The 115,343-nt window shown below is 42.0% G+C and carries 99 protein-coding genes and 1 pseudogene (2 of these 100 running past the window's edge); 68 read left to right on the top strand and 32 right to left on the bottom strand.

Annotated features, from left to right (window positions below; translation table 11 throughout):
- From EC846_RS09440 to EC846_RS09460, 5 genes are all read left to right on the top strand, one after another.
- Positions 1-796, top strand: partial view of an OprD family outer membrane porin gene (locus EC846_RS09440; RefSeq protein WP_123775006.1) — the 3' portion only. 470 nt of this gene lie to the left of the window's left edge; only the last 796 of its 1,266 coding nucleotides appear in the window; the start codon falls outside the window, past its left edge; its stop codon occupies positions 794-796.
- A gap of 569 nt (positions 797-1,365) precedes the next feature.
- Positions 1,366-2,253 carry a LysR family transcriptional regulator gene (locus EC846_RS09445; protein WP_123775007.1) on the top strand — a complete coding sequence of 296 codons (888 nt, stop codon included), beginning with the start codon at positions 1,366-1,368 and terminating at the stop codon, positions 2,251-2,253.
- Positions 2,254-2,775: 522 nt separating this feature from the next.
- Complete coding sequence (locus EC846_RS09450; protein WP_123775008.1) at positions 2,776-3,123, top strand: DUF3649 domain-containing protein; 348 nt, start codon at positions 2,776-2,778, stop codon at positions 3,121-3,123.
- Between the two features lie 4 nt (positions 3,124-3,127).
- A complete protein-coding gene (locus tag EC846_RS09455; RefSeq protein WP_123775009.1) occupies positions 3,128-4,822 on the top strand; it encodes a PepSY-associated TM helix domain-containing protein in 1,695 nt (564 codons plus the stop codon).
- The gene (locus tag EC846_RS09460) at positions 4,822-5,157 is read left to right on the top strand and encodes a DUF3325 domain-containing protein (protein WP_123775010.1); all 336 of its coding nucleotides are present in this window, start codon (positions 4,822-4,824) and stop codon (positions 5,155-5,157) included. The genes EC846_RS09455 and EC846_RS09460 overlap by 1 nt, the downstream gene beginning before the upstream one ends.
- An 85-nt stretch (positions 5,158-5,242) precedes the next feature.
- Here the strand turns inward: EC846_RS09460 and EC846_RS09465 are convergent, their stop codons facing one another.
- The 3 genes from EC846_RS09465 to EC846_RS09475 form a co-directional block, all read right to left on the bottom strand.
- Positions 5,243-7,768, bottom strand: coding sequence for a TonB-dependent siderophore receptor (locus tag EC846_RS09465; protein ID WP_123775011.1), 2,526 nt, complete (start codon positions 7,766-7,768; stop codon positions 5,243-5,245).
- Positions 7,769-7,834: 66 nt separating this feature from the next.
- Positions 7,835-8,791, bottom strand: a complete 957-nt coding sequence (locus EC846_RS09470; protein ID WP_123775012.1) for a FecR family protein — start codon at positions 8,789-8,791, stop codon at positions 7,835-7,837.
- A 23-nt stretch (positions 8,792-8,814) separates the two neighbouring features.
- Complete coding sequence (locus EC846_RS09475; RefSeq protein WP_005256546.1) at positions 8,815-9,330, bottom strand: sigma-70 family RNA polymerase sigma factor; 516 nt, start codon at positions 9,328-9,330, stop codon at positions 8,815-8,817.
- A 231-nt stretch (positions 9,331-9,561) separates the two neighbouring features.
- Between EC846_RS09475 and EC846_RS09480 the strand changes: the two genes are divergently transcribed.
- The 9 genes from EC846_RS09480 (at position 9,562) to EC846_RS09520 (ending at position 25,166) form a co-directional block, all read left to right on the top strand.
- Positions 9,562-10,773, top strand: coding sequence for an efflux RND transporter periplasmic adaptor subunit (locus tag EC846_RS09480; protein WP_123775013.1), 1,212 nt, complete (start codon positions 9,562-9,564; stop codon positions 10,771-10,773).
- Positions 10,774-10,777: 4 nt separating this feature from the next.
- Positions 10,778-13,867 (top strand): multidrug efflux RND transporter permease subunit, encoded by a 3,090-nt coding sequence (locus EC846_RS09485; RefSeq protein ID WP_123775014.1) that lies wholly within the window; start codon positions 10,778-10,780, stop codon positions 13,865-13,867.
- Positions 13,864-16,971: an efflux RND transporter permease subunit gene (locus EC846_RS09490; protein ID WP_123775015.1), complete on the top strand. Its 3,108-nt coding sequence runs from the start codon at positions 13,864-13,866 to the stop codon at positions 16,969-16,971. Before EC846_RS09485 ends, EC846_RS09490 begins: the two co-directional genes overlap by 4 nt.
- 9 nt (positions 16,972-16,980) lie before the next feature.
- Positions 16,981-18,372: an efflux transporter outer membrane subunit gene (locus tag EC846_RS09495; RefSeq protein WP_123775016.1), complete on the top strand. Its 1,392-nt coding sequence runs from the start codon at positions 16,981-16,983 to the stop codon at positions 18,370-18,372.
- A 476-nt stretch (positions 18,373-18,848) separates the two neighbouring features.
- Positions 18,849-19,367 carry a fimbrial protein gene (locus EC846_RS09500; protein WP_123775017.1) on the top strand — a complete coding sequence of 173 codons (519 nt, stop codon included), beginning with the start codon at positions 18,849-18,851 and terminating at the stop codon, positions 19,365-19,367.
- A gap of 85 nt (positions 19,368-19,452) precedes the next feature.
- Positions 19,453-20,211: a molecular chaperone gene (locus EC846_RS09505; protein ID WP_123775018.1), complete on the top strand. Its 759-nt coding sequence runs from the start codon at positions 19,453-19,455 to the stop codon at positions 20,209-20,211.
- Positions 20,212-20,227: 16 nt separating this feature from the next.
- Complete coding sequence (locus EC846_RS09510; RefSeq protein ID WP_123775019.1) at positions 20,228-22,849, top strand: fimbria/pilus outer membrane usher protein; 2,622 nt, start codon at positions 20,228-20,230, stop codon at positions 22,847-22,849.
- Between the two features lie 2 nt (positions 22,850-22,851).
- Positions 22,852-24,423, top strand: coding sequence for a fimbrial protein (locus EC846_RS09515; protein ID WP_228200676.1), 1,572 nt, complete (start codon positions 22,852-22,854; stop codon positions 24,421-24,423).
- A complete protein-coding gene (locus EC846_RS09520) occupies positions 24,420-25,166 on the top strand; it encodes a molecular chaperone (protein ID WP_123775021.1) in 747 nt (248 codons plus the stop codon). Before EC846_RS09515 ends, EC846_RS09520 begins: the two co-directional genes overlap by 4 nt.
- A 12-nt stretch (positions 25,167-25,178) precedes the next feature.
- Here EC846_RS09520 and EC846_RS09525 read toward each other — a convergent pair whose 3' ends face one another.
- Positions 25,179-26,204 carry an AraC family transcriptional regulator gene (locus EC846_RS09525; protein WP_213071311.1) on the bottom strand — a complete coding sequence of 342 codons (1,026 nt, stop codon included), beginning with the start codon at positions 26,202-26,204 and terminating at the stop codon, positions 25,179-25,181.
- Positions 26,205-26,693: 489 nt separating this feature from the next.
- Here EC846_RS09525 and EC846_RS09530 point away from each other — a divergent pair, with 489 nt between their 5' ends.
- Together EC846_RS09530 and EC846_RS18315 are read left to right on the top strand one after the other, a co-directional pair.
- A complete protein-coding gene (locus EC846_RS09530; RefSeq protein WP_123775022.1) occupies positions 26,694-29,159 on the top strand; it encodes an acyl-CoA dehydrogenase in 2,466 nt (821 codons plus the stop codon).
- 215 nt (positions 29,160-29,374) lie between these two features.
- Positions 29,375-29,485: a hypothetical protein gene (locus EC846_RS18315; protein ID WP_005229212.1), complete on the top strand. Its 111-nt coding sequence runs from the start codon at positions 29,375-29,377 to the stop codon at positions 29,483-29,485.
- A gap of 113 nt (positions 29,486-29,598) precedes the next feature.
- Here EC846_RS18315 and EC846_RS09535 read toward each other — a convergent pair whose 3' ends face one another.
- Positions 29,599-30,279 carry a hypothetical protein gene (locus EC846_RS09535; RefSeq protein WP_123775023.1) on the bottom strand — a complete coding sequence of 227 codons (681 nt, stop codon included), beginning with the start codon at positions 30,277-30,279 and terminating at the stop codon, positions 29,599-29,601.
- Positions 30,280-30,327: 48 nt separating this feature from the next.
- On the bottom strand, positions 30,328-32,499 hold the full coding sequence (locus EC846_RS09540) for a TonB-dependent siderophore receptor (RefSeq protein ID WP_123775024.1): 2,172 nt from the start codon (positions 32,497-32,499) through the stop codon (positions 30,328-30,330).
- A gap of 431 nt (positions 32,500-32,930) precedes the next feature.
- On the opposite strand from EC846_RS09540, the gene EC846_RS09545 reads away from it, so the two are divergent.
- Both EC846_RS09545 and EC846_RS09550 read left to right on the top strand, forming a co-directional pair.
- Positions 32,931-34,022: an amidohydrolase family protein gene (locus tag EC846_RS09545; RefSeq protein ID WP_123775025.1), complete on the top strand. Its 1,092-nt coding sequence runs from the start codon at positions 32,931-32,933 to the stop codon at positions 34,020-34,022.
- Entirely contained in the window at positions 34,009-34,851 is an 843-nt protein-coding gene (locus EC846_RS09550; RefSeq protein ID WP_062846741.1) for an SDR family NAD(P)-dependent oxidoreductase, read from the top strand. Before EC846_RS09545 ends, EC846_RS09550 begins: the two co-directional genes overlap by 14 nt.
- A gap of 114 nt (positions 34,852-34,965) precedes the next feature.
- Here the strand turns inward: EC846_RS09550 and EC846_RS09555 are convergent, their stop codons facing one another.
- Complete coding sequence (locus EC846_RS09555) at positions 34,966-35,253, bottom strand: DUF1330 domain-containing protein (RefSeq protein WP_123775026.1); 288 nt, start codon at positions 35,251-35,253, stop codon at positions 34,966-34,968.
- 56 nt (positions 35,254-35,309) lie between these two features.
- Positions 35,310-35,972, bottom strand: a complete 663-nt coding sequence (locus tag EC846_RS09560; RefSeq protein ID WP_123775027.1) for a GntR family transcriptional regulator — start codon at positions 35,970-35,972, stop codon at positions 35,310-35,312.
- Between the two features lie 152 nt (positions 35,973-36,124).
- Between EC846_RS09560 and EC846_RS09565 the strand changes: the two genes are divergently transcribed.
- The 10 genes from EC846_RS09565 to EC846_RS09610 all read left to right on the top strand — a co-directional run bounded on the left by EC846_RS09565 (position 36,125) and on the right by EC846_RS09610 (position 47,846).
- On the top strand, positions 36,125-36,727 hold the full coding sequence (locus EC846_RS09565) for an amino acid synthesis family protein (RefSeq protein WP_004771151.1): 603 nt from the start codon (positions 36,125-36,127) through the stop codon (positions 36,725-36,727).
- Positions 36,696-37,487 (top strand): alpha/beta fold hydrolase, encoded by a 792-nt coding sequence (locus EC846_RS09570; protein ID WP_004771152.1) that lies wholly within the window; start codon positions 36,696-36,698, stop codon positions 37,485-37,487. The genes EC846_RS09565 and EC846_RS09570 overlap by 32 nt, the downstream gene beginning before the upstream one ends.
- 24 nt (positions 37,488-37,511) lie before the next feature.
- Positions 37,512-38,444 (top strand): flavin-dependent trigonelline monooxygenase reductase component, encoded by a 933-nt coding sequence (gene tgnA / locus EC846_RS09575; RefSeq protein WP_062846743.1) that lies wholly within the window; start codon positions 37,512-37,514, stop codon positions 38,442-38,444.
- A gap of 2 nt (positions 38,445-38,446) precedes the next feature.
- Positions 38,447-39,484: a flavin-dependent trigonelline monooxygenase oxygenase component gene (gene tgnB, locus EC846_RS09580; RefSeq protein ID WP_123775028.1), complete on the top strand. Its 1,038-nt coding sequence runs from the start codon at positions 38,447-38,449 to the stop codon at positions 39,482-39,484.
- Positions 39,485-39,495: 11 nt separating this feature from the next.
- Positions 39,496-40,965: a (Z)-2-((N-methylformamido)methylene)-5-hydroxybutyrolactone dehydrogenase gene (gene tgnC / locus EC846_RS09585; RefSeq protein WP_123775029.1), complete on the top strand. Its 1,470-nt coding sequence runs from the start codon at positions 39,496-39,498 to the stop codon at positions 40,963-40,965.
- A 311-nt stretch (positions 40,966-41,276) separates the two neighbouring features.
- Complete coding sequence (locus EC846_RS09590; RefSeq protein WP_123775030.1) at positions 41,277-42,671, top strand: purine-cytosine permease family protein; 1,395 nt, start codon at positions 41,277-41,279, stop codon at positions 42,669-42,671.
- A gap of 30 nt (positions 42,672-42,701) precedes the next feature.
- Positions 42,702-43,871, top strand: coding sequence for a hypothetical protein (locus EC846_RS09595; RefSeq protein ID WP_123775031.1), 1,170 nt, complete (start codon positions 42,702-42,704; stop codon positions 43,869-43,871).
- A 133-nt stretch (positions 43,872-44,004) separates the two neighbouring features.
- Positions 44,005-45,462 carry an NAD-dependent succinate-semialdehyde dehydrogenase gene (locus EC846_RS09600; RefSeq protein WP_123775032.1) on the top strand — a complete coding sequence of 486 codons (1,458 nt, stop codon included), beginning with the start codon at positions 44,005-44,007 and terminating at the stop codon, positions 45,460-45,462.
- Positions 45,459-45,845: a carboxymuconolactone decarboxylase family protein gene (locus tag EC846_RS09605; RefSeq protein ID WP_004771163.1), complete on the top strand. Its 387-nt coding sequence runs from the start codon at positions 45,459-45,461 to the stop codon at positions 45,843-45,845. The genes EC846_RS09600 and EC846_RS09605 overlap by 4 nt, the downstream gene beginning before the upstream one ends.
- Positions 45,846-46,145: 300 nt before the next feature.
- Complete coding sequence (locus tag EC846_RS09610) at positions 46,146-47,846, top strand: NAD-dependent malic enzyme (protein ID WP_005256577.1); 1,701 nt, start codon at positions 46,146-46,148, stop codon at positions 47,844-47,846.
- Positions 47,847-47,928: 82 nt separating this feature from the next.
- Here the strand turns inward: EC846_RS09610 and EC846_RS09615 are convergent, their stop codons facing one another.
- Complete coding sequence (locus tag EC846_RS09615) at positions 47,929-48,351, bottom strand: Lrp/AsnC family transcriptional regulator (protein ID WP_004771166.1); 423 nt, start codon at positions 48,349-48,351, stop codon at positions 47,929-47,931.
- Positions 48,352-48,573: 222 nt separating this feature from the next.
- Here EC846_RS09615 and EC846_RS09620 point away from each other — a divergent pair, with 222 nt between their 5' ends.
- From EC846_RS09620 to EC846_RS09675, 12 genes are all read left to right on the top strand, one after another.
- Positions 48,574-49,848 carry a Glu/Leu/Phe/Val family dehydrogenase gene (locus EC846_RS09620; RefSeq protein ID WP_123775033.1) on the top strand — a complete coding sequence of 425 codons (1,275 nt, stop codon included), beginning with the start codon at positions 48,574-48,576 and terminating at the stop codon, positions 49,846-49,848.
- A gap of 82 nt (positions 49,849-49,930) precedes the next feature.
- Positions 49,931-51,136, top strand: a complete 1,206-nt coding sequence (locus tag EC846_RS09625; RefSeq protein WP_123775034.1) for an aspartate aminotransferase family protein — start codon at positions 49,931-49,933, stop codon at positions 51,134-51,136.
- Positions 51,137-51,157: 21 nt separating this feature from the next.
- Entirely contained in the window at positions 51,158-52,201 is a 1,044-nt protein-coding gene (astA, locus tag EC846_RS09630; protein ID WP_123775035.1) for an arginine N-succinyltransferase, read from the top strand.
- Positions 52,201-53,670, top strand: a complete 1,470-nt coding sequence (gene astD, locus EC846_RS09635) for a succinylglutamate-semialdehyde dehydrogenase (protein WP_123775036.1) — start codon at positions 52,201-52,203, stop codon at positions 53,668-53,670. The genes astA and astD overlap by 1 nt, the downstream gene beginning before the upstream one ends.
- Before the next feature lie 32 nt (positions 53,671-53,702).
- Positions 53,703-55,043, top strand: a complete 1,341-nt coding sequence (gene astB / locus EC846_RS09640; RefSeq protein ID WP_123775037.1) for an N-succinylarginine dihydrolase — start codon at positions 53,703-53,705, stop codon at positions 55,041-55,043.
- Between the two features lie 33 nt (positions 55,044-55,076).
- Complete coding sequence (gene astE / locus EC846_RS09645; protein WP_123775038.1) at positions 55,077-56,051, top strand: succinylglutamate desuccinylase; 975 nt, start codon at positions 55,077-55,079, stop codon at positions 56,049-56,051.
- A gap of 169 nt (positions 56,052-56,220) precedes the next feature.
- On the top strand, positions 56,221-57,711 hold the full coding sequence (locus EC846_RS09650) for an amino acid permease (RefSeq protein ID WP_123775039.1): 1,491 nt from the start codon (positions 56,221-56,223) through the stop codon (positions 57,709-57,711).
- 270 nt (positions 57,712-57,981) lie between these two features.
- Positions 57,982-58,632: a paraquat-inducible protein A gene (locus EC846_RS09655; protein WP_123775040.1), complete on the top strand. Its 651-nt coding sequence runs from the start codon at positions 57,982-57,984 to the stop codon at positions 58,630-58,632.
- The gene (locus EC846_RS09660; RefSeq protein WP_123775041.1) at positions 58,629-59,402 is read left to right on the top strand and encodes a paraquat-inducible protein A; all 774 of its coding nucleotides are present in this window, start codon (positions 58,629-58,631) and stop codon (positions 59,400-59,402) included. The genes EC846_RS09655 and EC846_RS09660 overlap by 4 nt, the downstream gene beginning before the upstream one ends.
- A 42-nt stretch (positions 59,403-59,444) precedes the next feature.
- A complete protein-coding gene (locus tag EC846_RS09665; RefSeq protein ID WP_005256594.1) occupies positions 59,445-61,097 on the top strand; it encodes an intermembrane transport protein PqiB in 1,653 nt (550 codons plus the stop codon).
- Entirely contained in the window at positions 61,094-61,792 is a 699-nt protein-coding gene (locus EC846_RS09670; protein ID WP_123775042.1) for a PqiC family protein, read from the top strand. Before EC846_RS09665 ends, EC846_RS09670 begins: the two co-directional genes overlap by 4 nt.
- Before the next feature lie 174 nt (positions 61,793-61,966).
- Positions 61,967-62,539 (top strand): undecaprenyl-diphosphatase, encoded by a 573-nt coding sequence (locus tag EC846_RS09675; RefSeq protein ID WP_123775043.1) that lies wholly within the window; start codon positions 61,967-61,969, stop codon positions 62,537-62,539.
- Between the two features lie 87 nt (positions 62,540-62,626).
- On the opposite strand, the gene EC846_RS09680 is transcribed toward EC846_RS09675, so the two are convergent.
- The 6 genes from EC846_RS09680 to tssH are packed head-to-tail and all read right to left on the bottom strand — an operon-like array spanning position 62,627 to position 70,196.
- Complete coding sequence (locus EC846_RS09680) at positions 62,627-63,595, bottom strand: M15 family metallopeptidase (RefSeq protein WP_004771187.1); 969 nt, start codon at positions 63,593-63,595, stop codon at positions 62,627-62,629.
- Between the two features lie 3 nt (positions 63,596-63,598).
- On the bottom strand, positions 63,599-64,195 hold the full coding sequence (locus EC846_RS09685; RefSeq protein ID WP_123775044.1) for a hypothetical protein: 597 nt from the start codon (positions 64,193-64,195) through the stop codon (positions 63,599-63,601).
- An 11-nt stretch (positions 64,196-64,206) separates the two neighbouring features.
- Positions 64,207-65,016, bottom strand: coding sequence for a type IVB secretion system protein IcmH/DotU (icmH, locus tag EC846_RS09690; protein ID WP_004771190.1), 810 nt, complete (start codon positions 65,014-65,016; stop codon positions 64,207-64,209).
- Between the two features lie 10 nt (positions 65,017-65,026).
- Positions 65,027-66,391: a type VI secretion system baseplate subunit TssK gene (gene tssK, locus EC846_RS09695; protein WP_005229252.1), complete on the bottom strand. Its 1,365-nt coding sequence runs from the start codon at positions 66,389-66,391 to the stop codon at positions 65,027-65,029.
- Positions 66,392-66,407: 16 nt separating this feature from the next.
- A complete protein-coding gene (gene tssA, locus EC846_RS09700) occupies positions 66,408-67,499 on the bottom strand; it encodes a type VI secretion system protein TssA (RefSeq protein WP_005256608.1) in 1,092 nt (363 codons plus the stop codon).
- A gap of 24 nt (positions 67,500-67,523) precedes the next feature.
- The gene (gene tssH / locus EC846_RS09705) at positions 67,524-70,196 is read right to left on the bottom strand and encodes a type VI secretion system ATPase TssH (RefSeq protein ID WP_123775045.1); all 2,673 of its coding nucleotides are present in this window, start codon (positions 70,194-70,196) and stop codon (positions 67,524-67,526) included.
- A gap of 376 nt (positions 70,197-70,572) precedes the next feature.
- Here tssH and EC846_RS09710 point away from each other — a divergent pair, with 376 nt between their 5' ends.
- The 15 genes from EC846_RS09710 to EC846_RS09780 all read left to right on the top strand — a co-directional run bounded on the left by EC846_RS09710 (position 70,573) and on the right by EC846_RS09780 (position 86,892).
- Entirely contained in the window at positions 70,573-71,277 is a 705-nt protein-coding gene (locus tag EC846_RS09710) for a hypothetical protein (RefSeq protein WP_004771194.1), read from the top strand.
- A gap of 19 nt (positions 71,278-71,296) precedes the next feature.
- The gene (tssB, locus tag EC846_RS09715; protein WP_004771195.1) at positions 71,297-71,800 is read left to right on the top strand and encodes a type VI secretion system contractile sheath small subunit; all 504 of its coding nucleotides are present in this window, start codon (positions 71,297-71,299) and stop codon (positions 71,798-71,800) included.
- The gene (gene tssC, locus EC846_RS09720; protein WP_005256620.1) at positions 71,793-73,277 is read left to right on the top strand and encodes a type VI secretion system contractile sheath large subunit; all 1,485 of its coding nucleotides are present in this window, start codon (positions 71,793-71,795) and stop codon (positions 73,275-73,277) included. Before tssB ends, tssC begins: the two co-directional genes overlap by 8 nt.
- Before the next feature lie 51 nt (positions 73,278-73,328).
- Positions 73,329-73,832: an Hcp family type VI secretion system effector gene (locus EC846_RS09725; RefSeq protein WP_004654761.1), complete on the top strand. Its 504-nt coding sequence runs from the start codon at positions 73,329-73,331 to the stop codon at positions 73,830-73,832.
- A gap of 76 nt (positions 73,833-73,908) precedes the next feature.
- Positions 73,909-74,385 carry a type VI secretion system baseplate subunit TssE gene (gene tssE / locus EC846_RS09730; RefSeq protein WP_004771197.1) on the top strand — a complete coding sequence of 159 codons (477 nt, stop codon included), beginning with the start codon at positions 73,909-73,911 and terminating at the stop codon, positions 74,383-74,385.
- A 12-nt stretch (positions 74,386-74,397) separates the two neighbouring features.
- Positions 74,398-76,206 (top strand): type VI secretion system baseplate subunit TssF, encoded by a 1,809-nt coding sequence (tssF, locus tag EC846_RS09735; protein WP_047432189.1) that lies wholly within the window; start codon positions 74,398-74,400, stop codon positions 76,204-76,206.
- Positions 76,170-77,165 carry a type VI secretion system baseplate subunit TssG gene (tssG, locus tag EC846_RS09740; RefSeq protein ID WP_123775046.1) on the top strand — a complete coding sequence of 332 codons (996 nt, stop codon included), beginning with the start codon at positions 76,170-76,172 and terminating at the stop codon, positions 77,163-77,165. Before tssF ends, tssG begins: the two co-directional genes overlap by 37 nt.
- Complete coding sequence (locus tag EC846_RS09745; protein ID WP_123775047.1) at positions 77,165-78,589, top strand: hypothetical protein; 1,425 nt, start codon at positions 77,165-77,167, stop codon at positions 78,587-78,589. Before tssG ends, EC846_RS09745 begins: the two co-directional genes overlap by 1 nt.
- 28 nt (positions 78,590-78,617) lie before the next feature.
- Positions 78,618-82,427, top strand: coding sequence for a type VI secretion system membrane subunit TssM (gene tssM, locus EC846_RS09750; protein ID WP_123775048.1), 3,810 nt, complete (start codon positions 78,618-78,620; stop codon positions 82,425-82,427).
- Between the two features lie 37 nt (positions 82,428-82,464).
- Entirely contained in the window at positions 82,465-83,424 is a 960-nt protein-coding gene (gene tagF / locus EC846_RS09755; protein ID WP_005256630.1) for a type VI secretion system-associated protein TagF, read from the top strand.
- 2 nt (positions 83,425-83,426) lie between these two features.
- On the top strand, positions 83,427-84,194 hold the full coding sequence (locus EC846_RS09760; protein ID WP_069577467.1) for an OmpA family protein: 768 nt from the start codon (positions 83,427-83,429) through the stop codon (positions 84,192-84,194).
- A gap of 33 nt (positions 84,195-84,227) precedes the next feature.
- Entirely contained in the window at positions 84,228-84,491 is a 264-nt protein-coding gene (locus tag EC846_RS09765) for a PAAR domain-containing protein (RefSeq protein ID WP_069577465.1), read from the top strand.
- A 316-nt stretch (positions 84,492-84,807) separates the two neighbouring features.
- Entirely contained in the window at positions 84,808-85,578 is a 771-nt protein-coding gene (gene modA / locus EC846_RS09770) for a molybdate ABC transporter substrate-binding protein (RefSeq protein WP_123775049.1), read from the top strand.
- A gap of 4 nt (positions 85,579-85,582) precedes the next feature.
- The gene (gene modB / locus EC846_RS09775; RefSeq protein ID WP_032810506.1) at positions 85,583-86,278 is read left to right on the top strand and encodes a molybdate ABC transporter permease subunit; all 696 of its coding nucleotides are present in this window, start codon (positions 85,583-85,585) and stop codon (positions 86,276-86,278) included.
- A complete protein-coding gene (locus tag EC846_RS09780) occupies positions 86,275-86,892 on the top strand; it encodes an ATP-binding cassette domain-containing protein (RefSeq protein ID WP_123775050.1) in 618 nt (205 codons plus the stop codon). Before modB ends, EC846_RS09780 begins: the two co-directional genes overlap by 4 nt.
- On the opposite strand, the gene EC846_RS09785 is transcribed toward EC846_RS09780, so the two are convergent.
- A complete protein-coding gene (locus tag EC846_RS09785) occupies positions 86,887-87,153 on the bottom strand; it encodes a metal/formaldehyde-sensitive transcriptional repressor (RefSeq protein ID WP_123775051.1) in 267 nt (88 codons plus the stop codon). The two genes, EC846_RS09780 and EC846_RS09785, sit on opposite strands and share 6 nt — an antisense overlap.
- A gap of 57 nt (positions 87,154-87,210) precedes the next feature.
- Between EC846_RS09785 and dmeF the strand changes: the two genes are divergently transcribed.
- Positions 87,211-88,152: a CDF family Co(II)/Ni(II) efflux transporter DmeF gene (dmeF, locus tag EC846_RS09790; protein WP_123775052.1), complete on the top strand. Its 942-nt coding sequence runs from the start codon at positions 87,211-87,213 to the stop codon at positions 88,150-88,152.
- Between the two features lie 41 nt (positions 88,153-88,193).
- Here the strand turns inward: dmeF and chrA are convergent, their stop codons facing one another.
- From chrA to EC846_RS09825, 7 genes are all read right to left on the bottom strand, one after another.
- Positions 88,194-89,537 (bottom strand): chromate efflux transporter, encoded by a 1,344-nt coding sequence (gene chrA, locus EC846_RS09795; RefSeq protein ID WP_123775053.1) that lies wholly within the window; start codon positions 89,535-89,537, stop codon positions 88,194-88,196.
- A gap of 143 nt (positions 89,538-89,680) precedes the next feature.
- Positions 89,681-89,965 (bottom strand): DUF971 domain-containing protein, encoded by a 285-nt coding sequence (locus EC846_RS09800; RefSeq protein ID WP_123775054.1) that lies wholly within the window; start codon positions 89,963-89,965, stop codon positions 89,681-89,683.
- Positions 89,955-90,947 carry a HEAT repeat domain-containing protein gene (locus EC846_RS09805; protein ID WP_123775055.1) on the bottom strand — a complete coding sequence of 331 codons (993 nt, stop codon included), beginning with the start codon at positions 90,945-90,947 and terminating at the stop codon, positions 89,955-89,957. Before EC846_RS09805 ends, EC846_RS09800 begins: the two co-directional genes overlap by 11 nt.
- Before the next feature lie 58 nt (positions 90,948-91,005).
- A complete protein-coding gene (locus EC846_RS09810) occupies positions 91,006-91,251 on the bottom strand; it encodes a 4Fe-4S dicluster domain-containing protein (RefSeq protein ID WP_123775056.1) in 246 nt (81 codons plus the stop codon).
- 10 nt (positions 91,252-91,261) lie between these two features.
- Entirely contained in the window at positions 91,262-93,001 is a 1,740-nt protein-coding gene (locus tag EC846_RS09815) for a fumarate reductase/succinate dehydrogenase flavoprotein subunit (RefSeq protein ID WP_123775057.1), read from the bottom strand.
- Between the two features lie 53 nt (positions 93,002-93,054).
- Positions 93,055-93,798, bottom strand: a complete 744-nt coding sequence (locus EC846_RS09820) for a GntR family transcriptional regulator (protein ID WP_123775058.1) — start codon at positions 93,796-93,798, stop codon at positions 93,055-93,057.
- Between the two features lie 255 nt (positions 93,799-94,053).
- Positions 94,054-94,998, bottom strand: coding sequence for a LysR family transcriptional regulator (locus EC846_RS09825; protein WP_123775059.1), 945 nt, complete (start codon positions 94,996-94,998; stop codon positions 94,054-94,056).
- A gap of 93 nt (positions 94,999-95,091) precedes the next feature.
- Here EC846_RS09825 and EC846_RS09830 point away from each other — a divergent pair, with 93 nt between their 5' ends.
- A complete protein-coding gene (locus tag EC846_RS09830) occupies positions 95,092-95,733 on the top strand; it encodes a LysE family translocator (protein WP_123775060.1) in 642 nt (213 codons plus the stop codon).
- A gap of 44 nt (positions 95,734-95,777) precedes the next feature.
- Here EC846_RS09830 and EC846_RS09835 read toward each other — a convergent pair whose 3' ends face one another.
- From EC846_RS09835 to EC846_RS09850, 4 genes are all read right to left on the bottom strand, one after another.
- Positions 95,778-97,730: a family 2A encapsulin nanocompartment cargo protein cysteine desulfurase gene (locus EC846_RS09835; RefSeq protein ID WP_123775061.1), complete on the bottom strand. Its 1,953-nt coding sequence runs from the start codon at positions 97,728-97,730 to the stop codon at positions 95,778-95,780.
- Positions 97,705-98,637 (bottom strand): family 2A encapsulin nanocompartment shell protein, encoded by a 933-nt coding sequence (locus EC846_RS09840; protein ID WP_005256665.1) that lies wholly within the window; start codon positions 98,635-98,637, stop codon positions 97,705-97,707. The genes EC846_RS09835 and EC846_RS09840 overlap by 26 nt, the downstream gene beginning before the upstream one ends.
- Before the next feature lie 201 nt (positions 98,638-98,838).
- Positions 98,839-99,777: a serine O-acetyltransferase EpsC gene (gene epsC, locus EC846_RS09845; RefSeq protein WP_123775062.1), complete on the bottom strand. Its 939-nt coding sequence runs from the start codon at positions 99,775-99,777 to the stop codon at positions 98,839-98,841.
- Between the two features lie 55 nt (positions 99,778-99,832).
- Positions 99,833-100,342, bottom strand: coding sequence for a rhodanese-like domain-containing protein (locus EC846_RS09850; protein WP_004771240.1), 510 nt, complete (start codon positions 100,340-100,342; stop codon positions 99,833-99,835).
- Between the two features lie 405 nt (positions 100,343-100,747).
- On the opposite strand from EC846_RS09850, the gene tauA reads away from it, so the two are divergent.
- From tauA to tauD, 4 genes are read left to right on the top strand one after another with little or no spacing between them, the layout of a single operon-like run.
- Positions 100,748-101,788: a taurine ABC transporter substrate-binding protein gene (gene tauA / locus EC846_RS09855; RefSeq protein ID WP_171410014.1), complete on the top strand. Its 1,041-nt coding sequence runs from the start codon at positions 100,748-100,750 to the stop codon at positions 101,786-101,788.
- A 9-nt stretch (positions 101,789-101,797) separates the two neighbouring features.
- Positions 101,798-102,589: a taurine ABC transporter ATP-binding protein gene (locus EC846_RS09860; RefSeq protein ID WP_123775063.1), complete on the top strand. Its 792-nt coding sequence runs from the start codon at positions 101,798-101,800 to the stop codon at positions 102,587-102,589.
- Positions 102,586-103,464: a taurine ABC transporter permease TauC gene (tauC, locus tag EC846_RS09865; RefSeq protein WP_123775064.1), complete on the top strand. Its 879-nt coding sequence runs from the start codon at positions 102,586-102,588 to the stop codon at positions 103,462-103,464. The genes EC846_RS09860 and tauC overlap by 4 nt, the downstream gene beginning before the upstream one ends.
- A gap of 30 nt (positions 103,465-103,494) precedes the next feature.
- Positions 103,495-104,340 carry a taurine dioxygenase gene (gene tauD, locus EC846_RS09870; protein ID WP_123775065.1) on the top strand — a complete coding sequence of 282 codons (846 nt, stop codon included), beginning with the start codon at positions 103,495-103,497 and terminating at the stop codon, positions 104,338-104,340.
- 353 nt (positions 104,341-104,693) lie between these two features.
- Here the strand turns inward: tauD and EC846_RS09875 are convergent.
- Positions 104,694-105,787, bottom strand: a pseudogene (locus EC846_RS09875) (AraC family transcriptional regulator).
- A 64-nt stretch (positions 105,788-105,851) separates the two neighbouring features.
- Here EC846_RS09875 and EC846_RS09880 point away from each other — a divergent pair.
- The 3 genes from EC846_RS09880 (at position 105,852) to EC846_RS09890 (ending at position 110,201) form a co-directional block, all read left to right on the top strand.
- Complete coding sequence (locus tag EC846_RS09880) at positions 105,852-107,600, top strand: neutral/alkaline non-lysosomal ceramidase N-terminal domain-containing protein (protein WP_123775067.1); 1,749 nt, start codon at positions 105,852-105,854, stop codon at positions 107,598-107,600.
- On the top strand, positions 107,597-108,883 hold the full coding sequence (locus EC846_RS09885; RefSeq protein ID WP_123775068.1) for a D-arabinono-1,4-lactone oxidase: 1,287 nt from the start codon (positions 107,597-107,599) through the stop codon (positions 108,881-108,883). Before EC846_RS09880 ends, EC846_RS09885 begins: the two co-directional genes overlap by 4 nt.
- A 154-nt stretch (positions 108,884-109,037) precedes the next feature.
- The gene (locus tag EC846_RS09890; protein ID WP_123775069.1) at positions 109,038-110,201 is read left to right on the top strand and encodes an alanine racemase; all 1,164 of its coding nucleotides are present in this window, start codon (positions 109,038-109,040) and stop codon (positions 110,199-110,201) included.
- Between the two features lie 52 nt (positions 110,202-110,253).
- Here EC846_RS09890 and EC846_RS09895 read toward each other — a convergent pair whose 3' ends face one another.
- The 3 genes from EC846_RS09895 to EC846_RS09905 form a co-directional block, all read right to left on the bottom strand.
- Complete coding sequence (locus tag EC846_RS09895) at positions 110,254-110,619, bottom strand: hypothetical protein (RefSeq protein WP_004771254.1); 366 nt, start codon at positions 110,617-110,619, stop codon at positions 110,254-110,256.
- Positions 110,620-110,756: 137 nt separating this feature from the next.
- Positions 110,757-111,998 carry an OmpP1/FadL family transporter gene (locus EC846_RS09900; RefSeq protein WP_123775070.1) on the bottom strand — a complete coding sequence of 414 codons (1,242 nt, stop codon included), beginning with the start codon at positions 111,996-111,998 and terminating at the stop codon, positions 110,757-110,759.
- Positions 111,999-112,259: 261 nt separating this feature from the next.
- Positions 112,260-112,700: a universal stress protein gene (locus EC846_RS09905; RefSeq protein WP_004771257.1), complete on the bottom strand. Its 441-nt coding sequence runs from the start codon at positions 112,698-112,700 to the stop codon at positions 112,260-112,262.
- Between the two features lie 246 nt (positions 112,701-112,946).
- Between EC846_RS09905 and EC846_RS09910 the strand changes: the two genes are divergently transcribed.
- Positions 112,947-113,237 (top strand): hypothetical protein, encoded by a 291-nt coding sequence (locus EC846_RS09910; protein ID WP_123775071.1) that lies wholly within the window; start codon positions 112,947-112,949, stop codon positions 113,235-113,237.
- A 107-nt stretch (positions 113,238-113,344) separates the two neighbouring features.
- Positions 113,345-113,836, top strand: a complete 492-nt coding sequence (locus tag EC846_RS09915) for a DUF2505 domain-containing protein (RefSeq protein ID WP_123775072.1) — start codon at positions 113,345-113,347, stop codon at positions 113,834-113,836.
- A gap of 45 nt (positions 113,837-113,881) precedes the next feature.
- On the opposite strand, the gene EC846_RS09920 is transcribed toward EC846_RS09915, so the two are convergent.
- Entirely contained in the window at positions 113,882-114,085 is a 204-nt protein-coding gene (locus EC846_RS09920; protein ID WP_123775073.1) for an amino acid transport protein, read from the bottom strand.
- Between the two features lie 132 nt (positions 114,086-114,217).
- On the opposite strand from EC846_RS09920, the gene def reads away from it, so the two are divergent.
- Complete coding sequence (def, locus tag EC846_RS09925) at positions 114,218-114,700, top strand: peptide deformylase (RefSeq protein ID WP_004771264.1); 483 nt, start codon at positions 114,218-114,220, stop codon at positions 114,698-114,700.
- A 147-nt stretch (positions 114,701-114,847) separates the two neighbouring features.
- Positions 114,848-115,343: the 5' portion of a glutaminase gene (locus EC846_RS09930; protein WP_123775074.1), read on the top strand. 782 nt of this gene lie beyond the right edge of the window; 496 of the gene's 1,278 nt are visible here — the first part of the coding sequence; it begins with the start codon at positions 114,848-114,850; its stop codon lies beyond the right edge, outside the window.

Consider the following 115,343-nt stretch of genomic DNA (forward strand, 5'->3'; position numbering starts at 1 on the left):
GGGGGCAATGTTAGAAAATAAAGATGTGAAGAATCTAAAAATATCTGCGGGGCGTTTTACCCACGTCAATGCACGCGATGATGATGAGTATAGAAAATTCACATTAGGTAACTCGACAGATCCAGCGAAAAGAAGTGATGGACTCAATTTTCTAGGTCTAGATTATAATTTCACGCCGAATTTATCTGGGGCTTACTGGTTTGGCCAGCTTGAAGATATTTACCAACAACATTATGTCAATGCTGCCTATACAGAGCAGGTTAAAAACAGCAAGTTAAAAGTTGATGCGCGCTATTTTAATTATAAAGAGGATGGCGATGCTTACTTTGGTGATATTGATACTCAATCGATTGGCTTGCAAGCCAGTGTCCAGAATGGGCCACATACCATTGTGACAGGTCTGCAAAAGCATATGGGAGAGGACAATATTCCACTGTTAAATGGTTACGTTCCTCAAGCCTATTTACAGAGTTGGTCTGCTGTTGCTTTTTACAAAGCAAAAGAATTGACGTGGCATATCTTATATAGTTATGACTTTAAGGATCATGGCGTACCCGGGCTAAAACTGACTTTACGTTATCTGAATGGTAGTGAAATTTATCGGGAAGGTTTTGAGGACAATAAAGAAACCGAGAAAAATGTCATTATCAATTACACCGTACCTGAAGGAAAACTCAAGGGTCTTGGGTTTGAATGGCGACATATTCGTGCTGATATTAAATATGGTGCAGGGAATAATCCAGGAACTGATTTTGTAGAAAATCGAATTTTGTCGACTTATACTTTTAAGTTTTAATTGAAATGATATTCTGCTTTATTGGGGGGATATCATTTTATTCACTATTATTCTAATGGTTAAATAGAGAGCTAATATTTTAGTCGTATAACTGTTAAATTAATTTCTAGTTGAAGAATCTCTTTTCATTTGCGCTGATCTGAGAAAGTTTAACAATTAATCTTCAACTAGAAATTTGAATAGTGAATCATGTTTTCACTATATTCTCTAAGGAATTCTCAAGCGTTATTGGTCTCTCCTTTTTAATTTCTAGTTAAAAAACGAAGCTCAATATAGCATTAAAAAAACAGGGGTATTTTTGAAATAAATTCACTTAATTGTTTCCTGTATGGAATCAATAATGAGAATTTATCTTATTTTGTAGTGTTTTTAAGGTTGTTTGTTGAGTAAATGTAAACATAAAGTGGTTTATATTTATCTGGATGAGCTTATTAAACATTAAAGTTTAGTTTTTTCATCACTTTAAATTTTTAATTAAAAAATTCAACCAATCATAAGTTAATAATAAAACCCTATTTTTTTAATTGTTGTTCCATATAATTCACAAAATTTAATTTGTGGTTTTTTTTATGATCAGTGCAAGAGAGTTAGAAATTTTTGTTTATTCCGCTGAAAATTTAAACCTTAAAATCGTTGCTGAGAATCTCGGAGTAAGTCAGTCGGTCATTTCTAAAAATATTAGCAGACTCGAGGAAAAAATTGGATTTATCCTATTTGATAGAAAAGCAAGGCCTTTACAGCTGACACCATTAGGACATAAATTTTATTTTAAAGCATTTCATGTATTGGCTGAATTGAAACAGCTTAGTAATTTTCAGTTTTTGAATGAAAATATACAGGAAGTAAAAACTGATTTTGACTTAAGAGTGGGCATTCCACATACATTAAATAGTAGTTTATCTCCATACATCGTCGATGCTTTTGAGCAAGTTGAAATTGTGAATGGTTGGGGGAAAAGCTTAATTCTATTATTGAATGACCATGAAATTGATACAGCAGTCATTTTATTGCCTACGAACCAGACACTAGACAGTAAAGAGAATTGGTCTATGTTGGGAACTGTGCCGCTGGTGATTATTGGGCGTAAAGAAATGGTGCGAGAGTATAAGAGTCTAGATGACTGTAATCGTACGGGCTGGGTGTTAAATCCAGAAGGATGTGGTTTCAGAGTAGATTTAAATAATCGATTGATGAGCCAAGGGAAAAAGCTACATATCAGACATGAAATTTTTGGCACCAAATCACAGTTAGATTTTGTAGAGAAATATGAAGGCATTGGCTTGGTTCCACAGCCGTTTTTTGAATATTACAATGAACTGAATAACACCTTGGCAGTACTGGATATTCAGGATTTCAGGTCGGAAATGTATGTGTTTTTAGTGGCTAGACCAAATGTACCGCAAGATAAGTTAAGCAAAGTGATGGAAATCATTAAGCAGCGATTTAAGTTTGATTAAGGGGAGGCTATTCATGAATAGATGTATGGATGAGCTCTTCAATTGTTAACTGACAGAATAAGATCCTCTTAATCCATGTAGTAAATAAAATTTTATACGGTTCACTCCATTTTATTAATTAAAACAAATAACTATATATTTAAAAATAGGTTTTAGACAATTCTTTCTCACTGTTCAAAGCTTAAACATCAGCATTTTTATAAAATAATGATAATTATTATCATTATTGTTCTTTTTGTTGATTTTGTGTATTATTCGTTGAATTTTTTAAGGATAAATTAAGATTGATCTAAATTTATTCTCATTTTTACCTGAGAAAAGGATGTGCAGGCAATTGCCTACCTTAAGTTACGAAGGGTAGAAATTTAGAATGAGATGAGAGGTGACACAACATTGGCATTGTCCATGGGTGGATCTGTGATTTCTGAAATGATTTAAATCTTAATTTTTCTTATAGACCGCTCTCCTGAATATAAAAGTGTTGTTGATTTCAAACAATCAGCAGTTTTCTTGGTATCTCTTATGACTATTGAAGCCTCGATTCCTTTGGTTTCCACAAAACGGGCAACTAAAAAACAAGTTGAACAATCATCATTGATTCAATATCGATTGATGATTTTTTCACGTTTTGTACTCGCAATTTTTGGGGGATATTACTTTGCCGCGATTGCAACGATGTTGAGTGGTTATTTATTTTCATCTGAACCCCTCAAAGCCAGTGCCGTATTTAGCGCGACCATGCTGGCTTTTGTGATCCATTGCGCCATATTCATTTGGGTATTTATGGTCAATTCGACCTTGAAAGTGTGGTTGGGTGTGGTGATACCGAGTCTGGCGATGACAGTGTTGTACTGGTTTTTAAAAGGGTAAGGTCATGCGTGTAGATGGTAAAAATGAAGGCCCACGCCAATCAATGTCATGGTTACATACCTGGACCAGTCTTTTACTGGGATGGTTACTCTATGCTGTTTTTCTTACGGGAACACTGAGTTTCTTCCAAAATGAAATTACAGTCTGGATGAAGCCAGAACTGCATCAATCCGTGAATACTACTTCGCAGCAACAACAATTAACTTATGCACTGCAATATTTAAATCAAAAAGGACAAAGTGCCGAGAGCTGGAATATCCGTTTTGCCAATGAAAGACAGCCAGCCATTATGCTGAATGTCCGTCAGCCAGGGGAAGGGCGACGTCGTGGTGGTGAAATTTATCTGGATGCACAAACTGGTCATGAAATTAAAGCCAGAGAAACGCGTGGCGGTGGTTTCCTTTATCGCTTTCATTTTGAACTTTATGGTATGCCGCGAATTTGGGGGCGCTGGATTGTAGGTATTGCGACACTGTTGATGTTTGTTGCGATTATCAGTGGCATTATTACCCATAAAAAAATCTTCAAGGATTTCTTTACCTTCCGTCCTGCCAAAGGCCAGCGTTCATGGCTGGATGCTCACAATGCAACAGCTGTGTTTGCCTTGCCATTTCATATCATGATTACCTTTAGTGGTTTGTTGCTCTTGATGCATTTATTTATGCCGTGGGCAATGAACACGCACTATGGCAATGTTCGAAATTTTTATCAGATTTTAAATGAACCCGTTGCCCAAACACCTGAACAAGCACGTTTACTGGCAGAGCAAAAGCAGAAAGAAGCAGCTGAAGAAGGACGTGGCAATCGAGGTGGTGGCCGTCGTGAATCCGAACAAGAAAGGCCTGTGATTGCAGCTGCACCGATGGTGAATTTGACAACACTGAGTCAAAGCCTGCAGCAGGGTTGGGGCGATAATCCGATTTCCTCTATTCGAGTGAATAAACCGAATACTATTGAAGCTGATGTGCAATTTAATGCCACGCGTACCACCACCTTGCTGGATCGGGAAAGTGTTCCTTCACTCAAGTTTAATGCGGTAACTGGGCAACCAATTGATGAAGCCAAGCCCGTAAATTCAGCATCAAAAGCTATTTATACGTTGGTGACATGGTTGCATATGGCACGTGGTGTGGATTCTGTCTTGCGCTGGTTATTATTTTTATCAGGTGTCTTAGGCACGATGATGATCGCTTCCGGTTTGATTTTATGGGTTGTGAAGCGCATTCCAGATGTACAAAAGCTTGGTTATAAACCCTTTGGACATCGTGTGGTTGAAGTTCTGAATATTACAGCGATTACAGGTTTACCAATTGCCTGTGCAGCTTATTTCTTTGCTAATCGGGTTATACCCGCACAACTGGCTGAACGCTCACCCTTAGAAATTAATGTGTTCTTTATTGTCTGGTTATTGTGCTTGATTCATGCGGCTGTTCGGGCACATCGTCCAGCTTGGCTAGAGCAACTGGCTTTGGCTGCCGTGATGTTCCTGTTTATCCCAATTTTGAACTTGGTTACAGGTGGGCAGGCATTATGGATGAGTATCTATCATGGACAATGGATGATCGCTAGCTTTGATCTGGTCTGCATTATTTTAGGACTGATCTTTATCTATTCTTATTACAAATTAAAGCGTTATCAAGGTCTACCGGTTAAGCAGAAAAAACAGCCTAAGGCTCAGTCGGCACAGGAGCAAGCATAATGGCAGCATGGATGTTGTGGTGCGTTGCCGTGGTGGCGCTATCGAGTCTGGCGTGCGGAATGAGTAAGCATCAACGCGATATTTTTACATCCCCAATCTCGGCTCAAAATAGCAGACGTTTTGAAATTGTAGGGTGGAGTATTTTGTTGCTCTCTGCTGTCGCTGCAATATATTTAAAAGGTGCTTCGATCGGTTTATCAGAATGGTTGGGTTGTATCACTTTTGCTGCTTTGGCGGTAGGGCTGTTATTGACTTATCACCCTAAAAAATTATTACAGGCTAATGTGATCGCTGCTGCTTTATTCGGACTGCTGCTGATTTTGAGTTTGATTTAAGCCTTAGTTGTATCGTCATTAAATAAAAAGAGGAAACTTTAGTTTCCTCTTTTTATTTGTGCATGAGATATAGGGCTAGCTTGGCTTACCAGTCATATTTCAAGCCCACACGGAAATTGGTCGGTGCACCATAATAGCTGTTGGTGGTCGCCAAGTGGTATTTTTCATTAAATAGGTTATTCAAATTGAAATTCACCACAAGCTGATCATTGACTTTATAACGTGCCATTAAATCGACTAGCGCATAGCTGTCTTGGGTAAAACGAGCACCATTTGGTCCACCAGTTTGATAAATTTCACTTTGCCAGCGCACACCACCGCCCACAGTGATTGCTTCATCCAGATAAGGCAGGGTATAGGTGCTAAACAGTTTGGCAGTATTATTCGGAATAGTGGTATCTAGGTTATTGCCTTGATTATTTTTAGACAGGTTACGGGTAAAACTGGTTGAGATTTGCCAAACATCAGTGATCTTACCTGTGGCTTCAAGTTCAAAACCACGACTTTCGGTTCCCGATTCAGCTCTATAAGCTTGAGAACCATCAGGTGCTTTTGCACCCGTGATTTCTACAGCTTTATTATCTTCCTTAACCTGATAAATGGCTGCGCCAATATTTAACTGATTATCGAAGAATTCACCTTTAATTCCCAATTCGGTACTATTACCGATGACGGGTTCAATATAACTGCCTGTCATGGTTTTCTTATCTTGGGGTGAGAAAATATTGGTATAGCTGGCGTAACCTGTCCAATGCTCTGTGAAATCATAGGTTAGGCCAATATAAGGAATAACTTTTCCTTTTTCTTCCTGCTTGGTGTATTCCGTAGAATTCTTTTCATTATTATGATCACCCGTAACACGTTCCCAGTCTTCAACACGTGTCCCCAAAATGACTGCCAGATCATCACTTGCTTTTAAACGTACTGCACCAAAAATGGATTTGCTACGATCATCTCCGCTATACCAACCATCGATTTGAGTGGGTGGACGGCTTGGAGTATGACCATCCCATGTAAAGATATTATCAAGCTTGCCTTCCCATGACATGCCATTGTTCCAGCCAGAATAGGTGGGGCGTTTGTTTTTACTCTGAGTATAGGTTGTACCAAGAACCACATCGTGAGTTTGATTAAACAAATCAAATGAACCATTCAAGGTTAAATTAAACAAATCCTGAGTCGGTCGATAGTCCCAGCGGGTTGCATAGAGCATGGCACCACTACCTGTCGCTTTATCAATTCCTGTATTTGAAAAGGTATAGCCAACAATTTCATCTGAATCGGTAATGGTGCGTGATACCACGCCTTTTAATTTCCAGCGGTCATTCAGTTGATGCTCTAGATCTGCAAAGAAAGCAGTTGTAGTGCGGTCAGAACCTGTCCAGCTTGCTGCTGCTGAATCTGAGCGCGACCAGTCAATCAGAGAACCATCGGTATAAAAACTTGGTAAACCACCACGTGCCACACCAGAAAGATTCATTTGTTGGTAACTAACACCAAGGCTACCTTTGGTTTTTTCACTGAGGTCTGCTTCTACGACAGCATAAGCAACTTTGCGTTCTTCATTATAGCGGTCAATATAAGAGTCTGAATTTTGGTAGGCAAATAGGGTACGCCCACGGACACTACCAGAAGCATTTAAAGGGCTGGATACATCAATATCGGTACGGTAATAATCCCAAGAACCTAAATCTACACTGACAGAGGCTTTAAAATCCTGCAAAGGCTTTTTACGGACCATGTTAATACTGGCACTTGCTGTACCTGAGCCTGTCATCAAGCCGTTGGCACCACGAACTACTTCAACCCGATCAAACAGCGCCATATCCTGACTCTGGAAAATAGCCTGATAAGAACTCATGAGTTTGACACCATCCAGAAGATAGTTATCCACTTGTTGACCGCGCGCATAAATCGGGGAGTTATCACTGCCGATACTTCCACCTTGTTTAATCGAAAGGCCCGCTGCCTGACTGACTACATCCGTCAGCTGGGTCAGGTTCTGATCTTTCATTTGTTGGTTGGTAATCACACTAACCAATTGGGGTGTTTCTTTGAGTGTCAGAGCCAAACCTGTCGAGGCTGTTGTTGCCTTGGCTGTATATGACCCAGAACCTTCAGTGGTAAGATTTTGACCTTTATCCGCACTCAAGTGAATCGTTGCTAATTGCACCGCACCAGTTTCGCCGCTAGTTTGATTCACATCATTCGCATTTGCTTTGGTACGAATTGCTTCTAATTGAACGACTTTAGGTTCAACCGCTGCTACAGTTGCTTTGGCTTGAATGCTATATCCCGCATTGGCAACTTTGACTGCTTCAAATGCATGCGGTTTGAGCAAAACGTCTAAAGCTGTTTCTACTGAATAATTTCCTTTGAGTGAAGCGCTTTTTATTTTAGAGAGTGTGGTCGAATCATAGCTGATGGTGGTACCTGTTTGAATCGCGAGCTGTTTAAGTGCTTGATCGAGTGTAGTTGAGCTAATTGAAATCTGATAAACATTTGCAGCATAAGCAGAGGTTGTTGCCATACTGACAACGCTAAGCGGCATGCCCCATAATATTGCGCGTACAGCCAATGCCAAGGTATTTTTCGCCTGATAATCCTTCATGTGGTCTTCTCGACTGGGAGTGTATTTCTCTATAAGTCGGATCAGATCAAAAAAAGTGTCAAATTTTTATCTTTTTTTTATTTTTAATAGGTACGGACTGTAATAGCTGAGCTCAAGTTGATGGGTGTAGGCTAGTGTATCGAGACTCTGTTGAGGATTTTGCAATGAAAATACCCCAGAAATCGGGATCTTTTTCAATTCAGTATCGATAAGATATGTCCCTTTTTTATAACGATACAATTCATCCAGTACTTTTTGTAAAGGCCATTGGTCTACCACCAACAATTGTTGTGTCCAATAAGGACGATCATTTTCTAGTGCAAGTGGTTTTGAGATCTGTTGGGTATCGAAATATGCACGTTGACCTTGCTTTAAAATCTGACGTTGCCCAGAATCTTGAGGCTGTAGTGCGACCGCATGTTGATAGACTTTGACTCGAGTTTGATCATGCTGTTCTTGTCGTACCGTAAACTGCGTACCTAAGGCTTCAATCGCACCATCTTTGGTATTCACCATAAATGGACGATGCTGTGGATCTTTGGCGGTCTGGATATAAATTTCACCTTCAATCAGTGTAATTTGTCGAGTCTGTTTAGAAAAATCTACGTTGATATAACTATCACTGGCCAATATCAAGCTTGAACCATCTTTCAGCGAAACGGTTTTAATTTCACCCACCTGAGTATGATAATCCGATTGCCATTTTGCCCAAGGCATTAAATAAGTCGCACAGCCGAGAACCAGCAATCCTGAAAGACTGAACAGCATATTTCGTTTTGCTGTCAGATTAAATTTTTGCTTGGACTGGACTAAAGATTCTGAAGGGAAGTGGTTGGATAACCCTGTTAAGCCGTGTGTAAATTTATTGATGTGCTGAATAGCTAAGGCATGTTCTTTTTTTTCTGCTTGCCAATGTTCAAATTGCTGCTGTTGTAGTTCGGTCATTTCACCTGAATGTAATAGCACGAGCCAATCGGTGGCTTCGTCTAATACATGATCAGGGATTTTAGAGACTTGAGACATGGCAGAAACGCAAATTCAGCAAATTAATCAGTCTGATTATAAAGACTAATACAGGCCAAGAAAGCCTGTTTCATATCTCTTTTGACCGTTGCTTCAGAAATATCCAGTTTTTCACTAATGGCACGATAAGTTAGTCCATCCAATTGTGATAATAAAAATACCTGTGCGGTACGCTGAGGCAGTTTTTCTAACATTAAATGGACTTGATAGAGCGTTTCTCGAATACAGACTTCGTATTCGGCCGATGGATAGTATTCTTCTGGCAGTTGTGCAAGTGCATCTAAATACAGATGTTCCACATGTTGGCGACGCCAATGATCAATAATCACATGTTTGGCAATGCCCATTAACCATGCTTGAGGTTCTTTAATCTTTTCAAAGCAATAGTCACTTTTTAAAGCACGGTAGAACACTTCCTGACTTAAATCTTCCGATTGATGGTGATGCTGTAGTTTGTGCTTGAACCATGACAACAGTGTGCTTTGTTGCGATTGGTAAACGTGGCTAAACCATAACTGTTTTTCTACATTCAGGTTCATAGCAAGGAGTCCACAAATGTGCGGGGAGATGCGCATTAAAGAAGGGTTAAAAATATTTTTAAATAGTAATGATAATAGTTCTTAATATCAATAAAATTGTATACATACTTTTACAGAAAAAATTGAGCTGATTTTGAATTTCGTTCGACTAAACCAATGCAGGGGAACATTTTTCGTTTTCTTCTTCTCCCATATTTTTAATGAATTTTATTTGAATAAGTAGAGTATGTCATGAGTGAACAACAGATTGATTTAAAACCACAACAGCATTCTCGATCAAATAAAATCAAATGGTTGATTGGCCTTATTGTGCTTTCACTATTGGGGATATGGGGCTGGAATTATTGGAAAAAGTCACAAGCCAATAAGCAAGAGTCATTTAGTCAATGGAGCAAACCCGTGCCTGTTCGTGTGGTAGGGGTACAACGTGGAGACTTGCAATTACAAATTAAGGCGATTGGTACGGTGGTGCCAGCCAATACCGTGAATGTTCAAAGTCAGGTGTCTGGTGTGCTGCAAAAGCTGTATTTCCAAGAGGGGCAATACATCAAGAAAGGACAATTGTTAGCACAAATTGATCCGACACCATTTCAAGTCGCATTGGCACACGCACAAGGGACACAGCAACAAAATTTAGCGCAGTTGCAAAATGCACAAACTGAATTGAATCGCTATCAGTTGCTGTATAAGCAAGACTCGATTGCCAAGCAACAGGTCGATCAACAGCAAGCCTTAGTTAATCAACTCAAGGGACAGATGCAAGCCAATCAAGCACAGGTGGATGCGGCAAAGTTACAACTGTCTTATACCAAAATATATGCACCGATTGATGGACGTGTTGGTTTCCGTCTCAAAGATGCAGGCAATTTAATTCAGGCCAATGAAGCAACGGGTCTATTGAGTATTACCCAAATTCATCCTGTGTATATTCAGTTTGCCATTGCGGAAAACTATTTGGATATCGTACGCCAAGCCACAAAAAATAAGCAAAGCATTCAAGTCAGTGCTTGGGATCGTGCAGAACAAAATCAATTGGCAACAGGCTCAGTTCAAGCACTGGATAACCAGATTGATCTGAACACAGGCACACTTAAAGTTAAAGCTGTGTTTGCCAATGTGGATGATGCTTTATTTCCGAATCAATTTGTCAATGTTCGTTTAAATGCTAAGACTTTGCAAAATGCAGTGCATCTACCGAGTGACGCCATCCAACATGGTGCAAAAGGAACTTATGTTTATATTGTCAATAAAGCGCAGAAAGCCGAAGTACGTCTGTTAAAACTGGGTGCTGTTTCCCAAGGACAGACTGAGATTATTGAAGGTCTTCAGGGCAATGAACGTGTTGTTTTAGAGGGGATTGATCGACTTTCAGAAGGGCAAGAAGTACAAGTCATTCAGGATGATGTTTCTAAGCCAATACCAGCAAAAACTGTAGCTGGATAAGCGTATGAATATTTCCAGATTCTTTATTGTCCGACCCGTCGCCACCACGTTGTTGATGTTGGCCCTATTTTTTAGTGGCCTGTTGGTGTGGCGTTTATTACCTGTATCGGCATTACCGCAGGTCGATTATCCGATTATTCAGATTTACACCTTTCAGCCAGGTGCAAATCCAGATACGGTGCAGCGAACTATCAGTTCACCTTTAGAACGGGAGATGGGCAAGATTGCAGGTTTGAAGCAAATGTCTTCAAATAGTTCGGTCGGTGCTTCGGTGATCACCCTGCAATTTGAATTATCTGCCGAATTGGGCATTGTCGAGCAAGAAGTTCAGTCGGCATTAAGTACCGCCAGCAGTAAATTGCCGAATGATTTACCTACTCCACCCATCTATCGCAAAGTGAATCCTGCCGATGTGCCCGTGATTACTCTTGCGATTAGTTCTGAAAGTTTGCCACTGACCACGGTCTATGACATGGTCGATACGCGTGTGGCACAAAAACTTTCACAGCTTTCGGGTGTTGGAATGGTGAGTCTGGCAGGGGGACAACGTCCCGCCATTCGTGTGCAGATGAACCCAACTGCCTTGGCAGCGTTTAAGCTCAGTGCTGAAGATGTGCGCGCGGCGATTGCTGCGGCCAATGCCAATCAGCCGAAAGGGAGCTTTGATGGGCCTTTTCGATCAACCATGCTCGATGCCAACGATCAGATGCGTTCGATTTCTGATTATGAAAACCTGATTTTACGTTGGAACAGTGGTGCACCGATTCGTCTAAAAGATGTCGCACAAGTGCTTGAGGGCAGTGAAGATCGTTATATGGCAGCGTGGGCGGATAGCCAATCTGCTATTTTGGTGAATATTCAGCGACAACCCAATGCCAATGTGATTGAGGTGGCAGATCAAATCAAAAAAATCCTACCTGAGTTACAACAAAATCTACCTGAAAATGTTCACATTCGCGTACTCACTGATCGAACCGAAAGTATTCGCAGCTCGATTAAAGATGTGCAAAAAGAATTGGTCTTCGCCGTGTGTCTGGTGGTGTTGGTCACCTTCCTGTTTCTACGTAATTTTGCTGCGACCCTGATTCCCAGTATTGCCGTACCGCTGTCGATTATCGGCACTTTTGTATTGATGTATTTCCTTGGTTTCTCGGTCAATAATCTGACTTTAATGGCATTAACCATTGCCACAGGCTTCGTCGTAGATGATGCCATCGTGATGCTTGAAAATATTGCACGACACCGCGAGTCAGGTGAAAGCATGTTACAAGCAGCCCTGAAAGGATCAAAAGAAATTGGTTTTACCCTCATTTCTTTGACGATTTCCCTGATTGCAGTTTTGATTCCTTTACTCTTCATGGGCGATGTCGTTGGACGGCTGTTCCATGAGTTTGCCGTGACACTGGCAGCAGCCATTGCACTGTCTTTGGTGGTGTCTCTGACCTTGACCCCAATGATGTGTGCCTATTTGCTAAAAGATGCACCGAAGCATGCAGAGCAACCAAGTCGTTGGAGTCTGGATCGAGTGATTCAGCATTATGCGACCTTACTGCAATGGGTACTTCGGCACCAAGTACTGACTTTGATGGTGATGTTGGCAACAGTGGTACTGGCGGGACTGTTGTATTGGTCGATTCCGAAAGGCTTTTTCCCAGTACAGGACAATGGTGTCATTCAGGTGGTCACCGAAGCCCCTGACCAAATTTCATTTCAGGCCATGAGCGAACGCCAACAAGCTCTGGCAGCAGTGATTGCAAAAGATCCAGCAGTCGCCAGCCTGTCTTCTTTTATTGGTGTGGATGCCAATAATCCAAAGTTAAGCAATGGACGTATTTTGGTCAATTTAAAACCCCATGCTCAACGTGAACCCGCAACGGATGTGATGGTGCGACTCAATGAAAATTTTGCACAGGTACAGGGGATTAAAGGTTGGATGCAACCTGTACAAGAGCTGAGTATTGAAGACAAAATTAGTCGTACCCAATATCAACTGAGTGTGACTGCACCGAAAAATCAATTGGTAGAGCAGTGGACACCTCAACTGGTTCAGGCATTGCGTCAGCAGCCTGCATTTGCGGCAGTAACCAGTGAAGATGCGGGACAGGGTTTACAGGCCTATATCGATGTCAATCGTGATGCGGCAGCACGTTTAGGTTTAAGTGTTGAAGACATTAGTTTGGCTTTACAGAATCTATTTGCGCAGCGGCAAATTGCAACTTTATATACTCAATCTAATCAGTACCGCATCGTTTTAGAGTTAGATCCCAAACTGACGCAGGGTATTGAGGCTTTAAACCAAACCTATATTCATAATCATCAGGGACAACCGATTTTATTGAGTTCCGTCGCCACCATTGTCGAAAAACATGCACCGATTCTTTTACAGCAACAGTCGCAATTTCCTGCGGTTGGGATTTCCTTTAATTTAGCCAAGGGTGTCTCTTTAGGGGAAGCCATTGCTGCGATTGAGCAGGTTAAGCAGAGCCTTGATTTACCGCCAGAGCTACAGGTACAACTGCAAGGGGCTGCGGCCGTTTTTGAAAACTCACAGCAACATACCTTTTGGTTGGTGATTGCTGCGATTGTGACCATGTATATTGTGCTGGGCATGCTGTACGAGAGTTTTATTCATCCAGTTACTATTCTTTCAACCTTACCTTCTGCTGCAATTGGTGCTTTATTGGCCTTGTTTATGGTGGGAAGGCCATTGGACATGATTGCGCTGATCGGGATTATTTTATTGATCGGTTTGGTCAAGAAAAACGGCATCATGATGGTTGATTTTGCGCTTGCCGCTCAACGTCATCAAGGCTTGACGGCTGAGCAGGCCATTTATCAGGCGGCTTTATTACGCTTCCGCCCGATTCTGATGACCACACTGGCTGCGGTGGTCGGCGCTATTCCTCTCATGCTGGCCTCTGGTTCTGGAGCCGAATTACGACAACCTTTAGGTTTGGTGATGGTGGGTGGTTTATTAGTCAGTCAGATACTCACCTTATTCACCACACCTGTGGTGTATTTATTTTTTGATCGACTTCAATCAAAGCCAAGTACACAGTTGACACTCTCTGAGCAAACAGGGGCAATTGAATGACGTTGTTGTCTGTGTTTGTGCAACGGCCTGTTGCCAGCGTGCTGTTGGGTGTAGCCATCGTTCTGCTCGGTATATTGGCCTATTTACGCCTACCTGTTGCCGCATTACCGCAAGCGGATATTCCTACCATTGTCGTCAGGGCGAATTTGCCTGGTGCCAGTCCAGAAAGTATGTCTGCAACTGTAGCAACACCTTTAGAACGCGCCATGATGGGTGTATCGGGTGTTAAAGCGATTAACTCGTCCAGTAATCAAAGTTCAACGCAGGTGGTTTTACACTTTGATTTGAACACTGATATCAATGAAGCTGCGCGTGAGGTTCAGGCTGCCATTAATGCTGCGATGTCACAGTTACCCGCAGGTATGCCGAGTCCACCCGAATATTTCAAAATCAACCCAAGCCAAAGTCCGATTTTCTATTTGGCGCTCAGCTCTAAACAGCTTTCTGCTGCAAAGCTATACGAAATAGCATCTCAACAATTACAACCCAACTTGGCTCAGATCAGCGGGGTGGGTGAAGTTGCGATTGATGGTGCTTCTATGCCAGCTGTACGTATCACCATCAATCCAAGTGCTTTAGTTTCAACGGGGATGTCACTAGAGCAAGTGCGGCAGGCGGTCGCGAAAAGTAATGTGGTACAGGCATTGGGTGTGGTTGAGCAACAGCAATTACGTTGGCAAGTGACCTTATCAACAGAACTAAAAACTGCCCAAGATTTTGCGGATCTGATTATCCGATACACTGATCAAGGGGTGATCCGCTTAAAAGATATTGCCACGGTCAGTGATTCGGTTGAAAACCGTTATGTTAGTGGTTTTCATAACGGGCAACCTGCGGTGATATTAAAGATTAGCCGACAGCCCAATGCCAATACCGTATCGACCATTGATCTGATCAAAGCAAAATTGCCTGCTTTACGTGAGCTAATGCCTCGTGATGCACAGTTAACGGTGGTGATGGATGGTTCAAATATTGTCCGTAACAGTTTAGAGGAAGCACGGGATACCTTGTTTTTATCCATGTTACTGGTGGTGATTGTGGTGGTGCTGATGTTGGGGCGCTTGCAGAGTGCTGTGATTCCCGCAATGGCACTGCTGGTCACTTTAATTGGTGTATGTAGTCTGATTTATTTGGCTGGCTTTTCGCTGAATAACCTGTCGATTATGGCAATCATTGTTGCGATTGGTTTAGTGGTTGATGATGCCATCGTCGTACTCGAAAATATTGAGCGTTATATTGAGCAAGGCGATTCACTTGCCCAAGCGGCTGTGAAAGGGATTCAGGAAGTTGGTTTTACTTTGATCGCCATGAATCTGGCTTTAATCGTGATTTTTCTCTCGGTTCTGTTTATGGGCGGGGTAATTGAACGCTTGTTTCGAGAGTTTTCGCTCACGCTGGTTTTTGTGGTGCTGTTATCGGTTTTTGTTTCATTAATCTTAACGCCAAGTTTATCGGCACGTTGTTTAAAACCTTTATCCTTGACCCAACCTCCGCGGTTGTATCGTTATAGTCATCGTTTGATTCAGGGGCTGACCCAGTCTTATATTCGGTCTCTCCATTGGGTATTAAAACATGCTTATTTGATTGTGGTAGTTTGGCTGGCTGCAATAATGGCTTCTGTCTATATCTACAATTTATTGCCCAAACGCGTTTTACCTGAACAAGACACTGGACGGGTCGGTGCTTTTATTCGTGGCGATGATGGTTTTTCTTTTCAAATCATGCAACCAAAGATTGCCGCGTTTAATCAAGCCCTACTCAAGGATCCTGCGGTACAAGATGTGGTCGGTACGTCTGGTGGTGGAGGAGGCATGACTAACTCATTTTTGATGGTGAGTTTAAAGCCAAAGGCTGAACGTGACGGTTTAACTTCCAAAGAGGTAGTCGAGCGTTTAAAGAAAAATGCACCTTGGCAGGCGGGGGCCGTGTTCTCAGCAGATGTCGAACAAGATTTGGAATTGGACGATCCTTTTTCCAGCGGCAATGCTCAAGAATATTTATTGTTATTGCAATCTGACAATGTGAGTCTGTTACGTGAATGGGCACCCAAAGTTGCCGAGGCGATGCGCAAACTGCCTGAGTTTGAAGAGGTAGAAACGCAAGGAGATGAAGGCGCTCAACACGTCACTTTAGATATTGACCGCGAAGCAGCAAAACGTTTAGGTGTTGATATTGAAAATATTTCTAGTGTTTTAAATAACTCATTTTCACAACGCCAGATTTCAACAATTCATGATCGAAATGACCAGTTCTATGTGGTGATGGAGGTCGATCAACGCTTTACTGAGCATCCTGAAGCTTTGGCAGATGTCAAAATACCGAATCAACAAGGGGCCTATGTGCCTTTAAGCAATTTCGCTACATGGACTTATGGAATCAGCAATGATCGGGTGCATCGCCGTAATCAATATGCAGCGATGGGTGTGGGCTACGTGGTCAAGAAAGGCTATAGCTATGAACAAGCGGATGCTGCCATTCGTCAGGTTTTGCCAGAGATCATGCTGCCAAAAGAAATCTTTGTCATGACAGATCGCGATGTTGAAAGTGAAAGTTTACAGGCGGGAATCAGCACACCTGCTTTGATTGCAGCGGTGATTGTGCTGATTTTTATTGTACTGGGAATCACGTATGAAAGTATTGTGCATCCGTTTACCATTTTATCCACTATTCCCACGGCAGCTTTGGGGGCTTTACTCAGTTTGTGGCTATTTCAGATTCCCTTTAGTTTGATTGCCTTGTTGGGCGTATTTTTGCTGATTGGAATTGTGGTGAAGAATGCCATCTTGCTGATTGATTTTACTTTACATCAAAGGCGTCAAGGTCACACCGCTTTCGAGTCGGTTATTGCCGCAGCGACATTGCGTTTTAGACCGATTTTAATGACCAATACTGCCGCTTTATTGGGTGCGATTCCACTGGCACTGAGTTGGGGGGAAGGCTCGGAAATGCGTCAACCTTTGGGGATTGCCATTGTAGGTGGATTGGCTTTAGGTCAATTATTAACATTGTACACGACTCCTGTGATGTATCTCATGTTTGAAAAAATCGCTCAAGGCTTAAATAAATTTAGGTTGCAGTTGAATGTGTTCCGTTGGAATAAATAGGAAGTCGCTATGAAAAAAACAGTCTTCACACTTTCTATCAGTGTTGCTGCTGCAATGTCTTTGATGGCTTGCCAATCTACTACGTACAAGCCTGCAGCCTATCAGCAGCCCGTTATTCAGAGTGCTGCACAGTATAAATATGGAGATTTGCAGTGGATTGAAGCTTCTAAGATAGCAGCGACACCACAGCAATGGTGGGAGATGTATCAAGATCCGATTTTATCCAAACTGTTACAACAATTGGATCAGGACAACCTGAGCATCCAACAGGCACAAGCCAAATATCGTCATGCTATTGCACTGTTAGATGGGCAACGTGCCAATGCGCTTCCAAACATCACCATAGGCGGTAATGCCAATCAGACCGAGACTAAAAACGCTGCTAAGAATCGGCAATTTGGTGCCAATGTGACGGTGAGCTGGATTCCTGATCTTTGGGGGAGAGTTGCAAAAGCGGTTGACGGTCAACAGGCCAATGTACAGGCTTCTGTGGCAGATCTTGCTGCAATTAAACTCAGTCAACAATTGATGGCAGCAGAGGCATATTGGAGCATTCGTTTATTTGATGCCAAACTGGACGTTCTTCAGCAAACGCAACATAGTTATCAACGCTCAGTGGGTATTTTACAACAGCAATATCAAGCGGGAATGATTGCCCGCGCAGATGTGATTCAGGCCGAAACTCAACTGAAACAAGTCGCTGTGCAATTGTTAGAACTGCAACGCAGCCGAGATTTACAGGAAAATATTTTAGCGCTTTTAGTCGGGCAGAATGTTGCTGACTTTAATTTAAACAAAAGTCCTTATCAATTTAGTGTCCCCCAGATTCCGACCCAAATTCCAAGCCGCCTATTAGCACAACGCCCTGATGTGATTCGTCGTGAGCGAGAACTTGCGACCACGCATGCACAACTGGGTTTAGCACAAACCGCATGGCTGCCGGATCTTACCATTAGCGTGGATAGCAGTGTGAATAGCCCAGTGTTCCATACGCTATTGCAATCCCCGAATACAGCATGGTCAGTTGGGGCAAAAGTCCTAGGCACAGTATTTGATGGTGGAAAGCGGCGTGCTGATATTCAACAGGCGCAAGCCAATTATGATGAAAAACTTGCTGCTTATAAGTATTCAGTTTTGAAGGGTTGGAAAGAAGTTGAGGATGGTTTATTGCAAGCGTCACTGTTCCAAAAACAGATGATAGAGCAACAACATCTTCTGAAGCTATCTACTGAAAATGAACGGGTCGCTACACAGCGCTATCAAGCGGGTTTGGTGAGCTATCTTGAGGTTGCCACAGCGCAAAATCTGCGCTTGGCTGCGGAAGAGCGGTTGTTAGAGCTACAGCAATTGCATCTTAAAAACTCGGCACAGTTGGTGGCGGCTTTGGGAGGCAAGATTTGAAAATAGTCATTAGCCAACTTTGCTTCCTCTAAAAACAGTATTTAGCAGACTGTTTGCTGTTGAGTTAAGTCGCATTTAAAACAGAAAGAATAATTTAAATTAGTGCTGAGCTTCGTTTAGACGTTTTTCTTTAAGGAGCTCAGGTCTAAATTTTAGTCATTAAAATCTAAGAGAGATATCGCTTTTAAACTAAAAATATAAAAAAGCGTTGTATTACTCGGTGATAAAGCAATGAAATAAAGAACGATAAGAAAAAAAGCCTATAAATACAATTAATACAATTTAAGAAACTTAATACAAAACTTTTCTTATAAAAAATGTCAATTTTTAGTTCCGAATTATCAATGTAACTTTTGTAATTTTGGGTAGTATTTTTTATGGATATATCGTGTGCTGAAAATCTTTAAAGGGCGGATCTAAGCACATAATATATTCTTTTTATTCATTAATTTTAATTATTTTTGAAGGAAGTTGTTATGAAAATTAAGTTTTTAACAATGGCTTTAATTACATTGGGGACAGCAAACTTAACTGTAGCAGCAGAGACAATTACGTTTGTAGGAACGATTGAGGCGAACACTTGTACTGTTGATGTTGGCGGAACAGCGAGTCCAACAGTAACGTTACCTACAGTAGGAACAGGTGATCTAAATGCTTCTGGTGATACTGCTGGAGCAACATCTTTTACCGTAAATCTTTCAGGTTGTAGCACGATTGCTGATGACGTGGCAGTACGTTTTGCTGCGCATAATCCTGAAGGTACTAATTTAGGCATTAATACATCAAGTACAGCATCTAATGTTGCTGTGCAGCTACTGAATGGTAATGCTGGAGGAAACCCAATTGTATTTAGTGGGGGTATTGGTGTTTCTGAACAAACAACAACTTCAGGGGGGACAGCAACTGTTCCATTAACAGCTCAATATTATGCAACTGGCGCTACGACTGCGGGAAGTGTTACAGCGGTTGCGGATTATGAAGTCGTTTATCCATAACTAAAAAAAATCCAGACATATGCGTACGGACAGTTAGTCATATGTCAGGTCCTTTCTTTGATCCTTTAATTGAAGGTGTGGACGAATGTCTGAGCATTTTTATATTTTATTTCGACATTTTTTTCCAGTATTTTTTGTCTTGGGGCTATCGATTCATTCCTGTTTTGCAAATGTGATCATGACAGGTACACGAGTTATTTTTAATGCGGAGAGTAAAGAAAAAACGCTTCAATTTAGTAATAAAAGTGACATCCCATATCTGGTTCAGGTCTGGCTTGATCAAGGTAATGATAACTCTACACCTGAAAGCGCAGATGCACCGTTCTTAGTGAGTCCTCAAGCTTTTCGTGTCAATGCCCATCAGGGACAAATGGCGCGTTTAATTTATGTACCTGAAGACGTTTTACCTCAAGATCGTGAATCAATTTTTTATCTAAACTTTAAACAAACGCCGGCATTATCAAAAGATTTAATTAATGAAAATAAACTGGTTCTGATCGTCAAAAACCGTTTGAAAGTCTTTTATCGCCCTAAAAACTTGCCAGATAAAATCGAGGATGTTGCCCGTAATCTTCGTTTCCAATTATTAAATGATGCCAAAGGAAGCTGGTTACAAATAGACAATCCAAGTAGCTATTATGCGAATTTGACCCAAGCCAGCGTCAAGATAGGAACACACATCATACAAGCTCAATCTGTTCAAATGATTGAACCGAAGTCTAAGGGAAAATGGTTACTGGAAAAAAGACTTCCTGCCCATCAGTTGGCGAATGTCAGTGTCCGAATGGTAAATGACTATGGTGCAACGGATCCCTATGATATTTCACAACAAATATCTCGTTAGAATTGAAGGATATTTGATGAAAAAGTATCAATTCTGGACAAACAACTCAAATTATTTTGTTTGTTTTTTATCGGCATTTTTATTGTATACACCTTTGGCGCAAGCAACTGAAATTGAAAACTCGAATGATTTAAATGACTATCAATTTGCTCCTGGTTTATTTAAGGGAAATACATTAAGCCAGAACATGATTGAGCGCTTTAACGAAGCGGAGAAGGTTGAGGCTGGAACTTATAAAGTTGATCTGTATGTCAATAACCGTTTTATTGAGCGCCGTGCGATTGAATTCAAACTTTTGAAAGAAAATACTCAGGGTGTGGAGCCTTGCTTCATGCCTGAGTTATTAGAAAATGCGGGCATTGTTGGAAGTTGGGATTATCGTCAGCAACAAGAACAGCGCAAAAAAAATGTGAGGGCGGGAACACAAGAGACAGATCACGAATGTTTGTCTCTTAAAGCTGTGGCGCCTGAAAGTACCGTGTATTTTGATTTTTCTTTACTCCGCTTAAATCTCACTGTCCCGCAAAGCTTAATGAAAAATATGCCAAGAGGATATGTAAAACCAAGCGAGTTGAATGCTGGGGAAAGTATTGGTTTTATTAACTATACTGGAAATTATTATTATACAAATACCAAGAATATATATGGCAAGCATCTTGATCGGGATTCGGGTTTCTTAAATCTAAGTGGTGGAATCAATTTGGGGAAATGGCAGTATCGTCAGCAATCCAGTTTAAGTATTGATAATGAACATGAGCGTGAATGGAACCATTTACGTAGCTATGTACAAAGACCAATTGATCAGTTGCATTCCCAACTTTCTCTAGGGCAGCTAAATAGCTCAGGACGTTTCTTTTCTGGCTTGACATTCCAAGGTTTAAGTCTGGCAACAGATGAACGAATGAGACCTAGCTCATTACGTGGTTACGCGCCTGTGATTCGGGGAACAGCCCAAAGTAATGCCAAGGTTTCAATACGACAAGACAATAAAGAAATTTATCAAATCACAGTTGCACCGGGGCCTTTTGAAATTAAGGATCTCTATCCCACCAGTTATAGCGGAAATCTGACTGTTGTAGTCACTGAGGCAGATGGTAGCACCCATAGTAATGAAGTTCCTTATGCCGCCGTTCCACTTTCTTTGCGTGAAGGTACATCCAATTATAATTTTATTGTTGGACGAACAGACTTGGCGAATACAAAAGACGTGGGCTTTGCTGACCTGACTTATGAATATGGTTTAAATAATTTAATGACATTAAATGGGGGATTGCGTGTTGCCAGTGGATATCAGGCAGGCGCACTGGGTGGAGTATTTGGGGGTTCGTATGGTGCTTTTGGTTCAAATATTACTTATTCGCGAGCAAAACTACCGAATATGGAGACTCATCAATATCTAGATGGCTGGATGGCAAATCTCAATTACAGTAAAACCTTTCAACCTACAGATACGGTGATTTCGATTGCTGGTTATCGCTATTCCACTTCAGGTTTCCGCGATTTAAATGATGTGCTGGGTATTCGTAATGCATGGGAAAATAAGGATAGCTGGAGTTCATATGGCTATTTGCAACGTTCCCGTTTTCAAGTTGGTTTAAGCCAAAGCTTTGGAGACTATGGTTCATTTTATCTTTCTGGCTCAACACAGGATTATCGTGACGGTCGTGAAAGAGATACCTTATATCAGGCGGGCTATATGAAAACTTTTGGCATCGTTAGCTTGAATGTGAACTATACCCGACAGCGGACCCATACTTTAACGGGTAAAACCATCAAAGAAGAACGCTTTGATAATTTTGGGGGAATTAGCATTAGTGTGCCGCTAGGCCGTGAACGTTCAGCAGGTACACCGCAATTAAATACAAATTATAACCGCAGCAATAACAGTGATAACCACCAAATTGGAATTACAGGGGCTTTAGATAAAGATTATAGCCTCAGCTACAGTCTAGGGGCGACGTTGACAGATTGGGGCGAGCAGAAAGCCTATACGGCTGGTTTATATAAGCGATTGCCAGTCATGCAGGTCGGACTGAATACTGCAATCAGCGATGACTATAGACAAGCTTCAATCAATTTTAGTGGTGCTTTGGCTGCGCATTCTGGTGGAGTTACATTGGGGCCTTATCTGGGTGATACCTTTGCTTTAATTGAAGCCAAAGGGGCAAAAGGAGCCAGTATTGTGAGTTCGCCTTACAGTAAAGTTGATCGTTTTGGTTATGCCCTAATTCCAAGTATTAACCCTTACCATTACAACACCATTGCACTTGATCCTCATGGAATGGCTGAACATGTTGAATTAGAAGGTGGGGAACAGCGAGTCGCACCTTATGCTGGCGCAGCGGTAAAACTCAATTTTAAAACACGTTATGGATATAGCGTGTTGCTCCAGACTAAAACTGCCACAGGGGAAAATATCCCTATGGGGGCAGATGTTCTTGATGAGCAGGACAATCTTATTGGCATGGTAGGGCAGTCTGGACAAGTTTATTTTCGCGCAGAGCAACCACAAGGTGGGCTGATATTGAAATGGGGAACGTTAGAGAATCAACAATGCCGTTTGAATTATCAACTTGATGATGAGCAGTTAAAACAGCCATTGATCAAACAGCGTGCTCAATGCGAGATGGTATTTTAAAGATGAAAAAGCAAATTATAGATTTTATTTTATTGGTGTTGATTCTGGGGATGAGTCGTATAGGTTGGGCAGCCTGCCAACAGGTTGACTGGCAAAGTGGCGCCTATTATACGGGCTATTCGAATACACGGCCTATTACGCAGACAGAAGATGGTCACGCTGCAAAGATTCGTATTGGTAATATTCATTTGATGGATATTGCGATTCAACCTGCTGGTAGTGTATTGGCTCAAGCGGCGGTTCCCCCAACGGAATATAAAATTCGAAATGCGCATGCGGAAAGTCTGTTATGGGCATGCTCCCCAGATACGGATATGAGCAAAATTCGATTTCTAACTTCGGTCAATGGAGATGATCGAGTTGGCGGTTACTTTAAGGTGAATCTCGATGATGCTGGCGGACAAGAAAATGTGTTTTATACATGGTTTAAAGGCGTTGGCATCCGTCAAATTATGAATGGTGAGGCTCTTGCACCCCAGTGGACTGAACTGCCTATAAACTATGAAACAGCTGCTCCGAATACACCTTCGGGTGCAGCAAAAGATAAATGCCAAGCGGGCTGGCATTGTATCCGTTTAAAGCATGTGCCTGTTTTACAATTTGAACTGATTCGTGTAAATGGTCAGCCCCCTTATAGTAGTTCTGCCAATGCTTATTGTAATCTTACGACGACGCCTTCTAATGCGAGAGGGAATGATCGGGGAATGGGACAATCTGGAAATTACAATTGTGCCCAGCCTTCGTCTTATATTACTTTGGGCCATACAGGTACTGCACATTCTGGAGGGAGTGAAACAGGAGATGAATATGTAAGTTTCCCACACGATACCGTAGGTGTAACCCATAGCACGGATATTTCAACCTATCGGTTTTGGGGAGCGGATAATGGATTTGGATACACATTATATGATGCGGTTCACCTGATAAATGATGGTGTAGCTTGCAAAGTCAATAATGTTAGCCCTTATGTAAATTTTGGCACTACTACGATCAATGAGTTAAATAACGGACATCAGGTTAGTCAAGATTTTGAAGTCTTGGTGGATTGTCATAACCATGTTGAAACGACTTCAAAATCTGGCGTGAATACAGGACAAGTCGCGATTGCCATTCAGGCATCTCACGGGGCTTATGAGGCAGCAAAGAACTTTTCTCCTGCCTTGGTGAATTCCAATAACGGGGTAACTGCATTGTTGTCAGATGACTATTTGAGTAACCCTACACGGGCAAAAAATGCTGGTATTTATATTAAATATCAAGGGACTAATGATTATTTGACTTTATTAGGACAACCGGGTGCAACTGGTACTTTACCTGATTCTAACCGTGATATTTATAACAGGACTTGTGGTCCCAATAACAATCAGCTTTGTTACCCATCAGTCACCTACCCGCAAGGGAATACAGCGGGCTGGTATCCTGTACTAGATCATGCTCAATCGATGAGTACTGCTGGAGACTATACGACCTATCGTATTCCTCTTACTGCTGATCTAAAACGGATTGATGGTGCACAACCCGTTACTAGTGGAACAATTTACTCTACAGCTTATGTGGTCGTGAAAATACAATGAGACCTTTAATTTTTATCTTCAGTATTTTCTTATTTTTTATCAGTATAGACGTGACGGCTGGGTTGGCGACGTCTTCCAGCCGGATTATTTACGAAGAAGGTACTCGAGAAAAAACCTTAATCATCGCAAACATAAATGATTATCCAATTGTGGTACAAGCATGGTTTGATGATGGAAGTGGTAATCCAGAATATGAAAAAAGTCCTTTTGTAATCTTACCTGCTGTCTTTCGTATGCAGCCAGCAGGCATTCAATCATTAAGAGTTTTTTACAATGGCGCGGCGTTACCATCCAATAAAGAATCAGTTGTGTGGCTAAACTTATATGAAATCCCTGGCGTAAAAAAAGAAGGGGCAGACGCGCATGCCAAACTTGATTTTGCGATGAATATACAACTTAAGGTTTTTTATAGACCGAAGGGACTTCAGAAAATGAAATTGCAGGATCTTGTAAAAAAACTAAAGTTCTCTATCGAAAGGCAGGATGAAAAAGCTGTATTAGTTTGTGAAAATTCTTCTGCTTATCACTTGTCTTTTGCTCGAATAAGCTTGATTTATCAGGGTGAAAAAACGAATATCATTCAGGAAATGGATATGATGAGTAGCCCATTGAGTAAAAGAAGATATATGCTTGAAAATCCAGTGAATGTTTTTGATTATATTGAGTTTTCATTAATTGGCGATGATGGTCATATATATCATGGTAAAGTTGATCGAAATGGAGCTGTTATAGACGGATTTTAATGTAACCAAAAATTAGGAAGTTTTTGGGAGGTTTTTATTTTCCTCTCTCCATTTTAGTGGTGTTAATCCACTCCAACTTTTAAAAGCTCTTTGAAATACACTTTGTTCTGAATATCCGAGTAAATAAGTAATTTGATTAATATTTAATGTGTTATCAAGCAAGTGTTTTTTTGCAAGGTCAAAGCGGACATCTGCGAGTAATGAATTAAAGCTATAACCATATTCTGATAGTCTTTCCCTAAGCTTTTTAGGCGAAATACTCATTTGTTCAGCAATAATTTCAAGACTGATTTTTTTATTTCTAATATTTGTGGTTATACATAATCTGATTTTGTTTTCAAATTCGTTATAAGTGCCTAGTTTATCTACGAGGAGGTCAGCATGTGTCTTTAATATCTGATAAAGATAAGGATCTGGTTGAGATAAGGGGATATTTTCCAAATTTTCCAGTGAAATAACGATAGAGGTCGTTGGAGAGTTGAAGTTGACTGGACAACCAAAGTAATGCCGATAAAACTCAATATTTTCAGGAGGTTCATACAGAAAGTTAATACACTTGAGCGGTGCTTGATAAGGCGCAATTGAACGTTTGACAATGTTAATGAGTAGTGCAATAGCGCATTCATCAACGATTAATCCCGGCTGGCCCAGATGGTCGTCCCATGAAAACTCTATTTCGGCATTTTTAACCTGAAAATATAAAAAATTAAGGTCATACGCTAAACGGATATATTTAATAAAATCTGGAATCGCATCAAGTAGCGTCGGTTTTGAGAAAACCATATATGAAATAATACCAGCGTAAGAAGGTTTAATAAAATCTGCAATCTTTAAACCAAGTGCATTTATTTTGCTTTGATCTTGAACCTTATTTAAGATGTTGCACCATATATTAAATGGGATTCTATCCTCTAAATGATACAGGTTGCACTCAGCTGGAATGTTTAACTGGTGGAATTTGCAATAATCGATCACCATTAATGAAAGAGATGCACATACAGAACCCCTGTTTAAAAAATCTTTATTATTTCTGTTCATGGTTTGGAGATTAAAATGATTGCATTTATATTTTAATGTGAGTGGTTTTTGTTATCAATAGTATATTTTTTGTATCTTAATTTATGTGGTGATTAATGTGATTAAGTTCGCTTTTTAATAGTTCTAAGTTAATATTTCTTGGATTGCTGGCATATATTGTTTAGATATTTTGTCTTTTAAATTTTTTTATCGAAGTAAGCGTTATATATTCTAAAAATACAAAAATAATATTTATTATGATTGGTGATAATTTTCATAAGTTATTTTCATAATTTTTTTGTAAGTAGTTTTTAATGTTTAGATTAAGAATGAGAAAACTGTTTAGTGTCATCTCGATGAATTTATGTAAATTTTAGTAGTTAAGTGAGCAAATACTGACCCGATATGTAGAATAAAAAACAATCATTTTATTAAAGAATTATCTCAACTATAAATTCACTCAACGTTTCTCATTTCTGCTGTATGCCGATCTGAGCCAAAGGAGTAAACATGATTGTATTATTCATATTGCTTGGCCTATTGATTCAGCTTTTTGTTATTTGGGCTCTCTTTTATTTTGAAGCTACGCGAACTATTGGCTGTGTGGTGGCGATTGTAGTTGCCATTCTGTGTAGCGTTTTGATTACGCCTTGGAGTTTGTTACTGGGCGTACCCATCATCATCGCGAGTATTATTCTCCTGATTACGCCGTTACGTGATGCGTTGATCAGCCGACCAGCTTTTAAAGTGCTTTCAAATGCCATGCCGAGTATGAGCACGACAGAAAGAGAGGCGTTGGACGCAGGTACAAGCTGGTGGGAAAAAGAACTTTTTATGGGGGCACCTGATTGGGAAAAGTTTGATCAATATCCTTATCCAGTCTTATCTACAGAAGAACAGGCATTTTTAGATAATGAAGTACAACAGCTCTGTTCGATGTTGGATGAATGGCAGATCCATCATCAGGAAAAAGACCTGCCGCCTGAGGTTTGGCAATTCATTAAAGACAATGACTTCCTTGGTTTGATTATTCCAAAAACATTTGGTGGTAAACAATTTACGCCTTTTGCGCAAAGTCGAATCATGAGCAAGATTGCTTCTCGCTCACTGACTGCTGCGGTGAGTTGTATGGTGCCGAATTCGCTTGGACCGGGTGAGTTGCTGCTGCACTATGGTACTGAAGAGCAAAAACAACGTTATTTACCTGGCCTTGCAAATGGTACAGAAGTACCTTGTTTTGGATTGACCAGCCCTGAAGCGGGTTCGGATGCAGGTGCGATTCCTGATACAGGTGTGGTGTGTTATGGACAGTACCAAGGCCAAGAAGTCCTTGGCTTAAAAATGAATTTCTCTAAGCGCTGGATTACACTGGCTCCGATTGCAACCGTGATTGGTTTGGCTTTTAAACTTTATGACCCAGAGGGTTTATTGGGCGACAAAAGTAAAGTGGAATATGGCATTACCTGCGCCTTGATTCCAGCCGATCATGAAGGCATTCACATCGGTCCGCGACATAATCCGGGGGCGCCGTTTATGAATGGTACGGTTGAGGGAAGTGATGTATTTATTCCTTTGGACTGGATTATTGGTGGGCAGCAAAATGCTGGTAAAGGCTGGCGTATGTTGATGGAATGTCTAGGCGTAGGGCGTGGTATTTCACTGCCTGCTTTGGCAACCGCGGCAGGGGAAATGAGTTATCTGCTGGTGGGTGCATTTGCCAGTGTGCGTCAACAATTCAAAATCTCGGTTGGGCATTTTGAAGGTGTACAAGAGGCGACCAGTGATATCGCCAGTGATGCCTATATGTTGGAATCATTCCGTTATCTGGTGACCTGTGGTTTGAACCAAGGTGGAACGCCTGCGGTGATGACGGCAATGGCAAAATACTATGCGACTGAAACCATGCGTAAGGTGGTCAATCACGGTATGGATGTGGTGGGTGGTCGAGCGATTCAGTTAGGCCCTCGTAACTTCCTTGCATTGACCTATCAATCGATTCCAGTGGCTATTACGGTAGAAGGGGCAAATATTCTGACCCGATCTTTGATGATTTTTGGTCAAGGTTCGATGCGTTGCCATCCTTATTTATTTGAAGAATTGCAGTTGTTGCAGTCGGAAGATAAAGCCGCCGCGTTTAAGGAATTTTCGCCATTATTGTTTAAACATTTAGCCTATACTTTCAATCGTGCCGCTAAAGCCGTTGCATTTTCGATTACAGGCGGTTCGGATGATGGCTCTAAACAAGCCGATGATTTTTCTAAAGGCTATTACAGTACGATTAACCGTTTCAGTGCTGATTTTGCATTAACGGCAGATATGGCGCTTGGGATTTTGGCAGGTGATTTAAAACGTAAAGAAATGCTGTCTGGGCGTTTGGCCGATATTCATGCGCATTTATTTATCGCTACTGCGATCTTGAAATATTATGAGCATGGACAAAGAACCGAGGCAGAAAAGAAACATGCCGAATTAGCGTTGAATAAAGCCTTGTATCAGGTGCAAGAAGCCTTCTTTAGCTTCTATGATAATTTCCCAATGAAACTTGCAGCCTGTATGGTGAAATTAATTTGCTTCCCATTTGGTCGTCCAATTGCAGCGCCATCGGATCAATTGAAACAGGAAGTGGCGCAATTGATGATGCAAGAGCATGCGTTCCGGGATCAGCTCAAACAACATGTTTATTATACAACCGATGCAAATGATGTAATGGGACGGATGGAGTCCACTTTCCAAAGTTTGTTACAGTTGCAACCGTTATGGAATAAATTTAAAAAAGCGGAGTCAAAAGACCAGTTTACAGGGCTAAGCTTTGAAGAACACATTGCCAATGCGATTGAAACAGGTTTTATTAGCACTGCTGAGGCAGAATCGCTTTTACAATACAATGCTAAACGTTATGACAGCATGCTGACGGATATTTTTGATGAGCACTTAGTCGATGATCTGCCGCTTGAAAATCCTCATATTCGAACCTGATTACTGAGTCGCTTAATAACAGCTTGAAGCAGTCCTGAATATATGAGAAAGACGTTTTCATGTCTCTTATACATATATTCAGGGCTGTTTTTCATAACAATTCTCAAGTTTTATATCAATCTGTTATATTTTTTTTGCAAAATTCTGTGTCTTTTCTTGTTCTGTATCTTCCTGCACTATAACAATATGAATTGAGCAAAGCGAAAGGTGCCGATATGAGTTTTTTGAAAAAAAAGAATAATGCCAGTTTTGTGTTCTTCATTATTACGCTATATGCCTTTTTAGGCTTTGGCATTGGTTACGTGATCTGGGAATATCTTTTATAACAGCGCGTTGCCCAGATGCTTAGGGTTCTATCTTCAAAAAATCCTAAGCATTTGCTGGGCCATGGGCTGAAATTTGATGCATTCTTTAGGAAAGCACGAGTCGATTTTTAAGTCTATTTCTTTAATAACCATTGCACTGAGGCATCAAACAGTTTGAGACCATCTTCTGAAAGATTGGGAAAAGTCTCATTATTGAGAAAGAACATCAGCCGTTTTGCTGGGGCCAATGATTCATAATCCATGGTTGCACCTTTTTCATAACCCCAGATGGCCACTTTTTCTGGTTGACCATAAATCGTTGCAATAATGGTGGCGCCTAATCCCGGCTTGCCCCAACTCATCGGTGCCTGTGCTTTATAGACGTTGTGCGTTCCCGCAGGAAGATGCGCCGATAGGGGATGCGGTGCATTGACCAGCCACAAGTAACGTTCTTTCTCAACTTCACCAAAATCAGTATCGAGCCGTTTACCTGTCATCGCCAGATCATCGAGATAATCATTTTCCCAAGTCATCAGTGGAATCGGGAGTTGACGCCAACCTGATTTTAAATTTTTAGACGCAACCGTTGAAGAAAGAATGACCAGATCAGGATGGTTTAAGCTGTTCGGTGTAACAGTCTGATCAAAGACTTCAACTTGATAACCTTGAGCTTGTAAGTACTTTTGAATAGATACATCGACAGAAGCAGAAGCGCCATTGAGCTGTGAAATGAGCGCAATTTTTGTCTGTGCATAAACAGAAGATGTTAAGGTAAACAGTGCTGCGATCAGCGTGATAGAAAGAAGCTTTTTCATATTGATCTCAACAGAGCAGTGATTTAAGCACTGCTCTGATCCTCTATTTTAGAATTTAAAGGTTGCTCGCAACACCGCTTGGCGAGAGTCACCTTGTGATACCGCCAGATTATTAACGCTGGCCGTATAGTAGGTTTTATCGAAGATATTATTTAAATTAAACTGAAAGTTAACTGCCTGTTTGGCAATGGTGGTGTCATAGCTGATAAAGGCATTGGCAAGCATATATTCAGGTAGGTCAAAGGTGTTTTCTGAATCACCTGCGCGCTTACCGACATAATTGCCACTGAGTCCTAAACGTAAATTGCCATTATAAAGTTCGCCATAGTTATAGGCCAATGCGAGAGAAGCGGTATCTCGTGCCACATTATTTAAACGATTGCCTTGCAGGCCCAGTTCATCTTCAGTGACTTTGGCATCGGTATAGGCATAGGTCAGGGTAGCATCGAGTTGATCAGTTAGACGGCCTGTGAGGTCGAGTTCAGCACCTTTAGAGCGGACGGCACCTGTAGTGTGTAGTTCTACTTCTTTGGTTGACGAATTGGTTATTTTGGCAAGTACATTACATTTTTTAATGTCATAGAGTGCAAAGTTGGCCTTAATACGATCATTAAACTCATATTTTGCACCAAGTTCATAAGATTTTGCCTGTTCAGGTCGGACATCCGAGTCAATAACAGCATTGCCACCTAAAGGCGCAATCGAGGAGTTCGGTTTGAGTGATTCGGTATAACTCCCATACAATGAAAATTGGTCATTCCATTGATAGACTAAACCTGCATGTGGAAGCCAGGCATCATCATTGGTATTGGTATTTTCTTTAAATGGTCTGCTACGCCCAGCAGTCTGTTGATAATGTAAGTAACGCCCACCAAGCACCGCAATCCATTTTTCATTTAAATGGATCGCATCTTGCAGATAAAAACCATAGGTATGCAATTTATCGGTTTGGTCACTATCCGACGCGACGATATTGCGGGAAGCTTCGACAGTGCCAAAATCTGGATTGAGATAGTCTAGGGTAGAAGTGTCTCCACGAACCATATCGGGACGGAAATATTTACGGTATTCGATATCCGAACCGATCTGAATGTCATGCTTTAAACCGAGCAGATTGATCGAGCCATTGAGATAGGCTTGGGCATTACTATCGATGCTTTCTGCATTTAAGGTCGCATCGGTACGACGCTTCACAGTATGATTCTTTGTATCTAACGAGGTGACGCGTAACTGATTGGCATCATAGGTTTCGTAGTTATAGGTATAGCCGAAATGCGCTGACCAAGTGTCATTAATTTGATGATCAACCAACAGTTGTGCCAGATGATCTTCACCTTTCATTTGGTTAAAGGCTTCATCCAGACGTTGGTATTTTGAGATCGGTAGAGCTTTTTTGGTGTTGGGATCAAAAATGGTTGAGCGATCAAAAGGGACATCAAAATGACGATATTGATAGCTGAGATTGACTTTGGTCTGACCATTGTCCCATGCCACAGACGGAGCGATTAAAGTCTGTTTGAGATTACCAAAATTACGCCAATAGTCTGCGTCAGAATGATCGACAATAAAACGATAGGCAAAGTTACTGTCATTAATTGCGCCCGTTGTATCTAGACTTGCTCCTAAACCATTTTTACCCGCAGCAAAGCTTGAACCATAGATTGCCATTTCGGTTTTCTGGGTCATTTCAGGTTTTTTAGTCACTACATTGACCACACCGCCTGGGTCCATAATGCCATAAAGGAGAGAAGCTGGGCCTTTTAATACTTCAACCTGTTCAACTGTCGCATTCATGGTTCGACCTTGCACAATTGGCATGCCATTCACGGTAATTGAACCATCACGGTTGTCTCCAAAACCGCGTTTCATGACCGTATCTTGGGTGCCGCCTAAGGTATTGCCTTGGGTAATACCGCTGACTTGTGTGAGTGCATTATCCAGATTCGCGGGCACATAATCTTTCACATATTGTTTGGAAACGACATTGACCGTTTGAGAGCTCTCCAGATTTTTTTGTTTGCCTCTTAAGGTCGATGCTGTTTGCGTTCCGATATAGCCTGAGCTGGATTCAGCTTGTACTTTGATGGTGTCTAGCTGTGTGATTTCTGGTACAGCAGTTTCTGCCCAAGTCAGCACAGGAATACAAGACAAAAGCAATGAACCGCTATATTTTAAAATTTCAATCGTGATGAGATTTTTACGCGGAGAGAATGCAGACATAGGAATACCTGAGCGATACCAAAAATAGGGTAGAGACTGGAGAAAAGAGGCTATCAATCTGATGACAATTTGGGTCAATGCAGCGATAAAAGCGTGCTCAGTATATTTAAATAGGAATCATTTACAAGAACTTGCTGAAAAGTAGGAAGCTTAAAAAAATAAGAGTTTGATAATACGTAAATTATTTTGAGTTTTTTATTTGTTCCTTGGGAATTAATTTATTTGAGATAAATGTATTTCAATTTATTGAAATTGTTGATGAATTTCTAATTCTTAAAGATAAAAGAAAAAATAAATGAATCGTATTCATAATGTCATATTGAAATAAATCATTTTATTCATACTAACTTGTTCAGTAGGCTACAGTGATGAATTACGGTTAAAGTTAGATAAATTATCGCCATTTTAAAATAATTATATTGAGTTAACACATGGAAGAATTAGGCTTTTCGATCATTGATCCACATATCCATCAATGGGATCCTTATCACACACCGCATTCTGCTGCTGTATTGGTAAAAGCTTTAGGGAAATATCCCGCTGTTATGGATCGTGTTGTTCGTTTAGTCAAACCTAAGCCTTTATTAGAGACATTAGGTACAACTCAATACGCATTGAATCCCTATTTACCAGCGCATTATCAAAAGGATAGCAGCTTATTTCCTGTAGAAAGCGTGGTGCATGTCGAAGCAAACTGGCATCATCACAAAGGCTTGGGTGTGGTGGAAGAAACCAACTGGATCAAGCAATTAGATTTTAATCGTCACGGTTTAAAGCTGGGTGCCATCGTTGCTGCGGCTGATCCAAGAGACCGAAAATTCAAAGACATTCTTAAAGCTCATCAGCAGGTGAGCCCACTCTTTCGTGGTATTCGTAAAATGGCGGCCTGGCATGAGGATAGTGGCATTTATCGATGGTGTGATCGGCCTCATCTTTATCGTGACAAGAAATTCTTAAAAGGTTTTGAACAACTTGCAAAAATGGATTTATCTTTTGATGCATGGGGATATTCCACTCAGTTAGCAGAAATCACCAGTCTGGCGAAACAATTTCCTCAAACTCGTATCGTCGTTGATCATCTGGCGACACCTGCTGGCTTGTTTGGAGCTGTGGGTAAGAAAACGGGGATTACAGCATCGCAGCGTGAGACCATTTTTAAACAATGGCAACAAGATATTGCAGTTCTGGCTGAACAGAAAAATGTCTATGCCAAAATTTCAGGCTTGATGATGCCAGTATTAGGACATCGCTTTTATCAACAAAAACGAACAGCAACGCCTGCTGAAATCGTGAATATACTCAGCCCATTGCTTGAACATGCCGTTCAGGTCTTTGGCGTCAACCGCATTATGTATGCGTCTAATTTTCCGATGGATAAAGCTAATGCGACATTAAATGACCTTGTGCAGGCTTATATCCAGATGCTGCACCCTTATGGTGAGCAGGCGATGCAAGCCATTTTTAGACAAAATGCAGCCCATTTTTATCAACTTCATCTAGAGTCTACCCATGAAAAATTTTAATCAGAAAGTCGCTGCAATTACAGGCGCAGGTTCAGGGATTGGCCGACAGCTTGCACTTTTACTGGCACAGCAAGGCGCACATTTAGCTTTGAGTGATGTCAATGAACAGGGATTGCAAGAGACGAAGGCCTTGTTACAGCAATATCCTGTCAATGTTACCCTGACACAACTGGATGTTTCTGATCAGGAAGCTGTCCGTGAATGGGCAGAACAGAGTTTTAAAGCACATGGCAAGATTAACCTGATTTTTAATAATGCGGGTGTGGCGCTGGCAAGTACCGTTGAAGGGATGGATTATGAGGAACTGGACTGGATCTTAAAGATTAACTTTTGGGGTGTGGTCTATGGCACCAAAGAGTTTTTGCCTTATTTGAAGCAGAGTGGCGAAGGGCACATTGTGAATATTTCCAGTCTGTTTGGTTTAACAGCTCAACCGACTCAAAGTGCCTATAATGCAACGAAATTTGCAGTTCGTGGTTTTACGGAATCATTGCGCCAAGAGTTAAAGCTGCAACAGAATGGGGTGAGTTCAACCTGTGTACATCCTGGAGGGATTCGAACCAACATTGCCAATAGTGCACGTATGAGTGACAGTATTCGTGCTTTGGGGATGAATCCAGCTAAAGCCAGTCAGGCCTTTAACAAAGTGTTGAAAACACCACCTGAACAAGCTGCCAAAATTATTCTTGAGGCTGTGAAAGCAGATAAAGCACGTGTCCTGATTGGAAATGATGCAAAAATCATTGATCTGATTCAGCGTATTACGCCGACTCATTATTCACATGCATTGAGTTTCTTTACCAAGAAATCCAAGAAAAAGCGGGCTTAAAAATTAGAATGATATGAATAAAGTTAGACTGATATCCAATTGGGATCAGGTGACTTTTGTGTTGGAAATGGCATAAAAGAAGCTTTAAAGAATGCTCTTTTATGCCGATCCAGCTTAATCCAGACCTTCTACAATACTGATCATCACATCAGCACAATCTTTACGAGCCAGTCGTGCTTTCAAATATTCTTCTGAATGGTAACAAGCCTGCGCTGTTTCTAAGTCAGAAAATTCAATAATGACATGACGCTGATATGCTGTGCCTTCCAGACAAGTCGAGTTACCGCCTCTTGCAAGAAATTTTGCTCCATATTTTTCAAAAGCATGCGGTGCCAAGGCCATATATTGTTTATATTGCTCCAGATCATGGATGGTAACGTGAGCAATCCAGTAAGCAGACATTCTTATATCCTTATGTCAGTTAAGGCTTCATCAGCCTTATGTTTCCGTTTTCGTGATTAACTATTCAAAATATTTTTTGCCACAGATGCTGCTTCTGCAATATGTTCTGCAACAGCTTGCTTGGCTTTGTCAGCATCTTTATGCAAGTAGATGGCTTCACACATATTTTTGATACGTTGGTAACCTGAAATTTCACGTTTGGTAGATTTCATGGTCATGGCACGCAGACGGCTAATACGACCATTCAAGCGTTGCACCACTTCCCAGGCAATATAATGTTTTGCTGTGGTAAAAATAGTTTCATAAAGCTTTGCAGAGGTAGCAATAATTAAATTGATATCATCCGCAGCAAATGCCTGTTCAAGCTCAGCTAATAAGTGCTGCAATTGCTGAGTGGTTTGTTCAGTAAGATTTTGGGTACAATCTGCAACCGCACTTTGCTCGAGTAAAAGACGAATCTCATAGATTTGTGAGGCAATTTCCCAGTCCAGTAATGAAACAATTGGACCTTTATTGGGCAAGATTTCAACAAGACCTTCTGCTTCGAGATAGCGAATCACTTCCCGCACCACAGAACGGCTTACACCCAGTTCTTCACAAAGTGTCCGTTCAACCAGTCTTTTTCCAGAGGGAAAATAACCTGTAATAATGGCATTACGCACTTTATCCAGACAGAGCTCACGCAAAGTCACAGGTGGATTTTCAATTTTAAGATTCATAGAAATTCATCTTTCCCGATTTTAATAATGCAGAATTTTGTTACATGTTCTTTGCTAAAAATTAGCATAGCAAACTCTTGCTTTTTTTTCATTATGTATTATGGTATACCATAATACGAATGACAAGATAAATTCACACGCAAGGAAGAACAATGAATCTAATCCGTAAAACTGTGCTCCATGTGGAAACCACCTATATTGATGGTGGCAAAGAAGCACCAACACCTTTAAAAATGGTGGCAGCAGCAGCTGTGATCAAAAATCCTTGGGCAGGTCAGGGCTATGTTGAAAACCTTGCACCTGAAATCCGCCGTATTGCACCCATTCTGAGTGAACATTTGACCCAACTGATTCTTGACGAAGTTGGTTCTGGCGAAGCGGTACAAGCCTTTGGTAAAAGTGCTGTAGTCGGGCTGGAGGGTGAACTTGAACATGCCTCTGCACTGATTCATACCTTGCATTTTGGCAATACTTATCGCAGTGCAGTGGGAGCAAAATCATATCTGGCATTTAATAATACCCGTGGCCCAGCCAATGCGCCGATCTTGATTCCAATGATGGACAAGAATGATGAAGGACGTCGTTCCCATTATTTGACTTTACAATTTGCAATTCCAGATGCACCTGCTGCTGACGAGCTGGTGGTGGTGATTGGTGCTGCGACAGGTGGTCGACCACATCATCGTATTGGAGATCGTTATCAAGATTTGGAAGAGTTAGGTCATGATCTCAAAAACCCTGCAGCTGTCAAATAACCGCATTGCTCATTATTTTGAGCAGGGCGAAGGAGAACCGCTGGTTCTGATTCATGGTGTTGGGATGCAAGCAGCAGCATGGTATCCACAAATCGAATTCTTCTCGAAACATTATCGGGTGATTTCAGTGGATATGCCAGGCCACGGACAAAGTACAAAATTAGCAGATGATGCCCAGTTACAGGATTTTGTGGACTGGACCATCGAATTGATTATCGCTTTGGATGTTGGCGCTGTGAATTTGGCTGGACATTCTATGGGATCTTTAATCACCACAGGCGTCAGCGCAACTCGTCCTGATTTAGTGAAGCGTATGGCTGTGCTCAATGGAGTCTATAAGCGTTCAGCGGAAGCTAAAGATGCAGTGATTCAACGTGCCGAAGAATTAAAAACCGGTCATATCGATATCGAGACCCCATTACAACGCTGGTTTGGTCAGAGTGATGTTGAACGTCAGGCTGCCTCAAAAGTGAAATCCTGGTTACAGGAAGTGGATATGTCGGGTTATGCCACTGCTTATGCTGCTTTTGCACGAGGTGATGCAGTTTATGCGGATCAATGGCCTAACATTGGATGTCCAGCCTTGATTTTAACAGGTACGGGTGATCCCAACTCTACTGCGGAAATGGCAATACAAATGGCCAGTCAGGCAAAAAAGGGTAAGGCGATCGTGATTGAGAATGAGCGTCACATGGTCAACCTGACGGCTCCAGATCAAGTCAATAGTGCAATGCAAGCGTGGTTGGAAACCAGCGTCTAAGTTGCTCAATGAAGGAATATGGCAATGAGTGAAATGGATACAATAAACAAGATACGTGAACTACGTGATGCCTTTGGCTCTTTTATGACGGGTGTTACGGTAGTGACGACCTGTAAAGATGATGGAATGCCATTAGGCTTTACCGCAAACTCTTTTGCTTCGGTGTCTTTGGACCCAGCTTTGCTGCTCGTCAGCATTGCCAAGACATCAAGCAATTATCAACACTTTGCAAATACAAAACACTTTGCCATCAATATTTTGGCAGAAGAACAAAAGGATGTGTCGAATACCTTTGCCCGTCCAAGTGATGACCGTTTTGCAAATCTTGCATGGACAAAAAGTGAATACCAAAACCCGATTATTGATCATGTCAGCGCATGGTTTGACTGTACCACCTATCAAATCGTTGATGCAGGTGACCATGCCATTCTGATTGGTAAAGTTGAAAATTTTGCTTCGGCAGGTTTTGCAGGTCTTGGTTATTATCGTGGTGCCTATTTTACTCCAGCGAAATCATCGACCGATGTCATTTCAAGCATGAAAGTGATGATGATGGCTTTGATAGGCCATGAGAACCAGATTCTGTTGGAACAAACTGCTGACAATAAATGGACTCTGCCACATCTGGTGGTCGACAAAGATGGTGCGGAAAAAGCCTTAGAAAAAATCTTTGCAGCTTATCAACCTGATGCATCAGCAAGTTTTATTTATTCCGTGTATGACGATGTGACAACACAACAGCAATATATTGCTTTCTTGTGTAATACCCCTGTTGCAACCGCACATAAAGGTCAATTCATCGATTTGAATGATCTTGAGCAGCTCACTTTTGTAGATGGGGCTTTGCAAAGCATGTTGATGCGTTATCGCAAAGAAAATTATCTTAAAACTTATGGTGTTTATTACGGTAATCAAACCAGTGGTACGGTTCGTCAAATTGTTAAAGAGGAAGTTTAACTATGCGTTTTTCATTATTTGTACACATGGAACGTGTTTCTGATCAGCAAACGCAGAAACAGCTTTATGATGAGATGATTGAACTGTGCCAGATTGCAGATCAGGGAGGCATGCATGCGATCTGGACGGGTGAGCATCATGCCATGAATTTTACCATTGCACCGAATCCGTTTATCAATTTGGCTGATCTGGCCAATAAGACCAAAAATGTGCGCTTGGGTACAGGCACAGTGGTTGCTCCTTTCTGGCATCCGATCAAGTTGGCTGGCGAAGCGGCCATGACTGATATCATTACCAATGGTCGTTTAGATATCGGGATTGCACGAGGCGCTTACTCATTTGAATATGAGCGGATGGTCCCTGGGATGGATGCATGGAGTGCAGGGCAACGTCTGCGTGAAATGATTCCTGCTATCAAAAATCTCTGGAAAGGTGACTACGAACATAAGGGCGAGTTTTGGCAGTTCCCAAAAACCACCTCCGCACCACAGCCTTTACAACAGCCATTCCCTCCAATCTGGGTGGCGGCACGTGATCCAAATAGCCATGAATTTGCAGTACAAAATGGTTGTAATGTACAGGTCACACCGCTGCATTTTGGGGATGATGAAGTTGAGAAACTGATGGGGCATTTCAATGCCGCTTGTGAAAAGTTTGCTGATATTCCACGTCCGCAAATTATGTTACTCCGCCATACTTATGTGGCAGAGAGTGAGGCAGATGCACAAGTTGCAGCAGAAGAAATTAATGCTTTCTATAATTATTTTGGTGCATGGTTTAAAAATGAGCGTGAAATTAATCAAGGTCTCATCGCACCTATCAGTAAAGAAGAAATGGCCCAACATCCTTTCTACACCCCAGAAGCAATGCGTCAAAATAACGTGATTGGTGAAGCGCAGGAAGTGATCGACCGTTTAAAAGCCTATGAGGCGATGGGATATAACGAGTATTCATTCTGGATTGATACTGGAATGAGCTTTGAACGTAAAAAAGCCTCGTTACTGCGTATGATCAATGACGTGATGCCTGCATTTGCATAGGAGAGAAGAACATGACTTCTCAATTCCAGTTATATATTAATGGTCAATTTGAAGACGGTGCTGCCCAGTTTAATAGTATTAATCCAGCAACAGGGCAAGTCTGGGCGAAAATGCCGGAAGCACGCCGTGATGAAGTGAACCGTGCTGTGGCAGCCGCCACTCATGCTTTACAGGATAGTGCTTGGGCAGGTTTAACGGCTTCTCAACGAGGTAAACTGCTTTATAAACTGGCAGAGCTGATTGAACAAGCTGCGCCACAACTGGCTCAATATGAAACCAGCGATACAGGAAAAATCATTCGCGAAACTTCAAGTCAGATTGCCTATGTCGCTGAGTATTATCGCTATTACGCAGGCATTGCCGACAAGCTTGAAGGCAGTTATTTACCAATTGATAAGCAGGATATGCAGGCTTGGACAATCCGCGAACCTGTTGGTGTGATTGCAGCGATTGTACCGTGGAATAGTCAGTTGTTTCTCTCGGCAGTCAAACTGGGGCCCGCTTTGGCCGCTGGATGTACTGTTGTACTGAAAGCATCAGAAGAGGGTCCAGCCCCTTTACTTGCTTTCGCGCGTTTGGTGCATGAAGCCGGTTTTCCAGCAGGTGTCGTGAATGTCATTACTGGTTTTGGCCCCGAATGTGGAGCAGTGTTAAGTAGTCATCCAGATGTTGCACATGTGGCATTTACCGGTGGCCCTGAAACAGCACGGCATATTGTCCGTAATTCTGCTGAAAATTTGGCAAAAGTATCGCTTGAGTTAGGTGGCAAATCTCCGTTTATTGTATTTGCTGATGCGGATCTGCAAAGTGCGGTCAATGCTCAAGTTGCGGCAATTTTTGCGGCAACAGGACAAAGTTGTGTTGCAGGTTCACGGTTGCTGGTTGAGGCAAGTATTAAAGATGAATTTGTGCAGCGTCTGGTTGAGCGGGTACAAACTATCAATATTGGTTTACCCGAAGACATGGCAACAGAATACGGGCCCTTATGTACATTACGTCAACGTGAAAAAATTGAGCAGGTCGTGGCCAGCTCAATTCAGCAAGGCGCAAAATTATTAACTGGCGGAAAATCATTGCCAAGAGCAGGGTATTACTATCCCCCAACAATTCTGGATTGTAGTGATGTCCCGCAGGCAGATTGTGTCATGACTGAGTTATTTGGGCCAGTCTTGTCTGTGGTGAGTTTTAGTAGCGAAGCAGAGGCGGTTCAAAAAGCCAACAACACCCCTTATGGACTGGCAGCAGGTGTGTTTACCAATAACTTGAGCCGCGCACATCGTATGACCAAAGCCATTCGTTCAGGCATTGTCTGGTTGAATACTTATCGCGCCGTTTCTCCACTGGCGCCTTTTGGCGGTCATGGTTTATCAGGTCATGGTCGTGAAGGTGGCTCTGATGCCGTACTGGATTACACCACTACAAAAACAGTCTGGTTGCGTACCTCAGATCAACCGATTGATGATCCTTTTGTGATGCGATAACGCTGCAAAAGGTCGAGTTCAGGATTTTTAATTTCAAGGATGAAAACATGAAAATGCAGAACGCTGAAATTCCATAAATCCCAAGCTGAGTGAGAAAAGCTAGTTTTTGTTGAGCATGCTTCATGTGTCGACCGAAGCTCTTTTATCTTTTTTCCTGAGCTTTCATGCATATCGCTCAACAATGAGCTGAAAAAACAGAAATAAATGTCAGGTCATCAGGATATGGCACTGGCAAGGCAGGTTGTGAAACCTACATTTACTCTCACGAATTGATATTGAGGAAATGAGTTCCTCAAAGAGAGATTAAGGATATGAGCCAAAATGAGAAAAATGCTTTCGTGATAGAAAGTCATTCAATTGATTATGTGGATCCTTCGGAACGTCACGGAAAAGTTCGGGATCTATTTACCTTGTGGTTTTGTACCAATATTGCACCTTTGGCTGTGATTACTGGGGCAATGTCCATGTTAACCTTTAAATTAAGCCTGATCAGTGCGTTGATCGCGATCTGTTGTGGTCATTTTTTTGGTGCAGCTATTCTGGCACTGACTTCAGCGCAGGGACCACAGGTGGGTATTCCACAAATGATCCAGAGCCGTGCACAGTTTGGACGTTACGGTGCGTTACTGGTTGTATTATTTACCACGTTAATTTATCTCGGTTTTTTTATTTCCAATATTATTCTTTCTGGCAAGACACTGCATACTGTTGTGCCAGCGATCCCTGTTCCAACTGCGACGGTAATTGGTGCGATTGCTGCAACCACGATCGGTATTGTTGGCTATCACCTGATTCATAAGTTCAACAAGATTGGTACTTGGTTTATGGGCGGTTCATTGTTAATCGGCCTGATGATCATGATTCCGCATATTAATGCAGAGGTCTTGGCAAAAGGATCGTTTAATTTGAAAGGCTGGTTCGCCATGTTTGGCTTATGTGCGGTCTGGCAAATCAGTTTCTCACCTTATACCTCAGATTATTCAAGATATTTGCCTAAAAGTATTGGGATTTATAAACCCTTTATCTATACCTATTTAGGTGCGGCGCTTGGCACCATCTTTGCGATGAGCTTTGGAACGGTTGCAGTGAGTATTGGCTCAACCACTGATGCCATGGAAGCCGTTAAATCTGGAACAGGACTGTTTGGCTATGTGCTGATGATTTTATTCCTGTGTAATATTATCGGACACAATGCCATGAATTTATATGGTGCAGTGCTGTCTTGTATTACTTCGATTCAAACTTTTGCGGGGCAGTGGATGCCGAGTAAAAACGTTCGTATCAGTTTGTCCATTATTGTTTTAATTCTGGCGACCTTTACCGCACTTTGGGCTTCAAGCAACTTTATCAGCTTCTTCCTAAATGTCATTTTTGCCTTGTTATTTATTCTGGTTCCTTGGGTATCGATTAACTTGCTGGATTTCTATGTCGTCAATAAGAAATCTTATGATATTCCCTCTATTTTCGCTCAGGATGGTGGCATCTACGGTAAGTTCAATGCCAAAGCCTTAATCGCCTATTTCTTAGGTATCGTGATTCAGATCCCTTTCCTCACCAATGCTTTCTTTACTGGGCCATTTGCCAATATTGTTCCTGATGTCGATATTTCATGGGTGATTGGTTTGGTGGTGAGCTTCGTGGTGTATTACGCCTTTAATCTTGGAAAGATTAAGTGTAATCGTCCTGCATTTAATGCAAATGCATAAGCGGAACTGGATGAGAAAGGAATCTGGAATATGAAAAAAATTGATTTGCAGTTCGCCCTAACCACGGTTTTGCTGGGCATGATCTCGTCAAGTTATGCGGGGATCAGTTTTGGAGATGCGACAGCCGATGCGGGCAAGTTGACAATATCGGGCTATGTTCGTGCCAATTATCAAGACAAGGATTTTGGTGAAGCGGCATCTGAACATAAAATACGTTTTGATGCTGCACAGTTAAAACTGGATTATGAACGTGGGCCGTTATTTGGACATGCTGAATATCGTTGCTATCAGTACGATACCTTATGTGATTTTTCGAGTTTGATTGATGCTTATGTTGGCTATCATCTGAATCAGACTGATCAAGTGGTGGTGGGTATGCAACCCATTCCTTTTGGGCCTGAAAGGTTCTGGGGAAATAGCCTATATGGCAGTATCAATACCACAGCAGGTTTAGAAGATGTGCATAACCTTGGTTTAAATTATCACTTTGAATTACCGAGCGCGACTCAATTTGATGTAGGTTATTTTGCTACAGATGCAGGTCATTACGAAGGAAGTACGCGAGACTCTGGACGCTATACGGCCAATTATGTGAGCTCAAATGACAGTAGTAAAAGCGATCTACAGGAAAAAAATATGTGGGTGGGGCGTATAACGCAAGATATCTCTTTAGGGCTAACTGGCTTAAGCACCCAAGTTGGCGGCTCTTACTGGACTTCGGAAATTGAAAATAAAACCATGTCTAAAACAGGAAGACGTAACGCCTGGGCATTATTTAGCAAATTTAATTATGGCAATCTGGGATTCACATTAACGGGCGGGAAAAATGATGTCACGAATAAAGACTCATTTGACTCTGCAGCTTCATTAATGGGTTCATACGACAGCGAATATTATGTTGCCAACAAAGCAACGTATTATACGGCTGATATTGGCTATGCCTTTAAAGATGTCAAACAGATTGGCAATATTACACCTTATTTCATGCATAGCCGTTACAACAAAGATCAGGCTGGTGCACAAGATTCGACCCGTAATATTCTGGGTGTAGCAATCGACCATAAACAGCTTTCTTTGGTTGCTGAATATATCATGAGTAAGAATGATCCCTTTATTGGTGGCACCCAAGACTCACTGGCGCGGGGGGATGATGGGAAGTGGAACAAATTATTAAACCTGACATTGTTCTATTATTTTTAGGATGAGTCATCAAATTCGGGCGACCGAAAATTTTTTTCAAGATTTATTTGGTATGCCATAATACAAAATGGAATAGTTTCCAGATTTTTTATCATCTGTTGACCTATTCCAACGCCGATACAGGATAACGTGTATGCAACTTCAACAAATGCAATTATTCCACCAACAAGCGCTTATTGCTGGACAGTGGTGTGATGCTGACAACCAGCAAACTTCAGAGATTTATAATCCTGCGACACAAGAAATGATTGGTACTGTGCCGAATATGGGGAAAGCTGAAGCGGATCGTGCAATTCAGGCTGCTGTGAAGCATTGGGCAACGTGGAAAAATAAGACAGCTAAAGATCGTTCCATTATTTTAAAAAAATGGTTTGATCTCATGGTCGCACATGCTGATGAGCTGGCATTTATTTTAACCAGTGAACAGGGCAAACCTTTAGCCGAGGCAAGAGGAGAAATCCTATACGCTGCCAGCTTTGTAGAATGGTTTGCAGAGGAAGCAAAGCGGGTCTATGGGGATACCATTCCAAGCCCATATCCTGATGCACGTATTATTGTAAGCAAACAGCCGATAGGTGTCATTGCCGCGATTACCCCGTGGAATTTTCCAGCAGCTATGATTACCCGTAAAGTTGCACCAGCTTTGGCAGCAGGATGTCCTTGTATTGTAAAACCTGCTCCAGAAACACCATTTACGGCTTTGGCTTTGGTTGATCTTGCTATTCAGGCTGGTATTCCAGCAGAAATTTTTAGTGTCATCACAGGGGATGCCGTGACCATTGGTGATGCGATTTTTGAAAGTGATGATGTACGCAAGTTCACCTTCACTGGCTCCACGCCTGTGGGGAAATTACTTTACCAGCGTTCAGCTCAGACCTTAAAGAAAGTCTCTCTCGAGTTGGGCGGCAATGCGCCGTTTATCGTCTTTGATGATGCCGATCTGGATGCTGCGATTGAAGGGGCATTGATTGCTAAATATCGTAATGCTGGGCAAACCTGTGTTTGTGTAAATCGTTTTCTGGTTCAGGATGGTATTTATGAACGCTTCATTACCGCATTAAGTGCCAAAGTAAATGCTTTTGCAATTGGTAATGGACTCGAAGCTGGAAATGAAATTGGCCCTTTAATTAATAGTAATGCAGTGAAAAAAGTTGAAGCACATGTTGCAGATGCTTTAGCCAAAGCAGGACGTTTAATTACGGGAGGCAAGCGTCATCAGGCGGGAGAGCTTTTTTATGAACCGACGATTATTGCCGATGCGACAACGGAAATGGATGTTGCAACTCAGGAAACCTTTGGGCCTTTAGCTGCAGTTTTTAAATTTGAAACGGAACAGCAGGCGATAGACATGGCGAATGCGACGGAGTTTGGTCTAGCTGCTTATTGTTATACCAAGGATTTAGGACGAGCATGGCGCATGAGCGAGCAACTTGAATATGGTATGGTGGGAATTAATAAAGGCCTGATTTCCAATGAAGTTGCTCCTTTTGGGGGGATTAAACATTCAGGTTTAGGCCGAGAAGGCTCAAAATACGGCATCGAAGATTATCTTGAAATCAAATACACCTTATTTGGAGGATTGAATCCATGAGCAATGAAAAGTTTGAAAAAGGTTTAGCAATCCGTAAACAGGTGCTTGGAGAAAGTTACGTCAATAATTCAATCAACAATGCGGATGACTTTAATCTACCTTTACAGGAATTGGTGACCGAGTATTGTTGGGGAGCAGTATGGGGGCGTGAGGAGCTCAGCAAGCCAGAACGTAGCATGATCAATCTTGCCATGATCTCTGCGCTCAACCGTCCGCATGAACTTAAACTTCATGTCAAAGGTGCGCTACGAAATGGCGTGCCGAAAGAAAAGATCCGTGAAGTGCTACTACAGGTTGCAATCTATTGTGGCGTGCCTGCTGCGGTAGATAGTTTCCGTATCGCAAAAGAAGCGATTCAGGAATTTGAACAAGAAAATAACTAAAATTTTTGTTGAACCAGCAGGCCTCAGATCTTGATTGAAATGAGGTCTGCATAAAATATTCGTTTATAAATTATCTGTCCGTATAAAAAACCTACAAAATATCGCCACAGATGGACTACAAATGTGCATTATTAGCGAGTACTATTTATTTCCTAAATGTTGAATCACTTTACATACCGTCAGATTATTCGGTTTCGTGGGCGGATTAGTGTAAATTATTCACTTCGCCAGAATTCTTTTTGCATAAGAATTTAAGCAACGAAATTTTATATATTTGACGGATAATCTCAAGAGTAAGGTATGCCTGCGACCCCTAGTAAAATCAAAAAACCTTTATATATTCCCTATGCTGGGAATGCTCTTTTAGAACTTCCGCTGTTAAATAAAGGCTCTGCTTTCTCTGAAGAAGAAAGAGAAAATTTTAATTTACATGGTCTCGTTCCATACAATATTGAAAACATCGAAGAGCAAACACAACGCTCTTATCAACAGTACCTTTCATTTGACAGTGACCTGAATAAGCATATTTATTTAAGAAATATCCAAGATACCAATGAAACCCTGTTCTATAGCCTATTGAGTCAGCATTTGGATGAAATGCTACCAATTATCTATACCCCGACGGTAGGGGAAGCCTGCCAGCGTTTCTCTGATATTTATCGTCGTCACCGTGGTATCTTCATTTCTTATCCAGAACGTAAGTACATTGACCAAATTATTCACAACGTGAATAAGAAAAATGTCAAAGTCATCGTGATTACAGACGGCGAACGTATCTTAGGTCTAGGCGATCAGGGGATTGGAGGGATGGGTATCCCAATCGGCAAATTATCTCTGTATACGGCCTGTGGTGGTATCAGTCCTGCCTATACCTTACCGATTACCATTGATGTCGGAACCAACAACGAAGAATTGCTGAATGATCCAATCTATATGGGCTGGAAGCAACCGCGTATTCGTGGTGAGCAATATTATGAATTCGTTGAGCAAATTATTACTGCGGTGCGTCAGCGTTGGCCTGATGTACTGATCCAGTTTGAAGACTTTGCGCAAATGAATGCGATGCCATTATTAACCCAGTATCGAGACAAGATTTGCTGTTTTAATGACGATATTCAAGGCACGGCGGCTGTAACAGCGGCAACCCTGATTGCTGCATCTCGCTCACAAGGCAAGCAGCTTAAAGACCAAACCATTACGTTTGTTGGTGCGGGTTCAGCAGGTTGCGGTATCGCAGAGCAGATCGTTCGTCAAATGATGGATGAAGGGTTAAGTGATCATGAAGCACGTTCACGTATCTTTATGGTGGATCGTTTTGGTCTCATGACTGATCAACAGCCGAATTTACTCGATTTCCAGCAAAAACTGGCGACACCAACCAGTGCCATCAGTGACTGGGAATATACGGGTGAATATGTCGGTTTACTGGATGTAGTGAAAAATGCCAAACCAAGTATCCTGATTGGTGTTTCTGGTCAGGCTGGCTTATTCAGCGAAGAAGTGATCAAAACCTTAGCGAAATATTATAAACATCCGATTGTTCTACCACTGTCGAACCCAACTTCACAAGTGGAAGCACAACCTAAAGATATTATCGAATGGACAGATGGCGCGGCGATTGTTGCTACAGGTAGTCCATTTGCGCCAGTTTATTATCAGGGCAAGGCCTATAGCATTGCGCAGTGTAATAACTCATATATCTTCCCGGGAATTGGCCTTGGTGTCATCGCATGTGGCGCAACGCATATCAGTGACTCTATGCTGATGGCTGCAAGTACCGCATTGGCAGATTGTTCACCACGCCTGAAGAATCCAGCAGCGGATTTATTGCCGAATATTAATGATATTCAGCAAGTGTCCAAGTTTATTGCTTTTAAAGTGGCAAAAGCGGCAATGGCTGATGGCTTGGCTGTTCCGATGAGTAATGATGTGTTAAAAACAGTGATTGATGATAATTTCTGGACACCAGAATATCGTAGTTACCGTCGTGTCACTGCTTAAGCGATAAGTGATTTTTGTAGGGCGCATGATCATTCAGATCATGCGCCCTTATTTATATCTACAATCTCTGATTTTGGCCTGATCAGGTTTTATAGGTCGACAATAAAATACTGGTTTCACTATTGTAAATGCCTGAAATATTTCGGATTCGTTCCAAAGCCTTATCAAAATTTTCCAGACTGTCTGATTGTAGCTCGACCAGAATATCCCATTTGCCATTGGTGGTATGTAGACGCTCTACCGCAGATTCAAGACGCAATTCGCGGATAACGGCTTGGGCTTTGGTGCCCTCAACCATAATATTCATCCATGCTCGAATGATATTTTTCTCTGCACTGGGGCGGAAGCGCACTGTGTAACCTGTAATAACACCAGTCGATTCCATATATTCAATTCGTTTCTGTACCGTTGCGCGAGAAACACGCGTTTTGGCCGCCAGATCGGTAATGGACATCCGTGCATTGTCTTTGAGTAATCCTAATATAATATGATCGATATTGTTCATTTTGATATTTACTATTAGCAAATTGATAAAAAATAATTCATTTTAATCATTATAACGAATTTTGTGAATCAATTTGATTCTTAATAATAATCTTATACAAAACCCCAAGCATTTTTGATTCAGTGAAAAGAAACACAGTGCGTATTAGGGAGGATGGGGTAGGACACCCTGAAAATAAGGGAATCTGTGAATAACAGGGACAATTGATTAATTAAGGAATAGATGATGTCTTTATCATATGCGGCTCAAAACGGTAGTGCTTGGCAAACTTTTCTTACTCAAGTTGATCGGGTAGCACCTTATCTGGATGCCGACCTCAGCAACTTTGTCAACACATTGAAAACCCCAAAACGTACCTTGATTGTTGATGTTCCAATCGTGATGGACGATGGTTCAATCCGTCATTTTGAAGGCTATCGTGTACAACACAACTTATCACGTGGCCCAGGTAAAGGCGGTATTCGTTATCACCAAGATGTTGAATTAAATGAAGTCATGGCATTGTCTGCATGGATGACTATTAAGACGGCTGTATTGAATCTGCCGTTCGGTGGCGCTAAAGGCGGTATCCGTGTAAATCCAAAAGAATTGTCACCACGTGAATTAGAGCGTTTAACCCGCCGTTTTACCAGTGAAATCAGTCCAATTATCGGCCCACAAATTGATATTCCTGCACCAGATGTCGGCACCAATGCCAATATTATGGGTTGGATGATGGACACATACTCAAGCATCAAAGGCCATACGGTCACAGGTGTAGTAACGGGTAAACCAGTTCATTTAGGTGGTTCACTGGGTCGTGTTCGTGCCACAGGTCGTGGTGTATTCGTGACTGGTATGCAGGTTGCAGAGCGTATCAAATTACCAGTCGAAGGTAGTAAAGTGGCTGTACAGGGCTTTGGTAACGTGGGTAATGAAGCTGCCTATCTGTTCAGCCATGCAGGCGCAAAAATTGTTACGGTACAAGACCATACAGGCACCATTTTCAATGCAGAAGGCTTGGATGTTAAAGCGCTGCAAAAACATGTCGTTGAAACTGGCGGCGTGAAGGGCTTTGCTGATTCAACCGTAATTTCAGATGAAGAGTTCTGGACGGTTGATATGGATATTCTGATTCCAGCAGCACTGGAAGGCCAGATCACTGTTGAACGTGCACAAAAATTAAAAGCCAAAATCGTACTTGAAGGTGCGAATGGTCCAACTTATCCAGAAGCGGATGATGTCTTTGTTAGTCGTGATATTACCGTTGTACCAGATGTGATCTGTAATGCGGGTGGTGTAACCGTCAGTTATTTTGAATGGGTTCAAGATATGGCGAGTTACTTCTGGAGCGAAGACGAGATCAATGAACGTCTGGATAAATTAATGATTCAAGCGATTGGTGATGTCTGGAATACCGCAGCACAGAAAGAATGCAGTTTGCGTACCGCAGCTTATATTCTGGCATGTGAACGTATCCTGAAAGCGCGTAAAGAACGCGGTATTTTCCCGGGCTAATCCATCCCTTAAAAATTAGAGTAAAGGGCTTGTTGTGCATTCAACAGGTCTGAAGATTAAAAACAGGAAGTGAGTAAATAAAATGAGCGAAGTCGCAATTACACGTAGCAATTTTAATGATTGGATGGTTCCAGTTTTTGCCCCAGCAAATTTCATTTTAGTACGTGGTGAAGGTTCTCGTCTGTGGGATCAAAACGATAAAGAATATATTGATTTCGCTGGTGGGATCGCGGTAAACGCTTTAGGTCATGCACATCCTGTGGCAGTAAAAGCCTTAACTGAACAAGCTCAAAAGCTGTGGCATATTGGTAATGGTTATACCAACGAGCCAGTATTACGCCTTGCAAAACAATTGGTCGACAGCACTTTTGCGGACAAAGTGTTTTTCTGTAACTCTGGCGCAGAAGCCAATGAAGCGGCGTTGAAACTGGCACGTAAAGTTGGTTTGCTCAGTGGCAATGTAAACAAGAACCAGATTGTTGCTTTTAAAAATGCTTTCCACGGTCGTACTTTATTTACCGTAACAGCGGGTGGTCAGCCAAAATATTCTCAAGACTTTGCACCATTACCAGGTGGCATTGAACATACGGCATTTAATGACCTTGAAGCAGCAAAAGCAGCGATCACTGAAAATACTTGTGCCGTGATTGTTGAACCGATCCAAGGTGAAGGTGGTGTTCTGCCAGCAGATATCGAATTCCTGAAAGGCTTACGCGCACTGTGTGATGAAAAAGGTGCGGTACTGATTTTTGATGAAGTACAAACTGGTGTCGGCCGTACAGGTTCATTGTATGCCTATATGAATACGGGCGTAACGCCTGACATTTTGACCACAGCAAAAGCATTGGGTGGTGGTTTCCCGATTGGTGCAATGATCACCACAGATCATTATGCCAACATGTATGCAGTGGGTGATCACGGTACAACCTATGGCGGTAACCCATTGGCTTGTGCGGTTGCTGGTGCGGTATTTGAATTTATTAATACACCTGAAGTGTTAGATGGCGTAAAACAGCGTCATCAATATTTCATTGATGCTTTAAATAAAATCAATGCGGAATATGGCTTATTCAAAGAAATTCGCGGTCAAGGGTTATTAATCGGCTGTGTGCTTAAAGATGAATATGCAGGTAAAGCCAAAAATATTGTGAACTTAGCGGGTGAAGAAGGTTTATTGGCTCTGGTTGCGGGTACAGATGTGGTTCGCTTCACACCATCATTGATCATTCCTCAACAGGATATTGATGAAGGTCTAAATCGTTTTGTTCGTGCATTAGCACGCCTCTAAGTCTGCTGTGAGCATCTAACCATGATGATTGTTAGACATGCAGCGCATCGGGACTTAGATGATATTTATCGTTTAGCGCAACGAGCGGGGGAGTCTGGCATTGGCCTGACTTCCTTACCACAAAATAGAGACATTCTGGCTGAACGTATTACACGCACCACACGCACTTTAGCGGGGCTAACCGAAAAGTGTGAGGCAAGTTATCTGTTTGTACTGGAAGACACCAGCACGCACAAAATTGTGGGTGTGAGTGCAATTGAAGTTGCAGTTGGGCTGAATGAACCGTTCTACAACTTTCGGGTGGCAAAACAGGTGCACGCCTCTAAAGCCTTAAATGTGTATAAGACTTTAGACACTTTGTTTTTAAGTAATGATCATACCGGTTGTAGCGAACTCTGCACCTTATTCCTAGATCCTGAATATCGCAAAAACCAGAACGGCAAATTTTTATCCAAAGTCCGTTTTCTGTTTATTGCTGCCTTCCGTTCTTTTTTTGAAGAACGATTGATTGCAGAAATGCGTGGTTTTTCCGACCAGAATGGACGGTCACCCTTTTGGGATTCACTCGGTTATCTATTTTTCAATATGGATTTTGCCGCAGCGGATTATCTCAGTGGTGTCGGGCAAAAAGCTTTTATCGCAGAGTTGATGCCAAGATTTCCTGTGTATGTTGACTTGCTGTCTTCCGAGGCGCGTGAAGTGATTGCAGAAGTGCATCCACATACGCTGCCAGCGGCAAAAGTGTTGATGTCTGAAGGTCTTAAATATCAGGGTCATGTCGATATTTTTGATGCGGGACCAACACTGGAAGCCAATACTGCCGAATTACGGGCGGTGACGGAGAGCCGTTTGCTCAAAGTCAAACTTACTGAGCAGGTTGAAAGTACCGAGACGCATTTTTTGGTTGCCAATGACCAATATAAAGATTACGCCGTGTTGCTGATCAATAACAAAGTCGATGAAAGCGAGACTTTACATTTAACAGCAGCACAAGCACAGGCACTGAATATTGCTGAACACGATGAAGTACGGGTTTTAGCATTAGAAAAAATGGAGAAGAACTAATGTCACAAGGTGCATTATTAATTGATGGTGCTTGGATTCAAGGACAAGGGACTGCATTCGCTAAATCAAATCCAGTGAGCAATGCACAAATTTGGGCAGGGCATGAAGCAAGCCAAGCCGATGTCGAACAGGCATGCTATGCAGCGCGTCAGGCATTTCCAGCATGGGCACGCTTAGCACTAGAAGAACGTATCGCAATTATTGAGCGCTTTGCGGGTTTATTGGAACAAAATAAAACCCAATTGGCTGAAGTGATTAGTCAGGAAACCAGTAAACCGCTTTGGGAAACTTTAACCGAAGTACAGTCGATGATTGGTAAAGTGGCAATTTCAATTCGTGCTTATCATCAACGTACAGGGTTTAGCGAAACTGAAATGCCAGATGGCGTGGCTTCGTTACGTCATCGTCCACATGGCGTTCTGGCTGTATTTGGCCCCTATAACTTCCCTGGTCATTTACCGAATGGTCATATTGTTCCTGCCCTGATTGCAGGCAATACCGTGGTATTTAAGCCAAGTGAACTTACCCCTTGGACAGCGGAAGAAACTGCAAAATTATGGCAACAGGCGGGTCTACCAAAGGGTGTGCTGAATATCGTACAAGGTGGACGCAGCACAGGTGAAGCACTCGCTGCGGCTGAACAAATTGACGGTTTGCTGTTCACGGGCAGTGCCAATACGGGTTATCACTTGCATAAACAAATGGCAGGTGCACCTGAAAAAATCCTCGCCTTGGAAATGGGCGGCAATAATGCCCTGATCATTGATGAAGCAACCGATATTGATGCAGTGGTGAATTTAGCTATCCAGTCTGCTTTTGTTTCTGCGGGACAACGTTGTACCTGTGCACGCCGTATTATTGTTAAACACGGTGCCAATGGTGATGCTTTCATTCAACGTTTTGTTGAAGTCGCGAAGAACTTAGTCGTAGGAAGCTGGAATGCTGAACCGCAACCGTTTATGGGTGGTGTCATCTCTGCACATGCCGCGGAACAGATGTTGGCAGCACAAAGCAAGCTCATTGCTCTAGGTGCAAAACCATTGTTGGAAATGACACGTCCACAAGCAGACAGTTCATTGCTTACGGCGGGTATTTTAGATGTCACTGAAGTGGCCGATATCCCTGATGATGAATACTTTGGCCCATTGACCACGATTTATCGCTATAACAGCTTCGATGAAGCCTTAAACATTGCCAACAACACCCGCTTTGGTTTGGCGGTGGGTCTGGTGTCTCCTGACCGTAATTTATTTGATCGTGTATTGATTGAAGCGCGTGCAGGCATTGTGAACTGGAATAAACCATTAACAGGTGCATCAAGTGCGGCACCATTTGGTGGTGTTGGAGCATCAGGTAATCACCGTGCCAGCGCATTCTATGCAGCAGACTATAGCGCATGGCCAATGGCGTCACTGGAAAGTGACAGCGTTACTTTACCTTCAAAATTATCACCGGGCATTGTGCTGTAAGTCGGCTCGTATAGGGACACAGGGAGAAAAAAATGTCAGGTTATGAAATTAATTTTGATGGTTTAGTGGGGCCGACCCATCATTATGCAGGCTTATCGTATGGTAATGTCGCATCGACCAAAAATCGTAATAATGCGTCAAATCCTAAATTAGCTGCAAAGCAAGGCTTGAAGAAAATGAAAGCCCTTGCGGATTTGGGACTCAAACAAGGTGTCTTTGCGCCACAAGAACGTCCGCATGTGCCAACGTTGCGTCGTTTGGGTTTTACGGGTAGTGATATTGATGTCATTACCCAAGCCATGCGTACTGCACCCGCATTATTGTCATCGCTCAGTTCAGCATCATCTATGTGGACTGCAAACTCGTGTACGGTGTCGCCATCTGCGGATAGTGCGGACGGTCGCATGCATTTTACTGCAGCAAACCTGAATAATAAGTTTCATCGATCAATTGAACATCATACGACCACACGTATCCTTCAAGCCATGTTCAAGAATGATGTATATTTCGCGCACCATGAAGCATTGCCTGAAGCGGCACTGTTTGGTGATGAAGGTGCAGCCAATCATAACCGACTCGGTGGTGCTTATGATCAGGCTGGTGTACAGGTCTTTGTTTATGGTCAGCAACAGCTTGGTGGAACCGTTGCGCCGCAGAAATTTCCTGCACGTCAAACTCGTGAAGCGAGTGAAGCGATTGCGCGTTTACATCGTCTAGATGCGAAACGTACGGTATTTATTCAGCAAAATCCAGATGTGATTGATCAGGGTGTATTCCATAACGATGTTATCGCCGTGAGTAATCAACAGGTCTTGTTCCATCATCAACAGGCTTTTTTAAATCAGGCCGATGCATTGCAGGAAATCCGTCAAAAAATGGCAGGGATCGGGCAAGAGTTTGTATCGATTGAAGTGCCTGAAAGTCGTGTCAGCGTGGATGATGCGGTATCGACTTATTTGTTCAATAGCCAGATTCTGACCCGTGCGGATGGGGGCATGAGCATTGTGGTACCAGAAGAATCACGTCAGAACAAAGCGGTGTGGGACTATTTGAGTGACATGATTCAAATGGGCACGCCAATTGATGACATCAAGGTATTTGATTTGCGTGAAAGTATGCGTAATGGCGGTGGCCCTGCATGTTTACGTTTACGTGTGGCGGTGAATGAAGCTGAACTGGCTGCGGTCAATCAAAACCTGTTTATGAATGATGCATTGTTCAAAACCTTAAATCAGTGGGTGGATCAGCATTATCGTGATGAATTAACGCAGGACGATTTGGCCGATCCAAACTTATTGATCGAGAGTCGTACCGCACTGGATGAACTCACGAAAATTTTGGGCTTAGGTTCGGTTTATCACTTCCAGAGATAAACATTCAATAACGGCTTTTAAGGATGAAAGTACATGGTTGATCTACTCGCATTGACTTTGGCGCAACAGACACCTGAGCAAATGCAAGGTGAAACAACTGGATTTACATGGCAATGGCTAGGTGAAGGGCTATTGCAATGTACGCCAAAAACGGCTTATAGAAAAACCATTGTGCTTTCTGCGGGTATTCATGGCAATGAAACTGCGCCCATCGAATTGTTGGCCCATCTCATTCAGGATTTGTTTGCTGGACAGCTAGGTTTAGCAGTTCGTGTGCTTTTCGTATTGGGAAATCCCGCTGCGATCCGACAGGGAGTTCGTTATCTTGAAAATGATATGAATCGCATGTTCTGCGGTGCTTATCAGAATTTAACTCAGGATCAGGAAACCGGACGTGCTGCACAATTAGAGCAGGTGGTTACAGATTTCTTTGAACAAGATCATGTTGATGCGCAACGTTATCACTATGATTTACATACTGCCATTCGTACTTCGCTATTGCCTGTCTTTGCCTTATTTCCGTATCAGACACGACCTTATGATGATTTCCTGATCCAAAGTTTAAATGCTGCCAATCTGGATGCTTTGGTTTATCACAATGCGGCTGGAAAAACCTTTACCCATTTCACCACTGAATGTTTTCAGGCAGCGAGTAGTACGCTGGAATTAGGCAAGGCCAAACCTTTTGGTGAAAATGATTTGGCCGAGTTCGCCAGTACTGACCAGATGTTGCGTGCCGTACTTTCAGATCAGGCTTTACCTCGCAGACAGAAATCTGACATTCGCCAATTTAAAGTAGTGGATTCTATTTTAAAGCAAAGTGATGACTTTCAACTGAATCTGAGCGCCGATGCACCTAATTTTTCTACCTTTGAGCAAGGCGAGGAAATTGCGACGCAGCAAGCAGGAAATTATGTCGCGCATGATCAGCAAGTCTGGATTTTATTCCCGAATCCCAATGTAAAAATAGGGCTTCGAGCTGGATTGATATTAAAAGAAATGAAATAAGACATCGCCAATGAAGCGGCGAGATGTCGTTATGGAATAGAAATACATGGAGTTTGAATATGGATGTTCAATAAAACAAAACGCGTCAAGGAATATCATCTAGATATCCGTTTTTATGAATCAAAAGCAAGGACAGGTTGTCATAAGAATACAGTTGGAGTGACCGTGTATGAGTAACAATAACGAAAAGACATTTCCATCAGGCCAAGCCCTGAGTGGACAATATGTACCACAACAGGATGTCGCCAGTTTATCGGGTACTTCAAGCGCAGAGATTGAAGTGGGTAAACCATTGAAACGTGCCATGACCAAGCGTCATCTGGTGATGATTTCATTGGGTGGTGCAATTGGAACAGGGCTGTTTTTGGGCTCGGGGGATGTCATTTCTCAGGCTGGTCCAGTTGGTGCGATTTTCTCTTACCTGCTGGGTGGCGTGATTGCTTACATGGTGATGCTGTGTTTGGGTGAACTTGCAGTACAAATGCCAGTGTCGGGTTCTTTTGGTGAATATGCCAGAACTTATATTGGCCCAGGTACGGGTTATATGATCACATGGCTGTACTGGCTCACATGGACGGCAACGCTAGGCACCGAATTTACCGCTGCCGCTTTATTGATGCAGGAATGGTTTCCTTCTATTTCTATGTGGACGTGGACATTATTATTTGCAGGGCTGGTTTTTACCCTGAATGTCAGTTCTACGCGGCTCTTTGCTGAGTCTGAATTCTGGTTGTCTTTGGTCAAGGTCTTGACCATTATCTGTTTTATTGGATTGGGTTTAGCCGCCATTTTTGGCCTGATTTCCTATCATGGGCATGAGTCAGCACCATTGTTTAGTAAATTGACAGAACATGGCTGGTTCCCAAATGGTATTTTCCCGATTTTCGCGACCATGTTGATTGTAAACTTTGCATTCTCTGGGACAGAATTGATTGGTGTTGCGGCTGGTGAGGCAGAAGAGCCTGCTAAAACCGTACCCAAAGCCATCAATGCGGCCATCTGGCGCTTGTTGATTTTCTTTGTCGGTACCATTGTGGTGATTTGTGCTTTACTGCCTTATGAAATGGCAGGTTTAAATGCCAACAGTGTCAGCAATAGCCCATTCGTTACGGTATTTAACTATATTGGCATTCCATACGCAGAAGACATTATTCGCTTTGTGATCATTACTGCGCTTTTATCTGCTGCAAACTCAGGTTTATTTGCCGCTTCACGCATGATGTGGTCATTGTCTGCCAAGAACCAGTTACCTAAAGTATTTTCAAAACTGACTCGTTCAGGTACACCAATTATTGCCATTATTGTCACCATGTTTGGTGCAATTCCGGGTTTATTGTCAGAACATTTTGCTCCTGAAACGATTTTTAAGAACTTACTGGGGGTTGCTGCCTTTACTATGGTGGTGGTGTGGATTTCGATTTGTGTTTGCCAATTTAACTTCCGCAGACAATGGATCAAATCAGGTAAAACAGTCAAAGATCTTAAATTTGCTGCGCCGTTATTCCCGTTAACCCCAATTTTAGGTGGCTTATTCTGTGTGATTACCTGTATCAGTATGGTGACGGATCCTTCAATGCAGGTCGGTTTTGTCTGCTGTATCTTGTTCATTATTGCCTGTTATGCGAGCTACAATATTTTCTATAAAGACAAAGTAAATTAAGTCATAAATTTCATATAAAAATCATATAATCGGCGAATAGGTTACAGATATTTTCTGTAGCCTATTCGCCTTTTTTGTGGGATAACTTTTTAACAGATATTATCAGTAACACTTCGATAAGCTGCTTTTATTCAATCAACAATTTAACCCTCGATGTGTTTACATATTGTGTAAGAATGATAGCCTGTGATTGTGAATGCAAAAATAAAAGGTATAACTGGGATAAGTCATTTTTAAATATGAAAGAATCTATGTAATGGGCAGGGCTTTATGGCGAATAAAAATAATCAGCCCTTAGCAATCGGTCAGCAAGTCAAACTCACTGAACTGGCAGGTTGTGAAGAATGTGATGCGATTTACCGTAGGGTAGAGCTTGTATCGGGTGAACGGGCTTACTGTACCTGTTGCGGTGCAGAATTGTATCGTCGTGGTCATTCCTTTTCGTCCTTGCTTGCTTTAGTCATCACTGCATTAATTGTGTTTGTGATTGCCAATAGTTTTCCAATTGTGATTGTTGAACTCCAAGGAAATACCTCACAAACCACTTTGATTGGTGCTGCATGGACGATGTTTCATATTGATCGGGCACTGGTCGGAGTATTGATCCTGATTACGACATTTATTGTGCCTTTAGTTGAGTTGTTATTACTCAGTTATGTGCTGTCCTGTATCAGTCTATTTGAGCGTCGACCAAAATATTTAACCCCAGCGCTCCGAATGCTGTTTTTATTCCGTACTTGGGGCATGGTTGAAGTCTTTCTCATCGGGGTATTGGTTACTTTGGTCAAACTGGTCGGGATGGTGACTGTGATTCCGGGTGTGGCGCTCTGGGCATTTACTTTATTAAGTGTACTGTTGGTCTATATTGCTTCGGTAAAGATCAAGGATCTCTGGGATGAAGTTGATCGGAGTCTTGGATGAATAACAACAAAGAAGACGAAATCGGAATAATAGCGCCTCATCTTCCTGCCGCTGATTTAAAGGTTAAAAACTATCTCAGGGCAAAAGATGTCGGCTTGATCCAGTGTCATTGTTGCGGATTACTCAATGCTGTCACGCATAAAAATGCGGAAGAAGAGCATCTGCAATGTTCCAGATGTAAGAGCGGTTTGCATGTACGTAAACCTCAAAGTTTAAATCGTACCTTCGCTTTAGTGGTTGCGGCTGCTATTTTATATATTCCAGCCAATGTATTACCGATGACGGTTACAGATTCATTATTGGGACGTCAGCAAGATACGATTATTAGTGGAGTTATTTATTTCTGGCAAAATGGGGATTATCTGGTGTCTGTGGTCATTTTTATGGCCAGTATCTTTATCCCGATTTTAAAATTACTGATTCTGGTATTTTTACTCGTTGCCGTCTCCATGCAGTCTTCTTCAAAATTGCATTTTTCACCTGAACATTGTGCCTTGCTGTATCGGATTGTTGAGTTTATTGGACGCTGGTCAATGATTGATGTCTTCGTGGTGGCATTATTGACTGCATTGATTCAGATCCAGTCGCTTGCCACAATTCTGGCTGGACCGGGCGCTGTAGCTTTTGGCGCTGTAGTGGTCTTAACCATGTTTGCTTCCATGAGTTTTGATCCACGGATTATTTGGGATAATTATTTCAAGGCGAATTCAGTGCATGATCCACACGCTGAACATTTAAAAACAACCACGATTCATCAACTGAAAAGTTAAAACTGTAAAACCCTGTTTTTGACCCATAAAAGAACGATCACTATGTCAGAAAATACACACAATAGCCAAGATTCTGAAGAGAACCTGACCGAGTTAACTCAGCAGGATACGGTTTTCGCGGAACCCGAAAAAAAGAAAGGGCGCTGGAGACCTGCGCTGATTTGGCTGGTTCCTTTTATTGCCTTGTTAATCGCACTTTCACTTGCTGCAAAAGCAGTGCTGGATACGGGCCCAACCATTGAGGTGTCTTTTCGTACCGCTGAAGGCTTAGTTGCAGGGAAAACCACGGTTCGCTATAAACAGGTGGATATTGGTCTGGTTCGCCAGATTGATTTGTCTGATGATCGTTCTCATATCATTGCCAAAATTGAGTTGCGCAAAGATGCCAGTAATTTTGCAGCCAAAGATTCACGCTTCTGGGTAGTGCGACCTCGTATCGGTACAGGCGGGATTTCCGGAATTGATACTTTATTATCGGGCGCTTATATCGAAGTGGATGGGGGCAAGGCAGAAGAAAAGCAGGAAGACTTTGTTGGACTTGAGGTTCCACCTGTTGTTTCCTCTGATATACCGGGTAAAGTGTTTTTCTTAAAGGCACAGGATTTAGGTTCGCTGGATATTGGGGTGCCTATTTACTACCGCAGAATTAATGTTGGACAAATCACGGCGTATAAACTGGCAAATGATGGCAAAAGTGTCGAGCTCCAAACATTTATTCAATCGCCTTATGATAAGTTCGTGACCACAGATGCACGCTTCTGGCAGGCTAGCGGGGTGGATGTGACCTTGAATGCTTCAGGATTTAATCTGGATACCCAATCACTTGCCAGTATTGTTGCGGGTGGGATTGCATTTGGCTATCCAGAAAATTCGTCGGCAGGCATTGCACCTAACCACAGTTATTTTACTTTGTCGGATTCTCGAAAAGAGGCCATGAAAGAGCCTGATGGTAAACCTCGCCCGATTATTATGTATTTTGATCATTCTTTACGTGGTCTGACGGCAGGTGCACCAATTGACTTTATGGGCATTGAAATTGGAAATGTTAAAGCCATCAACGTGGAGTTTGACCAGAATTATACCCAGTTACGGATGCGCGTCGATGCTGTGATTTATCCATCTCGTTTAGCACATGGCAAAGAACTTGATCCAGATGGTGAAATCTTTAGAAACTTCATTGCAAAAGGATGGCGTGCTCAAATGCGCACAGGCAATCTGTTAACAGGGCAGAACTACATTGCATTTGATAAATTTCCTAAAGCCAAACCTGCTGCTTTAAAAATGCGTCCAGATGGGCGGGCTGAAGTGCCAACCACAGCCACTGAACTAAGTGGATTACAGGCGCAAGTGTCACAGATTGCGGATAAGGTAAGTAAGTTCCCGCTTGAAGAGATTGGTCAAGATGTTCGTAAGACCTTGAATAATATGAATACCACCATTGAATCAACCGACAAATTGGTGAAACAGTTAGATGGCAAAGTGGCACCTGGTTTACAAGCGACTCTGAATGATGTCCGTAAAACCATGCAATCGAGTGAATCGATTTTATCTAGTGACGCGCCAATGCAGCAGGACGTGCGTAAAGCATTACAGCAAATGACTCGGGCAGCGGCATCATTACAATTGATGGCAGATTATATTGAACAACATCCTGAATCGTTGATTCGCGGGAAAAAAGCAGAGACCAATAAATGATCATTACAACATTGAAAAAAGCATTTACTGCTCAGGACGCGATACGTTGTGCTGGAGTTTGTGCGACGACTTTATTAATTGCCGCATGTTCCAGTTCGCCTACACCGAATTATTATACTTTGGCGAATAAAGTCACGCCTTTGCCGAGTTCTAAAGTGAAGGTGATCGAGGTATTGCCTGTAGGCTTACCGGATAGAATCAATCGCGCGCCTCTGGTGATACAGGAAATCAATGGCCGATCAAACATTCTGGATAATGAACGCTGGACTTCAACCTTAGGGGCAGAGTTAAGAGATAATTTATCTGCTGGCTTGCAACAAAAGCTTGGTGCCGTCGATCGCTATAACAGTGGGATGATCGGCGGAAAAGTGTCTTATCGGGTTGCGACGGACTTTTCCCATTTTGATATTGTGAATACCACTTCTGCGAATCATAAGAATGTTGAAGTTTCTGTGGCATGGATCATTAAACGTAATGATCCGAGTATCACCATCAATCAAGATTCTACCCAGAATCAGCAGTTGGCTTGTCGGATGACATTCACTCAGCCTGTCAGCGCCAATAATAACCAGATTCCAACGATTGTGAGCAGTGCAAGTGCTTCACTTGGGCGCGTGATTGATGCAATGGCAGTTTCGATTGCTGCTTTAGATTCAAAAGTGCCCGTTCGAGTGGAAGGAGCGGTTTGTTCTTAAATCTTTATAAATCAGGGTCTATAGATTCTTAGTGAATAAATACGACTAAATCATCAAAATTAAAAATAGCTTAAATCAGGCTAAAAACTATTTTTATCCTTATGATAAATTTAATTTTTCTTTAAGCTATTTTTTTTATCGTGCTGACATCAAATCATCATGGATCGATTGGCAATGTCAATTGAAGATGTAAATATTAATATATTTCAGTGGGTTAATGCCGCTGCGATGCAAAATACATTTTTGGATGAAATCGCGATATTCGCTTCACATAATTTAATTGGCGGTTTATTAGGATTCTTAATCATTTCTGTATTTTTTAAGAATAAAAAATACAGAACACAATTTATTAAAACTTTAATCTTTGTGCTGGTCGCATTGTTATTTACCAACGTTATCCATGCATTCTATTATCATCCGCGTCCATTTGTGATGGGGCTAGGACATACGCTGGTCGGGCATGGTTCAACTTCATCATTTCCTAGCATGCATACGTTGACCGTTGCCACGATTGCTTTTTCTTATTTGCTGTCAGGATTTAGAAAAATAGGAAGTATCGGATTATTACTGAGCGTTATTGTAGGCTGGTCAAGAATTTATGTCGGTGTACATTTTCCTTTTGATGTGATCGGTTCATTTGTTTTTGCATTTATGATTGTATGCGGAACGAATTATATATATGAAGAATATAGAATAAAATTAATGAAAATGATTGCTGTTCCTGTGATCGAGGAAAATATACTTTAAATCATTTTTATTAAAATGCTTGTGGTCACTTTTATTTGCAGTAAAGACAGATAATCATCCATATTATCTGTCGATGTATTTTAAAAACTATGAATCACCTGATTTTGCTGTTAATTGACCTTCAGCAATCAATTGATCCGCCATTTCTTTGGTTTTCTTTAAACCTGGCATACGATATTCGGTATGACCATAATCTTTAATTGACTTCCAGCGACCACCCCAAGTCAAGCCAACTGATTCGGCGACTTGGCCATACAGTTCATAACCCCGCATTGCCCACGGATCTCGTTCACTAATCACGACTTTACCATTACGTTTAAAGGCGACATCGGCTGCCAGACCAAATTGGTGATAACTTTGATAGCCTTTGGCGCGCGTGGTATTCGGGTTGCCCGCCAGCATGTTTTGACGATTTGGACTACGATAACCTTCAAGTAGTACCAATTCATAGCCATGCTGTTCTTTCATGATTTTAAAGACCATGAGCAGACGCTGTTTGTAACGTGGGTTAATTTTATCCCATTTACGATCCACCATTGATGAATCCAGACTGCCATGAGAATGGGTCAACGGCACTTCAATTTGTGAAGCATCAACGCTTGGATCGGTCGTATGTTGAGCCTGATACGCCTCTTCTAAGCGTGTTGCTTCGACAATCGCATCTTGAATAAGAGTTTCATCGACATCTGGTGGAGGACTGAGCATTTCTCCATTGAGTAGGGCATAGACCTGCGGATCAGTTTCTTTTAAGTATTCAGCTTCAATCCGTGTTGAACTAATAGGGCGCGTAAACGCAAAGATCAGAATACTGGCAAATAAAAAGAAACCTGCGATCAGGATCCACCATTGTTGCAAATGCCAATGTGATTGTAATTTTTCTGGAGATGCTGCCTGATGCATATGCTCTGCAAATTGCATGGCATTGGCGATTTTCTTTTTCCCGCTCGGAAGTAAGGATTGTAAAAGCTGCGTACATTTGTAACGCAGCTCATAGGACATCAATAAAGTAAGCCCAATTGCAACCCCGACAAAGCAGAGAAAAATAAACCAGATCATGTGTTACTTGAGTTCATTTACAGCAAAAGGCTTCTGGGTAACTTTAATCTGTACGGTTGCATCAGGTGCTTCCGCTTCTGGCTCTTTGGGTGCGACCACTTTAGCAGGCTGAGCTGCAGGTTTTACCACTTTTGCTGGCACAGCTTCGCTTTTTGGATGAGCTGCTTTTGCTGGAGCAACAGGCTGAGCTGCTTTGGCATTGGGTTCATTGGCAAATGGCGATGCATGTTGTGCCGTTTGAGCAGGCGCAGCAGCAGGTGGCGGAGTACGCTGGAAGAACTTATTCAGGTCATTACTACCTGGTTGAGTAAAGTTACTGTCTTCTTCTGATTCAGTCGATTCATATTGAACAGGAGCCGCCACTTCTGTTGTCTGGGTCGTTTGTTTGGCACCCGGAAGTACCGTGGTATTTTCTTCTACAACCTGAGTCGTTTCGACATATTCACTGGATGATCCTGTTCCTGCGGACAACATAAAGAAAAATAATGTGGTCAAAATAATCCCTGAAATAAATCCAATCAGTAAATAGATCACAGGAGATAATGTTTTTTTCTTATTTGTCTGTAAGATGCGTAAAGAGGTAGTTCTTTCCTGACTCATACTTCAATCAACTAAGGCAAATGGATAGTAATATGTGCTTCTTCTGCTGGCGCTGAAATCACATTTTGATAGGGTGTTAAAGCATTATGATTTTGTTTGTTCAGCATAAACTTTAAACCTGCGAAGGTCAGCGCTGCGAATAACAATAAGAAAATCAGGATCCAGAAAAATGGCAATTCATGATGAATAATATGTTTGATCTGATCTGGAATCGCGGCGAACGGAGAGAATGCTGCTTTTTTGCCTTTGAGATAATCAATTTCATCACCCACACGTGCAACCAGATGATTGAGGCTTTCAACGGACTCAAGACGATATTTGCCTTGAAAACCAAGCAATAAACAGTAATGAAACACTTCAAGCGATGCCAGACGATCTTTGCCGCGACTACGCAGTTGCTCTAGAATCTCAAAAAAGCGATAACCGGCAAGCTGAGAGCCAAATAAACTTAACTGTAACGGGCTGATGAGCCAGCTATTTTGCAAGTTAAAGTAGGCAGCATCTTGTTGCGTTGCAATGGTTTCATCAATCAATGCACAAAACGCATATTTCGCATCATGAATATCATCTGCTGAAAATTGCAGTCGCTTCGCCTGTTGCTCAAAACGGTTGAGTAAATCCAGAATTTTTTCACGAAAATCACTTGGATTTGAGGGGATATAGCGATTACGCAGCAAGAAAACTAAATAAAATCCATCATGTAACAGATCAATCAGATTCGTTGCTTGTGCTTTATTTTGTGGTTGGTCAGAGCTGGGTAAGCCTGAACCAATTTTTCCATCATCAAATAAAGAAGGAATACCAGCTGGATGTTGAGTCATTGTTATTCTCTTAACTATTCATTACAGCAATGAGTTCAATACTAATATCTTGGAAACCTGCTGGCACATAGACACAGATGGATTCTGACTCAAGCATACGTTGATAGAGTTCGTGATGCGGTTCAATTTCGAAGTAACTCACACCTGAACGCACTGGAATTGCTGTTGGGACTTGCATCAAATGATGCAATGGAACCGCAGGCAATGCCGCAATCACGCGTTGCTCTACATCAATGGTGCTACCCACTTTAAAGCGTAACGGCACAATTTGGATGAGTTCATGCGTTTGCATCATGCTGCTCGAGACTGCGATATAAAGACGTGTATCACGGGTAATCTTGTCAGACTCAAGGCTGCCGACCCAGTAAGATGGGCGTGTTTCTTTCAAGGCAATGCTGAAATAGCGGCTCGAAATAATGGTATCCAGCAAATCTCTCAGAATGACATCGAGTTGCTGGAAACTGTCCTGTAACTGATGGTGCTTATAATGCGGTAAATGATCGACATCATAAGCGGTTGAGAAGGTCAGCAGAGAACCAGTCAGACGTAACAACTCAGAGAATAAACGTTCTGGGTGAATTTGCGGATAATGCAGTAAATGATTCAATCCCGCATAGGCCGTATTCAATGCATTGATTAACCAGAATGAAACGATATCTCCTGAACGGAACTCAATCAGTTTTTGCTCGTTTTCACGGTTATTGCTTTGAATGGTTTTAATCTTGGCTTTAATCACATTCAACGTACGTTTTAAGTTGTTGATTAAAGACTCTGACGCAGCCACATGTAAAATTGGTGGAATGAATTTGCTATCCAGCTCAAATGTACCTGAACTTTGGCGTTTTAATCTTCCTACGGCTAAATACAAGAAGCCATCAAGATTTTGTGTCGGTTGAATATGCGGATCAAGCAATTTAAATTCTGCACGACGACGCAACAAACTTAGCTCAGCAGGGCTGGCATCTGTAAACAGGTCGTGTGTTTCTGACAGATAGTTGTGATAACGGCTCGACAGGGAGCGTGTCTCATCGGCAATATTTTTCTTATTTGCCTGTAAAATTGGCAGCGCAAGGTAAACAATCATTTCACCTTGCAGATTTAAATCATCCAGCAATAGCGGTTCTGGTAATAGATCTTGTGCTGGTGCATGATAGATCTCACCATCTTGCCAGATGATTTCAGCTTCTTCTAAAGCCAAGATATGGGTTGAAAGCTGTACTTCATCAAATTTGAGCTTTTGTACGCCATAAGCATGCGGAATTAACGCCCGAACCGTATGATTCAAGCGTTGCTCGTGGTACGTGTCCTGAATCTGGAAATGCTGAGGACGTAAAAACAGGCCCTCACCCCAAAGAATTTTCTCTGCTTTAAACATATCGATTTACCAACAATTATTCGTATTCATTCTTTGGTTGCACGCCGAGCGTATCTTGCAGCATTTGTAATGGATGCTCGTCTTTAATCACTTGGGTTAACCATTCATGCAGCGGCATTTGGCTCCACTTAATGGTTTTTTGCAACATATAGCTCACAGGGCTATGCGGTTCATTCTTTTGGAAATAGGTCGCGATTTCCTGTAAAACGCGCATCGCTTGCTCACGATTTTCAACATGCGATTGAACTTGGGGCTGGAAGGTTGGTTGCGCCTGAACCGCAGTCGGTTGAGTCGTCACGTTTTGTGTTGTCGTGGTCATAGCGGGTTCACTGTCAGTCGCCACGGTTTGAGTCACTTGCTCAAACTGTTCTGTTTTATAAATTTTCTTAAGACTAATATGAATATTATCAAGGCTAGAGTCAATTGCAGCAAAGCTTGGTGAATCTAAGCCAAGTAAACCATCCAGCACATTTTTCAGTGTCGACCACTGTTGAAAAATTTCGGTAAAATGTTGATAGTTTTGGCGCTGGAAAGCTTTATCAGTACTGAGTAAAGCTTGCTCAAACTGTTCTAGCTCACTTGTACTGCTCGCACTTTCATAATCATCACTTTGTTTACGACGGATATTTTCATGGTAAAGAAAATTATCATAGTCGAGTAAATGATAAAAAGGTGCGTGATTGATCAAAGGAACTTTTTTAATCAGCAATGGTAACTGGTTAATTAAACCCTGTAACAGCCCAATACGTTGATCCAGATCATCATCTTCTACTTCTGGGTGAAGTGTCAGCCAATACTGCTCAAGCAAGCGGTGACTGAGCTCAAGGCTCTTCGCGATACCTTCAAAGCCATATAGATTTGCCCAGGCTTCAGAAAGCCAAGTGAGGATACGGATATCTTTACTTTTGGTTTGCAGCAAATCAATCGATGTTGCTGCAACAAAATCCCAATCTGCCTGTTTCGGTTCCGTGACCCAATCGCCTTGATCAAGCAAAAGATCATCTTGAGTTCGGGCCTTTTTAATGGCATGGAACTCATTTGAAAAAGAGTAATCTTCACCACAAGGTGATTGCTCATTAATCGGTGTCAGTAATGGGTTAATATCCATATGTATCACAGTGTTGGCTCAATCTTAAATTTCAGCTTTCGCTTTTTTGCTGGTACGCTTTTTCGTGGTTTTTACAACAGGATCAAGCTGATAGATGATTTCATCATCTTTGGTATCAATATTGATCAGTTTCGGCAATTTATGATCAGCCAGCGCCACCAGAATTTCTGTTGCCAGCGCTGGTAAAACGGTCGAATTTAAAATGTTGTCCACATTTCGCGCACCACTATCGACTTCAGTACAGCGACTTAAAATCAGTTCAATTAAATCTTCTGAATATTGAACCTGAGTTGCATATTGTTTTTCAATACGCGCAACAATTTTCCCAAGCTTGTGTTTGATGATACGAACCAGCAAATCATCATGTAAAGGGAAGTAAGGCACAATACGCATACGACCAATAAATGCTGGCTTAAACTGTTTATATAAGCTTGGCTTTAAATGCTCGACCAAGTCATCTGCATTTGGCCATTCTTCTACAGGTTGATTTAAGCAGGCCTGCATGATGGCACTTGAGCCCGTATTCGAGGTTAGAATGATAGTGGTGTTTTTAAAATCGATTACACGACCTTCACCATCTTCTAAAGACCCTTTGTCGAAGACCTGATAAAACAGTTCCTGAACGTCGCTATGCGCTTTTTCAATTTCATCCAGAAGTACAACACTATAAGGGTTACGACGTACTGCCTCAGTTAAAACACCGCCTTGACCATAACCGACATAACCCGGAGGCGCGCCTTTTAATGATGAAACTGTATGTGCTTCCTGATATTCAGACATATTAATGGTGATGAGATGCTGTTCACCGCCATATAATTCATTGGCCAAGGCAAGGGCGGTTTCAGTTTTACCCACACCACTTGGGCCGATCAACATGAATACACCTTGCGGTTTATTTGGATCTTCCAGCTTGGCTTTAGAGGTCTTGATGCCTTTTACCAATTGATTTAATGCATAATCCTGACCCATGACACGCTCGCCTAGCTTATCTTCAAGGGTTAGAATCTGTTTAATTTCATCATTTACCATATTGCCAACTGGAATACCGGTCCAGTCTGAAATAATCTCATTGATGATACGTGCATTGACACGCTCAAAGACCAATGGAGTCTGACCTTGTAACTGAGAGAGTTCAGCTCTTAATGCTGCAATTTGTGCATTATTTTCATCATTATTATCTTGAGTGCTGAGCTGCTGAATCTGTTTAACCAACGCCAGTTCTTGCTGCCACTTAAGCTCAATATCCTTAATTTCTTTATCTAAAGAGGCCAATTGCTGATTGAGATCTTCTAAACGTTCGTGATGAATCGGGAAGTGCTGATGCTCATTGGTCAAAATTTGCTGTTCTAATTTCAGGTTGTGCTGTTGTGCCTTTAATTGATCTAAAACGACAGGTTGCGCATTTTGCGTCAAGGCAACACGAGCGGCCGCAGTATCTAGAACACTAACGGCTTTGTCTGGAAGCTGGCGACCACTGATATAACGATGCGACGCTTGAACGGCCGTAATAATCGCCTGATCTTCAATATGCAGATTGAAATGATTCTGCATGACAGGAATCATGGCACGTAACATATCAATGGCGACTTCTTCAGTCGGTTCTTCAATCTTAACCACCTGAAAACGACGACTTAAAGCCGCATCTTTTTCGAAGTATTGTTTGTATTCAGCCCAAGTGGTTGCAGCAATTGTTCTGAGTTCACCACGCGCCAAAGCTGGTTTAAGCAAGTTGGCAGCATCATTTTGACCTGCCTGACCACCAGCACCGATCAGCGTATGTGCTTCATCAATAAATAGAATAATCGGATGAGTTGAAGATTGAACTTCCTGAATCACTTGTTTCAAACGATTCTCGAATTCACCTTTAACACTGGCACCTGCCTGTAATAAGCCCATGTCTAAAACATGCAAGTGAACGTTTTTAAGTGCTTCTGGCACCAGTCCTTGTGCAATCTTTAATGCAAGACCTTCTACAACCGCTGTTTTACCTACACCAGGTTCGCCCGTCAGAATCGGGTTGTTCTGGCGACGACGCATCAGGATATCGAGCATTAAACGAATTTCGAACTCTCGACCAATAACAGGATCAATTCCTCCTTGTTTTGCTTTCTCTGTCAGGTTAATCGTATATTGATCCAGCGCAGGCGTTTTTACCGTCGTTGTAGTGGTGACTTGAGTGTCATCTGACGATAGGTCAGACGCAGCAGAGGGTTCGGTTGCAGGTTGTTCCGTGCTTTTTCCGCAAATATCCAGAAACTTATGTTTCATGGTATCAATTGGGAAAAGCTCAAATAGGCTAGATGCTCGGAAAGCAATCTGTTGTAAATCTGGCGCAGTGAGTAGGGCGATCAATAAATGACTGCTACGAATCACGGGTGTTTGCTCAGCAGACGCTAACAACCATGCCTGTTCAAATAATCTTACAATTGATTTAGCAAAAATAGGGGTGCGGGTATTGCCTTTTGGTAAAGAACCGATGGTTTCTTTTAAATCATTAATTAAGGCTTCAGCAGAGATATTATTTTTTTTTAATAAAATGTGTAAATCATTGGCAGGAGTTTGATTTAATAACTCAACCAGTAAGTGTTCAATCTCAATCTCATAATTTAATTGGTTAATACAGTAATTTGCTGACTTTTCTAATGCAGTACGAGTAGGAGGTGATAGTTTTGTAATTAAAACCTTTAAGTTACTCATTTAATACTCACAGTAATTTTTAAATACCAAGTTCTATTCGGTACGTATTAACTTGATATGGTTGTTTTCTCTTAAAAAATATTTTTTGAATAAAATCAAAAACTTAGCTAAACTCTACACGAGTATACAGATTATTCTACAACAAAAAATGTCACTTTTAAACAAAAAATGCACGCTATTTAAGTTTTTTTTTACAAGAATGTCTGTCATGAAACTTTAATAATGTTAATAAACGTAACTGGTATTGACTTTATGTGTGTTTTTTTTGTTAAATTCGCGGAAATGATGTAAATGTACAAAAATTGACGAGTAAGAGGGTTTTTTAACAATAATTGTCAGCTCTTCAATTATAAGTTAAATAATGACGAGGCATATTTTGAAAAAAGGTATTGTAATATCAATTCTTTGTATAGCGACTGGTTTAATCGGCAATTCAGTTTATGCTGAAGAGCAGGCGGCGAAACCAATTAAATTAAAAAGCAAATGTATTAAACAGAATCCGTTGGTGGCGAACCAAACGGATCAAACGCTATTGGGAATTTATCAACAAGTTTGTGATAAAGATAATGCTTCACGCGTCAATGACCTGTTAGCTCAAGCAGCAATGCGCATGTATGAAATCAAGCAACCAATGAATGCCTTGAAACTGGCAACACAATTACAAGAGCAAAATGTACGTGGCGCGGCGTTAACCGATGTTGCTTTTCTAGCGAGTGTTGAGCTTGCCAATGAAGCCCTTCAGCATATGCGCTCAAGTGAAATGCGTTACTTAAGTAATGAATTGACTTACCCACCTGCAAAACAGTTGAGTGATGATATCCGTGCGGCGGTACCAGCACCTGATACCTCAACCAGTAAAGCAATTACTGACGAATCTTTGAAAAAAGAGGTTCGAAATACGTCGTCGAATACAAATACTCGACGTACAACAAACAGAAAAGCACCTACAACCCAACCAGCACGTAATAATGTAACTCGTACAGCTGCGCCAAAACGACAGGCGCCAGCGACACCAGCAGTTACTAAACAACCAAATACTGTTCAAAAGACAGGTTCGAATCCTTTTGATTCGTTGAAATAATAAGCAAGGGTAGAAAGTTATGGCAAAGAGAGAAAGCGTACAGAAGAAACTGCAACGCATACGTCCTCCTCGTGTTCAGCTGACATATGATGTTGAAGTTGGTGATGGCAAAGAGTCAAAAGAACTCCCTTTTGTTGTCGGCGTTATGGGTGACTTCTCAGCAGCATCTGAGTTAGAGAAAACCAAATTAAAAGATAAGAAATTTATCAATGTCGACCTCGATAACATTGATGAAGTTATGGAATCACTGGCACCACGCGCAGCTTTTCAAGTTGAGAATACCTTGACTGAAGAGGGTGGTCGCATGTCTGTTGATTTAACGTTTAATTCAATGGAAGACTTCCGCCCAGAGCAAGTTGTACAACAGGTTGATCCATTACGTAAACTGGTTGCTGCGCGTGAGCGTTTAACTGATTTGCGCAACAAGATTTCAAACAGCGAACGTTTGGAAGACTTGCTAGATGAAGTATTGAAAAATACTGATCAAATCCGTCAATTGAGTGCGGAGGCTGACAATGAGTAATTTACAAGCTGCTGCTGCGGCAAATAATGTAGAAGCTGAATCAGCGAATCTACTTGACTCAATCGTTGAGCAAAGCCGTATTGCACGTAATGATGATGAGCATGTTCGTGCAAAAAGTCTGATTGGCGAGCTCGCGAAAGAAGTGATGGCGGGAACCATTACGGTTTCTGAGAACATGACGCTATCGATTGATAAGCGTATTGCTGAAATTGATGCATTAATTTCGAATCAGCTTAGCGAGATCATGCACCATGAGCAATTCCAGAAAATTGAATCGACATGGCGTGGTCTTTACTATTTCTGCCAAGAAACACCGTCTAACTCAATGATTAAGATTCGTATGTTAAATACGACGAAAAAAGAGTTGGTAAAAGACTTTCAGGGTGCTACTGATTTCGATCAAAGCACACTGTTCAAAAAGATTTATGAAGAAGAATATGGCTCATTCGGTGGTGCACCGTATGCGGCCCTGATTGGTGATTTCGAGTTCGATCGTACACCATCAGATATGTATTTACTGGAACAAATCTCACATGTTGCTGCTGCGGCACATGCACCATTTGTTTCAGCTGCAAGCCCAAGTATTTTAGGTCTTGAATCATTTACTGATATTGATCGTCCACGTGATGTTTCAAAAATCTTTGAAACAGCGGAATACGTTCAATGGCGTTCTTTCCGTGACAGTGAAGATTCACGTTACGTTGCATTGACCATGCCACATGTCTTGGGCCGTCTGCCATACCATCCAAAAGAAGGGACTGCGACTGAAGGTTTCAACTTCATCGAGGATGTCTCTGGTGAAAACCATGATGATTATTTATGGATGAATGCGGCATATGCCTTTGGTACACGTTTAACCAATGCATTTGATATGCATGGCTGGTGTGCGGCGATTCGTGGTGTAGAGGGTGGTGGTCTGGTTGAAGGCTTGCCAGTACATACCTTCAAGACTTCAGATGGCGAAGTGGTATTTAAATGTCCAACTGAAATTGCAATTACAGATCGTCGTGAGAAAGAACTGAGTGATCTTGGTTTCATTCCACTCGTTCACTGTAAAAATACAGACTACGCTGCTTTCTTTGGTGCGCAATCGACACAGAAACCGAAGAAATATGACAGCGACACGGCCAATGCCAACTCTGCACTTTCGAGCCAGATCCAGTACATCATGGCGGTTTCACGTATTGCACATTACTTAAAAGCAATGATGCGTGACAAAGTCGGAAGTTTTGCATCTGCAGGCAATGTTGAAGCCTTCTTAAATGAATGGTTATCTCAATATGTCTTGCTAGATGATGGTGCATCTCAAGAAGCAAAAGCACAATATCCGCTTCGTGAGGCATCTGTAAAAGTTGTAGAAGATCCGGCTCAACCGGGTCACTACAAGTCTGTGGTTTTCTTAAGACCACATTTCCAGCTGGATGAGTTGTCTGTTTCTTTACGACTCGTGACTGAACTACCTCAGTCCTCAAATTAACAATGAGATCAGCTAGATAATAACTTTAAATAAAATAGAGGTAATTTTTAAATGAAAGATATATATGTTGAGTTTCGTGGCAAATATAAGGTAGACGGAGAATCTCGCGATTCTGAACACAAAGGTTGGCTTGAAGTTAACTCTTGGTCTCATAACATTCGTCAACCAAAATCTGCAACTTCAAGTAGCGTTGGTGGTCATACTGCTGAACGTGTTGAACACTCAGACATGATCTTCGTTAAAGATTTGGATGCAACTAGTCCAAAACTTTGGGAAGCTTGTTCAGCTGGTTATACATTTGATGAAGTACAAATCGATTACTACCGTGCAAATGGTGACAAGCGTATCAAGTACTTACAAATCAAATTGAAACACGTTCTTGTTTCAAGTGTAACTCCAACTGTGAATGAGGAAGGCGTTCCTACTGAAACATTTGGTTTGAAATATGCTGCTGTTGAGTGGACATATAACCAACAAGACATTAACGGTACTGCGAAAGGTGCTGTTACTAAGAAATGGTCACTTTCTAACAACACAGCGTCATACGCTGCGTAATAGAAATCGTGATGTTCTAGTAGAGGTTAATAGTTGCCTATTAGCCTCTATTTTTCCAAGATATTGTTCTTAAAAAATGAATTTAGATCATTTATATCCTTACGGTTTTCGGTCAACTTTGTTTGATCGTCTGGTGCCTGAGCAGGAAGATTATTTAAGAGGAATGTCGATTCAGCAATTACGAGAGTCTGTCGCTCGTGATCTGGAAGACTTGCTCAATAGTCGAATTGCACAATTTGATCGTGATATGGATGAATATCCACTCGCCAAGAAATCTATCTTGCAGTTTGGAATTATCGACTTCGTTGGCCTATCAACAGCCAATCCCCTAGATCGGGATAAAATTTGCCAGTCAATTGAGCAGTCAATTGCAGCACATGAGCCAAGATTGAGACAGATAAAAGTAGAAATGTTATTAGATGGTCACAATATGGGTTCACTTTGTTTAAGCATTCAAGCTTACTTAAACATACATCCTTTATATGAGCCGGTGTTCTTTGACGCTTTACTCAAACCCACAACACAACAATATGTTATTTCTGCCAGAACTTAGTGTGAGCGAACTGTGATAGAGCAACTTTTACCGTATTATGAAAAACAACTACAAGAATTCGGTCAACAATCCAGAGAGTTTGCGCAGAAGTATCCAAAAATTGCGCAGCGACTTTCCCTAAATCAGGAACAGATTGATGACCCGCATATTGAACGGTTAATTCAAGCTTTTTCCCTGATCGCTGCACGTATTGATAAAAAATTAGAAGACAGTTACGACGTATTTACCCATTCTTTGTTTGAGGTGATGTTTCCTCAATATTTACGTCATTTCCCCGCGTGTACGGTTGTTAGCTTTGAAGATATTAATAAACTAAAACAGCTTACGGCTGCCCATATTATTCCGCAAAAAACAGCTTTGAAATCGCGTAGCTTTAAAGGGGTTCAATGTGAGTTTAATACCACCAATGATGTTCGCTTATTGCCGATTTCATTGACACAGTTAGAGTTTCAAACCTCGCCCAGTACCCACATGCATTTGAATCAGAATGCCACTTTGAGCCTAAAATTTGAAATTTTTAATGATGCACAAAAGTGGATACTGGATGAAAAATTGCCGATTTATCTGGATGCAATCTCGAACTTTCCATTGCAGGTTTTGGACAGTATTTTCCGCAAAGATACTGGCTTCGCCCTACGTGTTGGGCAGCGCGTGGTCGAAATCAGTAATCCATTTGAGGTGATGGGTTTTACCGAACAGGAAAGCCTGTTACCGATTGATCAGCATACCCATCATGCTTATCGTTTACTGATGGAATATTTTTGCTTCCCTGAAAAATTCAATTATCTGAATCTGGATTTAAGCCGCTTAAAAGGGCTGCTTAACCAGCAAAATCAGTTTGAAATCCTGATTCATCTCAAACTGAATTTAAATGATCAGGCAGTGGTACGGAATTACTCTGAGCTGAATATCGCCAACTTTAAGTTATTTACCACACCTGCCATCAATCTGTTTGAAAAACAGGCTGAGCCGCAGAAAATTTCCCATACCCAATTACAATATCCATTGATCACCGATGCGCATCATCCTGAGCTTTATCAGGTCTATTCTGTGATTGAAATGAATATGGTGCGTGAGAAAACCAATCAGGAACAAACTCATCTTCCTGTATTGCCATTTTTTGCGATGAGCCATTACCAAAACGATAAAGTACAGTTCTTTTATTCGTTGAATTACGTGCCTGCACAAAATAAAACTACACAAATGGGCTATTCAATCGTTTCAAAACATTTGAAACCTTATGAAATTAAATCAGATTTTATTAGTACTCGCTTACTTTGCTCAAACGGTGATTTGCCGCATGAGGCTTTAAGCCAAAGTAATAATATCCTGAATCTGAATGACAGCAGTCTGGCGCGACGCGCATTGATTTTAAAGCGTCCGACATCGCCTTTCCATTTTGACAAAAATAAAAATGAACAGTGGCGTATTATTTCCCATCTTTCACTCAATACTTTAGCATTGATGAAAGGGGATGCCTTGAGTCATGTTAAAGAGCTGTTGGCCTTATATAATTTACCGCATTCAAAAGAAAATATTTTACTCATTGATGCGCTCAAGCAGCTCAGCTTTTCAACCACCAATAAACTGGTGAACTCTAAACCTTTCCCGATGTTTATTCGCGGGGTTAAAGCCGAACTTGCCGTCAACAAGAGCGTATTTAGAGGCCATAGTTTATATATTTTCAGTCAATTGCTTAGCCATATTTTCAATCTGAAAGTTCAGATTAACAGTTTTGTCGATGTGGTCGTGAAAGACAGTCTTAATCAGCAGGAGATATACCAATGCGTGCAGAACGTTGGTGGCAAGACTCTTCTGTAGTCGACCAGATTTTTAAAAAAGCAGGCTCATTTGAGTTTATTCAGTCGACGCGTTTATTACGTCATTTACCTGCGCCATCTCGTCAGCAGGATTGGTCCGATGACTTTAAGTTTGGAACGTCATTCAGCCTAAGTTTCCCTGCGACCGAAATTGAAGAACTGAGCTATCAGGATGAACGTATTCATTTGACCAATCTGGTGGTCGGTCTCACCGGTACACAGGGTGCACTACCTTATACCTATACCAATAAATTAAAGCAGAGTTCGCGTCAGCAACGTCAGGAAATTAAAGCATTTTTAGGCTTGTTTAACCATAAGCTCACGACAAAATATGTCGATGCCAGCATTGCCTATAATCTCCCTGTTCGCTATGAGATTGAACAAAAAAATCATTATCTCGATATTTTACATGCCTTAAATGGTTATATTCGTTCCCAGCACGAACAGCATGATTTGGATGAATATTTTGCTGAATTTTCTGGCTTGATGCAGGGACAGAATAATACTGCGCATGCCTTGAAAACCATTCTAGGACGTGTTTTTGATACCCAAGTGCAGATTCAGGAATTTATCAAAGAAAAATTCCAGTTGGGCGACGAACAGAAAACCACTTTAGGCGGTAGTAATCCAAGTTTACTGGGCATTAATACTTTCTGCGGGGATACCGTTGAGCAAATTGACGGGAAAATTGAAATTCAAATTGGCCCACTAAGCCGCGAACAATATCTGGCTTTTTTACCGAATCAGCCGCTAAATAAAAAATTAAAAGATCTGATTCAGACTTGGTGTAGTCCGACACTTTTTATTGATGTGCGGTTAATTCTTGATAAAAATGAAATCAGTCCGATTTGTCTGGATTCATCCCATGAAATGGGCTTGGGGCAGGGTGCATTTTTAATGCCATCGGTACAGTTACAACATAACAGTGAAACGCGTTATGCGCTTTTAGGAGCTGCATAATGATCAAGAAAATACTCGCGACTTTAATCACCTGTTTTATTCTGGTTGCACTGATTGTGATCTTCTATTGGAGAGATACGCAATATTTACCTGAATCAGCCGATCTGATCAATTATTTCCTGATTCTGCCTATTGTCATTACATTTGTGTTGCTTTCGCCTTGGTTGATTTATAAAGGCTACCAAAAATATAAAGAGAAAAAGCAACAAGCTTTGGCCGCTGAGCAAAATAACAATACAGCAGAGGATGAGCAAGCACCTGTCGCGCAAGAAAGTAAGTGGTTGAATGTTAATTTGTATTCCGCTGCCGCTTATAGTGCATTGGGTGAAAATGATGCCATCCTGACAGGGATTAAAGAATTTGCCAGTCCACAGCTCGATCCACATTTATTGAGCTTTCAGGGATTACCGATTTTATCCTATCGTATTGAAGAGCTGGATCAGCAAGTCAGTCAGGATGAAGAGGATGAATCGCAGTTTTTATCTATTCGGCAACAGCGGATCATGGCGCTGATTCTGCATCAGATTGAACAGCACAGTGATATTCTAGTTTCTATTTCAGACCATTTAAAGCGGTCTAGTCTGTTTTATGAAAGCCAGAATTTGCATGAATATCGTATGCATCCTGCATGGATTGACCCGAGTTTTTCGGGAGAAGAGCAAAGTGAAGAGATTCAGATCGAGAAGGTTTACCGCTTAGATAAGCTAAATTTACATATTTTGCTGTCTGAAGATGTTGTTCATACCTGGAATGACCAAAGTAGTAATGAAATGATCCAGACGATTTTCTATGGTCTGGGCATCATTCCGCAAAAATTCCATATTGAATATCATTTTATCAGTGCAGCATCGACGGATCAGAATGTGGTCGAGTTAATCGAACGGATTCAAAAGCAGCCGAATGAAATTTCATTGATCATTACTGCAGACTCGGAAATTGATCAGGAAATCGTGGATGAAAAGGTATGGGGCATGAGTGCCTATACGCCTGCTGAATTTGTCGGTAGTAGTTGTGTGGCGCATCCAGATGTACAGCTGCTACAGCAACAGCCTTTAAAAACGTTAAAGCTGGTCTCTCATCAAAATAATTTAGACCAAATATTCAAAGAGCTAGAAATACATGATTTACCACAATACCAAGATGAAGAACCTTTTGTACTGGTGGTCGAGGATGGCACCGATATCAAGGTGGTCAAAAAGCTGGATCAGTTTTTTGCACAAAGCCCAGTAGAGCAGCATCATTATTTATATTGTAAACCTGCTGCTGGGAATACCCAGAACGTGGCAAAAGTTTTTGGATTGATGTTGGGGGCACATCTTCCAGATCAACAGGTTGCCTTTGTTTATGGACAAAATTTAAAAGCATTTATTCAAACTTTCCCAGAGATCTCACCAGATCAGGAAAGTGTAGCAATTGCTGATTGATTAACTTTATTAAGAATTTGAGAACTCAATGTATACCATTTTAGGTTATCTGTGGCAGTACATCACTAATCCTAAGGCAATCATTGCTTTGTCCTTATTTGTGGCGCTTATTTCTTCATATTCGTCGATTCCGCGTCATATCTTCTGGGCGCTGGCGGCGACTTATGCTTTGGGCCTGATTGTGTATGGGATTTACTGGTTGATCCAGCGAAAACGCCATGCGGAACAAGGTGAGGAACTTGCCAATGCGATTGAGCAGGACAGCAAGGCTGAGTACGGACAACAAAAAGATAAAGCCGAACTACAGCTAATCCAGCAGCAGATGAAAGAATCGATCCAGTTGATTCGCAAATCTAAACTGGGCGATAAAAAGGGCAATGCCGCTTTATACGAATTGCCTTGGTATATGGTGATTGGTAACCCGGCCGCAGGTAAGAGTTCGGCAATTTATAATTCTGGATTAAAGTTCCCATTTGAAGAAACCCATCAAAAGATGGTGTCTGCTGGGTTGAGCGGTACACGTAACTGTGACTGGTTCTTCTCAACAGAAGGGATCTTGCTCGATACCGCAGGCCGTTATTCGGTGTACTCGGAAGATCATTCTGAGTGGTTGGGTTTCTTAAATATCTTGAAGAAGAACCGTTCTAAGGCACCTGTGAATGGTCTGATCGTGATTGTCAGTATTGCTGAATTGATCAGCCAAAGTCCTGAAAACTCATTGAAACTAGCCAAGAATTTACGTGCCCGTATTCAGGATTTAACCGAGCGACTTGAAGTCGTTGTTCCGGTTTATCTGGTGTTCTCTAAAATGGACTTGATTGCAGGTTTTACCGAGTTCTTCGATTGTTATGAATCACAGGAATACAATCAGGCTTGGGGCGCAACGCTGCCGTATGAGCAAAACTCATCTCAGAATGCCGTCGAATTATTCGAAAAACATTACAGCATTCTTTACGATGGTCTCAAAAGCGTCAGCACCACGCATTTAAGCCGTCGTCATTCGCAAAATATTTCTCCAAGTGTGATGACATTCCCGCTGGAATTTAAAACCTTAAAACCTGCATTAAAAAGCTTTATCGGCACTTTGTTTGAAGATAACCCGTATCAGTTCCAACCTGTGTTCCGTGGTTTTTATTTCACCAGTGCTTTGCAGGAAGGCATTATTGAAAGTCCAATGACTGAAAATATTGCACAAGAGTTCCAGCTTCAGCAGATTCAGGCAAATGGTGAGGATGGCGTGAGTCCATCTCTTGCACCAAATCACGGCTATTTCTTACAAGGTCTATTCTCCAATGTTATTTTGCGAGATAAGGACTTGGTCAAACAGCATATTAATCCTGCGAAAAAGCGTCAGCGCTATATTGGATTTATTGCAGCGCTGGTCGGCGTTTCACTGGTCTTAGGCGTGTGGGTATGGTCATATCGCAATAACCAGCAATTGATTGCAGATGTGCAGGCTGATTTAGATAAAGTGGTGCATTTGGAAAAAGCCTCAGGTCAACAGCTTTCAACCCAGCTTGAAGCTTTACTGATCTTGCAGGAACGCTTGCAACAGCTGGATGAGTTCAACGATCATCGTCCACTCAAATTCAGCTTTGGTTTGTACCAAGGCAATCAGTTACGTGAGAGCTTAAAAGCAGAATACTTAAAAGGGATCAAGCAGATTGTTCTGACGCCGACCCAACAAAATATTGCTCAGTATTTGCAACGTGTAAAAAATAATGAAGCAACCCTGAAAGCCAACCACGTTAATGTGGAAATCAAACAGGTTGCCAAGACTCAACAATATCTGGAGCCTTCGGACAGTAATCCGCAAGATGCTTATAATGCATTAAAAGCCTACTTAATGATGAGCAATCCAGAATATATGGATAGCAGTCATTTAAGTGATCAGGTGTCGCGTTTCTGGCGTTCTTGGCTAGATGCTAACCGTGGTCAGATGCCGCGTGGCGAAATGATTCAGGATGCGGAAAAAATTCTTTCTTATGCCATGACATTGGCAAATCAGGAAGGTTTCCCTGTGCTTGAAACAGATGCGCAAGTGGTTGATCAAACACGTCAGGTACTGTTGTCAGTCATTCGTGGTATGCCAGCACGTGATCGTGTTTATAACGAAATCAAGATGCGTGCAGCAGTCCGTTTCCCTGCGGTGACAGTGGGACAGATCGTCGGTGAGCAAAACCGTTCAATTGTATTGGGCAGCTATGCATTACCAGGTGTGTTTACACAAAAAGCATGGGATGAATATGTTGAAAAGGCGATTGATGAAGCTGCGAATAAACCAACAGACAGTAAAGACTGGGTGTTGAATAGCCGTCAATCTGATGACTTAACTTTCTCGGGTAGCCCAGAGCAGATTCGCAAACAACTGGTTGCATTGTATAAGCAAGAATATGTGACAGAATGGAAGAAGTTCCTGAGCGGTATTTATTATGCTAAAGCCGATCAGTTTAGCCAGCAAGTCAAGACCATTGATATCCTGGGTGAACCACAAAACTCACCAATCCGTACGCTATTACAGCGTATCGCTATCGAGACCAATTGGGATAATCCGATTGTACAGGCTGAGCTTGCTGTACCTGAAAAAGGTTTTGTGGCTTGGTTCAAGCGTAAAGTATTGAACAATTCGGATGATAGAGCTGCTGCTCAAGCGGTGAATAGAGCACAAGGTGCGATTTCTCAAGAGTACCAGATGTTCTATCAATTGGTGCGTAAGCGCGATGATTTACAAGATAAATCTCTGTTTGATGAATACATGAATAATCTTGCGCAAGTACGCAGCAAGTTCAATGATCTGAAAACAGCAGGCGAGATTGGCCCAAGCGCGATGGCCTTGGTGAAACAAACCATCAATGACCAAACCTCAGTTTTCAACATCACTCAGAAATATGTGGATGAGAAAATGATGGTGGGTCTTAAAGATACCGATCAGCAGTTATTGCAAAAGCTGTTGATGGGACCGTTGACACAATCATTTGCCAGCTTGATTGCACCGACACAAGATGAGTTAAACAAATTGTGGGGCATTCAGGCGTATCAACCATTCAAAACCAATTTGAGCCAGAAGTATCCATTTAACTCAAGTGTGACTTTACAGGCAACCAGTAATGAAATTGGTCAGATCTTTGGTGAAACAGGTAGCATTGCACGCTTTGTCAAAGAAGCCTTAGATCCATTTGTGATTCGCCGTGGCTATGTGTTGACTTCTAAAACCTGGAAAGACTTGGGCATTAGTCTGAACCCGCAATTTGTGATGGCATTCCAGCAATATGTCGCACCAATCAATGGTATGGCGACTGGTAGTCTGGATCAGCCAGCCGCTGCACCTGTGTCAAATCAATCGAACTTCCAGTTCTATCCATTACCGAATCCACAGTACTTGTCGTATACCATTGATATCGATGGTCAGCGTATGGTGTTTGAAAATGGCATTCAGCAATGGGTGAACTTCGTATGGCCGAATCAGGGTGCGATTCCTGGTGCACGTATTACGGCAGTGGATCTTGAAGGTAAGACCCATACCATTTTCGAAGAACCAGGTGAATATGGTATTAACCGTTTGATCGATGCAGCACAGCGTAAAGAGCAAAATGGTAGCTTTGAAATGACATGGACCAGCAAAGCTGAACCATCGTTAACCTTAAAAGTGAACTTCCGTCTGATTAGTGGTAATAGCTCAGGCAATATCGGCTCAAGCCGTGGTTATGCTGGCCTGCAACTGGTAGATAAAGTGGTGACAGAGAAAGCGGTACGTGTGGTTTCTGCGCAGGCAACACCTGCGGGTGCTGCACCTAAACCACAACCAGCTGCACCTGCTCAGCCGGGGGTAACACCGTAATGTTAGGGACAATCACGGAACATCAGGAGGTGCTGGGATGCAACAAGTAAAGACGACACCTTTGTATTACGGAAAGACACCCGCGCGTGGTGACTTTCTAAAATCCAAAGGACAATATGCGTTGATTCAGGTGCTTGATCAATGGATCACAGAAGCACTTGAACATGCCATGCGCGCGCCTGACTTCAAACAACGTTATGAGTCTTTGCCTGCCTTGGATTTCTTTATCGCCAATCCTGCTGAGCCGATGTTTCTGGCCGCCAACCTGATTGCCAGTCAGGACAGCTCAGGGCGAGCATTTCCGATGGTGTTAAGCCAGCTACTGGAAGTTGAACAACCGTATCAGAATCTCTTGCTGGCGCCGTATTATTACAAGTCGGTATTGGTTGATCTGTTTCAGCGTAATCGGGTATTACGCAGTATCCGTGATACCAACATCATGCTGGAAAAGCTGAATAATCTGCCAAACACGGTTCAGTTATTTACGCCGACCGAATGTAATGGTTTCTATGAAAATCATACCATGCACTCATTTGCGCAATTGATGAAAATCAATGTCTATGAACTTGCACAAAGCATGATTGGTCTGGGGCTTTTACTGCAACCGATTTTAAAGAATGGCACCAGTCGCTTAAACAAGGTGTTAATCCTGCCGATCAATAATCATATGTATTGCTATGAAATTGCTGCCTTCTGGGTGGGCATGATTGGACGATTCTTAGGAATTAACAACACCGAAATCCTGATAGGCATCTTGCATCGTGAGGAACCGATTTTATTTATTGGTTTTCAGGGCGCAGATATCATGGCATTGAGTGATATCTTTACCCAGAATATGCAGAGTGAACACTGGGTTTCATTGATTCAGGCGCAATGGATCGATGCTTATCTGGAGCAAAATGCTGGCCTAGCTACACTCGAACAATCACTTTGTCAGCGTCAGATGAGCCTTAACCAAGGCTTAAAGCTATTTCGACAAACTTTTTTAGATGAATAAATATGAGAAATAATTCGAAATCTTTATGGGCTGGTTTGGTCTTTGGTTTAACCGTCTTCGGTCAAAGTGCAGTGCTCAATGCTGCTCCAATCGTCGTGGAAGGTGTGGTGCCGAATGATGCCAGCAAACAGGCAATTCTGGTCAAGATGCAGTCTGTTTATGGTGCAGATCAAGTGGTCGATAAAATACAGGTTCGTCCAGTTTCAGCGCCAAATGGATGGAGTGATTCCGTAACGCGTGTGATTACACCTGACTTGAAAAAGGTCAAGCAGGGGCAATTGCGTGTGAGAGGAACACAAGTTGAATTAACGGGAAAAATGACCGATCCTAATGATATTCAGCCGACCACCAATAATTTTCAGGCTTTAGTGCAGCAGCCATATCGTTTTAATGCACAGCTTTCTGTGAATCAGGCAGAGCAAAAAATTATCGATGATGCATTGAAAAACCGAATTATTGAATTTGAATCAGGCAGTGCAATCTTGACCGCGGCAGGACAACAGATTCTCGATGAAATGGCCGTGGCTTTAAATAAGGTTGGCGGCAAGAAAGTCAAAATTATTGGGCATACCGATAGCTCTGGTGATGCCAATAAAAATACGGTGTTAAGTCAGCAACGTGCTGCTGCGGTACAAAGTTATCTGGTCAGTAAAAGTATCGCTGCCGACCGTTTGAGTACAGAAGGTAAGGGTTCTAGCCAACCCGTTGCTGATAATGCAACAGCAGATGGACGTCGTAAAAACCGTCGAATTGAATTTGAAGTGCTTTAACCGTTTAAATACCTACATGCGAGGGATGTGATTATGGCAACACCCTATATTGTTGTTGGTTGTCCAACCACCGGCGGTGGACAAGTCATTAGTGGAAACAGTAGCTTTTTGATTGAGGGTATTCCGATTGCCTGTGTTGGTGACAAGGCGACCTGTCCAAAGCATAAAACGGTTGCTACGATTGTGGCGGGTGACCCAAATATGCAGGTGATGGGCAAAGCTGCAGCACGCGTGAATGATCCTTTATCATGTGGTTGCAAGTTGTTGCCGAAGCAGAGTTTGGCGGTTAGAGCTTAGCTCAGATTGAGCATGACTGTTGCTTCAATGGTTTCATAATTCTTATGCATCTTTTTCGGCATCATTCCTAAGATAACAACTCCTGTTATCTACTCAAGATAGACGACGTCTATTCAGCATCATTAATTTGATGTTTGAATAGACGTTTTTGTTTTTGCATCCAAAAATACTGATCACAACACATAAAGTTCGATGCTTGATGACGTTACAAACAGATGAATGAATAAGAAGAACAAGACTAGCGAATTGTTATTTTTAGTGTATCTTTATTAAGCGATATATTTTTGAAAACATATCGAAATTTGAGGACAGAATAATGTCAATAACGATGAAAAAGACCTATCAATACTGTGCAGTTTTAGCCATCAGTTTATTCATCCAAACGCATGCGTTTGCGGGGAATACCATCACTGTTTACGCAGCGGCCAGTTTGACCAATGCAGTGAATGAACTTGAGACCCTGTATGAGCAAAAAAATAAAACTGAAGTCAAAACCTCATATGCAGGTTCCTCAACCTTAGCCAAACAGATTGAAGCAGGCGCGCCAGCAAATGTATTTATGTCAGCTGATGTGCAATGGATGGATTATTTACAGAATAAACAGTTGGTTGCGCCAGCAGACCGTATCAATCTATTAGGCAATCGTTTAGTGGTGATTACACCTAAAGATCGTCCGATTAAATTAAAAATGGATAAAACTGTTGATCCAATCAAAGCCATTCAAGGCAAGCTCTGCACAGGCGATACCAAAAGTGTGCCTGTGGGAAAATATGCAAAACAGGCTTTAAGCTCACTCGGCTGGTGGGAGAAACTTGAACCACGACTGGTTGAAACCGAAGATGTACGTGCTGCGTTGAACTTTGTCGCACGTGGTGAATGTCAGGTTGGAATCGTTTATGCGACAGATGCTGCGATCAGCAAAGATGTCGTAGTTGCAGGAATCTTCCCTGAGAATACCCATCCACCGATTATCTATCCTGTGGGTCTGATCAAGAAAAATGCGGATTCAGTCAAATTCTACAAGTTTCTACAAAGTGGGCAGGCAAAGGCAGTATATAAAAAATATGGCTTTAGTGTATTGCAGTAACTGAATGATGATCTTGAGCCCTGAAGAAATCGAAGTATTGAAGCTGTCATGCAAAGTAGCGGCAGCATGTTTGCTGTTTAGCCTTATTCCAGCAACGCTGGTCGCTTGGGTTTTGGCGCGTAAAGAATTTTGGGGTAAATCACTGTTTGAGACGCTGGTGTATTTACCTTTGGTTTTACCGCCTGTAGTTCCGGGTTATTTATTACTGCAATTGTTTGGTAATCGAGGATTATTTGGACAATATCTTGCGCCACTTGGTTTGGAGTTTGCCTTTAACTGGAAGGGCGCTGTATTAGCCTCTGCGGTGATGGGTTTTCCATTGTTGGTGCAATCGATCCGACTGGCAATTGAACTGGTCGATCAACGCTTGGAAATGGCTGCGAAGACTTTGGGTGCTTCTTCCTTTGGCGCATTTATGCAGGTGACATTACCGTTGGCCAGTAGTGGGATTTTGGTGGGCGGGATTTTATGTTTTTGCCGAAGTTTAGGTGAGTTTGGAGCAACGATTACTTTTGTGGGGAATATTGCGGGTGAAACCCGTACTTTACCTTTGGCAATGTATAGTCTGATGCAACAACCTGATACTGAAGCAGCATTGTGGCGATTGATTATTTTGTCATTGTCGGTAGCGTTCTTCGCCTTGTGGTTTGCCCAGTGGTTTAACCGTTATCAGAAAAATAAGCGGGGTCACTCAGCATGATTGATTGTCATATCCAACTGCAACAAGGGCAATTTTGTCTGGATCAACGCTTTCAATCCGATCAGCCTGTAATCGGCTTATTTGGAGCTTCTGGTTCAGGAAAAACTACGATTTTACATAGCATTGCAGGTTTAATTCGGCCGCATTCTGGCTGGATTCGAGTTCAGGATCAGACGTGGTTTGATCACGTTCAGAGCGTTAATCTCAGCACGCAACAGCGTCGGGTCGGGCTCGTCTTTCAGGATGCACAGTTGTTCCCACATAAAAATGTTAAACAGAATTTACTGTTTGGTTTTAAGCATATTGCACCACAGTTACGCCAGTTTGAACTGGACTATATGATTGAGCTGCTCAAATTGGGACATTTGACTGAACGTATGCCAATTAAGCTGTCAGGAGGGGAAAAACAGCGAGTGGCTTTAGGGCGAGCTTTGCTGTATTCACCACAATTGTTGTTACTAGATGAGCCGCTTTCCGCACTGGATAGTGCACATAAAGCCGAGATCATTCCTTTTTTTCAACGTGTGAAAGAGGAGGTGAAAATACCGATGCTCTATGTCAGTCATGATCGGTCTGAAATCGAACAACTTACCGATGAAATCTGGCACTTATAAATAGCGTTGCAATAATGCAAGAAACTGTTGGACTTCCTCATCATTAACGTGATCAGCATCTTTAAGCACATGCTCTTTTAAATGCTGTTCAATCAGTTGATTCATTAGGCCATTCACGGCACCTTTAACCGCAGCGACTTGTTGCAAAACTTCGATACAGGAACTTTCAGGACTTGAAAGTGACCTTTCAACGGCATTGAGCTGTCCTTGAATCCGTTTAACCCGATTTAAAATTTTTTTATCATGATGCAGATGAGCCATACTTTTTTTTCCTAAAAAATATATACTGGGGTAGAGTATATTGGAAGCCTAGAATAAATGCAGCATACTAACCTAGAACGACGTCATTCTCATCAGTTTGATCAAGGAAATCCATTAGCACAAAAACGAATTTTAATCGCAACGATTTTGACCGCCATAATGATGGTACTGGAAATTCTGGGAGGCTGGTTTTTTAATTCCATGGCTTTACTTGCCGATGGCTGGCATATGAGTTCACACATGCTGGCGCTGGGGCTGGCCTATTTTGCTTATCGTATGGCGCGACATTATGCACAGGATCAGCGCTTTAGTTTTGGCACATGGAAAATTGAAATTCTGGCAGGCTATAGCAGTGCCATTTTGTTGATGGTCGTGGCCTTGTTGATGGGCATACAGTCTCTAGAACGTTTATTTAACCCGGTGACTATTCATTTTAATGAAGCGATTCCAATTGCAATAGTGGGTCTCGTTGTAAACTTAATTTGTGCATGGTTATTACATGACAGCGGTCACGATGATGACCATCACCATTCGCATAGCCACCATCATGAAGCGCATCATCATGGACATGACCATCATGATTTAAACCAAAAAGCAGCATTCCTGCATGTGGTTGCTGATGCGGTCACGTCAGTTCTGGCAATTATTGCTTTATTTGCAGCTAAGTATTTTGGCTGGAATTTTCTGGATGCTTTGCTCGGGATTGTCGGGGCATTGCTGGTTGCAAAATGGTCTTGGGGATTGATGCAGGAAACAGGAAAAACTTTACTGGATGCAGAAATGGGGCATCCCGTTGTCGAAGAAATTAAAGAAGTTATTGCACAGTTTCCACAGGTCGAAATCACGGATTTACATGTATGGAAGGTCGGTAAAGGGAAATTCTCTTGTATTCTAGGATTGGAAACCGTACTGGCTGATCTGACTCCTGATCAGGTTAAAGCTGGATTAGCGATTCATGAGGAAATCGTGCATGCCTCTATCGAGATCCATCATATTTAAACCGCAAGCATTGAGTAGATAACTTTACTCGATGCATTGAACTAAGTACCGATATATAAAATGAGGCCACAAAAGGCTGAGGCAAAAATCACATACAGGACATTGAGCTGAAATTTAAATAAGGCAATCAGCGCACCTACTGTAATCAAGGCTGCTTCGTAATTAAAAGGATGGTGAAAACCCTTTGGCCATAACACATGATAGCTAAAGAACAAGGCCAGATTTAAAATAACACCAACTACGGCCGCCGTAATTGCAGTGAGCGGAGCAGTAAATTTCAGTTCATTATGGGTCGATTCAATAATGGGCGCGCCCGCTAGAATAAAGACAAAGGAAAATAAAAAAGTAAACCAGGTGACAATTACGGCACCTATTGCACCTGCTAAAAATAGCTGATCATTACCTAATAATGCATGATTATAAGCCCCCAAGAAGCCTACGAAAGCCACCACCATAATCAGTGGGCCCGGGGTACTTTCGCCGAGTGCCAAACCATCAATCATTTGGGTCGGGCTGAGCCATCCATAATTATTGACAGCACCTTGATAGACATAGGGCAGAACCGCATAAGCACCGCCAAAAGTGAGTAAAGCCGCTTTGGTAAAGAACCATGCCATTTGCGTATAGCCATGTTGCCAACCGAGACTTAGGGTTAAAAGCGTAATTGGAATCAGCCAGAGCAAGGCTGCGATGACCACGATTTTTATCAGGTTTGACCAGCGAAAAATGGCATGTGCTGGTGTCGGCGTATCATCATCAATCAGTGCTGTGCCATAGTTTTTTTGGCTATTTTGATGCGCAGCTTGATGGGTAAATAAATCTGGTTTTTTCTTGCTCAGCAGGTAGCCTGCAAGCGCGGCAGCAAACACGATCAAAGGAAAAGGAATATTAAAAACAAAAATGGCAATAAAGGCCGAGGCTGCAATTAACCAAAGAAATGAATTTTTGAGCGTTCGGCTGCCTATGCGGTAAGTTGCATGAAATACAATGGCAGTAACCGCAGGTTTGATCCCATAAAACAGTCCTGCAATGATGGGCACGTCTCCAAATTGTACGTAAATCCATGACAGTGCAATCAGGATGAACAAAGAGGGCAGTACAAATAGAATTCCTGCAATCAAACCGCCTGTGGTTCGATGCATGAGCCAGCCGATATACGTCGCGAGTTGTTGTGCTTCGGGGCCGGGGAGTAACATGCAGTAATTCAGTGCATGCAAGAATCTTTTCTCAGAAATCCAGCGTTTTTGTTCCACCAGTTCCTGATGCATCACTGCAATTTGACCGGCAGGGCCACCAAAGCTAATAAATCCTAATTTCAACCAGAACAGAAAAGCTTGCCAGAAAGGAACTGATTGAATTGGGGGGACAGCATCTGGTGGTGGCATGCGAATTTCCAAAGTGTTTTTATTTTTATCCTTGTATGATAAAGGATGATTACAATTGAGCTTAGCTATTTTAGTGGCTTAATAATTCAAAATAATGAAAACACGCGATCTATAGATCGATTTCTTCACTTTCAATATGGATCTCAGCTACTCAATTCCTTTAAAAAAGCCCAAGGGAAAATCCCTTTATCGTGTCCATCATCAAAACAAATTTGAATCCCATACCCTTGGGAATAGATGGCTGTAATGGCAACATGATCTGGATATTCAATCTCTCTTTGCTGTAGGCGCTTGGCTCGGCAAAAACCACAAGGGCAACTGGCTCTGAGATGAGCATGGCTAAAATCCTTTGCTGTACCATCTTCCCAAGAGAGAAACAGACGTTGTTGTTCGATATCTACTTTAAGTTGACTCGGTTCAAGCTGCATTGAATTTCTCCTGAATGAGTGCCAATCCAATACGAATTGATTTGCGAACTTCGGGATCAGGATCTTCCGCATGCTGTAATAAAATATGCTGAGCTGATTCCCCACCTATTTCCCCTAAAGCAATCGCGACTTCTTTGCGTAAGTTACTGATGTCATGCTGGAAATTTTCTTGAAGTTTGGCAATCGCTGCTTTGGATTTGAGTAAACCCAAACTACGGCTCACAGCAATGCGAACTTGCCAATAAGTATCGTCGAGTTGTTGCAAAAGTGGTTGTTCTAATTCAATCACTTTTAATTTTCCGATGGTCAAGGCGGCTTCAACTCGGAGTTGCCATGCCTCAGCGATCAGAGAACGGTGTAAGGCAGATAAGATTTCGGGCGTTAACGTTTGGCTAGCCGCTAAAGCACCTGTGGCAATACGACGAATTTCGATATCCACATCATGCTGTGCGATCTGTGCCAGTGTTGCCAAGCCGTCCTGTTTCTGCAACCAGCTCAAGGTGCTGACCGCTTCTTTACGGACTAAAGGGTTGGCATGCTGAGCATATTTGAGAATGGCATCAAATAACGATTCAGCGCGCAACTCTTTAAGCGCTCTCAAGATAGACGCAATCACAAAGTCATCAGAATGCTGCAAATAGGTAGCCAGATGATGCGCAGATTCAGCATGTTTGATTTCACTAAGACTTTGCGCTGCTGCGGTACGTACATTTTCATGTTGATCACTCAGCGCTTGAGCCAACGTATGTAAAGAGATTGCATCTTCCCAACCTTCTAAACGGGTGGCTGCCAATTCACGTACTTTACTGGCGGGGTCATGTAAAACCGCATGCTGTAACCAAGGTAATAATGCCGTTTGTTCTTCATCTGCAATATTCATCAGTGCGACAAAGCGGATATTTTCATCGTCCCGATTCAGTTGAAAGAGATAATCCGCATAATCTTCATCAAGATCTGCAAGGCTTGGATAATTTAGGCTCATCTTTATTCTCCCCAAATCAGACTATTTGCCAAGTTATTAAATCTCATGCTGTTCCCCCTTATTTAAGTAAATATGGAATGTTGACCTGAATGGCATCGGTCGGGCAGTCCTTCTCGCATGGCATGCAATACCAACATTCATCAAACTGCATATAGGCTTTGTTGCTGTCTGGATGAATCGCCAATAAGTCCATCGGGCAAACATCCACACAGACGGTACAGCCTTTATCCGCAATACATTTGTCTTCATCCACCAACACAGGTGCAGCAGTGCGGTGGGCAATTTCTTTAAAAATAAAAGCCATGTGATGTTCCTTATTCGACTATTTCAGCCACTAATTTTTTATTAATCCGCAACAGGTTGTATGAATTAGCCTCATCTTCATCAATTGGAATCAGGTAGGGCTCAACCGCTTTTTTAAAGCTGACCATAGCGCCGTGCTGATCTTTTTTCAGATGCGCATGACAGAACCAGTCCTGATCATTTTTTTCTGGGCAATCTGCGCGATAGTGATATAGCCCCCAACGGCTTTCTTCGCGGAATAGCGAAGCACGTGCTGCCATTTCGGCACAGTCGCGAATCACGGCAACTTCGGCAGCACGCATCAATTCATGTGGATGGCTGGCATTGATTTGCCCAATATCAGTTTTAATTTCTTCGAAGCGTTTTAACGCAATCTCAATTTTTTGTCGGGTTTTCGGTGGCTGTAAATAGTCATTCACCATACGGCGTAACTTGTATTCCACCTGTTCCGATGACAATCCTTCAGGACGGTGTAATGGGGCAAAAATACGGGCTTTTTCGGCTTCAATTTCATCGGCATTTAGTTCTGAATCTGTCTGTTCTGCGACATATTCAGCGGCATTCACCCCAGCAAACCAACCATAGGTAAAGGCACCGAGCATGTAGTTATGTGGAACAGCTGCCATATCGCCTGCACTATATAAACCTTTAACAGAGGTTTCCGCTTTTTCATTGACCCACACCCCAGATGCGCTGTGACCACTACAGAAGCCAATTTCTGAAATCTGCATTTCCACCATATCCTGACGGTAATCTGTGCCACGCCCTTCATGGAAACGGCCACGACTTGGACGTTCATTGGTATGTAGAATCTCTTCAATGGTTTGAATAGTTTCTTCCGCCAGATGATCCATTTTCAGGAACACGGGGCCATTGCCACTTTGTAGTTCCTGATAGAACTCCCACATCATTTGGCCTGACCAGTAGTCACATTCGATAAAGCGTTCACCTTTGCTATTGGCGGTATAACCACCCAAAGGTCCCGTTACATAGGCGCAGGCAGGGCCGTTATAATCTTTAATCAGTGGGTTGATCTGGAAACATTCCAGATTGGAAAGTTCCGCCCCAGCATGGTAAGCCATGGCATAACCATCACCCGCATTGGTTGGATTTTCATAAGTTCCCATGAGATAGCCAGATGCTGGCAAGCCCAAACGTCCAGCGGCTCCACAACATAAAATCGCAGCCTTGGTTTTGATTACATAGAAATCACCATTGCGACAGTCAAAACCCAGTACGCCGTTGATGGCGCCTTCTGCATTTTTGAGCAGGCGAGTGGTGACGATACGGTTATTAATTTTGACCTGAGCGCGTTTTAGCTGGCGATACAACACTTTTTTAATGTCATGACCTTCAGGCATTGGCAGCACATAAGCGCCCATGTGATGAACTTTTTTGACTGCATATTCACCCGTTTCATCTTTTTCAAATTTCACGCCCCATTGATCCAGTTGTTGAATGGTGGTGAAACTATGCTTGGCATAGGCATAAACCGTGGCCTGATTGACGATGCCATCATTGGCAATGGTAATTTCCTTGGTGTATTGCTCAGGCGTGGCGTAGCCCGGAATCACGGCATTATTCAAGCCATCCATGCCCATTGAGATTGCGCCGCTGCGTTTCACATTGGCTTTCTCAATCAATAAAACTCTCAGGTTGGGGTTGGCTGTTTTGGCTTTAATGGCTGCCATTGGGCCAGCCGTCCCCCCACCGATGACGACAATGTCATAGTCCAGTGTAATCGTATTCATGTTGTGCCTTTTTGAGTGCGTTTTAATTCACAAAGTAATGGTGCTTAGGTATTTCACTTTCGATCTACTCTTAAACGGTATTGGAAGCGCTCTCCTGAAAAATAGAGATATTCGAAATCAATAGGATGTCCTGCATGATCGTGAGTCAGTCGCTCCACTCTTAATAGCGGTGCATGGAGATCGACTTGCAAAAGTTCACTGAGTTCTTCATCAGCAAGCGTGGCATCAATGTTTAAATCGGCATGTCCTAAGGCAATCGATAAATCCTCTTCAATCGCTAAAAACACATCGCGAGTGGAGAGATTGATCTGTTGCAAAGCTGTTCCAATCGCTTCGGGTAAATAAGTCAGTTCAAATGAAACGGGCTTACGATTGAGTAAACGAATCCGTTTAATCTCCACCACCGTGCTGTTGACAGAAACTTTTAATTTCGAGGCAATGTGCGGTGTGGCTGGAATAAAGCGAAATTCTTTGACTACGTTAAAGACTTCGTGTCCCAGATCGGTCATAGCTTCGGCAAAGCCTTGCAACTCGGAAATATTCTGAAAGGTTTTCGGCGCGCTAACGAAAGTGCCTTTGCCTTGAATTTTGTAAATCAAGTGTTCGAGCTGAAGTTGATTGAGTGCCTGACGAATGGTGATACGACTGACATTAAATAATTCGCTCAGTTCTTTTTCCGACGGTAACTGCTGATGAATCTGGTAAGTTCCATCGACAATCTGCTGGAGCAGGGCCTGATAGACTTGATCATACAATGGGCGTTCGCCGTTCACTTTATTTACAATCGCTTGGTTCATTGAACTTAAACTTGTTATAACAACTTGGTTGTTAGATTAGCGATTATGTGAAATGAAGAAAAATAACTTATGCAGCAAAAAATATCTGTTTTTGTGCATTACCTGATTGGTCAAATGAGAAATAAAGATGCTTTTTATTGTTTTATATATCTCTAGATATTATGGTTAAGTAATTAAAAAATAAAATTATTGTTGTTTTATGGGCTGCTGGTTTATTTGCTATTTTTGCTTAATTTATAAATGAAAGTGATCGTTTTAATTTGGATTGTTTTGCTGAAAAAGGACGGGTTCAGCGGCTAATTTTTCAGCTAGATATTGAATGAAAACACTCAGTTTAGGCGGAACATGGCGGGTAGGTGGATAGAGTAACCATGCGCCACCGCTATAGTGGGTTTTAAAATGCCAATCAGGTAAGACCTGAACCAGTGTGCCTTGTTCCAAAGCATGGCGTGCCACGAAGTACGGCAAACTGGCAATGCCTAAATGTTGTAAAGCGGCACTGAGGCGCACGCCTGTATGATTGGCAGCATAACGACCACGCACCGCAACGGTAATGGATTTCTGTTCCTGCTGGAATTTCCATTTCGAATCATTGGGTTGTTCGCCCAAATAGATACATTGATGCTGCTTTAAATCGTGTGGATGCTGTGGGATGCCATTTTTCTGCAAATATTCAGGTGTAGCACAAATCAAATGATCAATATCAATCAATTTACGTCCCATCAATCCACCGGACGGTTGTTCGGTAATACGAATTGCCAGATCTACACCGTCATCAATCAAGTCAATATAACGGTCTTCCAATAGCAACTGAATATCAATTTTTGGATATAAGGCCAAGAACTCAGGCAAGTGAGGATGCAGCATAAAATGTCCAACCGCCTTGGGCACACTGATCCGAATCACGCCTTGTGGTTCGATATGAAATTGTCCTGAACTTTCCATGACCGCTTGTGCTGCATTGACCAGATCCACACAGCGCTCATAGACCTGCTGACCACTTTCACTCAAGCGTAGTTTCCGTGTGGTGCGATGCAATAAGCGTGTGCCCAGAGCACGCTCTAAACGGGCAATGGCACGACTGACCGCAGAAGGGGTGGAACCGAGCTGACGCGCCGTTTCAGAAAAGCTTTCCGTTTCGACAACTTTGACAAAGGTTGCCATTTCATTTAACAGAACCAGACTTTGATTTGTGCTCATGATGCAAAAGTTATTTGGATTTTGATTGGATTATCGCGCTTTAAAAATCGCAATACAATCTTTTCCTGTAGTCATGATGTGGAGATAAATGAAATGTGGCAGTTGTATGGACATGAGTTTCTGGCCTTGGCATTGATCCATTTTATGGCAGTTGTTTTACCGGGACCTGATTTTATTATTACAGTAAGACAGAGTGTTCGATATGGCTATTTAATTGGCTGTATCACCGCGATTGGTATTGGTGTCGGCATCTCGGTACATGTGTTTTACACCTTGGTCGGCGTTGGGGTTTTGATTCAGCAAAGTGTCTGGTTAATGTCGTTACTACGCGTGGCAGGTGCTGCTTATTTGATTTACTTGGGCTGGCAATGTTTACGTAGTCAACCAAATGCCAATCTGGATATTTTGGCAGGTGAGGTGATGGGTAAACCGAGCTTAATCCAAGCCTTTAACATGGGTTTCTTAACCAATGCGTTAAATCCGAAAGCGACCGTTTTCTTTCTGGCGATTTTTACCACCATTGTGAATCCCGCGACACCGTTGAAGGTTCAAATTGGTTATGGCATCTGGATGTGTTTAGTCAATGCGCTATGGTTTATCTTGGTCAGTATCATGTTTTCACAACCGATTGTACGGAAACGCTTTTTAGAGTTTGGGGTGTATTTTGAACGCGTGATGGGAGTTATTCTTGGGGTCGTTGCAATACGATTAATCTGGAGCGTTGCATTTTCCTGAATATAAAAAGACTGCACTAAGGCAGTCTTTTTATTGGAGAGTGGTTAAGCCCTGCGTTTGTTTCTGGTCAATTGATGCAAGACTGACACTAGCAAATCAATTTCTTCAGTGGTGTTATAAAACGCCAAAGAGGGACGTACGGTCTGTTCTACTCCAAAACGACGCAAGATTGGCTGAGCACAATGATGTCCAGAACGCACTGCAATGCCATGCTGATTCAGTGCTTTACCCACTTGCTCTGTCGAATAACCTGCAAGGGTAAAGGACATCACACTGGCCTTGTTTCGGGCCGTACCAATGGGTCTTAAGCCTGCAACTGTACTCAATGCATGCTGACCATATTCCAGCAAGTCATGTTCATAACGGGCAATATTATGAATGCCTAGGCGTTCCACATATTCCAGTGCTGCACCGAGACCCACAGCATCGGCAATATTACCTGTACCTGCTTCAAACTTATTGGGGGCGGGTTGGTAAACTACTTGTTCAAAACTCACATCCTGAATCATATTACCACCGCCTTCCCACACAGGCATAGTCTCCAGGATTTCAGGCTTGGCATATACCGCTCCAATACCTGTTGGCCCAAAGACTTTATGTCCTGAAAATACAAAGAAGTCAGTATCAATCGCTTGGACATCGGTTGGCATATGCGAAACAGATTGGGCACCATCGACCAAGACGCGGACACCTTTGCTATGCGCGATTTTGATCACTTCAGCCACAGGTGTGACCGTACCTAAGGCGTTAGACACTTGGGTAATCGAAATCAATTTGGTGCGCTCATTAATCAGTTTGGGTAGTTCTTCCAAAAGGATTTGACCGGTATCATCCACTGGAATGACACGGAGCTTGGCACCTACTTTTTTAGTGAGCTGGAACCACGGGACGATGTTGGCGTGATGTTCAAGATGCGACACAATAATCTCATCACCCTCACCAATATTCTGTTCACCCCATGTCTTGGCAATCAGGTTAATGCCTTCGGTGGTACCCCGAACAAAAATGATTTCTTTTGATGATTTTGCCCCAATAAAACGTGCCACTACATTGCGCGCATGTTCATAGGCATCGGTTGCACGTGCTGCTAGTTCATGTGCAGCGCGATGAATATTGGAATTTTCGTGCTGATAAAAATAGGCAATCCGATCAATCACGCTCTGTGGTTTCTGCGTGGTTGCTGCATTATCAAACCAGACCAAAGGACGACCATTGACGCGTTCTTGTAGAATGGGAAAGTCACGACGGATCGCTTGAATATCCAAGGGCTGAGCAGCATTGGCGACAAACTGTGGTTGTGAAGGTTGATAATTTCCATAACCCGCATTGGGTTGTGGCAGATCCAAGAAGTAAAAGCCTGAAGAGGCGTTATTTTTTGCTTGAGTTGAATTTTGAGTATCTTGCTGCAATAAGCTTTTCAGTGCATCACCATGAGGTAATTGAAAAGATTGCGCTGCGGCAAAATTGGCAGCATCAAATTCAGAACTTGATGAACTCGGTGCTGAAAAATCATTTAAAAAATAAAAGGGTGAAGTTTCACTGCTTGAAGGACGAGATGATTCAACTACAGGTACATTCGGCGCATTATGAACCGCCTGTGGAAAATTAGGTTCAATGGGCGGACGTGGTAAATTGGCTCCGCCCACGACTGGCGCAGAGGCGATCGCACGGCGTTCGGGGTAGTCTGGATAGTTCGGAATATGCTCAGGGTATTCAGGATTTAAACTTTTTTCATAAGCAATATTGGGCGCACGACCACTCAGCGCCGCTAAAGGTTCAGCGGGCTGGGGTTGATGGGGCGGCGTACCGACATTAGGCAAGTCCAGATTCAAACCAGAAGAATGTCCATTACCAGCACTTGGTCGGGCAGCAAAAAATTCAGAGGCAAGCCGTGAAAGTGTTGCTTCATCTGGGAAGTTGGACGGTGGGTGAACACCATCCACTTCAGACTCTGATGGACGACTGTTTAAATTACTTGTAGTTAACTGGGTAGTCATGATATTTGTCCACCTCCACATCTTCGAGCACAGCCAAGGCATCCTCGGTCAATACCGCCAATGAGCAGTACAGAGAGATCAGATAAGACGCAATCGCATTGCGGTTGATGCCCATGAAGCGTACGGATAGGCCAGGAGATTGCTCACCAGCCAAGCCCGGCTGGAATAAGCCCACCACACCTTGGCGTTTTTCACCTACACGCAATAACAAGATTTTGGTTTTACCATCTTCCACAGGAATCTTATTCGATGGAATCAGGGGAACACCGCGCCATGTAATGAATTGCGAACCAAATAAACTGACGGTTGGTGGTGGAACTCCTCGACGGGTACATTCACGACCGAAGGCACCAATTGCATCTGGATGAGCGAGGAAGAAGCCCGGTTCTTTCCAGACTTTACGGAGTAAATCATCAAAGTCATCGGGTGTTGGTGGCCCATTTAATGTGGAGATCCGTTGTTCATCTGCGACACTTGCCAATAGACCGTATTCAGGATTATTGATCAATTCGCTTTCCTGACGTTCTTTAATGGTTTCAATAGTTAAGCGTAATTGTTCTTTAATCTGGTCATGCGGACTGCTATACAGATCTGCAACACGGGTATGAATATCTAAAACGGTTGAAACTCCATTCAAGAAATATTCACGGGGTTGCGGATCATAATCCACAAAGGTTTGTGGCAAAGTCGCTTCATCACGTTGTGTACAAGCCACTTGAATATCATCTGTATTATTGACACGGTTAACGCGATAAATGCCTGCTTCGACAGGAATCCATTGCAATAAATGCGTGAGCCAACGCGGTGTAATGGTTGAAAGTTGTGGAACGGTCTTGGTGGCATTTGCAAGCTGTCTGGCAGCATGATCCCCAAGCGCAAGTTGGACTTTGTCTGTGGTTTTTGCCATGAATCATTTTTCCTGTTGTTTTGGCTTTGTTAAAAAATAATTAATTTTTAATGACGCATTTATTGAATGAAACAAAAGGGTTTTTTGAATGCATATTTTAATTGGGAAATAATTGGTTATTTTTATCCAGTTAAAATATCAATATAAAATTTTATCGTGCTTTATATTTTCAAAATCATTTCACTTATTTATTTCATTTAATTAGACATTAATATTCTGTAAAGACTCACTTGGTGACTGTAGAATCTGGCTGCCTGCTGCAACGTTATGGGTAAGCCATACATTCCCGCCAATAATTGAACCTTTGCCGATGGTGATTCGACCCAAAATTGTTGCACCTGCATAAATCACGACATGATCCTCAACAATGGGATGACGGGCATAATCTTTCTTTAAAGCACCATCATCATTCAGTTCAAAGCGTTTTGCTCCGAGTGTGACGGCCTGATAAATACGAACATATTCACCAATCACGGAAGTCTCTCCGATCACCACACCTGTACCATGATCGATAAAGAAACCTTGGCCAATTTGTGCTCCTGGGTGGATATCAATTCCAGTTGCCGAATGTGCCAGTTCAGAAATAATTCGGGACAGTAACGGTACGCTGGGATAGAGCTGATGGGCTACGCGGTGATGAATAATCGCCAAGATTCCTGGGTAACAGAGTAGTACCTCGTCGACGCTATGCGCTGCAGGATCACCTTCATAGGCCGCACAGACATCCGCATCCAGTAAGCGACGAATAGTAGGTAGCCTATTGGCAAAGTCCTGTACGATGGTTTGTGCCAAAACCACTTGTTGTTCATAGAGCAGTCTGTCATTGCTGGAAACGGGAATCTGTTTGACCCGACTTTTAGCTTCATAATTTAAGGCCAGTTTGACTTGTACAAACAGTTCATTCAGGACACGATCAAGAGTATAAGCAATATAGTAATCTTCGGTTTCCTGACGCAGATCGCTTGGCCCCAGTCGCATTGGAAACAGGATGCCACATAAGTCATCAAGAATAGATTTAAGTGCCTCCTTGGAGGGAAGCTCGCGGCCACCGAATTCTTTAATCCTGTGCTGGCGTTCGCGCCATTCATGGCGTGCTTGCTGTAAGCCCTCGATGACGGGCTTTATTTTCCATTGGCTCACGAGAATTCCTTAAAATAAGTCTTACAAATCATCAATACGTGTTTAAACAGCCATCTTAATCTTGTAACCAAGGAAGCTGATGGATACGCCAGCCATTACTTTGATTACGTTGCTGCTGATCATTTAAATCGCCTTCAAAGCCTTCCAGTACGTTATAAACCTGAGCAAAACCAGCGCTAAACGCGGCGGTTGCAGCCAAAGCGGAGCGTTTCCCACTACGGCAGAGCAACAAGATGGTTTGGTCTTTTCCGACTTTGCTATCGAGTTCTTTGACAAAGCGGGGATTACGATTAAATGACGTGCCTGTTGCCCATGCGACATGAAGACTTTCAGGAACATAACCGACGAACTTACGCTCTTCGGCCGTGCGTACATCGACTAAAACAGCATGGCCGTTTTGAACCAGAAACCATGCTTCAGCAGGGGGAATACTCCCTGTAAAATCGAGTTCATTTTCTTCCGCATATTGTTGTGCACGCTGCAAGATGTCTTGTGGATCTGTCGAAAAACCGTGAGAACTGGCGGAAGATTCTACTGTTTGAGTAGAATCAAATTGAGCATTCATTTTTATAACCTTTATATTCATCAGCGGGATGATGTTTTTATCTTAGGCATGTTTTTATATTCAGGAAAATAATCAAAATTTATTTATATATCTACTTTTGATCAATAATCAGTTTTTTATACGGATTATTAATATGATTTTTATTGCTTAATTGAGTTAAAGTTATTGTTATGAGTTTTAATGCTGAGTTTATTAAAAATAAATATTTTACTTTTCAATTAAAGACCCGTTTAACTATCAGCAAGATGTCATGAGAAAATAAAATGAAATAGCATTAAAAATATGAGTAGACGATAAAAACAGCAAAAATTGTTTAAAGCTTATTCTTATCTTTAAAAAGAATAAGTAACTCACTTTTTCTTATTTTTAATCATATAGCCTCGCGCATACCATAAGCAGATATTGTTGAAAGATCATCTAATTATGGGCATCAAGAACACCAAGCCGTTAATCGTTACAGCGATCGTCCTTGTGGCGATTGTTGCTTTTATTGTCTATCAAAATCAAAAAGATGCTGCACCCGCACAGTCTAGAAATAACAAAGCAGTAGTGATCGCCTATCAGACTGGTATTGATCCAACTAAAGTTGCACAAGCCAACGGTGACTATGAGCGAGAGAGTGGACAGGCGATTCAATGGCGTAAATTTGATGCGGGTTCAGATGTGGTCAATGCATTGGCTTCGGGCGATGTCGTGATTGGCAATATTGGCTCAAGTCCATTGGCGGCTGCAGCTAGCCGTGATTTACCGATTGAAGTGTTTTTGGTGACAGCAAAATTAGGTGGTTCTGAGGCATTGGTGGTTAGCAACAAATCAGGCATTAAAACGCCGCAGGATTTGATTGGAAAAACCATCGCTGTGCCATTCGTTTCAACCACACATTACAGCTTATTGTCCGCTTTAAAGCATTGGAATATTGCAGACAATCAGGTCAAGATCATCAATTTGCGTCCACCTGAAATTACAGCGGCATGGGAGCGTGGTGATATCGATGCGACTTATGTTTGGGAACCAGCTTTAAGCAAAGTTAAAGCCAGCGGTCATGTTTTAACTGACTCGAAACAGGTCGGTGAATGGGGCGCGCCAACTTATGATCTTTGGGTGGTTCGTAAAGACTTTGCCGAGAAAAATCCTGAGTTCTTGAAAGCATTCGTGAAGACCAGTTTGCAACAGATCGAAGCCTATAACCAAGATCCAAAAGCATTTGAGCAGAATGCCGATCATATCCAGAAAATTGCTCAATTGACGGGTTCTGATGCCAAAGACATTCCATTATTACTTTCAGGAAATATTTATCTGGATGGTCAGCAGCAACAAGCGACTTTAGCAGGTGAATTTGCCAAGAATATTTTTGATACCGCGTCTTTCTTAAAAAGTCAGGGCAAGGTCGATCAGGTGAAGCCTGATTATCAGGGTAATGTCACGACTCAGTTCTTACAGCCATAGGAGATCGAAATGAGCGTATTAGCTGCTGAGCATCTTCATTTAACTTTTCCAAAGCAGACGGTGCCTGTTCTTCAAGATATTAATCTGAAGATTGAAGAAGGCACTTTGACTGTGATTTTGGGCGAGTCTGGCTGTGGTAAAACCACTTTGTTAAATATTTTGGCAGGTTTCCAAGCACCGAGTTCAGGCCAGATTAAACTGGATCATGAAGTCGTGACTGCGCCTGATGCGCGCCGTGCGGTGGTATTTCAGGATCATGCCTTATTGCCGTGGTTAAATGTCTCGGAAAATATTGGTTTTGCTTTGCAGCTTAAGGGTTTAAAAGCGCAAGAAATTCAGCAGCAAGTCGATGCTATTCTGAAAATTGTGGGTTTAAGCCATGTTGCTCAAGCCAATATCTGGGAATTGTCAGGTGGTATGAAGCAACGTGTCGGTATTGCGCGTGCGTTGATTAGCCATGCGGCTTTTATTCTATTAGATGAGCCTTTTGCAGCTTTAGACGCTTTTACTCGTGAAACCATGCAGCAGTTGGTTCTGGATTTGTGGATTGAGCAAAATAAATCGTTCTTCCTGATTACCCATGACATTGAAGAAGCGTTGTTGTTGAGCAATCAACTGGTGTTAATGACAGCTCGACCGGGCAAGATTGTGGAAACGTTAAAGCTGGATTTTGCAGATCGTTATAAGCAGGGCGAATCGATTCGAGCAATTAAATCCGATCCCAAATTTATTCAATTGCGTGAACAACTGTTTGAACGTTTACGTGTGCAGAAACAGGCAGGTCATGAGGTGGCTGTATGACGGGTCAAGCTAAAAATACAGCCTATGAAGTGACCAAGCCAGTTGCACTTCAAGCATCGGATAAACAATCGGCTTCAGTTTTGAATGCATTAGGTGGATTTATTGCTCGCCATCGTAGCTTGGTATTGAGTTTATCGAGTGTATTGAGTGTCTTGGTCATTTGGTACCTGATCACTGCATTAAAAATTGTTCCAAGTTTATTTCTGCCGAGTCCACAAGCGGTATGGCAAAAGTTCCTTGAAGTTAGCCAGCAAGGCTTTATGAAAGCGACCTTATGGCAGCACTTGGCAGCGAGTATTTCGCGTGTCTTGCTGGCACTTGTTGCAGCGATTGCGATTGGCGTGCCTTTAGGTTTGTGGATGGGTCTGAATAAATGGGTTCGTGCAGTGCTTGATCCATTGGTTGAGTTGTTGCGTCCGATTCCACCTTTAGCGTATTTGCCATTATTGGTGATCTGGTTCGGGATTGGTGAAACCACCAAAGTGCTTTTGATTTTCTTCTCCATTCTTGCACCAGTGATTATCAGTAGTACGCATGGGGTGCTCAGCCATCAGCTCAATCGTGAGCGTGCAGCCTTATCATTAGGGGCGAGCCAGTCACAAGTATTTTGGCATGTGATTTTGCCGACTGCGTTACCGCATATTTTAACGGGGATTCGTATTGGTTTAGGTGTGGGTTGGTCAACCTTAGTGGCATCAGAATTAGTCGCGGCAGATCGTGGTATTGGTTTTATGGTGCAGTCAGCGGCGCAGTTCCTGATTACGGATACCGTCGTGCTTGGTATTATTGTGATTGCGATTGTCGCAGTCAGTTTTGAATTATTCTTGCGTTGGTTACAGAAGCAATTATCTCCTTGGTATGGTCAACAGCTGTAAGTGCAAATGGTAAAGATGAGAGAGTTAGAGATGACGTTAAATATTGAAATGATTAAACCAACAATCGGTGCAATTATTCACGATGTTGATTTAAACACGGCTGATGAACATACCACCCAACAAATTCAACAAGCATTGCTTGATCATCATGTCATTTTCTTTCGCAATCAGCAGCTAGCACCACACGCGCAAGCTGAACTGGCACGTAGTTTTGGTTCTTTGCATATTCATCCGATCTATCCATCAGTCGAAAATGTACCTGAAATCATTGTACTGGACAGCTGGAAACAGGATTTACGTGACAATGAGCTTTGGCATACCGATGTGACCTTTAGCCAGAAGCCACCATTGGGCTGTGTATTGCAAGCGATTAAAATTCCACCTGTAGGTGGCGATACGTTATGGTCGAGTGGGGCGGCTGCATTTGCTGCGCTAGATCAAGATTTACAGAAAAAGTTAAAAGGCTTAACCGCAACGCATGATATCCGCCAGTCTTTCCCGATTGAGCGTTTTGCGCATAATGATGTTGAGCGTCAAAAGTTGGAAGAAACCTTTAAGCGTAATCCGCCTGTTGTTCATCCTGTGGTGAGAACGCATCCAGTTACAGGTCAACCGATTTTGTTCGTGAGCGAAGGGTTTACTACGCGTATTAATGAGCTGGATGAGACTGAAAGTGCTGAGTTGTTGCAGTATCTATTTGCACATGCCACCAATGAGCAGTTCCATTTGCGTTGGCAGTGGCAAGCGGGTGATGTGGCGATTTGGGATAATCGTTGTACACAGCATAAGGCTTTATTTGATTATGGTGATGCGCATCGAATTATGCATCGTGCCACGATTAATGGTGATGTGCCGTTTTATCAAGCAGCAAGTTAATATTTAGTTTTAGATAAAAAGCTTGGGTAAAATCCTGAGCTTTTTTTATTTTATAGTTTGATCCCTTCGGTTTTATTTTATAATTTGATCGCTTCGGTGGAATCTTACAGAGATCTCATCCTATTTTAGGATTTGCCTTCGGCTGGAGTTACTTTTTTGAAAAAGTAACCAAAAACTTTGTCATCCACAAAAGCTGTTTACTTCCAACATCTCTTTAAATTAATCGCAGAAATAGCATTTGATTAATCTCACGCAGGTTGTGGATGACGTGTAGCACCAGTGATTCCAGAGAGAAGTTCTTTATACAATGCTAGATAGCACCAATTAATTAATCCAGAATTTTCAAAGTATATTTAATTAAGATGAGCCTCTTGTTTATAAACTGAAGGCGCTTGTCCCGTCCAACGTTTAAAGGCACGTCGGAATTCGCGGAGCTCACTAAAACCCAGTTGCAGGCTGATCTCACTCATCGACAGGTTCTGTTCAATAAGTTGCTTGGCCTTGCGTTCCAGTACATTTTGTCGAATTTTTTGAAAACTAAGACCTTCCGATAATAATTGTCGTCTTAGATGGCGTTCACTGATACGTAAATGTTCAGCGGCTTGCTGCATCTCGAAACGTTCAGGTAATTGCTGTTCAATTAAATGATCGAGTAAATGCACATAACCCACCTGATTGAGCTGATCAATTTCTTTTAGGGCCTGCTCACAGATTTGGATGGCAGTTGCATAGTTGGCTGGGCTGTAATTCTTTAAGCCACGTTGCAACATGCTGCTATTAAAGCGGATGATATTTTTAGGGCTGTTAAATTGAATCGGGCAGCCAAAGATATTTTTATATTGTTCTTGATATTGGTTAGGGAAATAGCTGAGTTCAAGACTAATCACATCATCATGATCGCCCAGCATCGCGTTTAAACAGGTGATGATGCTGCTAAATAATTCATCGTGGAAAAAAGCTTTCAGATCATCACAGGGATGAGACTCAGTCACTTCCAGCTCACAGACATCCGCTTGGAGGCTAAAGTTGAGATTGAGCACGCTGCCAGAAATACGATGGTAACGCAGCGCAATGTCTAAAGCATCAGCCACGGTCTTGCACGATTGCATGGCAAAACCCAAAATCCCCATTGAAATCAAACCTTCACTACTGCCAAGTTTTAAGCCGAGGTCGGGTTGTTGATAGGCTGCAATGGCCTGACGCACAACCTCACAAAGCTGGGGAAAACGAACCACTCCTTGGGTTTGCTGAATTTGAGCGATATCCAGCCCCGAGTCTTGAAACCAGACGGCATGTTCCCACTGCTGTTGCTCTGCATAGTGGATCAGGCTAGCTAAAATCGTGGGTGGAATAAACTGTTGCTGGTCATTTTTATAGATGTTGTGTTTAGGCATAAGTCCGTTTTGCCCCCCAAGAAAAGTTCCTTTAACCCTGTTGGGTATCGCATAATTTTGATTAACTTTCAACAGGCTTAAGACAGCTAGAAAAAGAATTTTAAAAGGAAAGCACCAATGTATCAGGTGGGTTGGGATAAAAAGGAAATTAAAATAACGCCTAAAGGCTATGCCATGTTTGGTTATGGGCAATGGTCTCATCGTGCTTATGAGCAACGTACAGCTTTATATGCCCGAAGTGTGAGTATCGTCGATCAATACGGCAATCGACTGCTGATCTGTTGTCTGGATTTAGGCTGTATTACCCATGCCATGCGTAGCCAGACAGTCGCGCAATTAACTGAACGATTAGGCTCAACATTTGATGAGAATCAATTGGTGTTAACGGCAACGCATACCCATTCAGGGCCAGGCGGTTGTACGCATGAAGCTTTGTATAATCTGCCGACACCGGGTTTTGTACCTGAACATTTAAATGCAATTGTTGAAGCGATTGTACTGAGCATTGAACATGCGATTGCGGAAGAACAACCCACGGAAATTTTTACCAGCACAGAGTATTTTCCCGAACAGATACCTGTCGCATGGAATCGTTCAATCAAAGCGTATAATCGAAATCCAGAGGTGAGAATACATTCCGAAGCTGAAACGCATTTGGCTCTAAATCGGGAAATGCAACTGATTGGTTTTTATCGCGAGCAGAAATTACAGTCCTTTATTTCTTTCTTTGGCGTACATGCCACCTGTTTGGGAAATACCTTAAAAGCGTATGATGGCGATAATAAAGGTTATGCAGCTGCATTTTCAGAGCAGGCTTTAATCCAGCAAGGCATTGAAAATCCTGTGGCAATTTTTGCCCAAGCCACCGCTGGGGATGTATCGCCGCATTTTCATGGTAAAGACCAGCTTAGGATTCGTCGTCAGATTAAAGGTGAGCAAGAGTATCAATACGCACAACAAAATGGACGTTATCAAAGTGAATTGGCTTTGACGGCTTTACAGGAGGATATTTCTAAAAATCTGGAAAAAGTTGAAGGCAAGATTGATGCCGTTTTGTCCTATGTTGATCTGAGTAATATTGAAGTTCCTGCTGAATTTGCCTATGGACAGTATGATGCAAAAACCAGTCAGCCTTGTCACGGCACTGCATTTTTTGCAGGTACGCCTGTCGATGGTTTAGGTGCGCCAAAACCCTTGATTAAAGGGATGCAATTTTTAGCGGATCAACTGCGTAAACATAAACTTAAAAATCCTGATTCAGCAGATTTTATTGCCAATCAGCAGCTCTATGCTTCACAAGGACCAAAGCAGATTGTATTAGAAGCAGGGGCTAAAAAGATTTTAGGCCAGCCGATTGGTTTTCCACCCAGTATTCTTGATCCATTGATTGCCGAGATGAATCGACAAGTCAAAGCGGGTGCGATTCAAGACAGTCCTTTAGTGCCGAGTGTTGTTCCCTTACAAATTGTGCGATTAGGGTCTTTGGCACTGATATGTTGTCCAGGAGAATTTACTACGATTGCTGGGCAACGTGTTATCGCTACAGTGAAACAGACGCTTGCTGCACAGACTTCAATTGAAAAAGTTTGGTTCGCTTCATACTGCAATGATTATATGGGTTATGTCACTACCTATGAAGAATATCAAGAACAGGCGTATGAGGGTGGACATACCTTATTCGGGCAATGGACCTTGGCCGCTTGTCAAAGCAAATTCAAAGATTTAGCAGAACAATTATTATTAGAAAAACATAAACGTCATTACGATGAAATGACACGTCCACAGCCCGTTCCAAAACAAGAACTCGCAAAACGCACGAATCATGGCAACTTAAAAACTGCCGTTAGCCAAGGAGTGGCAGTATGAGTGATCTAAAACAAGGGATTTGGTCAAATTGGTCTGGCTTTCAAAAAGCCAAACCGCAGCAGATTCTTTACCCTGCCAATATTCAAGAACTACAGACCATCGTTCAAGCACATCAAAAAATACGCGTGGTGGGTGCAGGACATTCATTTACGCCATTGGTCTGTACTAATGCCACCTTATTATCGCTGGATCATATTGCAGGGATTGCATCGACTGATATTGATCGATGTCAAAGCAGTATCTATGCAGGCACACGTTTATATGATTTAGATCAACATTTAAAACAGCAGAAAATTGACCAAGCCCTGATGAATCAGGGCGATATCGATCAGCAAAGTCTGGCAGGTGCTGTGTCTACGGGGACACATGGCACAGGGGCAGATTTGCATTGTATTTCGGCCTATGTTGAAGCTTTCGAGCTACTTACAGCTTCAGGTGAAATCCTAAAATGCAGTCGTACTGAACATCCTGAAATTTTTGCAGCTGGACGGGTTTCTTTGGGTAGCTTGGGGATATTGACTCAGATCACTATGCAAAATCGTCCGCGTTATAAATTAAAAGAACATATTGAACTTTGTCCTGTAGAGGACATGATGCAGCATATTCAGCAATGGAAGCATCAGCATCGGCATATTGAGTGTTTTGTATTTTCCTATGAAAAGCAGTTGATGCTGAAAACTCTGGATGAGACCGATGAGGAAATTCTGCCCCGTAAGGAGAATTTCCCTTCCGATGATACCTTACTGACTTTATGTTCCGAGCTGACCAAAAACTTTCCTTCATTAAATCCGTATTTACAGAAGCTGTTGGGAATCTTTGTGAAACCGACGACCTATGTGGATTGGTCGAGTACAATTTTCCCAACGCCTCGTAATACCAAGTTCAATGAAATGGAATATCAAATTCCTGTTGATCGTGGAATTGAATGTTTGGATGAAGTATTGCATGCATTAAGGGCCAATAAGGTTGCAACCTTTTTTCCGCTCGAATTTCGCTTTGTGAAGGGAGATGATATTTGGCTCAGTCCTTTTTATCAGCAGGATTCGATTTCGATCTCGGTGCATCAATACCATAAACAAGATCATCGTTTGATTTTTGATGTGGTTGAACCGATCTTGCAAAAATATCAGGGGCGTCCGCATTGGGGTAAAATGCATACCATGAACAAGACACAGCTTCGTGCTTTATATCCCAAGTGGGATGATTTTATGGCTTTACGTCAGCAGCTTGACCCAGAAGCCAAGTTTTTAAATCCCTATCTGGAAAAGTTGTTTTTAGATTAAAAAGAATTTTTTATACGTTGAAAGTGCTTAACGGAGTCATATCGAGTTCTCATTCAATTAAGGGTTACGCTTTCAACTGGACTGACTTTGGTTTCGCCCTGGGAAGCGTACCAAATTTTATGTAAATTTTCTTGGATTGAAAAAAGGTATCGCCATGTTGGATCATTATTTTAAGCAACTCAATCTCGACCTAAAAAAACAGGGGATTGCCACACCGCAACTGATCATCGATGAAGCGGCCTTAAAACAAAATATCCAGCATGTTCAAATTCGTCTTGCTCATGCCAAACATTTAAAAGCACGCTTGGTAGTAAAGTCTTTAGCGAGTCTAGATTTGCTCAAGGTGTTATCTGAACAGATTAATACACAACGCTTTATGGTGTTCCATCAACCGCATATTATTTCAATCTTAGAAAATTTTGCTGAGGCCGATATTCTGTTGGGTAAACCAATGCCTGCCCAAGTAGCTCGTCAATTTTTTGAACAGCATGCAGAATGGTCAAATGCCAACATTCAGTGGCTGATTGATACCAAACAACGCTTACAGCAATATCTTGAGATTGCCCAGCTCTATTCTCTCTGTCTGTATGTGAATATTGAGATTGATGTCGGTTTACATCGTGGTGGGGTGCAATCGACAGCGCAACTGTCTGAAATATTAAAGCTGATTCAACAATATCCGCAGTATTTAAAGCTTTCTGGTTTGATGGGCTATGATGCGCATGTCAGCAAAATCCCAGCCATCATTAAAAAACCTGAACTGGCTTATCAAAGTTCGCAACAGACCTATGCCACTTACCAAAAGTTAATCCAAAATCATTTTCCGATGCTCTGGAATGATGAGCTTTGTTTTAATGGCGGCGGCAGTCCGACTTTTAGCTTTCATACGACTCAAAGTGTCTGCAATGATTTGTCTTTTGGTTCAATGTTGCTCAAACCGAGTGATTTTGACAGCGATTTTTTACAGGCCTTACAACCTGCGTTATGGATTGCAGCACCTGTGTTAAAAGTCTTGCCATTTACTCAACTTCCTTCGATGTCTTTACTGGATAAATTGCCGCATAAATGCAAAGCGCTGTTTATTTATGGCGGCTATTGGCTGGCTGATTATATTTATCCTCATCAAGCACATACGCATGCATTGTACGGGCGTAGCAGTAATCAGGAATTGGTCAATGTGCCTAAGGATTGTGATATTCAGGTCGATGATTTTGTATTTTTAAGACCCACACAAAGTGAAGCGATTATTCCTCAGTTTTCCGAGTTAAAACTATATAGCAAACATGCTTTTGAGACATGGCAAACTTTTAGTGAGTAATCCAGCTTTGTGCGGCGATATTCGACCAAAAGTTTGCTAGAGCGTGAGCGTCTTAAAATAAATCTGTTAAATGGCAGCTTTTGGCTTCAGTCAGATTTTCAATCGAATCCACCAGTAAAATATTGGTGTCATTTTCACTTTTATAAGCGGCAATGACTTCTGCATAAATAGGTTGTTTAAGTTTTTTGGCTTTTGACAGGAAATTGGAGATGACTTTTTCATTTGTCCAATCAGCATCTTTGAGAACATATTCATTTGCTGCAATATCACATCGCGTCAAAATGGCTTTTTTATCTTTTATGGTTAAGGTGCCAATAAAAATATCCATACTTTCTTTGGGGTCAGTCGAATTGGCAAAAGCCGCTACAGGCAGGAATAGGCTCAATATAAACATAAAGCTAAGTGATGTCTTTTTCATTGGTTTTTCCTAGAGATCAAATAGGTTATAAGAATAATGCTGCTGAGATTCTAATCTAATCCGTGTATTTGATACTAGGAGATAGCCAAGCAGGAACAAGACTTAAAGCACTGTTCCTACTCGGAGGAATCTACTGTCTAAAAGCGATAACCAATTTTCAAACCATAGCCGATAGCACTGTTATCTTTAAAGTCGGCTTGTTCAGCAATCGGTTTTATGCCGGCCACAGGAATGTAATAAGTGCCATCTTCGGCAACGACATCACCGAGCCAGAAGTACTTAATTCCACCTGCAATAAAGTAGTTGGGTGCTGGATTAAACTGAACACCTACACCCAAGCCCCATGAACCTTGCGTTGGGTTTAAGGTGGATGCTGGATCGCCTGTGCCCGAGTCCCAACTCACTTCTGTAGATGCACTCCATTTTTCGCTAAACTGATGTCCAATACCCACATTCGCCATCCACTGATCTTTTTGATAGCTGTCCAAATCAAAACCACCTGTGTATGTACCTTCACTGATTAGGCCTGTCAGATATTCTGTCACTGCGCCAAACTGGGTTGGGCGAATATGGAAATCTTTCCAGTTGACCCAGCGGACATTGGCATAGGCGAGCGTGTCTTTATAGACACCTGTTTGAAAATCAAGACTCACCGATTGTGGCGTACTGATTTTGGTTTTACTTGGTGTTGTCACTTCTAAAGGCTGACCAAACATGGTTTCGGTGACTTGCATGTCGTGGTCGATCTTGGAGCGATAGGTGACTGCGGCTTTTAAGGCAATATCTGGGATTTGATAACTCAGACCCGCCAGCCAGCCGACAGCATGATCCTGTTTAAACTTGGCATCATAACCATTAAAGGCTTCGCTATAAGAATTACCCCGTAGTGCCACATCGCCTTTGACGGATTGATAAACAGCACCACCATACAGTTGAAAATTGCTAAACGGACTAACCCCAAAAATTATACTGATGCTTTCGGTGTCGACATTGACTGAGGTGCCTTGTTGGGTAAATTCATTGTCCGAAAAGGTGTTATTGGACTGCATCGGATAAGTAATGTCTGCGCCAAAAGGCTGGTCATAGAGCAGGCCGAAGCTGATTCGGTCGGTGAGTTGTAGCTTGAGCGCGGCAGCATAATATTGAAAGCTATTGCCCATATTGCCTGAGTTCAGATTTTGTGGATCATTGACCAGTTCTGGGCGATTACGGATTTTCCCTGAAATATCTGGATCTACCGCGGTCGCACTCACTTCAACATAATTACCATTTTCTAGAAAAGCTAAAATGGATTGGCCTGATTGATCCAGTGCAGCAGCATGATTCGCTGTACTGGCAAAAAGGGCACAGATGCCGATTAAAATTGGGTTGCGTTTCATATTGATCATCCTTGGAAAACCGTGTCTTATTTTTAGCGCTGATATTTTTATTAACGGTCATTTTTTCTATTCGCAGTAAATTGATTTAACTCAATATTTTTAAATAGAAAATCAATGTCCATGCAGGTAGTGAAGCATCTTTTCAAGGCATCGAATAGGGTTGTAAATGTTCGGGATGGGGGGATTAACGGTCAAAAAGGTTTTGATTCAGACAAGAAAAAACCTTGTGATAGGGCACAAGGTTTTTGGGAAATTTACAGCTTATTGTTTGATGATCAGTACTGGAATATGCGATTCAGTCAAAACCGCACGGGCTACGCTTCCTAGCAATAGGCGTTTCACGCCAGTACGTCCATGTGAACCCATCACAATTAAATCTGCACCGACTTCATCGGCAACGAAAAGAATGCCTTCACTGGCTGAACCATGATGAATTTTGGTATTAACTTCAATGCCATCACGGACAAAGGATTGGGAAATATCCTGTAGTTGGGTTTTGGCATGCGCTTCAGCTTGCATAAAATAATCGGTAACCGCAGGTGCAAATTGATAAAAATCAACACCAACAAAAGGATCAACCACAACCACACTGAGGATGGTCACCTTTGCTCCTGATAATTTTGCTAAAGAAAGTGCATGCTCAACCGCTGCATAGGAAATTGGAGAATCATCAACAGGTACTAATATATTTTGATATGACATCTTATATTACTCCTTTATGGTTATAAAAAATGAAAGCATAAGATGTTGATAACATATTGAGTCTAGGTGAGCAAATCAGCATCCTTTAAAAAGTGATGATAAAACTGAAAATAATCTAGAAAAACAGGGGATTCCCCCGCAAAATAGAGCGATAACAAAATCACTGTATTTTTGTAATTCAGCTTAAGATGAACTTGAGATTCAACGAGAAAATTTAAGCGTTATTTAAATGAATAAGGAAGTGTTGTGTTACTGAGTCTAGATGCCTTTAAGCAACAAAAATTTGACCAGATGGCAGCCAAAATCATGGCTGATCCAGACATGTATCTGGATTTTGATTCGGTTTCAGATTTTTATAAAGCGGTGTGGTTAGATGAGTTTCCGCAAGGCACGATATGGTCAGCCACTGGACTGGATGATGGTGCTGAACAATTTTATGCGGTGATTGAATATGGAGATCACTATCTGTATATCAGCCGAACAGAACGCGTTACGGTCAAATTAGGCATGCGTCATCATTACAATAAAAATAACTAATCCGAGCAGTCATCCATTTTTGCCTGATCAGATTTTGAGATGTAAATGAGAATGCTATACTTTTGCGCAACGATGAAATCCTAATAAAACGAAATGGAAATTTAAAAATGGCACATCAATTTACGGTTAATGAAACAATTCATGGTGTTTCAATTGAGGACTTTTCACGACTGGTGGCGGATACTTCATTGCATGAAGCAGTGTGCAAACGTATTCCTGGGGAAAATCTGGAAATTATTGAATCTGCGGTCAATGGTGATATTTATACCTTACGCCGTGAATACAATCTGGATGTGAATATTCCAGATGTGGCAAAAAAATTATTAAAAAATGCATTCCGCTTAAAACGTTCTGACATCACACATTTGAAAAACTTAACCTCTACGGTTGAGTTGGGGGCGAACTTGCCTTTGGAAGCGAAAGGTGAGCGTAGCGTGACAGGCGATAGCGAAAAAGTGAATATCTCTTTAACGTGGACGGTTAAAGTGAAAGTGCCGTTGATTGGCGGTATGTTAGAGAAGCATGCTGAAGGTGAAATCCGTAAATTCAGCAATCTTGAAATCGAAATTGTTGCAGATGAATTGAAGAAACATCTCTAATTTTTTAATAAATAAAAGACTCTCCATTTGGGGAGTTTTTTGTTTTTAGAAGCGCAGAAAATACGGAACAACTGAAAGAATGACACCAATAATGCTGATCATTGCTGTGCTATCGATAAAATAGGTAAAGAGCATCAAGACCAAGCCACTGACCAACGGCACCGTCATTTTCTGTTTTTTTCCATAGAGGAAATAGCCTAAGCCGATCGAACTAAAAATGACACCTAAAAATAGTTGGGTTGCATTCATTATGGTTTGCCATCGTTATTTTTTTCGCAAATATATTATGACAATATTCTTAAATGAAAATTATGGTAACTCGATAAAATATCCAATACGATATTCTTCACTATTTGGTCAAAACAATTATAAGGGCGTGGGATGAGTGTAATTCTACCTGTAGCACAACGTGGTGAAGAGATTTTAAAAATTAAAGCGGCGGCGGTCGCAAACGGGGAATTTAATAGTGAATGGTTATTGCAACTGGCGTCTGCCATGCATGCGACCATGCTTGAGCGCAATGGTGTCGGGATTGCAGCGCCACAAGTCTATATTTCAAAGCGCTTAATTATTGTGGCTTCTCGACCGAATCCGCGTTATCCCGATGCACCTGAAATGGATGCTGTGGTGATGGTCAATCCTGAGATTTTAGAATTTTCTCAAACGACCTGTTTGGGTGAGGAAGGCTGTCTCAGCGTGCCAAATGAACGTGGACAAGTTGAACGGGCACAAGCGATTAAAGTCCGTTATTACACCTTACAGGGTGAAGTCATTGAAACCACTTTTGAAGGCTTTCCTGCACGCATTGTGCAGCATGAGGTTGATCATCTGGATGGGATTCTATTTGTCGAACGATTGAATTAATTTCTCTAACCAATGGCAAATTGGTTTTAGTTCTGGCCATGCACTGCGATCTTAAATCATTACAAAAGCTATAATTTTTATATGATTGGTACTCTGTACTATAGATTTATCTGAATAAAACTTGAAATGCTTAAAGGCTAGATGACCATGAAAACTCCTCTTCCTGATTATTTGGCACATGTGATCGATGCCTGTGATACTGATAACAGAGGAAATCTCGCCGATTATATTCCTGAGTTAGCCAACGCCAATCCCAACCGATTAGCGCTGGCATTGTCTACTGTTGATGGTGAAATCTATTCTGTTGGCGATGATGAAATTGAATTCACCATTCAGTCGATGTCTAAACCCTTCACGTATGCCTATGTGCTTCAACAGCTTGGCATTGATGCGGTATTAGAAAAAGTTGGTGTTGAACCTTCGGGCGAGGCCTTTAATGAAATTTCACTGGATAAAGATCGCCGTCCTAAAAATCCGATGATTAATTCGGGTGCCATTACCACACATTCTTTGATCCCACCCAAAGAAGATGTATCTGGCGCAGAAATTTTACGTCAGTTTATGAGCGAGCTGGCTGGTCGTGAACTGCAATTTGATGATGCGGTATATGAATCTGAGGTGAAAACCGCTTACCGTAATCTCT

It is taken from the genome of Acinetobacter sp. BIGb0102 (genome assembly GCF_003815055.1).
GTDB lineage: Bacteria > Pseudomonadota > Gammaproteobacteria > Pseudomonadales > Moraxellaceae > Acinetobacter > Acinetobacter vivianii.

Bases quoted from the DNA above. Each gene is read 5' to 3' on its own strand.
- EC846_RS09520 (WP_123775021.1), top strand. From the start codon at position 24,420: ATGAGACCTTTAATTTTTATCTTCAGTATTTTCTTATTTTTTATCAGT.
- EC846_RS09800 (WP_123775054.1), bottom strand. From the start codon at position 89,965: ATGCAGCTTGAACCGAGTCAACTTAAAGTAGATATCGAACAACAACGT.
- tauD (WP_123775065.1), top strand. From the start codon at position 103,495: ATGACGTTAAATATTGAAATGATTAAACCAACAATCGGTGCAATTATT.
- EC846_RS09605 (WP_004771163.1), top strand. From the start codon at position 45,459: ATGAGCAATGAAAAGTTTGAAAAAGGTTTAGCAATCCGTAAACAGGTG.
- EC846_RS09480 (WP_123775013.1), top strand. From the start codon at position 9,562: ATGAGTGAACAACAGATTGATTTAAAACCACAACAGCATTCTCGATCA.
- EC846_RS09830 (WP_123775060.1), top strand. From the start codon at position 95,092: ATGTGGCAGTTGTATGGACATGAGTTTCTGGCCTTGGCATTGATCCAT.
- astD (WP_123775036.1), top strand. From the start codon at position 52,201: ATGTCACAAGGTGCATTATTAATTGATGGTGCTTGGATTCAAGGACAA.
- tgnB (WP_123775028.1), top strand. From the start codon at position 38,447: ATGCGTTTTTCATTATTTGTACACATGGAACGTGTTTCTGATCAGCAA.
- EC846_RS09535 (WP_123775023.1), bottom strand. From the start codon at position 30,279: ATGAAAAAGCTTCTTTCTATCACGCTGATCGCAGCACTGTTTACCTTA.
- astB (WP_123775037.1), top strand. From the start codon at position 53,703: ATGTCAGGTTATGAAATTAATTTTGATGGTTTAGTGGGGCCGACCCAT.
- EC846_RS09815 (WP_123775057.1), bottom strand. From the start codon at position 93,001: ATGAATACGATTACACTGGACTATGACATTGTCGTCATCGGTGGGGGG.
- EC846_RS09840 (WP_005256665.1), bottom strand. From the start codon at position 98,637: ATGGCAAAAACCACAGACAAAGTCCAACTTGCGCTTGGGGATCATGCT.
- EC846_RS09680 (WP_004771187.1), bottom strand. From the start codon at position 63,595: ATGATCTGGTTTATTTTTCTCTGCTTTGTCGGGGTTGCAATTGGGCTT.
- EC846_RS09655 (WP_123775040.1), top strand. From the start codon at position 57,982: ATGGCGAATAAAAATAATCAGCCCTTAGCAATCGGTCAGCAAGTCAAA.
- EC846_RS09895 (WP_004771254.1), bottom strand. From the start codon at position 110,619: ATGAAAAAGACATCACTTAGCTTTATGTTTATATTGAGCCTATTCCTG.
- tagF (WP_005256630.1), top strand. From the start codon at position 82,465: ATGCAACAAGTAAAGACGACACCTTTGTATTACGGAAAGACACCCGCG.
- EC846_RS09825 (WP_123775059.1), bottom strand. From the start codon at position 94,998: ATGAGCACAAATCAAAGTCTGGTTCTGTTAAATGAAATGGCAACCTTT.
- EC846_RS09530 (WP_123775022.1), top strand. From the start codon at position 26,694: ATGATTGTATTATTCATATTGCTTGGCCTATTGATTCAGCTTTTTGTT.
- tssB (WP_004771195.1), top strand. From the start codon at position 71,297: ATGGCAAAGAGAGAAAGCGTACAGAAGAAACTGCAACGCATACGTCCT.
- EC846_RS09620 (WP_123775033.1), top strand. From the start codon at position 48,574: ATGATGTCTTTATCATATGCGGCTCAAAACGGTAGTGCTTGGCAAACT.
- EC846_RS09665 (WP_005256594.1), top strand. From the start codon at position 59,445: ATGTCAGAAAATACACACAATAGCCAAGATTCTGAAGAGAACCTGACC.
- EC846_RS09920 (WP_123775073.1), bottom strand. From the start codon at position 114,085: ATGAATGCAACCCAACTATTTTTAGGTGTCATTTTTAGTTCGATCGGC.
- tssG (WP_123775046.1), top strand. From the start codon at position 76,170: ATGCGTGCAGAACGTTGGTGGCAAGACTCTTCTGTAGTCGACCAGATT.
- tssA (WP_005256608.1), bottom strand. From the start codon at position 67,499: ATGGATATTAACCCATTACTGACACCGATTAATGAGCAATCACCTTGT.
- EC846_RS09495 (WP_123775016.1), top strand. From the start codon at position 16,981: ATGAAAAAAACAGTCTTCACACTTTCTATCAGTGTTGCTGCTGCAATG.
- EC846_RS09785 (WP_123775051.1), bottom strand. From the start codon at position 87,153: ATGGCTCATCTGCATCATGATAAAAAAATTTTAAATCGGGTTAAACGG.
- EC846_RS09525 (WP_213071311.1), bottom strand. From the start codon at position 26,204: ATGAACAGAAATAATAAAGATTTTTTAAACAGGGGTTCTGTATGTGCA.
- astA (WP_123775035.1), top strand. From the start codon at position 51,158: ATGATGATTGTTAGACATGCAGCGCATCGGGACTTAGATGATATTTAT.
- EC846_RS09505 (WP_123775018.1), top strand. From the start codon at position 19,453: ATGTCTGAGCATTTTTATATTTTATTTCGACATTTTTTTCCAGTATTT.
- EC846_RS09600 (WP_123775032.1), top strand. From the start codon at position 44,005: ATGCAACTTCAACAAATGCAATTATTCCACCAACAAGCGCTTATTGCT.
- EC846_RS09450 (WP_123775008.1), top strand. From the start codon at position 2,776: ATGACTATTGAAGCCTCGATTCCTTTGGTTTCCACAAAACGGGCAACT.
- EC846_RS09515 (WP_228200676.1), top strand. From the start codon at position 22,852: ATGAAAAAGCAAATTATAGATTTTATTTTATTGGTGTTGATTCTGGGG.
- EC846_RS09455 (WP_123775009.1), top strand. From the start codon at position 3,128: ATGCGTGTAGATGGTAAAAATGAAGGCCCACGCCAATCAATGTCATGG.
- EC846_RS18315 (WP_005229212.1), top strand. From the start codon at position 29,375: ATGAGTTTTTTGAAAAAAAAGAATAATGCCAGTTTTGTGTTCTTCATT.
- def (WP_004771264.1), top strand. From the start codon at position 114,218: ATGAGTGTAATTCTACCTGTAGCACAACGTGGTGAAGAGATTTTAAAA.
- EC846_RS09550 (WP_062846741.1), top strand. From the start codon at position 34,009: ATGAAAAATTTTAATCAGAAAGTCGCTGCAATTACAGGCGCAGGTTCA.
- tgnA (WP_062846743.1), top strand. From the start codon at position 37,512: ATGAGTGAAATGGATACAATAAACAAGATACGTGAACTACGTGATGCC.
- EC846_RS09615 (WP_004771166.1), bottom strand. From the start codon at position 48,351: ATGAACAATATCGATCATATTATATTAGGATTACTCAAAGACAATGCA.
- tssK (WP_005229252.1), bottom strand. From the start codon at position 66,391: ATGTTTAAAGCAGAGAAAATTCTTTGGGGTGAGGGCCTGTTTTTACGT.
- modA (WP_123775049.1), top strand. From the start codon at position 84,808: ATGTCAATAACGATGAAAAAGACCTATCAATACTGTGCAGTTTTAGCC.
- astE (WP_123775038.1), top strand. From the start codon at position 55,077: ATGGTTGATCTACTCGCATTGACTTTGGCGCAACAGACACCTGAGCAA.
- EC846_RS09675 (WP_123775043.1), top strand. From the start codon at position 61,967: ATGTCAATTGAAGATGTAAATATTAATATATTTCAGTGGGTTAATGCC.
- EC846_RS09835 (WP_123775061.1), bottom strand. From the start codon at position 97,730: ATGACTACCCAGTTAACTACAAGTAATTTAAACAGTCGTCCATCAGAG.
- EC846_RS09570 (WP_004771152.1), top strand. From the start codon at position 36,696: ATGATCTCAAAAACCCTGCAGCTGTCAAATAACCGCATTGCTCATTAT.
- EC846_RS09460 (WP_123775010.1), top strand. From the start codon at position 4,822: ATGGCAGCATGGATGTTGTGGTGCGTTGCCGTGGTGGCGCTATCGAGT.
- EC846_RS09660 (WP_123775041.1), top strand. From the start codon at position 58,629: ATGAATAACAACAAAGAAGACGAAATCGGAATAATAGCGCCTCATCTT.
- EC846_RS09670 (WP_123775042.1), top strand. From the start codon at position 61,094: ATGATCATTACAACATTGAAAAAAGCATTTACTGCTCAGGACGCGATA.
- tgnC (WP_123775029.1), top strand. From the start codon at position 39,496: ATGACTTCTCAATTCCAGTTATATATTAATGGTCAATTTGAAGACGGT.
- EC846_RS09650 (WP_123775039.1), top strand. From the start codon at position 56,221: ATGAGTAACAATAACGAAAAGACATTTCCATCAGGCCAAGCCCTGAGT.
- EC846_RS09555 (WP_123775026.1), bottom strand. From the start codon at position 35,253: ATGTCTGCTTACTGGATTGCTCACGTTACCATCCATGATCTGGAGCAA.
- icmH (WP_004771190.1), bottom strand. From the start codon at position 65,016: ATGACTCAACATCCAGCTGGTATTCCTTCTTTATTTGATGATGGAAAA.
- tssE (WP_004771197.1), top strand. From the start codon at position 73,909: ATGAATTTAGATCATTTATATCCTTACGGTTTTCGGTCAACTTTGTTT.
- EC846_RS09545 (WP_123775025.1), top strand. From the start codon at position 32,931: ATGGAAGAATTAGGCTTTTCGATCATTGATCCACATATCCATCAATGG.
- tauC (WP_123775064.1), top strand. From the start codon at position 102,586: ATGACGGGTCAAGCTAAAAATACAGCCTATGAAGTGACCAAGCCAGTT.
- tssH (WP_123775045.1), bottom strand. From the start codon at position 70,196: ATGAGTAACTTAAAGGTTTTAATTACAAAACTATCACCTCCTACTCGT.
- EC846_RS09780 (WP_123775050.1), top strand. From the start codon at position 86,275: ATGATTGATTGTCATATCCAACTGCAACAAGGGCAATTTTGTCTGGAT.
- EC846_RS09470 (WP_123775012.1), bottom strand. From the start codon at position 8,791: ATGTCTCAAGTCTCTAAAATCCCTGATCATGTATTAGACGAAGCCACC.
- modB (WP_032810506.1), top strand. From the start codon at position 85,583: ATGATGATCTTGAGCCCTGAAGAAATCGAAGTATTGAAGCTGTCATGC.
- EC846_RS09465 (WP_123775011.1), bottom strand. From the start codon at position 7,768: ATGAAGGATTATCAGGCGAAAAATACCTTGGCATTGGCTGTACGCGCA.
- EC846_RS09590 (WP_123775030.1), top strand. From the start codon at position 41,277: ATGAGCCAAAATGAGAAAAATGCTTTCGTGATAGAAAGTCATTCAATT.
- EC846_RS09860 (WP_123775063.1), top strand. From the start codon at position 101,798: ATGAGCGTATTAGCTGCTGAGCATCTTCATTTAACTTTTCCAAAGCAG.
- tssC (WP_005256620.1), top strand. From the start codon at position 71,793: ATGAGTAATTTACAAGCTGCTGCTGCGGCAAATAATGTAGAAGCTGAA.
- EC846_RS09805 (WP_123775055.1), bottom strand. From the start codon at position 90,947: ATGAGCCTAAATTATCCAAGCCTTGCAGATCTTGATGAAGATTATGCG.
- EC846_RS09685 (WP_123775044.1), bottom strand. From the start codon at position 64,195: ATGAGTCAGGAAAGAACTACCTCTTTACGCATCTTACAGACAAATAAG.
- EC846_RS09745 (WP_123775047.1), top strand. From the start codon at position 77,165: ATGATCAAGAAAATACTCGCGACTTTAATCACCTGTTTTATTCTGGTT.
- EC846_RS09890 (WP_123775069.1), top strand. From the start codon at position 109,038: ATGTTGGATCATTATTTTAAGCAACTCAATCTCGACCTAAAAAAACAG.
- EC846_RS09880 (WP_123775067.1), top strand. From the start codon at position 105,852: ATGTATCAGGTGGGTTGGGATAAAAAGGAAATTAAAATAACGCCTAAA.
- EC846_RS09810 (WP_123775056.1), bottom strand. From the start codon at position 91,251: ATGGCTTTTATTTTTAAAGAAATTGCCCACCGCACTGCTGCACCTGTG.
- EC846_RS09885 (WP_123775068.1), top strand. From the start codon at position 107,597: ATGAGTGATCTAAAACAAGGGATTTGGTCAAATTGGTCTGGCTTTCAA.
- EC846_RS09565 (WP_004771151.1), top strand. From the start codon at position 36,125: ATGAATCTAATCCGTAAAACTGTGCTCCATGTGGAAACCACCTATATT.
- EC846_RS09850 (WP_004771240.1), bottom strand. From the start codon at position 100,342: ATGAATGCTCAATTTGATTCTACTCAAACAGTAGAATCTTCCGCCAGT.
- EC846_RS09900 (WP_123775070.1), bottom strand. From the start codon at position 111,998: ATGAAACGCAACCCAATTTTAATCGGCATCTGTGCCCTTTTTGCCAGT.
- EC846_RS09725 (WP_004654761.1), top strand. From the start codon at position 73,329: ATGAAAGATATATATGTTGAGTTTCGTGGCAAATATAAGGTAGACGGA.
- EC846_RS09490 (WP_123775015.1), top strand. From the start codon at position 13,864: ATGACGTTGTTGTCTGTGTTTGTGCAACGGCCTGTTGCCAGCGTGCTG.
- EC846_RS09765 (WP_069577465.1), top strand. From the start codon at position 84,228: ATGGCAACACCCTATATTGTTGTTGGTTGTCCAACCACCGGCGGTGGA.
- EC846_RS09485 (WP_123775014.1), top strand. From the start codon at position 10,778: ATGAATATTTCCAGATTCTTTATTGTCCGACCCGTCGCCACCACGTTG.
- EC846_RS09610 (WP_005256577.1), top strand. From the start codon at position 46,146: ATGCCTGCGACCCCTAGTAAAATCAAAAAACCTTTATATATTCCCTAT.
- EC846_RS09760 (WP_069577467.1), top strand. From the start codon at position 83,427: ATGAGAAATAATTCGAAATCTTTATGGGCTGGTTTGGTCTTTGGTTTA.
- EC846_RS09560 (WP_123775027.1), bottom strand. From the start codon at position 35,972: ATGAATCTTAAAATTGAAAATCCACCTGTGACTTTGCGTGAGCTCTGT.
- EC846_RS09500 (WP_123775017.1), top strand. From the start codon at position 18,849: ATGAAAATTAAGTTTTTAACAATGGCTTTAATTACATTGGGGACAGCA.
- EC846_RS09475 (WP_005256546.1), bottom strand. From the start codon at position 9,330: ATGAACCTGAATGTAGAAAAACAGTTATGGTTTAGCCACGTTTACCAA.
- dmeF (WP_123775052.1), top strand. From the start codon at position 87,211: ATGCAGCATACTAACCTAGAACGACGTCATTCTCATCAGTTTGATCAA.
- EC846_RS09820 (WP_123775058.1), bottom strand. From the start codon at position 93,798: ATGAACCAAGCGATTGTAAATAAAGTGAACGGCGAACGCCCATTGTAT.
- EC846_RS09595 (WP_123775031.1), top strand. From the start codon at position 42,702: ATGAAAAAAATTGATTTGCAGTTCGCCCTAACCACGGTTTTGCTGGGC.
- EC846_RS09510 (WP_123775019.1), top strand. From the start codon at position 20,228: ATGAAAAAGTATCAATTCTGGACAAACAACTCAAATTATTTTGTTTGT.
- tssM (WP_123775048.1), top strand. From the start codon at position 78,618: ATGTATACCATTTTAGGTTATCTGTGGCAGTACATCACTAATCCTAAG.
- EC846_RS09445 (WP_123775007.1), top strand. From the start codon at position 1,366: ATGATCAGTGCAAGAGAGTTAGAAATTTTTGTTTATTCCGCTGAAAAT.
- chrA (WP_123775053.1), bottom strand. From the start codon at position 89,537: ATGCCACCACCAGATGCTGTCCCCCCAATTCAATCAGTTCCTTTCTGG.
- EC846_RS09915 (WP_123775072.1), top strand. From the start codon at position 113,345: ATGGCACATCAATTTACGGTTAATGAAACAATTCATGGTGTTTCAATT.
- EC846_RS09540 (WP_123775024.1), bottom strand. From the start codon at position 32,499: ATGTCTGCATTCTCTCCGCGTAAAAATCTCATCACGATTGAAATTTTA.
- EC846_RS09625 (WP_123775034.1), top strand. From the start codon at position 49,931: ATGAGCGAAGTCGCAATTACACGTAGCAATTTTAATGATTGGATGGTT.
- EC846_RS09905 (WP_004771257.1), bottom strand. From the start codon at position 112,700: ATGTCATATCAAAATATATTAGTACCTGTTGATGATTCTCCAATTTCC.